Annotated in this window: 103 protein-coding genes and 2 pseudogenes (1 of these 105 cut by a window edge); 55 read left to right on the forward strand and 50 right to left on the reverse strand. The window is 74.3% G+C overall.

The genetic code is table 11. From position 1 onward, the window contains the following. The 5 genes from ACZ6CZ_RS13495 to ACZ6CZ_RS13515 all read left to right on the forward strand — a co-directional run. A partial coding sequence (locus ACZ6CZ_RS13495) for an alpha-glucosidase C-terminal domain-containing protein (protein ID WP_469019135.1) occupies positions 1-582 on the forward strand: 582 nt, incomplete at its 5' end. Further along, complete coding sequence (gene treS, locus ACZ6CZ_RS13500; protein WP_469019138.1) at positions 579-2,297, forward strand: maltose alpha-D-glucosyltransferase; 1,719 nt, start codon at positions 579-581, stop codon at positions 2,295-2,297. The genes ACZ6CZ_RS13495 and treS, both read left to right, overlap by 4 nt. A gap of 31 nt (positions 2,298-2,328) precedes the next feature. Beyond that, positions 2,329-3,693, forward strand: coding sequence for a maltokinase N-terminal cap-like domain-containing protein (locus tag ACZ6CZ_RS13505; protein ID WP_469019140.1), 1,365 nt, complete (start codon positions 2,329-2,331; stop codon positions 3,691-3,693). 4 nt (positions 3,694-3,697) lie between these two features. Then, positions 3,698-5,950 carry a 1,4-alpha-glucan branching enzyme gene (glgB, locus tag ACZ6CZ_RS13510; protein ID WP_469019143.1) on the forward strand — a complete coding sequence of 751 codons (2,253 nt, stop codon included), beginning with the start codon at positions 3,698-3,700 and terminating at the stop codon, positions 5,948-5,950. A gap of 102 nt (positions 5,951-6,052) precedes the next feature. Next, positions 6,053-7,141 carry a glutamate--cysteine ligase 2 gene (locus ACZ6CZ_RS13515; RefSeq protein ID WP_469019146.1) on the forward strand — a complete coding sequence of 363 codons (1,089 nt, stop codon included), beginning with the start codon at positions 6,053-6,055 and terminating at the stop codon, positions 7,139-7,141. A 58-nt stretch (positions 7,142-7,199) separates the two neighbouring features. On the opposite strand, the gene ACZ6CZ_RS13520 is transcribed toward ACZ6CZ_RS13515, so the two are convergent. Then, complete coding sequence (locus tag ACZ6CZ_RS13520; RefSeq protein ID WP_469019148.1) at positions 7,200-7,433, reverse strand: DUF6480 family protein; 234 nt, start codon at positions 7,431-7,433, stop codon at positions 7,200-7,202. A gap of 153 nt (positions 7,434-7,586) precedes the next feature. Here ACZ6CZ_RS13520 and ACZ6CZ_RS13525 point away from each other — a divergent pair, with 153 nt between their 5' ends. From ACZ6CZ_RS13525 to ACZ6CZ_RS13540, 4 genes are all read left to right on the forward strand, one after another. Next, positions 7,587-9,509, forward strand: a complete 1,923-nt coding sequence (locus tag ACZ6CZ_RS13525) for an AMP-dependent synthetase/ligase (protein WP_469019151.1) — start codon at positions 7,587-7,589, stop codon at positions 9,507-9,509. A gap of 163 nt (positions 9,510-9,672) precedes the next feature. After that, on the forward strand, positions 9,673-10,107 hold the full coding sequence (locus tag ACZ6CZ_RS13530) for an ATP-binding protein (protein ID WP_469019154.1): 435 nt from the start codon (positions 9,673-9,675) through the stop codon (positions 10,105-10,107). Between the two features lie 332 nt (positions 10,108-10,439). Continuing rightward, positions 10,440-11,807 (forward strand): NAD(P)/FAD-dependent oxidoreductase, encoded by a 1,368-nt coding sequence (locus tag ACZ6CZ_RS13535; RefSeq protein ID WP_469019156.1) that lies wholly within the window; start codon positions 10,440-10,442, stop codon positions 11,805-11,807. Positions 11,808-11,969: 162 nt separating this feature from the next. Further along, positions 11,970-14,219, forward strand: a complete 2,250-nt coding sequence (locus tag ACZ6CZ_RS13540; RefSeq protein WP_469019159.1) for an FUSC family protein — start codon at positions 11,970-11,972, stop codon at positions 14,217-14,219. Positions 14,220-14,389: 170 nt separating this feature from the next. Here the strand turns inward: ACZ6CZ_RS13540 and ACZ6CZ_RS13545 are convergent, their stop codons facing one another. The 3 genes from ACZ6CZ_RS13545 to ACZ6CZ_RS13555 all read right to left on the reverse strand — a co-directional run bounded on the left by ACZ6CZ_RS13545 (position 14,390) and on the right by ACZ6CZ_RS13555 (position 16,338). After that, a complete protein-coding gene (locus ACZ6CZ_RS13545; RefSeq protein ID WP_469019162.1) occupies positions 14,390-14,755 on the reverse strand; it encodes a DUF5133 domain-containing protein in 366 nt (121 codons plus the stop codon). Positions 14,756-14,811: 56 nt separating this feature from the next. After that, the gene (locus ACZ6CZ_RS13550) at positions 14,812-15,672 is read right to left on the reverse strand and encodes a SigB/SigF/SigG family RNA polymerase sigma factor (protein WP_469019165.1); all 861 of its coding nucleotides are present in this window, start codon (positions 15,670-15,672) and stop codon (positions 14,812-14,814) included. A 225-nt stretch (positions 15,673-15,897) separates the two neighbouring features. Beyond that, positions 15,898-16,338, reverse strand: a complete 441-nt coding sequence (locus tag ACZ6CZ_RS13555) for an ATP-binding protein (protein WP_469019167.1) — start codon at positions 16,336-16,338, stop codon at positions 15,898-15,900. Positions 16,339-16,513: 175 nt separating this feature from the next. On the opposite strand from ACZ6CZ_RS13555, the gene ACZ6CZ_RS13560 reads away from it, so the two are divergent. Together ACZ6CZ_RS13560 and ACZ6CZ_RS13565 are read left to right on the forward strand one after the other, a co-directional pair. Beyond that, positions 16,514-16,780: a hypothetical protein gene (locus ACZ6CZ_RS13560; protein WP_469019170.1), complete on the forward strand. Its 267-nt coding sequence runs from the start codon at positions 16,514-16,516 to the stop codon at positions 16,778-16,780. Between the two features lie 307 nt (positions 16,781-17,087). Next, positions 17,088-17,543: a cyclic nucleotide-binding domain-containing protein gene (locus ACZ6CZ_RS13565; protein WP_469019172.1), complete on the forward strand. Its 456-nt coding sequence runs from the start codon at positions 17,088-17,090 to the stop codon at positions 17,541-17,543. 28 nt (positions 17,544-17,571) lie between these two features. Here the strand turns inward: ACZ6CZ_RS13565 and ACZ6CZ_RS13570 are convergent, their stop codons facing one another. Continuing rightward, complete coding sequence (locus tag ACZ6CZ_RS13570) at positions 17,572-18,897, reverse strand: MFS transporter (RefSeq protein WP_469019174.1); 1,326 nt, start codon at positions 18,895-18,897, stop codon at positions 17,572-17,574. 128 nt (positions 18,898-19,025) lie between these two features. After that, the gene (locus ACZ6CZ_RS13575; RefSeq protein ID WP_469019177.1) at positions 19,026-19,640 is read right to left on the reverse strand and encodes a LysE/ArgO family amino acid transporter; all 615 of its coding nucleotides are present in this window, start codon (positions 19,638-19,640) and stop codon (positions 19,026-19,028) included. A 118-nt stretch (positions 19,641-19,758) separates the two neighbouring features. Here ACZ6CZ_RS13575 and ACZ6CZ_RS13580 point away from each other — a divergent pair, with 118 nt between their 5' ends. After that, positions 19,759-20,655: a LysR family transcriptional regulator ArgP gene (locus ACZ6CZ_RS13580; protein ID WP_469020479.1), complete on the forward strand. Its 897-nt coding sequence runs from the start codon at positions 19,759-19,761 to the stop codon at positions 20,653-20,655. A 28-nt stretch (positions 20,656-20,683) separates the two neighbouring features. On the opposite strand, the gene ACZ6CZ_RS13585 is transcribed toward ACZ6CZ_RS13580, so the two are convergent. Continuing rightward, positions 20,684-21,409, reverse strand: a complete 726-nt coding sequence (locus ACZ6CZ_RS13585; protein WP_469019180.1) for a TetR/AcrR family transcriptional regulator — start codon at positions 21,407-21,409, stop codon at positions 20,684-20,686. A 372-nt stretch (positions 21,410-21,781) separates the two neighbouring features. Here ACZ6CZ_RS13585 and ACZ6CZ_RS13590 point away from each other — a divergent pair, with 372 nt between their 5' ends. Continuing rightward, positions 21,782-23,002, forward strand: a complete 1,221-nt coding sequence (locus tag ACZ6CZ_RS13590; protein ID WP_469019183.1) for a saccharopine dehydrogenase family protein — start codon at positions 21,782-21,784, stop codon at positions 23,000-23,002. Positions 23,003-23,155: 153 nt separating this feature from the next. Beyond that, positions 23,156-23,407, forward strand: a complete 252-nt coding sequence (locus tag ACZ6CZ_RS13595) for a WhiB family transcriptional regulator (protein ID WP_469019186.1) — start codon at positions 23,156-23,158, stop codon at positions 23,405-23,407. Between the two features lie 63 nt (positions 23,408-23,470). On the opposite strand, the gene ACZ6CZ_RS13600 is transcribed toward ACZ6CZ_RS13595, so the two are convergent. Next, entirely contained in the window at positions 23,471-23,938 is a 468-nt protein-coding gene (locus ACZ6CZ_RS13600) for a DUF6098 family protein (protein WP_469019188.1), read from the reverse strand. 185 nt (positions 23,939-24,123) lie between these two features. On the opposite strand from ACZ6CZ_RS13600, the gene ACZ6CZ_RS13605 reads away from it, so the two are divergent. Further along, positions 24,124-24,474 carry a DUF488 domain-containing protein gene (locus ACZ6CZ_RS13605; protein WP_469019190.1) on the forward strand — a complete coding sequence of 117 codons (351 nt, stop codon included), beginning with the start codon at positions 24,124-24,126 and terminating at the stop codon, positions 24,472-24,474. A gap of 47 nt (positions 24,475-24,521) precedes the next feature. Here ACZ6CZ_RS13605 and ACZ6CZ_RS13610 read toward each other — a convergent pair whose 3' ends face one another. Next, positions 24,522-26,195: an FAD-binding dehydrogenase gene (locus ACZ6CZ_RS13610; RefSeq protein WP_469019192.1), complete on the reverse strand. Its 1,674-nt coding sequence runs from the start codon at positions 26,193-26,195 to the stop codon at positions 24,522-24,524. Between the two features lie 89 nt (positions 26,196-26,284). Then, entirely contained in the window at positions 26,285-26,941 is a 657-nt protein-coding gene (locus tag ACZ6CZ_RS13615) for a TetR/AcrR family transcriptional regulator (RefSeq protein ID WP_469019195.1), read from the reverse strand. Between the two features lie 161 nt (positions 26,942-27,102). Between ACZ6CZ_RS13615 and ACZ6CZ_RS13620 the strand changes: the two genes are divergently transcribed. From ACZ6CZ_RS13620 to ACZ6CZ_RS13630, 3 genes are all read left to right on the forward strand, one after another. Next, a complete protein-coding gene (locus ACZ6CZ_RS13620) occupies positions 27,103-27,732 on the forward strand; it encodes an alpha-ketoglutarate-dependent dioxygenase AlkB (RefSeq protein ID WP_469019198.1) in 630 nt (209 codons plus the stop codon). Between the two features lie 98 nt (positions 27,733-27,830). Next, entirely contained in the window at positions 27,831-28,577 is a 747-nt protein-coding gene (locus ACZ6CZ_RS13625; RefSeq protein ID WP_469019201.1) for an MBL fold metallo-hydrolase, read from the forward strand. A 30-nt stretch (positions 28,578-28,607) separates the two neighbouring features. Next, positions 28,608-29,846, forward strand: coding sequence for a DUF4032 domain-containing protein (locus ACZ6CZ_RS13630; RefSeq protein WP_469019203.1), 1,239 nt, complete (start codon positions 28,608-28,610; stop codon positions 29,844-29,846). A gap of 31 nt (positions 29,847-29,877) precedes the next feature. On the opposite strand, the gene ACZ6CZ_RS13635 is transcribed toward ACZ6CZ_RS13630, so the two are convergent. Beyond that, positions 29,878-30,744: a universal stress protein gene (locus tag ACZ6CZ_RS13635; protein WP_469019206.1), complete on the reverse strand. Its 867-nt coding sequence runs from the start codon at positions 30,742-30,744 to the stop codon at positions 29,878-29,880. 290 nt (positions 30,745-31,034) lie between these two features. On the opposite strand from ACZ6CZ_RS13635, the gene ACZ6CZ_RS13640 reads away from it, so the two are divergent. Genes ACZ6CZ_RS13640 through ACZ6CZ_RS13650 form a run of 3 tightly spaced genes read left to right on the forward strand, consistent with a single transcriptional unit; the run spans position 31,035 to position 34,515 of the window. Continuing rightward, positions 31,035-32,711, forward strand: a complete 1,677-nt coding sequence (locus ACZ6CZ_RS13640) for an FAD-dependent oxidoreductase (protein WP_469019209.1) — start codon at positions 31,035-31,037, stop codon at positions 32,709-32,711. Continuing rightward, positions 32,708-34,168 (forward strand): ATP-binding protein, encoded by a 1,461-nt coding sequence (locus ACZ6CZ_RS13645; RefSeq protein ID WP_469019211.1) that lies wholly within the window; start codon positions 32,708-32,710, stop codon positions 34,166-34,168. Before ACZ6CZ_RS13640 ends, ACZ6CZ_RS13645 begins: the two co-directional genes overlap by 4 nt. After that, positions 34,165-34,515 (forward strand): UBP-type zinc finger domain-containing protein, encoded by a 351-nt coding sequence (locus ACZ6CZ_RS13650; RefSeq protein ID WP_469019214.1) that lies wholly within the window; start codon positions 34,165-34,167, stop codon positions 34,513-34,515. The genes ACZ6CZ_RS13645 and ACZ6CZ_RS13650 overlap by 4 nt, the downstream gene beginning before the upstream one ends. A gap of 97 nt (positions 34,516-34,612) precedes the next feature. Here the strand turns inward: ACZ6CZ_RS13650 and ACZ6CZ_RS13655 are convergent, their stop codons facing one another. Next, positions 34,613-36,415, reverse strand: coding sequence for a M4 family metallopeptidase (locus ACZ6CZ_RS13655; protein ID WP_469019217.1), 1,803 nt, complete (start codon positions 36,413-36,415; stop codon positions 34,613-34,615). A 305-nt stretch (positions 36,416-36,720) separates the two neighbouring features. Here ACZ6CZ_RS13655 and ACZ6CZ_RS13660 point away from each other — a divergent pair, with 305 nt between their 5' ends. From ACZ6CZ_RS13660 to ACZ6CZ_RS13700, 9 genes are all read left to right on the forward strand, one after another. Beyond that, entirely contained in the window at positions 36,721-37,956 is a 1,236-nt protein-coding gene (locus tag ACZ6CZ_RS13660; RefSeq protein WP_469019223.1) for a serine hydrolase domain-containing protein, read from the forward strand. A gap of 74 nt (positions 37,957-38,030) precedes the next feature. Beyond that, the gene (locus ACZ6CZ_RS13665) at positions 38,031-38,708 is read left to right on the forward strand and encodes an AIM24 family protein (RefSeq protein ID WP_469019225.1); all 678 of its coding nucleotides are present in this window, start codon (positions 38,031-38,033) and stop codon (positions 38,706-38,708) included. 153 nt (positions 38,709-38,861) lie between these two features. After that, positions 38,862-39,902: a tetratricopeptide repeat protein gene (locus ACZ6CZ_RS13670; protein WP_469019228.1), complete on the forward strand. Its 1,041-nt coding sequence runs from the start codon at positions 38,862-38,864 to the stop codon at positions 39,900-39,902. Further along, the gene (locus ACZ6CZ_RS13675; RefSeq protein ID WP_469019231.1) at positions 39,899-40,927 is read left to right on the forward strand and encodes a polyprenyl synthetase family protein; all 1,029 of its coding nucleotides are present in this window, start codon (positions 39,899-39,901) and stop codon (positions 40,925-40,927) included. Before ACZ6CZ_RS13670 ends, ACZ6CZ_RS13675 begins: the two co-directional genes overlap by 4 nt. A gap of 79 nt (positions 40,928-41,006) precedes the next feature. Then, positions 41,007-41,972 carry a threonine/serine dehydratase gene (locus tag ACZ6CZ_RS13680; RefSeq protein ID WP_469019234.1) on the forward strand — a complete coding sequence of 322 codons (966 nt, stop codon included), beginning with the start codon at positions 41,007-41,009 and terminating at the stop codon, positions 41,970-41,972. Positions 41,973-42,227: 255 nt separating this feature from the next. Next, positions 42,228-43,817, forward strand: a complete 1,590-nt coding sequence (locus tag ACZ6CZ_RS13685; RefSeq protein WP_469019237.1) for a protein kinase domain-containing protein — start codon at positions 42,228-42,230, stop codon at positions 43,815-43,817. A 63-nt stretch (positions 43,818-43,880) separates the two neighbouring features. Further along, positions 43,881-44,852, forward strand: a complete 972-nt coding sequence (locus ACZ6CZ_RS13690; RefSeq protein WP_469019239.1) for an LLM class F420-dependent oxidoreductase — start codon at positions 43,881-43,883, stop codon at positions 44,850-44,852. Between the two features lie 90 nt (positions 44,853-44,942). Beyond that, entirely contained in the window at positions 44,943-45,368 is a 426-nt protein-coding gene (locus ACZ6CZ_RS13695; RefSeq protein ID WP_469019242.1) for an SsgA family sporulation/cell division regulator, read from the forward strand. A 93-nt stretch (positions 45,369-45,461) separates the two neighbouring features. After that, entirely contained in the window at positions 45,462-46,139 is a 678-nt protein-coding gene (locus ACZ6CZ_RS13700; RefSeq protein WP_469019244.1) for a DUF2238 domain-containing protein, read from the forward strand. On the opposite strand, the gene ACZ6CZ_RS13705 is transcribed toward ACZ6CZ_RS13700, so the two are convergent. Together ACZ6CZ_RS13705 and ACZ6CZ_RS13710 are read right to left on the reverse strand one after the other, a co-directional pair. Next, positions 46,079-46,624, reverse strand: a complete 546-nt coding sequence (locus ACZ6CZ_RS13705; protein ID WP_469019247.1) for a DUF6328 family protein — start codon at positions 46,622-46,624, stop codon at positions 46,079-46,081. The genes ACZ6CZ_RS13700 and ACZ6CZ_RS13705 overlap by 61 nt on opposite strands. Before the next feature lie 89 nt (positions 46,625-46,713). Further along, positions 46,714-47,697: an aldo/keto reductase gene (locus tag ACZ6CZ_RS13710; protein WP_469019251.1), complete on the reverse strand. Its 984-nt coding sequence runs from the start codon at positions 47,695-47,697 to the stop codon at positions 46,714-46,716. 158 nt (positions 47,698-47,855) lie between these two features. Between ACZ6CZ_RS13710 and ACZ6CZ_RS13715 the strand changes: the two genes are divergently transcribed. Further along, the gene (locus tag ACZ6CZ_RS13715; protein WP_469019254.1) at positions 47,856-49,562 is read left to right on the forward strand and encodes a cholesterol oxidase substrate-binding domain-containing protein; all 1,707 of its coding nucleotides are present in this window, start codon (positions 47,856-47,858) and stop codon (positions 49,560-49,562) included. Positions 49,563-49,571: 9 nt separating this feature from the next. Here the strand turns inward: ACZ6CZ_RS13715 and ACZ6CZ_RS13720 are convergent, their stop codons facing one another. The 3 genes from ACZ6CZ_RS13720 to ACZ6CZ_RS13730 form a co-directional block, all read right to left on the reverse strand. Further along, the gene (locus ACZ6CZ_RS13720) at positions 49,572-50,171 is read right to left on the reverse strand and encodes a TetR/AcrR family transcriptional regulator (protein ID WP_469019257.1); all 600 of its coding nucleotides are present in this window, start codon (positions 50,169-50,171) and stop codon (positions 49,572-49,574) included. After that, a complete protein-coding gene (locus ACZ6CZ_RS13725) occupies positions 50,168-51,655 on the reverse strand; it encodes an MFS transporter (RefSeq protein ID WP_469019259.1) in 1,488 nt (495 codons plus the stop codon). The genes ACZ6CZ_RS13720 and ACZ6CZ_RS13725 overlap by 4 nt, the downstream gene beginning before the upstream one ends. Before the next feature lie 167 nt (positions 51,656-51,822). Continuing rightward, positions 51,823-53,031 (reverse strand): FAD-dependent monooxygenase, encoded by a 1,209-nt coding sequence (locus ACZ6CZ_RS13730; RefSeq protein WP_469019261.1) that lies wholly within the window; start codon positions 53,029-53,031, stop codon positions 51,823-51,825. 346 nt (positions 53,032-53,377) lie between these two features. Here ACZ6CZ_RS13730 and melC1 point away from each other — a divergent pair, with 346 nt between their 5' ends. Beyond that, positions 53,378-53,773, forward strand: coding sequence for an apotyrosinase chaperone MelC1 (gene melC1 / locus ACZ6CZ_RS13735; RefSeq protein WP_469019264.1), 396 nt, complete (start codon positions 53,378-53,380; stop codon positions 53,771-53,773). Positions 53,774-53,807: 34 nt separating this feature from the next. Then, positions 53,808-54,635: a tyrosinase MelC2 gene (gene melC2, locus ACZ6CZ_RS13740; protein ID WP_469019266.1), complete on the forward strand. Its 828-nt coding sequence runs from the start codon at positions 53,808-53,810 to the stop codon at positions 54,633-54,635. A gap of 10 nt (positions 54,636-54,645) precedes the next feature. Here the strand turns inward: melC2 and ACZ6CZ_RS13745 are convergent, their stop codons facing one another. Continuing rightward, a complete protein-coding gene (locus ACZ6CZ_RS13745; RefSeq protein ID WP_469019269.1) occupies positions 54,646-55,344 on the reverse strand; it encodes a ribonuclease H family protein in 699 nt (232 codons plus the stop codon). A gap of 382 nt (positions 55,345-55,726) precedes the next feature. On the opposite strand from ACZ6CZ_RS13745, the pseudogene ACZ6CZ_RS13750 reads away from it, so the two are divergent. Together ACZ6CZ_RS13750 and ACZ6CZ_RS13755 are read left to right on the forward strand one after the other, a co-directional pair. Continuing rightward, a pseudogene (locus ACZ6CZ_RS13750) lies at positions 55,727-56,455 on the forward strand (cyclic nucleotide-binding domain-containing protein); the annotation flags it as partial. Next, positions 56,451-56,747 (forward strand): annotated as a pseudogene (locus ACZ6CZ_RS13755) (SAM-dependent methyltransferase); the annotation flags it as partial. The pseudogenes ACZ6CZ_RS13750 and ACZ6CZ_RS13755, both read left to right, overlap by 5 nt. 86 nt (positions 56,748-56,833) lie before the next feature. On the opposite strand, the gene ACZ6CZ_RS13760 reads toward ACZ6CZ_RS13755, so the two are convergent. The 3 genes from ACZ6CZ_RS13760 to ACZ6CZ_RS13770 form a co-directional block, all read right to left on the reverse strand. Further along, positions 56,834-57,316, reverse strand: coding sequence for a VOC family protein (locus ACZ6CZ_RS13760; RefSeq protein ID WP_469019272.1), 483 nt, complete (start codon positions 57,314-57,316; stop codon positions 56,834-56,836). A 96-nt stretch (positions 57,317-57,412) separates the two neighbouring features. Then, positions 57,413-57,796, reverse strand: a complete 384-nt coding sequence (locus ACZ6CZ_RS13765) for a helix-turn-helix domain-containing protein (RefSeq protein WP_469020482.1) — start codon at positions 57,794-57,796, stop codon at positions 57,413-57,415. A gap of 181 nt (positions 57,797-57,977) precedes the next feature. Continuing rightward, positions 57,978-58,442, reverse strand: coding sequence for an ATP-binding protein (locus tag ACZ6CZ_RS13770; RefSeq protein WP_469019275.1), 465 nt, complete (start codon positions 58,440-58,442; stop codon positions 57,978-57,980). A gap of 196 nt (positions 58,443-58,638) precedes the next feature. On the opposite strand from ACZ6CZ_RS13770, the gene ACZ6CZ_RS13775 reads away from it, so the two are divergent. Genes ACZ6CZ_RS13775 through ACZ6CZ_RS13785 form a run of 3 tightly spaced genes read left to right on the forward strand, consistent with a single transcriptional unit; the run spans position 58,639 to position 59,812 of the window. Further along, a complete protein-coding gene (locus ACZ6CZ_RS13775; RefSeq protein ID WP_469019277.1) occupies positions 58,639-58,782 on the forward strand; it encodes a hypothetical protein in 144 nt (47 codons plus the stop codon). Beyond that, the gene (locus ACZ6CZ_RS13780) at positions 58,782-59,402 is read left to right on the forward strand and encodes a PRC-barrel domain-containing protein (RefSeq protein ID WP_469019279.1); all 621 of its coding nucleotides are present in this window, start codon (positions 58,782-58,784) and stop codon (positions 59,400-59,402) included. Before ACZ6CZ_RS13775 ends, ACZ6CZ_RS13780 begins: the two co-directional genes overlap by 1 nt. Beyond that, the gene (locus ACZ6CZ_RS13785) at positions 59,402-59,812 is read left to right on the forward strand and encodes a PRC-barrel domain-containing protein (RefSeq protein ID WP_469020486.1); all 411 of its coding nucleotides are present in this window, start codon (positions 59,402-59,404) and stop codon (positions 59,810-59,812) included. Before ACZ6CZ_RS13780 ends, ACZ6CZ_RS13785 begins: the two co-directional genes overlap by 1 nt. Positions 59,813-59,860: 48 nt before the next feature. Here the strand turns inward: ACZ6CZ_RS13785 and ACZ6CZ_RS13790 are convergent, their stop codons facing one another. Then, positions 59,861-61,321: a DUF6777 domain-containing protein gene (locus ACZ6CZ_RS13790; protein WP_469019282.1), complete on the reverse strand. Its 1,461-nt coding sequence runs from the start codon at positions 61,319-61,321 to the stop codon at positions 59,861-59,863. A 223-nt stretch (positions 61,322-61,544) separates the two neighbouring features. Between ACZ6CZ_RS13790 and ACZ6CZ_RS13795 the strand changes: the two genes are divergently transcribed. Continuing rightward, on the forward strand, positions 61,545-62,870 hold the full coding sequence (locus tag ACZ6CZ_RS13795) for a streptophobe family protein (RefSeq protein ID WP_469019285.1): 1,326 nt from the start codon (positions 61,545-61,547) through the stop codon (positions 62,868-62,870). A 2-nt stretch (positions 62,871-62,872) separates the two neighbouring features. Here ACZ6CZ_RS13795 and ACZ6CZ_RS13800 read toward each other — a convergent pair whose 3' ends face one another. The 3 genes from ACZ6CZ_RS13800 to ACZ6CZ_RS13810 all read right to left on the reverse strand — a co-directional run bounded on the left by ACZ6CZ_RS13800 (position 62,873) and on the right by ACZ6CZ_RS13810 (position 66,291). After that, complete coding sequence (locus tag ACZ6CZ_RS13800; RefSeq protein WP_469019288.1) at positions 62,873-63,448, reverse strand: hypothetical protein; 576 nt, start codon at positions 63,446-63,448, stop codon at positions 62,873-62,875. Positions 63,449-63,458: 10 nt separating this feature from the next. Further along, on the reverse strand, positions 63,459-65,798 hold the full coding sequence (locus ACZ6CZ_RS13805) for an ABC transporter ATP-binding protein/permease (protein WP_469019291.1): 2,340 nt from the start codon (positions 65,796-65,798) through the stop codon (positions 63,459-63,461). A gap of 82 nt (positions 65,799-65,880) precedes the next feature. Then, entirely contained in the window at positions 65,881-66,291 is a 411-nt protein-coding gene (locus ACZ6CZ_RS13810) for a hypothetical protein (RefSeq protein ID WP_469020489.1), read from the reverse strand. 310 nt (positions 66,292-66,601) lie between these two features. On the opposite strand from ACZ6CZ_RS13810, the gene ACZ6CZ_RS13815 reads away from it, so the two are divergent. Then, positions 66,602-66,985 (forward strand): nuclear transport factor 2 family protein, encoded by a 384-nt coding sequence (locus tag ACZ6CZ_RS13815; protein ID WP_469019296.1) that lies wholly within the window; start codon positions 66,602-66,604, stop codon positions 66,983-66,985. Positions 66,986-67,349: 364 nt separating this feature from the next. Here ACZ6CZ_RS13815 and mgrA read toward each other — a convergent pair whose 3' ends face one another. Further along, positions 67,350-68,342, reverse strand: coding sequence for an L-glyceraldehyde 3-phosphate reductase (gene mgrA / locus ACZ6CZ_RS13820; protein ID WP_469019299.1), 993 nt, complete (start codon positions 68,340-68,342; stop codon positions 67,350-67,352). 145 nt (positions 68,343-68,487) lie between these two features. Here mgrA and ACZ6CZ_RS13825 point away from each other — a divergent pair, with 145 nt between their 5' ends. Together ACZ6CZ_RS13825 and ACZ6CZ_RS13830 are read left to right on the forward strand one after the other, a co-directional pair. After that, a complete protein-coding gene (locus ACZ6CZ_RS13825; protein WP_469019302.1) occupies positions 68,488-69,432 on the forward strand; it encodes a LysR family transcriptional regulator in 945 nt (314 codons plus the stop codon). A 107-nt stretch (positions 69,433-69,539) separates the two neighbouring features. Beyond that, positions 69,540-70,055, forward strand: a complete 516-nt coding sequence (locus tag ACZ6CZ_RS13830) for a mycothiol transferase (RefSeq protein ID WP_469019304.1) — start codon at positions 69,540-69,542, stop codon at positions 70,053-70,055. Here ACZ6CZ_RS13830 and ACZ6CZ_RS13835 read toward each other — a convergent pair. From ACZ6CZ_RS13835 to ACZ6CZ_RS13860, 6 genes are all read right to left on the reverse strand, one after another. Further along, positions 70,037-71,107, reverse strand: a complete 1,071-nt coding sequence (locus ACZ6CZ_RS13835; RefSeq protein WP_469019307.1) for an adenosine deaminase — start codon at positions 71,105-71,107, stop codon at positions 70,037-70,039. The genes ACZ6CZ_RS13830 and ACZ6CZ_RS13835 overlap by 19 nt on opposite strands. Before the next feature lie 22 nt (positions 71,108-71,129). Then, positions 71,130-71,534, reverse strand: coding sequence for a VOC family protein (locus ACZ6CZ_RS13840; RefSeq protein ID WP_469019310.1), 405 nt, complete (start codon positions 71,532-71,534; stop codon positions 71,130-71,132). An 851-nt stretch (positions 71,535-72,385) separates the two neighbouring features. After that, entirely contained in the window at positions 72,386-73,291 is a 906-nt protein-coding gene (locus tag ACZ6CZ_RS13845; protein WP_469019313.1) for an aldo/keto reductase, read from the reverse strand. A gap of 88 nt (positions 73,292-73,379) precedes the next feature. Next, positions 73,380-73,730 carry a YciI family protein gene (locus ACZ6CZ_RS13850; protein WP_469019316.1) on the reverse strand — a complete coding sequence of 117 codons (351 nt, stop codon included), beginning with the start codon at positions 73,728-73,730 and terminating at the stop codon, positions 73,380-73,382. A 229-nt stretch (positions 73,731-73,959) separates the two neighbouring features. Then, positions 73,960-74,517 carry an NADPH-dependent FMN reductase gene (ssuE, locus tag ACZ6CZ_RS13855; protein ID WP_469019319.1) on the reverse strand — a complete coding sequence of 186 codons (558 nt, stop codon included), beginning with the start codon at positions 74,515-74,517 and terminating at the stop codon, positions 73,960-73,962. 853 nt (positions 74,518-75,370) lie between these two features. Then, positions 75,371-75,538: a hypothetical protein gene (locus tag ACZ6CZ_RS13860; protein WP_469019322.1), complete on the reverse strand. Its 168-nt coding sequence runs from the start codon at positions 75,536-75,538 to the stop codon at positions 75,371-75,373. A 276-nt stretch (positions 75,539-75,814) separates the two neighbouring features. Here ACZ6CZ_RS13860 and ACZ6CZ_RS13865 point away from each other — a divergent pair, with 276 nt between their 5' ends. After that, on the forward strand, positions 75,815-77,362 hold the full coding sequence (locus ACZ6CZ_RS13865; RefSeq protein WP_469019324.1) for an SDR family oxidoreductase: 1,548 nt from the start codon (positions 75,815-75,817) through the stop codon (positions 77,360-77,362). A 58-nt stretch (positions 77,363-77,420) separates the two neighbouring features. Then, complete coding sequence (locus ACZ6CZ_RS13870) at positions 77,421-78,794, forward strand: cryptochrome/photolyase family protein (RefSeq protein ID WP_469019327.1); 1,374 nt, start codon at positions 77,421-77,423, stop codon at positions 78,792-78,794. 40 nt (positions 78,795-78,834) lie between these two features. Here the strand turns inward: ACZ6CZ_RS13870 and ACZ6CZ_RS13875 are convergent, their stop codons facing one another. Beyond that, positions 78,835-79,869 carry a MerR family transcriptional regulator gene (locus ACZ6CZ_RS13875; RefSeq protein WP_469019329.1) on the reverse strand — a complete coding sequence of 345 codons (1,035 nt, stop codon included), beginning with the start codon at positions 79,867-79,869 and terminating at the stop codon, positions 78,835-78,837. 102 nt (positions 79,870-79,971) lie between these two features. On the opposite strand from ACZ6CZ_RS13875, the gene ACZ6CZ_RS13880 reads away from it, so the two are divergent. From ACZ6CZ_RS13880 to ACZ6CZ_RS13890, 3 genes are all read left to right on the forward strand, one after another. Beyond that, positions 79,972-80,613: a sigma-70 family RNA polymerase sigma factor gene (locus ACZ6CZ_RS13880; protein ID WP_469019332.1), complete on the forward strand. Its 642-nt coding sequence runs from the start codon at positions 79,972-79,974 to the stop codon at positions 80,611-80,613. A 117-nt stretch (positions 80,614-80,730) separates the two neighbouring features. Next, the gene (locus ACZ6CZ_RS13885; RefSeq protein WP_469019335.1) at positions 80,731-81,177 is read left to right on the forward strand and encodes an SPW repeat protein; all 447 of its coding nucleotides are present in this window, start codon (positions 80,731-80,733) and stop codon (positions 81,175-81,177) included. A gap of 229 nt (positions 81,178-81,406) precedes the next feature. Next, the gene (locus tag ACZ6CZ_RS13890; RefSeq protein WP_469019338.1) at positions 81,407-84,148 is read left to right on the forward strand and encodes a glycoside hydrolase family 2 protein; all 2,742 of its coding nucleotides are present in this window, start codon (positions 81,407-81,409) and stop codon (positions 84,146-84,148) included. Between the two features lie 18 nt (positions 84,149-84,166). On the opposite strand, the gene ACZ6CZ_RS13895 is transcribed toward ACZ6CZ_RS13890, so the two are convergent. From ACZ6CZ_RS13895 to ACZ6CZ_RS13905, 3 genes are all read right to left on the reverse strand, one after another. Then, positions 84,167-84,943, reverse strand: coding sequence for a GNAT family N-acetyltransferase (locus ACZ6CZ_RS13895; protein WP_469019341.1), 777 nt, complete (start codon positions 84,941-84,943; stop codon positions 84,167-84,169). A 109-nt stretch (positions 84,944-85,052) separates the two neighbouring features. After that, positions 85,053-85,922, reverse strand: coding sequence for a GNAT family N-acetyltransferase (locus tag ACZ6CZ_RS13900; RefSeq protein WP_469019344.1), 870 nt, complete (start codon positions 85,920-85,922; stop codon positions 85,053-85,055). 259 nt (positions 85,923-86,181) lie between these two features. Further along, positions 86,182-86,898 (reverse strand): chaplin, encoded by a 717-nt coding sequence (locus ACZ6CZ_RS13905; protein ID WP_469019347.1) that lies wholly within the window; start codon positions 86,896-86,898, stop codon positions 86,182-86,184. A gap of 285 nt (positions 86,899-87,183) precedes the next feature. On the opposite strand from ACZ6CZ_RS13905, the gene ACZ6CZ_RS13910 reads away from it, so the two are divergent. Next, positions 87,184-88,827, forward strand: coding sequence for an alpha/beta hydrolase (locus ACZ6CZ_RS13910; protein ID WP_469019349.1), 1,644 nt, complete (start codon positions 87,184-87,186; stop codon positions 88,825-88,827). A gap of 174 nt (positions 88,828-89,001) precedes the next feature. Next, positions 89,002-89,526, forward strand: a complete 525-nt coding sequence (locus tag ACZ6CZ_RS13915) for a DUF4232 domain-containing protein (protein WP_469019352.1) — start codon at positions 89,002-89,004, stop codon at positions 89,524-89,526. A 43-nt stretch (positions 89,527-89,569) separates the two neighbouring features. Here ACZ6CZ_RS13915 and ACZ6CZ_RS13920 read toward each other — a convergent pair whose 3' ends face one another. Then, a complete protein-coding gene (locus ACZ6CZ_RS13920; protein ID WP_469019354.1) occupies positions 89,570-90,349 on the reverse strand; it encodes an alpha/beta fold hydrolase in 780 nt (259 codons plus the stop codon). Positions 90,350-90,510: 161 nt separating this feature from the next. Here ACZ6CZ_RS13920 and ACZ6CZ_RS13925 point away from each other — a divergent pair, with 161 nt between their 5' ends. Then, complete coding sequence (locus ACZ6CZ_RS13925; protein WP_469019357.1) at positions 90,511-91,605, forward strand: baeRF3 domain-containing protein; 1,095 nt, start codon at positions 90,511-90,513, stop codon at positions 91,603-91,605. Positions 91,606-91,707: 102 nt separating this feature from the next. Beyond that, a complete protein-coding gene (locus tag ACZ6CZ_RS13930; protein WP_469019359.1) occupies positions 91,708-92,733 on the forward strand; it encodes a Gfo/Idh/MocA family protein in 1,026 nt (341 codons plus the stop codon). Between the two features lie 127 nt (positions 92,734-92,860). Here the strand turns inward: ACZ6CZ_RS13930 and ACZ6CZ_RS13935 are convergent, their stop codons facing one another. After that, positions 92,861-93,274: an SsgA family sporulation/cell division regulator gene (locus ACZ6CZ_RS13935; protein WP_469019362.1), complete on the reverse strand. Its 414-nt coding sequence runs from the start codon at positions 93,272-93,274 to the stop codon at positions 92,861-92,863. Positions 93,275-93,612: 338 nt separating this feature from the next. Between ACZ6CZ_RS13935 and ACZ6CZ_RS13940 the strand changes: the two genes are divergently transcribed. Further along, on the forward strand, positions 93,613-95,052 hold the full coding sequence (locus tag ACZ6CZ_RS13940; RefSeq protein WP_469019364.1) for a PP2C family protein-serine/threonine phosphatase: 1,440 nt from the start codon (positions 93,613-93,615) through the stop codon (positions 95,050-95,052). A gap of 37 nt (positions 95,053-95,089) precedes the next feature. Here the strand turns inward: ACZ6CZ_RS13940 and ACZ6CZ_RS13945 are convergent, their stop codons facing one another. Then, positions 95,090-96,583, reverse strand: a complete 1,494-nt coding sequence (locus tag ACZ6CZ_RS13945; RefSeq protein WP_469019366.1) for a DNA-binding protein NsdB — start codon at positions 96,581-96,583, stop codon at positions 95,090-95,092. 266 nt (positions 96,584-96,849) lie between these two features. On the opposite strand from ACZ6CZ_RS13945, the gene ACZ6CZ_RS13950 reads away from it, so the two are divergent. Further along, positions 96,850-97,989: an aminoglycoside phosphotransferase family protein gene (locus ACZ6CZ_RS13950; RefSeq protein WP_469019368.1), complete on the forward strand. Its 1,140-nt coding sequence runs from the start codon at positions 96,850-96,852 to the stop codon at positions 97,987-97,989. Between the two features lie 265 nt (positions 97,990-98,254). Then, on the forward strand, positions 98,255-100,225 hold the full coding sequence (locus tag ACZ6CZ_RS13955) for an N-acetylmuramoyl-L-alanine amidase (RefSeq protein ID WP_469019372.1): 1,971 nt from the start codon (positions 98,255-98,257) through the stop codon (positions 100,223-100,225). A 22-nt stretch (positions 100,226-100,247) separates the two neighbouring features. On the opposite strand, the gene ACZ6CZ_RS13960 is transcribed toward ACZ6CZ_RS13955, so the two are convergent. The 7 genes from ACZ6CZ_RS13960 to ACZ6CZ_RS13990 all read right to left on the reverse strand — a co-directional run bounded on the left by ACZ6CZ_RS13960 (position 100,248) and on the right by ACZ6CZ_RS13990 (position 106,968). Beyond that, positions 100,248-100,745 carry a hypothetical protein gene (locus ACZ6CZ_RS13960; RefSeq protein ID WP_469019375.1) on the reverse strand — a complete coding sequence of 166 codons (498 nt, stop codon included), beginning with the start codon at positions 100,743-100,745 and terminating at the stop codon, positions 100,248-100,250. A gap of 207 nt (positions 100,746-100,952) precedes the next feature. Next, positions 100,953-101,855, reverse strand: coding sequence for a universal stress protein (locus tag ACZ6CZ_RS13965; RefSeq protein WP_469019378.1), 903 nt, complete (start codon positions 101,853-101,855; stop codon positions 100,953-100,955). Positions 101,856-102,020: 165 nt separating this feature from the next. Continuing rightward, the gene (locus ACZ6CZ_RS13970; RefSeq protein ID WP_469019381.1) at positions 102,021-102,263 is read right to left on the reverse strand and encodes a DUF397 domain-containing protein; all 243 of its coding nucleotides are present in this window, start codon (positions 102,261-102,263) and stop codon (positions 102,021-102,023) included. Positions 102,264-102,441: 178 nt separating this feature from the next. Then, positions 102,442-103,956: an acyl-CoA synthetase gene (locus tag ACZ6CZ_RS13975; protein ID WP_469019384.1), complete on the reverse strand. Its 1,515-nt coding sequence runs from the start codon at positions 103,954-103,956 to the stop codon at positions 102,442-102,444. A gap of 100 nt (positions 103,957-104,056) precedes the next feature. Beyond that, complete coding sequence (locus tag ACZ6CZ_RS13980; protein WP_469019386.1) at positions 104,057-105,628, reverse strand: phytoene desaturase family protein; 1,572 nt, start codon at positions 105,626-105,628, stop codon at positions 104,057-104,059. Positions 105,629-105,682: 54 nt separating this feature from the next. Further along, positions 105,683-106,564 carry an oxygenase MpaB family protein gene (locus tag ACZ6CZ_RS13985; RefSeq protein WP_469019389.1) on the reverse strand — a complete coding sequence of 294 codons (882 nt, stop codon included), beginning with the start codon at positions 106,562-106,564 and terminating at the stop codon, positions 105,683-105,685. A gap of 11 nt (positions 106,565-106,575) precedes the next feature. Next, on the reverse strand, positions 106,576-106,968 hold the full coding sequence (locus tag ACZ6CZ_RS13990) for a four-helix bundle copper-binding protein (RefSeq protein WP_469019392.1): 393 nt from the start codon (positions 106,966-106,968) through the stop codon (positions 106,576-106,578). Between the two features lie 110 nt (positions 106,969-107,078). Here ACZ6CZ_RS13990 and ACZ6CZ_RS13995 point away from each other — a divergent pair, with 110 nt between their 5' ends. Beyond that, positions 107,079-107,456 carry a DUF6479 family protein gene (locus tag ACZ6CZ_RS13995; RefSeq protein WP_469020492.1) on the forward strand — a complete coding sequence of 126 codons (378 nt, stop codon included), beginning with the start codon at positions 107,079-107,081 and terminating at the stop codon, positions 107,454-107,456. A gap of 75 nt (positions 107,457-107,531) precedes the next feature. On the opposite strand, the gene ACZ6CZ_RS14000 is transcribed toward ACZ6CZ_RS13995, so the two are convergent. The 4 genes from ACZ6CZ_RS14000 to ACZ6CZ_RS14015 all read right to left on the reverse strand — a co-directional run. After that, positions 107,532-107,984, reverse strand: a complete 453-nt coding sequence (locus ACZ6CZ_RS14000) for an RpiB/LacA/LacB family sugar-phosphate isomerase (RefSeq protein ID WP_469019395.1) — start codon at positions 107,982-107,984, stop codon at positions 107,532-107,534. 128 nt (positions 107,985-108,112) lie between these two features. Further along, positions 108,113-108,307 carry a hypothetical protein gene (locus ACZ6CZ_RS14005; RefSeq protein WP_469019398.1) on the reverse strand — a complete coding sequence of 65 codons (195 nt, stop codon included), beginning with the start codon at positions 108,305-108,307 and terminating at the stop codon, positions 108,113-108,115. A gap of 120 nt (positions 108,308-108,427) precedes the next feature. Continuing rightward, positions 108,428-109,678, reverse strand: a complete 1,251-nt coding sequence (locus ACZ6CZ_RS14010) for an ANTAR domain-containing protein (protein WP_469019402.1) — start codon at positions 109,676-109,678, stop codon at positions 108,428-108,430. 106 nt (positions 109,679-109,784) lie between these two features. After that, positions 109,785-110,062: the 3' portion of a glycosyltransferase family 9 protein gene (locus ACZ6CZ_RS14015; RefSeq protein WP_469019404.1), read on the reverse strand. 715 nt of this gene lie beyond the right edge of the window; the window shows 278 of its 993 coding nt (coding positions 716-993); its start codon lies off the right edge, out of view; the stop codon is at positions 109,785-109,787.

Raw genomic sequence — 110,062 nt, forward strand, 5'->3', positions numbered from 1 at the left:
GCCCACCTCCAGCACGGCGGCCGCCCCGCCTTCGAACTGCGCGCCGTCCTCGCCGCCACCCTCTCCCCCGCCTGGGGCATCTACAGCGGCTACGAGCTGTGCGAGAACACCCCGCTGCGACCCGGCGGCGAGGAGTACCTCGACTCCGAGAAGTACCAGATCACCCCGCGCGACTGGGAGGCCGCCGAACGCGAGGGCCGCACCATCGCCCCCCTCATCACCCGCCTCAACGCCGTCCGCCGCGCCCACCCCGCCCTCCAGCAACTGCGCGACCTGCACTTCCACCACACCGACAACGACGCCGTGCTCGCCTACAGCAAACGCGCCGGGACCGACACCGTCGTGGTGGTCGTCAACCTCGACCCGCACCACACCCAGGAGGCCACGGTCTCGTTGGACATGCCGCGCCTCGGCCACGGCTGGCACGCCACCCTGCCCGTGCGGGACGAACTCACCGGCGCGACCTACCACTGGGGCAGGACCAACTTCGTGCGCCTCACCCCCGGCGAGGCGCCGGCGCACGTGCTGCATGCCGGGCGACCGTCCGCCTCGCCACCGATCGGAGGGCCCTCAGCGTCATGACTGTCAACGACCCCGTCCCGGACACCTTCGAGGACACTCCTGCCAAGGACCGGGACCCGGAGTGGTTCAAGCGTGCCGTCTTCTACGAGGTACTGGTCCGCTCCTTCCACGACAGCAACGGTGACGGCGTCGGCGACCTCAAGGGCCTGACCGCCAAACTCGACTACCTCCAGTGGCTCGGCGTGGACTGCCTCTGGCTGCCGCCCTTCTTCAAGTCGCCCTTGAAGGACGGCGGTTACGACGTCTCCGACTACACCGCGGTGCTGCCGGAGTTCGGTGACCTCGCCGACTTCGTGGAGTTCGTCGACGCCGCCCACCAGCGCGGCATGCGCGTGATCATCGACTTCGTCATGAACCACACCAGCGACCAGCACCCGTGGTTCCAGGAGTCGCGCACCAACCCCGACGGCCCCTACGGCGACTTCTACATGTGGGCCGACGACGACACCCGGTACCAGGACGCGCGGATCATCTTCGTCGACACCGAGGCCTCCAACTGGACCTTCGACCCGGTCCGCGGCCAGTACTACTTCCACCGCTTCTTCTCCCACCAGCCGGACCTCAACTACGAGAACCCGGCCGTGCAGGAGGAGATCCTGGCCGCCCTGCGCTTCTGGCTCGACCTGGGCATCGACGGCTACCGGCTGGACGCGGTCCCCTATCTCTACGCGGCCGAGGGCACCAACTGCGAGAACCTCCCCGCCACCCACGAGTTCCTCAGGCGCGTCCGCCGCGACATCGACGCCAAGTATCCCGACACCGTGCTGCTGGCGGAGGCCAACCAGTGGCCGGAGGACGTCGTCGACTACTTCGGCGACTACCCCAGCGGCGGCGACGAGTGCCACATGGCGTTCCACTTCCCCGTCATGCCCCGCATCTTCATGGCCGTGCGCCGCGAGTCGCGCCACCCCGTCTCCGAAATCCTCGCCAAGACCCCGGCCATCCCCTCGGGCTGCCAGTGGGGCATCTTCCTGCGCAACCACGACGAGCTGACCCTGGAGATGGTCACCGACGAGGAACGCGACTACATGTGGGCCGAGTACGCGAAAGACCCGCGGATGCGCGCCAACATCGGCATCCGCCGCCGCCTGGCACCGCTGCTGGACAACGACCGCAACCAGATCGAGCTGTTCACCGCCCTGCTGCTGGCCCTGCCCGGCTCGCCGATCCTCTACTACGGCGACGAGATCGGCATGGGCGACAACATCTGGCTCGGCGACCGCGACGCGGTGCGCACCCCCATGCAGTGGACCCCCGACCGCAACGCCGGATTCTCCTCCTGCGACCCCGGACGACTCTCCCTGCCCACGATCATGGACCCGGTCTACGGCTACCAGGTCACCAACGTCGAGGCCTCCATGTCCTCGCCGTCCAGCCTGCTGCACTGGACCCGCCGCATGATCGAGATCCGCAAGCAGAACCACGCCTTCGGACTCGGCTCCTACACCGAACTGCAGTCCTCCAACCCGGCCGTCCTCGCCTTCCTGCGCGAACACGGGGACGACCTGGTGCTGTGCGTCAACAACTTCTCCCGCTTCGCCCAGCCCACCGAACTCGACCTGCGGGCCTACGACGGACGGCACCCCGTGGAGCTGATCGGCGGGGTGCGCTTCCCCGCCATCGGTGAACTGCCCTATCTCCTCACCCTCGCGGGCCACGGCTTCTACTGGTTCCGGCTCACCCGAGTCGCATCCCGCATCGGCCGACGACGCTGAGCGTGCGACGCCGAGGAAAGGACGCGTCACCATGCCGAAGACCATCTCCCTGCGACCGAGGACCGTGGCCGGCGCCGACCGGCCCCTGGACTCGCTGGGCGGGCTGCTGCGCGACTGGCTGCCCAAGCAGCGCTGGTTCGCGGGCAAGGACCGGCCCGTCACGGAGCTGTCCGTGCTCTCGTCGACCGAGCTGTTCCCGGGCTGTCTGCATCTGCTCGTGCACGCCGGTCACTCGGCGGTGCCCGCCCCCGGCGGCACTCCCCCGGCCGGCGACTGCTACCAGCTGCTGCTCGGACTGCGCGAACGCCTCGCGCCGCGCCTGGAGCGGGCCTTCATCGGCCGGGTGCAGGAGGGCGCGCTGGCCGGCCTCGCCGTCTACGACGCCCTGCACGACCCACGCGCCGCCCACCTGCTGCTGGAGCGGCTGCGCCGGCCCGGCACGGCGGGCCCGCTGCGCTTCGAGGCGGCCCCCGAGGCGGAGCTGCCCGGCGGACTGGCGCCCCGGCTGCTGGACGCCGAGCAGTCCAACTCCTCGATCGTGTACGGCGACGCGTACATCCTGAAGGTCTTCCGGCGCATCCAGCCCGGCATCAACCCCGACCTGGAGGTGCCGGAGGCGCTGGCCGCCGAGGGCTGCACCCGGGTGCCCGCGCCGGTGGCCTGGTTCTGCACGACCGACCCGCGCCCGGCGACCCTCGGTGTGCTCCAGCCGTTCCTGCCCGACGCCACCGACGGCTGGACGCTCGCCCTGGGCGCCCTCGCCCGTGGCAGCGACTTCACCAAGGAGGCGCACGAGCTGGGCCGGGCCACGGCCGAGGTGCACCTGGCGCTGGCCTCCGCCTTCCCGCCCGCCGGACTCGGCGGGCACGGCCGTACGGCCGAGGCGATGTCCGCGCGGCTGGACGCCGCCGCGCACGCCGTGCCGTCGCTGCGCCCCTACGTGCCCGGCCTGCGCGCCGCCTTCGGGGCGCTGGCCACCTGCGACTCCGGGCCGCCCGCCCAGCGCATCCACGGCGACCTGCACCTCGGGCAGGTGCTGCGGGCCGGCCGCGACTGGTTCGTCATCGACTTCGAGGGCGAACCGTCCCGCCCGCTGGACGAGCGCCGGGGCGCCCAGTCACCGGTCCGCGACGTCGCCGGGATGCTGCGCTCCTTCGACTACGCCGCCCGGCAGCGCCGGCCCTGGCGCCCCGAGTGGGCCCGCCGCTGCCGGGAGGCGTTCTGCGCGGGCTACGCCGCCCGCGCGGGCTGGGACCCACGCAAGAAGCACGCTCTGCTGCGCGCCCACGAGACGGACCGCGCGGTGTACGAAGTGCTGTACGAGGCCAGACACCGCCCGGACTGGCTGCCGGTTCCGATGGCCGCTGTCAAGCGGCTCGCCGTCTGGGGAGGCTGACACCATGGCACTGCGCGACATCTCACTGCCGGAGACCGCGGGCCCGATCCCGCCCGCCGCCGTACCCACCACCGCGGTACCGCACACCGACCTGCCGCCCGCCGCCGTGCCGCTGGACCCCGGCGACCGCGCCCGGCTGCTGGCCGGGGCGTACCACGACCCGCACGGCCTGCTCGGCGCCCACCCGCTCCCGGGCGGCGTCGGCGTCGTCGTCCGGGCGCTGCGCCCGAACGCCCGCTCGGTGAGCGTCCTCACCGACGGCGGACGCACCCCGCTGGCGTCCGAGGGCGACGGCCTCTTCGCCGCCGTCCTGCCGGGCGCGGAGATCCCGTCGTACACGCTGCTGGTGGAGTACGCCGACGCGGAGCAGGAGGTGCACGACCCGTACCGCTTCCTGCCCGCCCTCGGGGAGCTGGACCTGCACCTGATCCGGGAGGGCCGGCACGAGCAGCTGTGGCAGGCGCTGGGCGCGCGGCCGATGACCCACCAGGGCGTGGCCGGCACCCGCTTCACCGTCTGGGCGCCGAACGCGCAGGGAGTACGGGTGGCCGGGGACTTCACCTACTGGGACGGCACCCAGTACCCGATGCGCTCGCTGGGCTCCTCCGGCGTGTGGGAGCTGTTCCTGCCCGGGATCGGCGAGGGCGCCCGGTACAAGTTCGAGATCACCTCCCGCTACGGCGGCCGCTTCCTCAAGGCCGACCCCATGGCCCGCCGCGCGGAGGAGCCGCCCGCGACCGCGTCGATCGTCACCGCCTCGCACTACGAGTGGGGCGACGCCGAGTGGCTGGCGCACCGCGCCGACACACCCGTGCACCGGGCGCCGATGTCGGTGTACGAGGTCCACCTGCCCTCCTGGCGGCCCGGGCTGGGCTACCGGGAGCTGGCCGAGCAGCTGCCGGCGTACGTGCGGGACATGGGGTTCACCCACGTCGAGCTGATGCCGGTCGCCGAGCACCCCTTCGGCCCCTCCTGGGGCTACCAGGTCACCGGCTTCTACGCCCCCACGGCCCGCCTGGGCACCCCGGACGACTTCAAGTTCCTGGTCGACGCCCTGCACCGGGCCGGCATCGGCGTGATCATGGACTGGGTGCCGGCGCACTTCCCCAAGGACGACTGGGCGCTGGCCCGCTTCGACGGGGACCCGCTGTACGAGCCCGGGGACGCCCGGCGGGCCGAGCACCCGGACTGGGGGACGTACGAGTTCGACTTCGGCCGCACCGAGGTGCGCAACTTCCTCGTCGCCAACGCCGTGTACTGGTGCGAGGAGTTCCACATCGACGGTCTGCGGGTGGATGCCGTCGCCTCCATGCTCTACCTCGACTACTCCCGGGAGTCCGGGCAGTGGGCGCCGAACGTCTTCGGCGGGCGGGAGGACCTGGACGCGGTGGCGTTCCTCCAGGAGATGAACGCCACCGTCTACCGGCGGTGCCCGGGGGTGGTGACCATCGCCGAGGAGTCCACCGCCTGGGAGGGGGTGACCCGGCCGACGGACAGCGGCGGGCTCGGGTTCGGGCTGAAGTGGAACATGGGCTGGATGCACGACTCGCTGGAGTACATCCAGCACGAGCCGGTGCACCGCAAGTACCACCACCACGAGCTGACGTTCTCGATGGTGTACGCCTACAGCGAGAACTACGTGCTGCCGATCTCCCACGACGAGGTGGTGCACGGCAAGCAGGCCCTGGTGTCGAAGATGCCCGGCGACTGGTGGCAGCGGCGCGCCAACCACCGCGCCTACCTCGGCTTCATGTGGGCCCACCCCGGCAAGCAGCTGCTGTTCATGGGGCAGGAGTTCGCCCAGGGCGCGGAGTGGTCCGAGCGCGAGGGGCCGGAGTGGTGGCTGCTCGACCCGGGCCACATGGCGGCCGGCGACCACCGGGGCGTACAGGATCTCGTGCGGGACCTGAACACCGTGTACCGGCAGACCCCGGCGCTGTGGGAGCGCGACACCGATCCGGACGGCTTCCGGTGGGTGCTGTGCGACGCCGCCGACGACAACGTCTTCGCCTTCCTGCGGTGGGACGCGGCCGGCTCCCCGGTGCTCGCGGTGTCGAACCTCTCCCCCGTCGTCCGGCACGACTACCGCCTGTGGGTCCCCGAGGACGTCCCCGCCTGGCAGGAGGCACTGAACACGGACGACACCCGGTACGGCGGCAGCGGCGCCGGCACCCCGGGCACCCTGCGGCCCGAGGACGGGGCCCTGTCGCTCACCCTGCCGCCGCTGGCCACCGTCTGGCTGGTCCCCGTGCGCTGACCGGGCAGGTGTCGGCGGCCGTAGCAGGGGCATGCGGGGTCTACGGACCAGCGATGCCCCTCGCGGACGGCCGCGAGCGGCACGGGCAGAAGGGCGGCACACGTGCGCACCGTCGGAGTGGAGGAGGAACTCCTCCTGGTCGATCCGGACAACGGCGAGCCGAAGGCGCTGTCGGCCGCCGTCCTGGCCCGTGCCGCCAAGGACGACCCGGACCAGGACGTGTTCGAGAAAGAGCTGTACGGGCAGATGCTGGAGTTCGCCACGCATCCGCAGTCGCGGATGAGCGACCTCGGCGCCGAGATCGTGCGCTGCCGCAAGGAGGCGGCCCGGCACGCCGGCGGGATCGGCTGCACGGTCGCCGCGCTGGCCAGCTCCCCGCTGCCGGTCAGCCCCTCGATCAGCATGAACGAGCGCTACCGGTGGATGGCCGAGCAGTACGGCATCGCCACCCGTGAGCAGCTGGTGTGCGGCTGCCACGTGCACGTGTCGGTGGAGTCCGACGAGGAGGGCGTCGCCGTCCTGGACCGCATCCGCCCCTGGCTGCCGGTGCTGGCCGCGCTCAGCGCCAACTCGCCGTTCTGGCAGGGCCGCGACTCCGGTTACGCCAGCTACCGCAGCCGGGTGTGGGGGCGCTGGCCGTCGGCGGGCCCCACCGAGCTGTTCGGCTCGGCCGCCGACTACCACCGGCGGGTCACCGACATGGTGGCCACCGGTGTCATCCTGGACCAGGGGATGATCTACTTCGACGCCCGCCTGTCCGCGAACTACCCGACCGTGGAGATCCGCGTGTCGGACGTCTGCCTGCGCGCGGACACCCCCGTCCTGATCGCCACGCTGGCCCGGGCCCTGGTGGAGACCGCCGCGCGCGAGTGGCGGGCCGGCCGGCCGCCGCGGGACCACAGCGTGAACCTGCTCCGGCTCGCCGCCTGGCAGGCCGCCCGTTCCGGCCTGGACGGCGACCTGCTCGACCCGGCCACGATGCGGCCCCGGCCCGCCCCGGACGTGCTGGGCGCGCTGGTCGCCCACGTCCGCGACGCTCTCGCCGACAGCGGCGACCTGGCCGCCGTCGAGGAGGGCGTCACCACGCATCTGCGGCGGGGCAACGGCGCCCGCGAGCAGCGGCGGCTGATGGAGGAGAGGGGCAGCCTCCGGGAGGTCGTCGTCGAGTGCGCGCGCTACACCCAGTGCTGAGGCGGGCGCGGCGGCGCGGGGCGGTGACCGGCGGGCTGCCGCAGGGCATCGGATGGCCTCACAGGATCAGGACGATGGCGTAGACCAGGAAGAACGCCGCCACCAGTACCACCAGCAGCAGGATCAGGGTCAGCGGCGCCTTGGCCCAGCCGCTGGTGCGCTCGCGGGTCTCGGGCGGGCCGGCGCCGGGCATGCTGCTCTCCGCCGGCGGTGTCTCGCCGGGCGGTACACCGCCGCCCGGCTCCAGGCCTGAGGTGCGCTCGGGTTCGGGATCTGGGTTCACATGGCTCATGCCCTCCGAGTCCCCCGGTCACGGCGAGATCATCAGTCGGAGACGAGTTGTCGTCTTCCGGGCCGCGACCGGCCTGCCCTGGGCTACATTCGAGCACCGTCGACAACGGTTCCGATCGGTGGGGTCACCCTCCGTACACACCAGGAGCAGCGCATGCGCGACGTGCCCTTCGCTCCGGCGACCGTCCCGGTGCTGACCGGCGGGCTCGCCGACAGCGTCTTCGAGGCCGCGGCCCGCACCCCCACGCTGCCGGTGCTCGCCCGCCCGGTGGCAGGTGCCTCCCCCGGCGGCGCCCGCCCGGGCTGGCAGGAGGTGACGGCGGTCGAGCTGCGCGACGAGGTGACCGACCTCGCCAAGGGGCTGGTGGCCTCGGGCATCTCGCCGGGTCACCGGGTGGCCCTGATGGCGCGGACCCGCTACGAGTGGACGCTCCTGAGCCACGCGCTGTGGACCGTGGGCGCCGAGGTCGTGCCGATCCATCCGACGTCCTCGCGGGAGCAGGTCGAGTGGATCCTGCGGGACGCCGGCTGCGTGGGCGTGTTCGTCGAGGACGAGCAGGGTGCCATGACGGTCGGTACCGTCTGCGCGCGGCTGCCCCGGCTGACGCACGTCTGGCAGCTGGACGCGGGGGCGCCGGCGCGGCTGGCGGAGCGCGGCGCGCTGGTCCCGCTCACGACCGTGCAGTCGCTGCGCCGGATCGTGCTGCCGGACGCGACCGCGGTCGTCGCCTACACCTCCGGCACCTCGGGCCGCCCGCTGGGCTGCGCGCTGAGCCACCGCAATCTCGCCCACCCGTGTGACACGCTGCTCGCGGGCTGGGGGCACACCGTGGCCCCGCCCGGCGAGCAGGGGTCCGTGCTGGCCTTCCTGCCGTTCTCGCACGTGTACGGGATCATGATCCAGCAGCTGTGCCTGCGCGGCGGCATCCTGCTCGGCCACGAACCGGAGATGACGCCCGCGGCGCTGTCGTCGGCGCTGCTCAGCTTCCGGCCCACCTACTTCTACGGCGTGCCTTCCGTCTACGAGAAGCTGTACAAGACGTTCCTGCGCACCGCCCAGCAGGCGGGCCGGGGTGCCCTGTTCGAGCGGGCGGCCCGCACGGCGCGGGACTTCGCCGAGGCGGAGGAGCGGCAGCGGCTGGGCACCGGACCGGGACCCGGCCTGGACCTGCGGTTGCAGCACGCGCTGTACGAACGGACGGTGTACCGCGGGCTGCGGGCCTCGCTGGGCGGCCGGGTGGTGCGGGGCACCTCGGGCGGTTCGCCGCTCGGCCGGGAGCTGTCGCTGTTCTACGCGGGCATCGGCATCCTCGTGCACGACGGCTACGGGCTGACCGAGGCCGGCGGCGGGATCACCATGCAGCCGCTGGGCCGGGAGAAGTCGGGAACGGTCGGGCGGGCGCTGCCGGGCACCGACATCCACGTGGCCCGCGACGGGGAGATCCTGGTGAGCGGCCCGTCGGTGTTCCAGGGCTACGTCGGCGACGAGGCGCGGACGCGGGCTGCGCTGCGCGACGGCTGGCTGGCCACCGGGGACATCGGCCGCCTCGACGGCGAGGGCTATCTGACCATCACCGGCCGCAAGAAGGACGTCATCATCACCCGCGGCGGCGAGAGCGTGGCGCCGGGCCCGCTGGAGCAGCGGCTGCGGATGCACCCGCTGATCCACCAGGCGGTGGTCGTCGGCGAGGACCGGCCCTGTGTGGGGGCGCTGCTCACCCTGGACCCGGACTTCCTGCTGCACTGGCGGGCCGGGCTGGCCCTCCAGGGTGACGCGCCGGTCCGGGAGGCGCGGGAGGACAACGCGCTGCGGGAGGAGATCGCGCGGGCGGTGGCCTCCGCCAACAGCGCCGTGTCCCGGGCGGAGTCCATTCGGGTCTACCGGGTCCTGCCGGAGCCGTTCGCCCCGGACAACGGGCTGCTGACGCCGTCGCTGAAGCTGCGCCGGGACGCGATCGCCCGCCACCACGCCGCCGACATCGACGCCATGTACCGGGCCCGTTCGCGCGCCGCGCCCCGGCCGGGCCCGTACGAGCAGCCGTCGGACTGGGACGAACCGGACAACGTGTTCCGGTGACCGGCGGGAACCGTGCACCGGACCGTCACGAACCCTCCTGACGGGAGCACGCGTACCCGGGGGCGGTTCGGGAACCCGCTGCGATGGGAAAGATGAGCAACGACTGCAGCCCTGCTCACGCGGGGCCGGCACGGCCCGCTCGACCGGGGCCGGGGAAGACGACATGGCGACGGAGCAGCGTTCGGACGACACACCGCCCTCGGAGGAGAAGTACGAGCGTACGTTCTCCTTCCCGGGGGAGCTGCGCAATGTGACGGGGGCCCGGCTCGCCGCGGAGGGGTTCCTCTCCGTCCTGGCGCAGGACACCCCGCCCGGGGCGCCCGAGTACTGGGACGACATCCTGCTGGTGGTCACGGAACTGGCCGCGAACGCCATCCAGTACGCGCCCGGTCCTTTCGACCTGCACATGCGCCGCACCTTCGACGGCCTTCATGTGACCATGCGCGACACCAGCACCACCAAGCCGGCGCCGCGGCCCTTCCACCCCAAGACCGGCGGGGGCGGCATCGGCTGGCACCTGGTGCACACCCTCTGCGACCAGGTGAGCGTCGTGGTCACCGACACCGGCAAGGACATCCACGTCTTCCTGCCCTGGTGACCGCGCGGGCCTTCGCCCCGCACCGGACGCTCGTGCGGCCGCCTCCGGCGAGAGCCCGCCCCGACCGGCGCGCGAGCGTGCGGCGCCACGCTCGGACCGCCCGGACCACCGCCGGGCGCCGGTGGGCACGCACGTGCGGCGTGTATCTGTGCGACATCCGGTTACTCCTGCCGGTGGCGGGGCATGTTGGTGCCCACGCGTTCGTCTGCCTGCCGCGCCCGGCTGGCGGAACGGCTCGGAGCACGGTGGGATCGATGTGGTGCGAGCAGCGATCCAGGGCAGGCGAACGGCGTCGAGTTCGACCGCCCGGAGCCGCAGAAAGGGATGACACCGTGACACGACCCAGGATCCTGGTGGTTGGCGCAGGCTTCGCCGGAGTGGAGTGCGTCCGCCGTCTGGAACGCAGACTCGCCCCCGACGAGGCCGACGTCACCCTGGTGACGCCGTTCGCCTATCAGCTCTACCTCCCGCTGCTGCCCCAGGTCGCCTCCGGCGTGCTGACACCGCAGTCGATCGCCGTCTCGCTGCGCCGCAGCCGGAAGTACCGCACCCGCATCATCCCCGGCGGTGCGATCGGCGTGGACCTGAAGGCCAAGGTGTGCGTGGTCCGCACGATCACCGACACGGTCGTCAACGAGCCCTACGACTACATCGTGCTGGCCCCGGGCAGCGTCACCCGCACCTTCGACATCCCCGGGCTCACCGAGCACGCCTACGGCATGAAGACGCTGGCCGAGGCCGCCTACATCCGCGACCACGTCATCTCCCAGCTCGACCTGGCCGACGCCAGCGACGACCCGGCGGAGCGGACCTCGCGGCTGCAGTTCGTGGTGGTCGGCGGCGGTTACGCCGGCACCGAGACGGCCGCCTGCCTGCAACGGCTGACGCACGCGGCCGTCAAGCGCTACCCGCGGCTGGACCCGAGCCTGATCAAGTGGCATCTGATCGACATCGCGCCGAAGCTGATGCCCGAGCTGGGCGACAAGCTCGGCCGCAGCGCCCAGGAGGTGCTGCGCCGGCGCGGGATCGATGTCTCGCTGGGCGTGTCGATCGACAAGGCGGGCCCCGAGGAGGTCACCTTCACCGACGGCCGGGTGGTGCCCACCCGGACGCTGATCTGGACGGCCGGCGTGGTCGCCAGCCCGCTCATGGCGACGCTGGGCGCCGAGACGGTCCGCGGACGGCTCGCGGTGACCGCCGAGATGAACCTGCCGGGCAACGACGGCGTCTTCGCGCTCGGCGACGCCGCCGCCGTCCCGGACCGGGCCAAGGGCGAGGAGGGCGCGGTCTGCCCGCCCACCGCCCAGCACGCCATGCGCCAGGGCCGGACGGTCGCCGACAACGTCATCGCCACACTGCGCGCCCAGCCGCTCAAGCCGTACGTGCACAAGGACCTGGGACTGGTCGTCGACCTCGGCGGCAAGGACGCGGTGTCCAAGCCGCTCGGCATCGAGCTGCGCGGTCTGCCCGCCCAGGTGGTGGCCCGCGGCTACCACTGGTCGGCGCTGCGCACCAACGTGGCGAAGACCCGGGTGCTGACGAACTGGCTGCTCAACTCGGTCGCAGGCGACGATTTCGTGCGCACCGGGTTCCAGGCGCGCAAGGCGGCCAAGCTGAAGGACTTCGAGTTCACGGACTCGTATCTGACGCCGGAGCAGGTGCGGGCGCAGGTCGAGGGCCGCGCCGTCGACCAGCTCTGAGCCACCGGGACCGCCGGCCGGGATGCCCGGCCGGCGGTCCCACGCGGTCACCGGGGACGGTCTCGGGTCCGGGGGCGGCCTCGGGTCCGGGGCGGTCTCGGGTCCGGGCGGGGTGAGGGCGGTCATGGCGGTCATGGCCGACACGGGAGAGAGCACGGCGGAGTGAGAACAGCGGCACGGTCGGTGCGGGCACGGGCGTGGGACCGGCTCGCGGCCTCCGATCCCGGGCTGCTCCGGCTCACCGCGGGCCTGCGCACGGTGACCGCGATCGCCCTGACCCTGGTGCTGCTGGCGCTGCCGCGGGCCCCGGTGACCCATCTGGTGGCCGGGGCCATGGCCGCCATGGTCGCGACCTTCGCCATCCGCGAGAAGCAGCGCTCCGGGCAGGCCCTGACCCTCGCGCTGGGGCTGCCCGTCGCGCTGGCCTCGGTGTCGCTGGGCGCGCTGCTCAGCCGGCATGTCGTCGCCGGTGACCTGTTCTTCGTCGCCCTCATCTTCTGCGCGGTCTACGGCCGCCGCTTCGGCGACCGCGGCACCGCGCTCGGGCTGATCGGCTTCCAGATCTACTTCCTCTCCCTGTTCGTGCGGGCCGCTCCGGCCCAGCTGCCCGCCCTGTCCGGCGTGCTCACGGTCGCCTTCGCGTGCAGCGCGGCGGCGCGCTTCGTCCTGCTCCCGCAGACGCCCACCGGGACCCTGGACCGGCTGCGGCGGGCCTTCCGCGCCCGGCTCGCGCAGCTCGTCACGGCCCAGATCGCGCTGCTCGACGCCGGACCGGACGAGGCGGGGAAGGTTCTGGCGGAGCTGCGCACCAGGACCGCCCGGCTGCACGAGACGGCGCTGCTGATCCAGGGGCGGCTGGCGGACGGCACCTCCGACGCGTCGGTGGCCCGCCTGCTGCAGCGCCGGATCGCCGACGCGGAGATCGCGGCGGAGCGGCTGGGGCTGCTGCTGCTGACCGCGCGCAGCGCCGAGCGGACCCACACGCTCACCCTGCACCTGCCGGGCGCTCCCCTGCCGTCCGGCGGCGAGCGGCCGCTGCGGGACGAGTCGAGCGCCGGGCTGCGCCGGGACCTGGCGGCGCTGCGCGTGCTGGTGCTCCGGCCGGCCGGCGAGGCGTCCGGGACGGCGCTGGCGCAGCTGCGCAACCGGCTGCTCGGCTACCGCGAGGAGGACAGCCTGCCGCCCGCCCCGCCGGCCGTGCAGGACGTGTACCGGGGCATCGGCGAGGCGGCGCGCGCCGTGCTGGGGCTGCGGATCGCCCTGGACGGACCGCAGGACGAGTCCGACGACACGGCCGCCACCGCCCGCTCCCGCGAGGAGCTGGACGCGGAGGACGCCGCCATCGAGGTCGGTGAGGAGTGCGAGCCGGCGGAGCCGGAGCCGGCCGGGCTGCGGCGCCCGACCACACGGGCGGCCGTACAGGTGGCCGTGGGCTCGGCGCTGGCCATCGTCGGCGGTGAGCTGCTGTCCAGCCAGCGCTGGTACTGGGCGGTGCTGACGTGCTGGATCGTCTTCCTCAACACCGCGTCCACCGGGGAGATCCTGGTCAAGGGCTACCGCCGGCTGCTGGGCACGGTCCTCGGTGTGGTCGCCGGCATCGTCCTCGCCGGTGTGGTGGGCCACCACACGTGGACGGCGTTCGCGCTGGTGCTGCTGTTCGTCTTCGCCATGTTCTACACCGCGCCGCTGTCGTACACGCTGATGTCGTTCTTCGTCACGGCGATGCTCGGGCTGCTGTACACCCTGCTCAACACCTACAGCGCGGCCGTCCTGCTGCTGCGGGTGGAGGAGACGGCGCTGGGCGCGGCCTGCGGGGTGATCGCCGCCGCGGTGGTGCTGCCGGTGCACACCGACCGGCGCACCAACGACCTGCTCACCGGTGTGCTGGACCGGCTCGCCGACGTCACGCGGGCCGCGGTGGAGCAGCTCAGCGGGGGCCCGCCGGCCGACCTGGTGGAGCGCGCCCGTGACCTGGACCAGGCGCTGGCCGACCTGAGGGGTGCCACGCAGCCGCTCACCCATCCGATCACCCCGCTGCGCTCCCGCCGGGACACGGCCCGGTACGTGGTGGCGCTGCTGGAGACGTGCGCCTACCACGCGCGCTCGCTGGCGGCGACCGCCGAGCTGCTGCCGACGCACCCCTCGATCGCGGCGGACCCCCGGCTGCGCGGCGCGGGGCGGCGGATCGTGCGCAACATCGAGGCGACCGCGGCCCACGTCGCCCACCGGCAGACCGCGGCCGCCGTGGAGACGGGGCCGAGCGTCGCCTCGATGCTGGAGCCGGGCACCCTGCGCACCCCCCGCTACGGCCGGGTCACCGACCGGGTGCTGCGGCATCTTCAGCGCCTGGACGAGGCGGTCGTGGGTCTGGCCCGGCCGCTCGGCCTCCCGGTGCGGCCGCCGAAGCAGTGAGGTGGGCCCCCTCTCCCCGGGGGCGGCGCGACGCCGTACGGCTGAAGCCGCCCCGTGGGGCGGCTTCAGCCGTACGGCGGTGAGGTGTGGTGCGCGGATGCCGCTGCGGTCGGTCCGGTGCCGGTCGCCGTGGGCGATGCGTGGCGCCGGACCGATCGCAGGGAGGACGCTCAGCTCCCCAGGGTCTCGGTGGCGACGGAGCCGGTCAGGGAGGCGCTCACGGAGGCGGCGGCCGCCGGGGCCCGCATCGGGGCGGGCACGGTCGTGGAACCGCCGGTGACCGGGACGGGTCCGGTCTGCTGAGCGGGCCCGGGGACGACCACGCGCTCGGTCCGGGGCGCGGCTGCGGCCAGGTAGCTCCGGGCCGTCTCCAGGGCGGCTCTCACCTCACGGGTCCCGGTGGACACGCACAACGTGTAGGAGAGGTCGCGCAGCCGGGCACCGGGCTCGGACGCTCCGCTCAGCGTCTCCTCGGCGACGAGGCTCTCGTACTCCTCCAGGAGCCCCCGGAGGGTGGCGGGATGGGGCATCAGCATCTGTCTCGCTCCTCGGTGGGTGGGACGGGGGACGGGCTCGGCCGGTCCGGGTCGGTTCAGGCGCCGCCGCGGCCGTCCGGCCGCCGGCCCAGCACCTCGTCGCGCACGCGGGCACAGCTGCGGCTGATCAGCCGTGAGACGTGCATCTGCGAGATGCCCAGCTGGTCGGCGATGCGGCTCTGGGTCATGTCCTCGAAGAAGCGCATGTAGAGGATGGCCCGCTCCCGTTCCGGCAGCCGGCGCAGCCCCTCCTTGGCGGCCTCCCGGTCGACGACGACGTCGAACGAGGAGTCGGAGGCGCCCATGGTGTCGGCGAGGCTGTAACCGTCCTCGCCCGTGGACAGCTCGGCGTCCAGCGACAAGGTGCTGAAGCTCTCCAGTGCCTCCATGCCCGCGCCGACCTCGTCCTCGGTCAGGCCGGTGTGCGCGGCGATGTCCGCGATGCTGGGCTCGGGGGTGCCGGGAGTCTGGGTGAGTTCGCGGCGGGCGAGGCGCACCCGGTTGCGCAGTTCCTGCACCCGGCGCGGCACCCGCAGGGCCCACATCCGGTCCCGGAAGTGCCGCTTGACCTCACCGGTGATGGTGGGAACGGCGTAACTCTCGAAGGCCCCGCGAGAGGGGTCGAAGCGGTCGATCGCCTTGACCAGCCCGAGCGCGGCCACCTGGCGCAGGTCCTCGACGGACTCGCCGCGGTCGCGGAAGCGGCCGGCGATGCGGTGCGCCATGGGCAGCCAGGCGGTCGCGAGTTCGTCGCGCACGGCGTCCCGCTCGGGCCCGTTCTCCAGCTCCGCCATCCGGGCGAAGAGGGTGGCGGTGTCAGGGGCGTCGTCGTGAGTCCGGCGGGCGGGGCCGGGCGCGTCGGCCGAGGTGGGGGTACCGGGCGTGCCGGAACGGCTGGTCGACAGGTCAGTCAGCATGCGGAATCGCTCCTGAACGGTGGTATCAGGGCCGCTGCGCCGGGATTCTGGTTCCTGGGCGTGGCCCGAACGGTGGTGTCAGGGGTCCCCGCGGGACGGCGGCCCGGGCTCGGAAGGAGCCCGCGGCGGTCCCGCCGGGCGCGCGCCTCCGGTCCGAAGCACGAAACTCCGTCTGCCCTGGGCCCTTCCGGGCAAACGCCGGATTCCGAACTTCCGCCCTCCGGCTCAGGACAGCGGTACGACGGCGGTGATGCGTTTGCCGCCGCGGGGCAGGCCGGCCACCCGGACGTCGCGGGCGAGCCGGCAGACGATGGGCCAGCCGCGGCCGCCGACCCGGGAGCGGCCCGCGGGGTCCACGGGTGCGGCGGTCACCGGCAGGTCGTCGCTGGGGTCGCTCACCGACACGGCGACACCGCCCGCCTCGACGTCGACATCGACGTCGAAGCCGGTGATGCCGCCGCCGTGCAACAGGGCGTTGGAGGTGAGTTCGGAGGTCACCAGCAGGGCGTCCGCGAGGGCCTCGGCCGGGCACGGCACGGCGTGCTCCCGGCACCGCTCGTCCACCACCTGCCGTACCGCCGTGCGGGCGTCGGCCGGCCGGCATGGCAGCGGCCGGTCCGTCTCCCTCGGCCCGGCGATGACATCGGTCCCGTCCTTGTCGAGCATCCCGTCCCTCCCTGGGGGTCGGCCTGTGAACCGCCCGGTTTGCGCGGATCTCTCCTCCCGGCTGACCCCCAGGACGGAGACGAAACGCACACCGGGCACACTCGCGGAGCCGGACACTCCGCATCCGCGCGGTGCGGCCCCCCTTGGCCGCGGCCGCACCGGGTAGGCGGAGGTCATGACCGATGTGGTGGACGCGGACGAGTTGTTGCGGCGCATCCAGCGGGGCCGGGACGCGGCGGCCGAGGGTGAGCGGGCCTGGCGGGCGCGGGGCGAGGACCTCCGGGCGACCGATCCGGACAGCGCGCGCGAGGCCTTCGTACGGGCGACGGCGTACGAGGCGGTGCACCTCGCGCTGGAGGAGATCGTCGCCCCGGGCCGGCACGGAACGGTCCCGGACCCAGGGCCGGGAACGGACACGGACGGGGGGCCGGGACAGGGCTGAAACGCGGGCTCGGAGTGAAACAGGTCACGTGACCCGCTCCCGGAGGCGGGAACGCGCGCCGGATGGTTTATCGTTCATACATACGTGGAGTCGGAGCCGACCGAGCTGTCCTGCGGCCCCACCCCTGACTGCCCTGGCTGGTTTCCCCCGTCCAGCCAGGGCTTCTTCCTGCCCTGACGCCTGCCCCGCCCCCTGCCGTGCTGCTCCCGGCGGTGCGGCGCGGGTCCTTCGAGGTGCCCGTGGCGGCGCCAGCGGCTCCAATGGGTGGGGACGACCCGGAACCCTCTCCGGCGAGGAGCGCGGTGCCATGACCAAAGCGATCAAACTGCTCACGGCTCTGCCCCAGGCGCAGCGCGAGCGCCTCATGGAGGAGGCCAAGGAGGTCTCGTTCCCCGAGGACACCCGCATCTTCGAGGCGGGCGGCACCGCCGACCGGTTCTGGGTGATCCGCTCCGGCGCGGTCTCCCTCGACCAGCAGGTCACACCGCGGCAGCGGGTCACCGTCGCCACCCTCGGCGCGGGCGACATGCTCGGCTGGTCCTGGCTGTTCCCGCCGTACGAATGGGACTTCGGCGCGGTGGCCTTCAGCAATGTGCGGGCCTACGAGTTCGACGCCTCGGCCGTGCTCGGCCTGTGCGTGGAGGACCCGCTGCTGGGGCTGTCGGTGGTGCGCACGGTCGCCGAGATCCTCGCCCACCGCCTGGAGACGACCCGGGGCAAGCTGCTGGACCAGTACGCCCTGCGCCGGCGCGGCCCGCTGTAGCCGTTGCCGCGCCGGCGGCCGCGGCGGCTCAGACCCGGTAGCGGCGCAGTGCCGGGACCGCCGCGGCCAGCGCCAGCATCACCACCACGACCAGCGCCCCGCCGCCCGCCACGGCCGCCCGGGGCCCGAAGGCGGAGCCCGCGGTGCCGTGCAGCACGTCGGCCAGGCGCGGACCGCCCGCGACGACCACCGTGAACACGCCCTGCATCCGGCCGCGCATCTCGTCGGTGGCCGCGGACAGCAGGATCGCCCCGCGGAAGACCATCGAGACCATGTCGGCGACCCCGGCGGCGGCGAGGAAGGCCATGGCCAGCCAGAGGTTGCGGCTCAGCCCGAACGCCGCGATCGCCGCGCCCCAGCCGACCACCGCCCCGATGACCATCCAGCCGTGCCGCCGGGCCCGGGAGAACGTGCCCGAGAACAGGCCGCCGACCACCGCGCCGACCGGGATGCCCGCGAACAGCACGCCGAGCGCGAGCCCTTCGCCGTAGGGGGCGAACGTCTCGGCCGCCAGCTGCGGGAACAGGGCGCGGGGCATGCCGAGGACCATGGCGATGATGTCGGCCAGGAACGACAGCAGCAGCACCTTGTGCAGGGCTATGTAGCGGAAGCCCGCCACGACCTCCCGCAGGCCCGCCCGGCGCGCCGACGGCTCGCCCAGCGGCGGCAGCGCGGGCAGCCGGAACACGGCCCACACCGTGACGCACAGGGCCACGGCGTCGATGAGGTACAGCTCCGGCAGGCCGATGACCGGGATCAGCGCGCCCGCCAGCAGCGGTCCGGCGACCAGGCCGGTCTGCATCACGGTGGAACCCAGGGCGTTGGCGGCGGGCAGTTCGCCGGCCGGGACCAGGCGGGCGATGGAGGCGCTGCGGGCCGGCGAGTTCAGGCCGAAGAACGCCTGCTGCACGGCCAGCAGCACCATCAGCACGACGACCGAGTCGAGACCGCTGACGGCCTGCGCCCAGAACAGCAGCGAGGTGACGGCGATGCCGGTGTTGGTGATCAGCAGCAGCTTGCGGCGGTCCACCGTGTCGGCCACCGCGCCGCCCCAGAGCGCGAACACGACCATGGGCACCAGACCGGCCAGGCTCGCATAGCCGACCCAGGCCGAGGAGTGGGTGATGTCGTAGATCTGCTTGGGCACGGCCACGGCGGTGAGCTGGCTGCCGACGGCGGTGACGATGGTCGACGACCACAGCCGCCGGTAGGCGGGGCGGCGCAGCGGGCGGGTGTCCATCGCCCAGCGCCGCCAGCCGCGCCGGTCCGCGGACGGCGGTCCGGCGGCGGGCGCCTCGGTGCCGGAGGGCGCCGGGGTCTCGGAGGGGGTCGTGCTGCTGTCGCTCGTGTCCACGGAATCCCTGGTTGCTCGCTACATCTTTCGATCAGGAGTTCACTATCCCAGGACCGCCGGGGTCCGCCGAACCGGACCCGCGGCGACGGGCGGTGCCCCGCGCACGCGGACCGCCCGGCCCGGCCGGGTCAGGCGCCGGCGACGAGCAGGGCGCCGAGCGCGAGCATCGTGACGGCGACCAGGCCGTCCAGCACCCGCCAGGCGGCGGGCCTGGCCAGGAAGCGACCGAGCAGCCGCGCGCCGAAGCCGAGCGCGGCGAACCAGCAGAGGCTGGCGAGCGCGGCACCGAGCCCGAAGGTCCACCGCAGCGCGCCCCGGTCGGCCGCGAGGGAGCCGAGCAGGAAGACCGTGTCGAGGTAGACGTGCGGGTTGAGCCAGGTCAGCGCGAGGCAGGTGAGCACCGCGCGGCGGCGGGAGCCCGCCGCCTCGCCCTCGGTGCGCAGACCGGTGCCGGGCCTGAGGACCCGGCGGGCGGCGAGGGCGCCGTAGCAGAGCAGGAAGGCGCCGCCGACGAGCCCGACGGCCCGCACCGCACCCGGCCACGCGACCACGACCGCGCCGACCCCGCCCACCCCGAGCGCGATGAGCACCGCGTCGGACAGGGCGCAGATGCCGACGACGGCCAGGACCGCGTCCCGGCGCACCCCCTGGCGCAGGACGAAGGCGTTCTGGGCGCCGATGGCGACGATCAGCGAGAGGCCGGTACCGAAGCCGGCGGCCGCGGCGGTGAGTGCGTGGGACATGCCCCCGACGCTAGGCACTGACGCCACCTCGCGTACAGCTCAACCTTTTTACGTACCATTAGCTGAGCTTAAGAGGGCCTGCGGAGGTCCTGCCGTGACGGCCACGGAGGGGGACACGATGGCGGAGCTGCCCCTGGACCAGGTGCGGACGCTGCTGGCCGTGGTGGACGCGGGCACCTTCGACGCGGCGGCCGCCGCCCTGCACATCACGCCGTCGGCGGTCAGCCAGCGGGTGAAGGCGCTGGAGCAGCGCACGGGCCGGGTGCTGCTCCAGCGCACCAAGCCGGTGCGGCCCACCGAGTCCGGCGCGGTACTCGTCCGGTTCGCCCGGCAGCTGGCCAGGCTGGAGCGGGACGCGCGCGGGGAGCTGGGGATGAGCGGGTCGGCGGAGCCGACGCGGGTCTCGGTCGCGGTGAACGCGGACTCGCTGGCGACCTGGTTCCTGGCCGCCCTGCGCCGGGTGCCGCAGCAGCCGCGGATCTGCTTCGACCTGCACCGCGAGGACGAGGACCACACGGCGGCCCTGCTGCGCGAGGGGCTGGTGATGGCGGCCGTGACCTCCTCCGCCGACCCGGTGCCCGGCTGCTCGGTCCGGGCGCTCGGCCGGATGCGCTACCTGCCGGTGGCGAGCCCCGAGTTCGCCGGCGCCCATCTCACCGGGGCGCCGGCGAAAGCGCTGGCCGAGGCCCCCGTCGTGGTCTTCGACCAGGTGGACGACTTCCAGGACGGCTTCGTACGGCGGCTGGGCGGGACCGGCGGCGCCGCGAGCGCGCTGCGCCACCACGTGCCGACGTCGGAGGGGTTCGTGGACGCCGTCGCCGCCGGGTTCGGCTGGGGCATGGTCCCGGAGGCGCAGGCGGAGCGCCTGCTGCGCGCCGGACGCCTGGTGCCGCTGGTGCCCGGGGAGTGGGTGGACGTGCCCCTGTACTGGCAGCAGTGGAAGCTCGACTCCCCCGCCCTGGCGGCGGTGGCCGACGCGGTGACGGCCACCGCCGGGCAGGCGCTGCGCCGGTGACCCGGGGCCGCCATCCGGAGCGGCGCTCCTACCGGGCCGCACCGGTCCGGCCCCGGGGCGCCGGCAGCCGGCCCGCCGCGCTGTCCAGCAGCATCTCCAGGGCGGTCGGGTAGGCGCTGGTGAGCATGCGGGTGGCCAGCAGGGGCGCGGCCTCGGCGATGCGCGGATGGGTGGTGCGGGGCAGCCGGGCGTAGGTCGAGCGCCACTTGTCGTCGTCGGCGCGCTGCGAGGTGCGGGGCAGGGCCAGGGAAGCGGCGTCGAGGGCGGCGAAGGCGAGGGTCTGGTCGATGAAGGCGTGGTAGACGCGGACCGTCTCGGCGAGCGGGAACCCGGCGCCGCGCAGGACGTCCAGGACCGCTTCGTCGGCGGCCAGTTCGTGGGCACGGCCGGTGACCCGGTTGGCGGTCAGCAGGGCCGCCTGCGGGTGGGCGACGTAGGCGGCGTGGATGCGCAGCCCGATCGCCCGCAGGTCGGCCCGCCAGTCGCCGGTGGGCGTCCAGCCGTGCAGCGCCCGCCCGATGAGCGCGTCGCCGATCGCCAGGGTCAGGTCGTCCATGCCGCGGAAGTACCGGTAGAGGGTGCTGGGGTCGCAGTCGAGGGCGAGGCCGAGGCGGCGGGCGCTCAGCCCGGCGCTGCCGTGTGCGCGCAGCAGGCGCAGCGCGGTGTCGACGATCAGCCGTTCGCTGAGCACCGTGCCGCCACGGGTCGGCCGGCGCCGGCGCCGCTTCTCCTCCGGCACCACGGGTTTGGGCATGCGGCGCTCCCTTCGCGCTCCGGTGACCGTGCCGCGGTCCGCGGGGAGCTAGGGCCTGTCGTTTGGATCATGTCGGCGTCGCGGGGCGTGGCACGCACATCTGCGGCGTTGTCGTCGGTCCTCGACGCTCCGCGTCGACTCCCTCCTCCGCCTTGCAGCTGCACGCACCACGCCCCGCTCGGGTCGGCCGAAAGGCGCAGTTCCTCTCAGCCGACCTGATCCAAACGACAGGCCCTAGGCGCGCCCTGCGATGCGGCTTATGCCAACACCATTGACCTTACGCTCCGCCACCGCGTTGTATTCCGGCCGGGGCCCCCGGGGGACGTCTTCGACGTCCGCACCTCGATTTCCGTTCGGCAGGGAGATTCCGTCATGCGTGTACTGCTCGTGGGAGCCGGCGGCGTGGGCACCGCCATCACCCGGATCGCGGCCCGGCGCCCGTTCCTCGACCTCATGGTGGTCGCCGATCACGACCTGGCCCGCGCCGAGGCGGCCGTCGCGGCCCTCGGCGGCGCCGGTGACCGCTTCCGCGCCGAGCGCGTCGACGCGGCCGACCCGGAGGCGGTGGCCGAGCTGCTGTCCCGCCACGGCTGCGACGTGCTGCTCAACGCCACCGACCCGCGCTTCGTCATGCCGCTGTTCCGGGCGGCGCACACGGCCGGCGCACACTACCTGGACATGGCCATGTCCCTGTCCCGGCCGCACGGCGAGCGTCCGTACGCCGAGTGCGGGGTCAAGCTGGGCGACGAGCAGTTCGCGCTGGCCGCCGAATGGGAGGAGGCGGGCCGGCTGGCGCTGGTCGGCATGGGCGTCGAGCCGGGGCTGTCGGACGTGTTCGCCCGGCACGCGACCGACGAACTCTTCGACACCATCGAGGAGATCGGCATCCGCGACGGCGCGAACCTGACCGTCGACGGCTACGACTTCGCTCCCTCCTTCAGCATCTGGACCACCATCGAGGAGTGTCTGAACCCGCCCGTGGTCTACGAGGCCGGGCGCGGCTGGTTCACCACCGCCCCGTTCAGCGAGCCGGAGGTGTTCGACTTCCCCGAGGGCATCGGCCCCGTCGAGTGCGTCAACGTGGAGCACGAGGAGGTGCTGCTGGTGCCGCGCTGGATCGACGCCCGGCGCGTCACGTTCAAGTACGGACTGGGCCGGGAGTTCATCGAGACGCTGCGCACGCTGCACCTGCTGGGCCTGGACCGCACGGACCCGGTGACCGTGCGGTCCGCCGGCGGACCGGTGGCGGTCTCGCCCCGGGACGTGGTCGCCGCCTGCCTGCCCGACCCGGCCACCCTGGGCGAGCGGATGCACGGCAAGACCTGCGCGGGCACCTGGGTGCGCGGCACCAAGGACGGGGCGCCGCGCGAGGTGTACCTCTACCACGTGGTCGACAACCAGTGGTCGATGGCGGAGTACGGATGTCAGGCGGTGGTGTGGCAGACGGCGGTCAATCCGGTCGTGGCCCTCGAACTCCTCGCCGGCGGCGCCTGGTCGGGCACCGGTGTCCTCGGCCCGGAGGCGTTCCCGGCCCGTCCGTTCCTCGATCTGCTGACCGCGTACGGCTCGCCCTGGGGCATGCGGGAGCAGTGAGGCGGGCGCCGTCGGCCGCTTCCCCGTCCGCCGCTTCCGGTCCGTTCAGCGCCTGTTGTATCGGGTTCCGCTGTTTCACCGCGCCTCGATCGGTCACCCGCAGGTGAGAACACTTGGGCAGAGCACGGAAAAAACCGATCGCAGGAGACTTCGATGGACAACTGGCGCGAGAACGCCGAATGCCGCCACGAGGACCCCGACCTCTTCTTTCCCATCGGCACCACGGGACCGGCTCTGATGCAGACCCGGCAGGCCAAGGCCGTGTGCGGGCGGTGTCCGGTGCGGGCGCAGTGCCTGGACTGGGCGCTGGACTCGGGCCAGAGCATCGGGGTCTGGGGCGGCACGACCGAACTGGAGCGCCGCGCGATCAAGCGGCGCGCGGGGTCCCGCCCGCGCTCCGGCTGATCCGGGCCGAACGGCATCGCCGTCGCCAGGGGTGGTGGCGGGGAGGGAACGGGAGTGGGGGTCTCAGCGTCCGGTGCGGCGCAGGGGCCCCCACCCCCGTTCCTGCTGTGCGACCAGGGCCCTGGCCTCCCCGATGGCGTCGGCGGCGATCCAGCACATCGGTTCCACGGAGCCCACCAGCGGCTCGTTGTCGGGGCCCCGGCCCCGCTCGCACCCCTTGAGGATCCAGGGACGTACTCCGGGGCCCTTCTCGTGCGGCAGGTGCGCGTAGTCGTAGAGCCGGCGCGCCACCCACAGGTCCACGGGCCGGTCCTCCCACCACGCCTCGACGTCCAGCGGATTGGCGGACAGCCCCGGCATCCGGACGCCCGTGAGGTCGTCGACGCTGGAGATCGCGGTCAGGTCGACGGCCGGGCCCCGGGACCAGCGCACGTACAGGTCGCGGTGGCCCCGCACGAGGCCGACCAGCTCCGCGAGCGTCCGCACGACCGGCAACCCCTCCGCCGGCCGGACGTGCGGTGTGCTGTTCATGGCTGGACCTCCCGACCTTCGTTCGCCCTCGGGCGAGCGGAGTACCCACCGGCGCACCGCGGCAACCGGACCACCGGCCTCCGGGCTGGCTCCGCACCCGGGCGACACGTGCGTCGCGGCCGTCGGGGCCGCGGCCCGGCGCAGTACGCTCGCCGTCACAGGCCGTCACCGGAAGGGGTCCGACCGTGAGCGTCCGCGTACGCCGCATCTACGAACCGCCGGAGCCCGACGACGGGCTGCGGGTCCTGGTCGACCGGCTGTGGCCGCGCGGGGTGTCCAAGGACGAGGCGCACCTGGACCAGTGGGCGAAGGGGCTCACGCCGTCGGACGAGCTGCGCCGCTGGTACCACGCGGGCGGGGGCACGCACGAGGAGTTCCGCGGCCGCTACGAGGCCGAGCTGGCCGCACCGGAGGCCGCCGAGCTGCTCGACGCCCTGCGCGCCGCCGTCCGCGAGGGGCCGGTGACGCTGGTCACCGCGTCCAAGGCGCCGCAGGGAGGGCACGCCTCCGTGCTGGCGGCGCTGCTGGCGGAGTGAGCCGGCGGGCGCGGCGGCGACCGGGACCGCCGCCGCGCCCGGGTGCGTCAGGCGGTCTGCCGGGCCGCCGCGCGCCCGGCCGCCCGGCCGGAGAACAGGCAGCCGCCGAGGAAGGTGCCCTCCAGGGCGTTGTAGCCGTGGACGCCGCCACCGCCGAAGCCGGCCACCTCGCCGGCCGCGTACAGCCCCGCGATCGGCTGCCCGTCGGTGCCCAGGGCCCGCGAGTCCAGGTCGGTCTGGATGCCGCCGAGGGTCTTGCGGGTCAGGACGTGCAGCCGCACGCCGATCAGCGGGCCGGCCGCCGGGTCGAGGATGCGGTGCGGGGCGGCGACCCGGCCGAGGCGGTCGCCGATGTAGCGGCGGGCGTTGCGGATGCCCTGGATCTGGGAGTCCTTGCTGTAGGGGTTGGCGAGCTGGAGGTCGCGGGCCTCGATCTGGCGGCGCACCTCGGCCGCGTCCAGCAGCGGCTTCGCCGTCAGCGCGTTCATCTTCCCCACCAGGTCCTCCAGGGTGCCCGCGGTGACGAAGTCGGCGCCCTTGTCGACGAAGGCCCGCACCGGAGCGGGGGCGCCCGTGCCGAGCAGCCGGTCGCGCAGCACGGCCCCGCGGTCCTTGGCGGTGATGTCCGGGTTCTGCTCGGAGCCGGAGAGCGCGAACTCCTTCTCGATGATCTTCCGGGTGAGGACGAACCACGAGTGGTCGTACCCGGCGATGTCCTCGGTGGTGCGCAGGTGCCTGAGGGTGCCGAGGGTGTCGTAGCCGGGCAGGCAGGGGTCGGGCAGGCGGCGGCCGAGGGCGTCGAGCCAGATCGAGGACGGGCCGGGCAGGATGCGGATGCCGTGCCCGGGCCAGATCGGATCCCAGTTCTGCAGGCCCTCCGTGTAGTGCCACATGCGGTCGCGGTTGACCAGGCGGACGCCCGCCCCGGCGCTGATGTCGAGCATCCGGCCGTCGACGTAGGCGGGGACGCCGGTGACCATCTCGGCGGGGGGCGTGCCGAGCCGCTCGGGCCAGTGGCGGCGGACGATGTCGTGGTTGCCGCCGATGCCGCCGCTGGTGACGACGACGGCCTGGGCGGTGAGTTCGAAGTCGCCGACGCGCTCGCGGCTGGAGGTCACCCCGCGCGGGGAGTCGTCGGCGGCCAGCAGCGTGCCGCGCACCCCGCGCGCCGCGCCGCCCTCGATGACCAGCTCGTCGACCCGGTGGCGGTGGTGGAAGGTGAGCAGCCCGTCCCGGGCGGCCTGCCGGGCGTACCGTACGAACGGCTCGACGACCCCGGTGCCGGTGCCCCAGGCTATGTGGAAGCGGGGTACGGAGTTGCCGTGCCCGTGGGCGCGCAGGTCGCCGCGCTCGGCCCAGCCGACGGTGGGCAGCAGGGTGATGCCGTGCCCCTCCAGCCAGGACCGCTTCTCCCCCGCCGCGAACTCGACGTAGGCGCGCGCCCAGCGCACCGCCCAGGAGTCCTCGTCCTCGGTGCGGTCGAAGCCGGCGCTGCCCTGCCAGTCGCTCCAGGCGAGGTCGAGGGAGTCCTTGATGCCCAGGCGCCGCTGCTGCGGGGTGCCGACCAGGAAGAGTCCGCCGAAGGACCAGAACGCCTGGCCGCCGAGGTTGGCGGCGTTCTCCTGCTCGACCAGGGCGACCCGGCGGCCCCGGCTGGTGAGTTCGTGCGCCGCGACCAGGCCGGCGAGGCCGGCTCCGACGACGATGACGTCCGCGTCCATGGCGTCTGTGTCCTTCCCGGGGGTGTGTCCCGCACGGGCGTGCGTGCCGTGCGGGGGTGCGTCTGAGGGGGTGCGTCAGCGGGAGTGCGTCAGCGGGGGGTGCCGCTAACGTCGGTCAGCAGGGCGGTGAGCAGCTGCTTGAGCCAGGCGCGGGCGGCGTCGACGTCCTTGTCCAGCAGCAGCTGGGTGGTGACGCCGTCGTAGGCGGCGACCACCGCGTGCGCGGCGCCGTCGGCGTCACCGAGCACGGCGGGCAGCCGGGTGTGGCCCCGGGCCCTGAACAGGCGGTCGGCGACGGCCTCCCGCAGCCGCGCGCGGTGGCCGAGGAGGGCCTGGGCGACGGCCGGGTCGCGGGCGGCGTGCACCAGGAAGTCGGTCTTGACCAGCAGCCAGTCCACGTCCAGCAGCAGCACCTCGGTGACCCGGTCCACGGCGGCCGGCACGTCGAGGCCGGCGCCGTCCTCGGCGAGCGCGTCGGCCACCTGGGCCGCGATGAGGTCGGCGCGCTCCTGGTAGAGGGCGAAGAACAGTTCGTCGAGGGTGGCGAAGTTGGAGTAGAAGGCGCCCCTGCTGTAGCCGGCGGCCTCGCAGACCTCCTCGATGGAGACCCGGCCGAAGCCCTTGGCCGCGAACACGGTGAACGCGGCGTCGAGCAGGTTGGCGCGGGTCCGGGCCCGCCGCCTGGTGACCCGCGGGACCGCTTCCGCGGCGGCGGGGTGCCGCGTGGTCGTCTCCTGTGCCGTCATGCCGGAGCCTCCGTTCGATACGGAAATGTATCCGATACACCGGTGTATCGAAAGAGAAGGCGACCGGCCACGAGAACGCGACCGGCCCCGGGGGCACTGCCCGGCCTGGCGCCGGCCGCTCCCAGGGGAACGTATTTTCGATTAAGGAGTACGCTGGACCCATGTCCACGCACCTTCAGGGCTCCCTGTTCGACCAGACCGACGAGCTGCGCCTCGGCTCCCTGGCCGGGCTGCGGCGGACCGTGCTGGGTTCCGGGGCCTGGATCGACGTACTGCCCGGCTGGCTCTCCGGGGCCGACCGCCTGTTCGAACAGCTGGCCGCCGAGGTCCCCTGGCGGGCCGAGCGCCGCAGGATGTACGACCACGAGGTGGCGGTGCCGCGGCTGCTCGCCCATTACGGGGAGCAGGACCCGCTGCCGCACCCCGTGCTCGACGAGGCCCGCGCGGCGCTGTCCGCCCACTACGCCGGGGAACTGGGCGAGCCGTTCACCACCGCCGGGCTCTGCTTCTACCGCGACGGCCGGGACAGCGTGGCCTGGCACGGCGACCGGACCGGACGCGGAGCGCGGCAGGACACCATGGTCGCGATCCTGTCCGTCGGCGAACCCCGCGACCTGCTGCTGCGGCCCGCCGGAGGCGGCGGCACGACGGTCCGCCGGCCGCTCGGGCACGGCGACCTCATCGTGATGGGCGGCTCCTGCCAGCGCACCTGGGAGCACTGCGTGCCCAAGACCAGCCGGGCGGCGGGCCCCCGGATCAGCGTCCAGTTCCGGCCGCACGGCGTCCGCTGACCGGCCCGTCGCGGGGACCTTCCCGCCCCCGGGGCCGCGGCATCTGGTTGGCTGTCCCCGACGACCAGTCGCTCAGGCGCTCAGGGCTCGGGGAGACCATGCAGGCAGACGTACGCCAAGTCGCCGACGACACCTACCTGGTGCACGGCAGCAACACCAACTGGGTGATCCTGCGGGACGGTGACGCCCTGACGCTGGTGGACACCGGCTACCCGGGGGACCGGCAGCAGCTCCTCGCCTCCCTCGCCGCGGTGGGCGGTTCACCCGAGGCGGTCGCGGCCGTGCTGATCACCCACGCGCACAACGACCACCTCGGCTCGGCCGAGTACCTGCGCCGGACCTACGGCACGCCCGTGCGGCTGCACGAGGCCGAAGTGCCGCACGCGCGGCGGGACTTCCTCCAGCAGGTGTCGGTGGGAGCGGTGCTGCGCAACGCCTGGCGGCCCGGTGTCCTGCCCTGGCTGTCGCACGTGCTCAAGGTCGGCGGCACCGAGCAGCACCCGGTCGCCGCCCCGGAGGCGTTCCCCCACGCGGGCGCCCTCGACCTGCCGGGCCGGCCCGTCCCGGTCCACACCCCCGGCCACACCGACGGCCACTGCGTCTACCACCTGCCCGGCGCCGGCATCGTCATCTCCGGCGACGCGCTGGTCAGCGGCCACGCCACGTCCCGGGTCGAGGGGCCGCAGCTGCTGCTCGACATGTTCCACCACGAGCGGGAGCGCGCGGTGGCCTCGCTGGACGTGATCGAGGCGCTCGACGGCGACACCCTGCTGCCCGGGCACGGCCCCGTGCACCGGGGCCCGGTGCGCGCGGCCGCCCAGCTGGCCAGGGAGCGGGCTCGGTGACCCGCGGGGGCGGGCCGTAAGGTTCGTCCCATGGCCTTGCAGATCAACGCCACCAACCCGGAGCACCCCGCGCTGCTGCTCGAACTCCCCTGGGACCGGCCCCTGGAGGAGTGGCCCGAGGAGTACCTCGTCCCGCTCCCCCGCGGCATCTCCCGCCACGTCGTGCGCTACGCGCGCGCCGGGGAGGAGGTCGTCGCCGTCAAGGAGCTGGCCGAGCGGCCCGCGCTGCGCGAGTACGAGCTGCTGCGCGACCTCGACCGGCTCGGCATCCCCGCCGTCGATCCGCTCGCGGTGGTCACCGGCCGCGCGGACCGCGCCGGGGCTCCGCTGGAACCGGTGCTGATCACCCGGCACCTGCGCGCCTCGATGCCGTACCGCTCGATGTTCGAGACGACGATGCGCCCGGCGACCATGCACCGCCTCATGGACGCCCTCGCGGTGCTGCTGGTGCGGCTGCACCTGGCCGGGTTCGCCTGGGGCGACTGCTCGCTGTCCAACACGCTGTTCCGGCGCGACGCCGGCGCGTTCGCCGCGTACCTCGTGGACGCCGAGACGGGCGACCTGCATCCGCGGCTCAGCCCCGGGCAGCGCGACTACGACCTCGACCTGGCCCGGGTGAACATCAGCGGCGAGCTGCTGGACCTGGAGGCGTCCGGGGCGCTGCACCCCTCGGTCGACCCCATCGAGTTCGGCACCGAGATCTGCGCCCGCTACCAGGGCCTGTGGCAGGAGCTGACCCGCACCTCGGTGTACCCGGCGGGCAAGTACCACTACATAGAACGCCGGATACGGCGGCTCAACGACCTCGGCTTCGACGTCGCCGAGATGCAGATCGAGCACTCGTCCAACGGCGACACGGTCACCTTCGTGCCCAAGGTCGTCGACGCCGGCCACCACCAGCGCCAGCTGCTGCGCCTGACCGGCCTGGACACCGAGGAGAACCAGGCGCGGCGACTGCTGAACGACCTGGAGAGCTGGATGGCCACCCAGGACGACTACGCCCCCGGCGACGGGCTCTCGGCCCGCCCGGAGGTGCTGGCCCACCGCTGGGTGCGCGACGTGTTCCGGCCCACCGTGCGCGCCGTTCCGGCGCGGCTGCGCGGCGCCATGGACCCGGCCGAGATCTACCACGAGCTGCTGGAACACCGCTGGTACCTGTCGGAGCGTGCGCAGCACGACATCGGCCTGGACACCGCGGTCCAGGACTACGTCACCCGGGTGCTGCCGAAGGCGCGGGATACCCTGGAGCCGACGGCCCCGCAGGAGTAGCCCTCCGGGGGCGGCCGGCCCGCGGCGGGGTTCACCCGTGCGGGACCACCGCCACCGGGCAGCCGGCGTGGTGCAGCACCCCGTGCGCGACGGAGCCGATGCGGGCGCCGACGGCCGTGTGGCGGGCGCGGCGGCCGACGACCATCAGCTGGGCCCGCCCGGCCATGGACAGCAGGACCTGGCCGGCGCTGCCCATCTCGACGTGCTCGGCCACCGGTACAGCCGGGAACCGCTCCCGCCAGGGCCGCAGCGCCTCGGCGAGGGCCTTCCTCTCGTAGGGCTCGAGGCCGCCGGCGTCGTCGAGCAGCTTCAGCGAGCCGGGGCTGTAGGCGAACACCGGCGGCAGGGTCCAGGCGCGCACCGCGCGCACGGCCGCCCCGCGGGCCGCCGCCGTCTCGAACGCGAAGCGCAGCGCGGCCGCGCTGTCCTCGGGCCCGCCGTGCTGGCCGACCACCACGTCCCGGCCGGCGGCCTCGCCCACCGGCCGGTCCCCGGCCCGCACCAGGACGACGGGGCACGCGGCCCCGGCGATCACCTGCTGCCCGACGGAACCCAGCAGGAAGCCCACGACCGGCCCGTGCCCGCGCGAGCCCAGCACCAGTGCCTCCGCCTCGGTCGCGGCCGCCGTGAGCAGCGTGCGGACGGCGTCGTCCTCGACCACGTCCACGGTGACGCTCAGGTCCGGGTGGCGTCCGGTCACCGCGCGCACCGCCCGGTCCACCCCCTGCTCCACCCACTCCCGCTGCTCGTCCCGGCCCGAGTCCAGCCCGTCGTACGACCGCCAGGCGTGCACCACCCGCAGCGGCAGCCCCCGGCGCACGGCCTCCCGGGCCGCCCAGTCCACAGCGGCCAGGCTCTCCTCCGTACCGTCCACCCCTGCCGTGATCGGGCGTGTCATGCGCGGGCCTCCTCGTCGTCGCTGCCGTCGTCCGCAGTCGTTCCTACCGGATCGGGGCCGCTCAGGACCGCTGCCGGGCTGCTGCGCGTACCCCTACCCGGGAAAGGCGCGGTCAAGGACCGGCCGCGGCGCGCCGGTCCGCGCGGCGGCGGGCCCGCGGACGGGTGATCACGGCTGTCGCCGGTACCGGGGCGAACCCCGGCGATCGAACATACGATGGGCGGGAACCGGCGCGGTGACAACGGCGACACCGTCCCGTCGATCGACCGCTCGGGGTGGGAGACGTACGTATGGCACAGGCCGCCGACGCGAGCCGGACCGTCATCCTGACCGTGGACGACGACCCGGGGGTCTCCCGTGCCGTCGCCCGGGACCTGCGGCGCCGCTACGGCGAGTCGTACCGGATCGTGCGCGCGGAGTCCGGCGAGTCCGCGCTGGAGGCGCTGCGCGAACTGAAACTGCGCGGCGACCTGGTGGCGGTGATCCTGGCCGACTACCGCATGCCGCAGATGAACGGCATCGAGTTCCTGGAACAGGCGCTGGACGTGTATCCGGGGGCGCGCCGGGTGCTGCTGACCGCGTACGCGGACACCAACGCGGCGATCGACGCGATCAACGTCGTCGACCTGGACCACTACCTGCTCAAGCCGTGGGACCCGCCGGAGGAGAAGCTCTACCCGGTGCTCGACGACCTGCTGGAGGCCTGGCGCGCCAGCGACCACAGGCCGGTGCCCAGCACCAAGGTCGTCGGGCACCGCTGGTCGGCGCGCTCCTCGGACGTGCGGGAGTTCCTCGCCCGCAACCAGGTGCCCTACCGCTGGTACTCGGTGGAGGAGCCGGAGGGGCAGCGGCTGCTGGCGGCCGCCGGGCAGGACGGGCAGCGGCTGCCGGTGGTGGTCACGCCGGACGGCACGCCCCTGGTCGAGCCCGAGGCGCCCGAGCTGGCCGCGCGGGTGGGCCTGGCGACGACCCCTACGGCCGAGTTCTACGACCTCGTGGTCATCGGCGGCGGTCCGGCCGGGCTCGGTGCGGCCGTGTACGGGGCCTCGGAGGGGCTGCGGACGGTCCTGGTCGAGCGGTCGGCGACGGGTGGGCAGGCCGGGCAGAGCAGCCGGATCGAGAACTACCTCGGCTTCCCCGACGGTGTCTCCGGTGCCCAGCTCACCGAGCGGGCGCGGCGGCAGGCGGCCAAGTTCGGCGCCGAGATCCTCACCGCGCGCGAGGTGGCCGGACTGGAGGTCAACGGGGCGGCGCGGGTCGTGCGGTTCACGGACGGCTCGGCGGTCGCGGCGCACAGCGTGATCCTGGCGACCGGTGTGCAGTACCGGCAGCTGACCGCCGACGGCTGCGACGGCCTGACCGGCTGCGGGGTGTTCTACGGCTCGGCGCTGACCGAGGCGGCCGCCTGCCAGGGCCAGGACGTGTACATCGTGGGCGGCGCCAACTCGGCGGGTCAGGCGGCGATGTACCTCTCGCGGTTCGCCAAGTCGGTGACCCTGCTGGTGCGCGGCCCGGACCTGTCGGCGTCCATGTCGCACTACCTGATCCAGCAGATCGAGGAGGCGCCGAACATCTCGGTGCGCTGCCGCACCGAGGTGGGCGCGGCGCACGGCGCGGACCACCTGGAGCACCTGACGCTGCGTCACACGCAGACCGGTGAGAGCGAACGGGTGGAGGCGCAGTGGGTGTTCGTGTTCATCGGCGCCGCGCCGCTGACCGACTGGCTGGGTGAGACGGTGCTGCGCGACGCGCGCGGTTTCATCCTGGCCGGGCCGGATCTGAGCGCCGACGGGCGGCCGCCGGCCGGCTGGGAGCTGGACCGGCCGCCGTACCACCTGGAGACCAGCGTGCCCGGCGTGTTCGTGGCGGGGGACGCCCGCGCGGAGTCCGCCAAGCGCGTCGCGTCGGCCGTCGGCGAGGGAGCCATGGCCGTGATGCTCGTCCACCGGTACCTGGAGCAGTCATGAGCGGTCGGCCGATGCCGTGCAGCGCCCGGGAGATCGGCGCGCTGTTCCTCTTCGAGAAGCTGGCGCCGGAGCAGCTGGGGCGGCTGTGCGCCGAGGGCCGGGTGGAGCTGTTCGAGCCCGGCCCGGTGTACGCCGAGGGTGACCCCGCCACCTGCTTCTACGTCCTGATCGAGGGCACGGTCGTGCTCTCCCGCCGGGTCGGCGGCGACGACGTGGAGGTCAGCCGGACCTCGCAGCGCGGCGTGTACGCGGGCGCGATGCAGGCCTACCTCGGGGAGCGGGTGCGCCAGGCCTACAACAACTCGATGCGGGTGACGGAGCCGTCGCGGTTCTTCGTGCTGCCGGCGGACACCTTCGCGGACATCATGCGCGAGTGGTTCCCGATGGCGGTGCACCTGCTGGAGGGGCTGTTCTTCGGCTCGAAGAACACCCAGGCGGCGATCGGGCAGCGCGAACGGCTGCTGGCCCTCGGCTCGTTGTCGGCCGGGCTGACGCACGAGCTGAACAACCCGGCCGCGGCGGCCGTCCGGGCCACCTCGACGCTGCGCGAACGCGTGGCGAAGATGCGGCACAAGCTCGCCGTGATCGCCGAGGGGCCGTTCTCCCGCGAGGCGCTGGCGGAGCTGATCGAGATCCAGGAACGCACCGCCGAGCGGGTCGCGAAGGCGCCCGCGCTCAGCCCGCTGGAGGCCTCGGACCGGGAGGACGCCCTCTCCGACTGGCTCGAGGACCACGGCATCGGCTACGGCTGGCAGCTCGCGCCCACCTTCGTGCAGGCCGGGCTGGACATCGACTGGCTGGAGCAGGTGGCGGCCGCCGTGGGCGAGGAGATCCTGCCCGGGGCGGTCGGCTGGCTGAACTACACCATCGAGACCGAGCTGCTGATGAACGAGATCCAGGACTCCACCACCCGCGTCTCGCACCTCGTCGACGCCGCCAAGCAGTACTCCCAGCTGGACCGGGCGCCCTACCGCGTGGTGGACGTGCACGAACTCCTCGACTCCACCCTGCTGATGCTGTCCGGCAAGATCGGGCCGCGGATCGCGGTCGTCAAGGACTACGACCGCACACTCCCGCCGGTCCCGGCCTACCCGGCCGAGCTGAACCAGGTGTGGACCAACCTGATCGACAACGCCGTCTCAGCGATCGCCGGCGCGGGCGGCGACGGCACGCTGACCGTTCGTACCGCGCTCGACCACGAGCGGGTCCTGGTGGAGTTCCGGGACACCGGGACGGGCATCCCGCCGGAGATCAGGGGCCGCATCTTCGATCCGTTCTTCACCACCAAGCCGGTCGGTGAGGGCACCGGCCTCGGCCTGGACATCTCCTGGCGGATCGTCGTCAACAAGCACCACGGCAGCCTCCAGGTGGAGTCGGTGCCCGGGGACACCCGCTTCCAGGTGCTGCTGCCGCTGACCGCCGAGACCGCCGACGAGACGCCCGAGGAGACGGCATGAACAGCGACGCCCCGATCGATCCCGCCGCAGCGCCGAGCGGCACCGGCTGCGTGGAGTGCGAGGCGTCCGGCGGCTGGTGGTTCCATCTGCGCCGCTGCGCGCGGTGCGGGCACATCGGCTGCTGCGACGACTCCCCCGGGCGGCACGCCAGCGCCCACTTCCGGCAGAGCGGGCATCCGGTGATCCGCAGTTTCGAGCCGGGCGAGGACTGGTTCTGGGACTACGCGGCCGAGGAGCTGTACGACTCCGGTCCCGAGCTGGCCCCGCCGGCCGCGCACCCCGCGGACCAGCCCACTCCGGGGCCCGCCGGACGCGTCCCGGCCGACTGGGCGCGCACCCTGCGCTGACCTCTCCCCGCGGCGCCGTCCGCCCGGCGCGGGGCGGGCGTGCGGATGCCCCGCGCGAGGGCGGGGCATCCGGTACCGCTGGTGCCGTGCGGCCGCGTCAGTGGCGGGCGGCCGGCGTGTTGGCGACGGTGACGTTGACCGCGGCCCACGCCCGGTCCACCGTCGTGTACTCGACGCTGCCGGCGCCGTAGAGGTCCTGGGCCGCCTTCAGCGTCGCGACGCGCGCGTCGTGGAAGTCGGTCGTGGAGACCATGTAGCGGGTCAGGGCGCGGTAGAAGATCGCCGTGGCCTTGGTCCGGCCGATGCCCTTGACCACCGAGCCGTCGACGGTCGGCGAGTTGTACGTGAAGCCGCCGATCGTCTTGCGCCCGCTGCCCTCCGCGAGGAGGTAGAAGGCGTGCGAGGAGACGCCCGAGCCGGCGTGCACCTCGGTGTAGTACGTCTCCGGCGACCAGTAGTCGATCGTGCCCTCGAGCTTGTCGAGCGAGGGGTGGTCGAGGCGCCGCAGGAACTTCTGCTGAAGGCCCAGCTTCTCGCCCATCAGGTAGTTCGGCGGGTTCTTGGCGTTCTTGGCGTAGAACTCGACGTCGGAGCCGAAGATGTCCGCCAGCGACTCGTTGAGCGAGCCGGGCTCGCCGTACTGGTTGCCGTCGCTGTCCTGGAAGGTCGGCTCCAGGTTGGCGGTCGCCTCCACCACGCCGTGGGTGAGTTCGTGACCGGTGACGTCCAGGACGACGAGCGGCTTCTTGAACAGCTGGCCGTCGCCGTCGCCGTACAGCATGCAGGCGCACTGCGGGTCCCAGAACGCGTTGCCGACCTTGCTGCCCCAGTGGACCAGCGCGCGGGCGGGCTTGCTGTTGTTGGCGATGCCCTTGCGGCCGAACGTCTTCTTGTAGAAGTCCAGCGTCTTGGTGATGCCGTACTGGGCGTCGGCGGCGGCGCTGGCGCGGCTGGAGGTCTTGCCGTTGCCCCACACGTCGGTGGTGTTGGTGAACTTGCTGCCCTGCCCGAAGGACTCGGTGTACTTGCCCTTGGCGTCCCGGGTCTCGGTGCCGTACCGGGTGGGGTCCTTGAGCTGGTACTTACTGCGGGCGGTCGCCGTGGTGGTCAGCGGGATCTTGCCGGCGAAGAGGGACTTGCCCGTGCCGTGGGCGGTCGCCGGGTAGTGCGTGGCGCCGCTCAGCGAGGGCGTGGCGGACGCGGCCGCGCCGGTGTCCGCGCTGCCGATGCCGGTGGCCGGGTCGATGGTCTCGCCCCGCCGGCGCAGGGTGTCGAGCAGCTTGGGCGAGAGGAACTCGTCGTGGTCCGCGGTGTTGCTGCGCACCGCGCCGGTGACGGCGTCGATGACGACCGTCCGCGAGCCGCCGTCGGCGGTCGGGCTGCCGGTGACCGTGACCTGGTAGGCGAGGGCCGGGGCGCCGGTGCGGGCGTCCACGACGAGGGCGGCGCCGCCCGCGTCGCCCTGGGCGGCCCGGGCAGCCTTCGCCTCGGCCTGTGCGGCGCTGAGCTTCGCCCGCGTGGCGGACGGGGCGACGGCCCGGTCCGCGGCGCGGGTGACGCCGGTGAAGGCGAGCTGCCGGGAGAGGTGGACGACGAGGTCGCCGCCGAGCACCGGCAGGCCGTCGTGGGTCCGGATGAAGCGCACGTGCCGCGCGCCCTCCGGGTCGATCAGGACGTCCTGGGCGTGCAGGGCGTCGCCCTGGGAGACGCCCGTCGCCGCGGCGTGGGCGAAGGCGGCGTTCCGGGCCGCCTGCACCACCGAGGCGGCCGAGGTCGCGGAGGTCGTGACGGACTGCTCCACCCCCGTGGAGGGACCGGCGAAGGCGGTACCGGCCAGGCCCGTGGCAGCCGTCGTCACGGCGACGGCGACCGCCACGCTGCGTATGTGCGGTCTACGCACTAGGAGGGTTCCTTCGTTCGAAAGCAGCCGGGGTCACCAACCGCCTTGAGGCAGGGCGCAGTTGGCGCGCCCAGGGGGCTGGTCGGGCCCCGGTCGGAACCCTTGCGGATGAGTCATGTCCGCGTAAAGGCGGAATGATCGCTTTCGCCGCGTTCTAGGGCAATCCTTTACGAATGCGCCTCACTGAGTGACTGCCCCGTCACCACTTGTGTGTCGCCTGTGGAGATGCCACGGGGCGCCGGTAGGTTCCCTCGCCGGGATGTGACGGATATCGCACCGCACGGCGTGCGGAGGGGAGCAGTCGGATGGTTTCAGCAACTGTGGGCAGGGGGGCGGTACTCGGAGCGGCCGTCTTGTCGCTCCTCGCCGTTCCGGCACACGCGGTGACCGGTGCGGCGCCCGCCCCGCCGGCCGCGCCGGCGGCCGGCGCACTGCCGGCTCCCGACACGGCGGGCCTGCGCGACGTACTGCGCTCGGTGGTGAACAAGGGCGCACCCGGCGCCATGGCGCGGATCGACGACCAGGGCACCGTCCACCTGGCCGAGCGCGGGGTGGCCGACCGGGTCACCCGCCGGGCCATCGGCACCGGCGACCGCTTCCGGGTCGGCAGCGTCACCAAGACCTTCACGGCCGTCGTCCTGCTGCAACTGGCCGCGGAGCACAGACTGTCGCTGGACGCCCCGGTCAACCGCTATCTGCCGGGCCTGCTGCCGAGCGACCGGATCACGGTCCGGCACGTGCTCAGCCACCGCAGCGGACTGCACGACTACACCGAGGAGATGTTCGCCGACAGCGTCCAGGGGTTCGAGGCGGTGCGCCACAAGGTCTTCGCCTACCGCCAGCTGGTCGCCCTCTCCCTCGCCAAGCCGCGCAGCAGCGCGCCCGGCGCCGTGTACTCCTACTCCAACACCAACTTCGTGGTCGCCGGGATGCTCGTCGAGAAGCTCACCGGACACTCCGTGGCCACCGAGTACCAGCGGCGCATCCTCACCCCGCTGAACCTGCGCGACACCTTCTACGTGCACCCCGACACCAAGCTGCCGGGCCGTTACGCCCGGGGCTACCTCACCCCGGACCGGGCGGGCGCCCCGCTGGTCGACGCCACCGAGCAGACGGTGTCCTGGGCGCAGAGCGCGGGCGCCGTCGTCTCCACCGCCCGCGACCTCAACACCTTCTACTCGGCGCTGCTGGGGGGCCGGCTGCTGCCGTCCGCCCAGCTGACCGAGATGCGGCGGTGGACCCCGGTCAACAGCACCACCGCCTACGGGCTGGGCCTGCGGCGGCGCACCCTGTCGTGCGGCACGTCGGTGTACGGCCACACGGGCGCCGTACAGGGCTACTACACCTACGCGTTCACCTCGGCGGACGGCCGCCGCAGCCTCACCGCGGTCGCCAACGCCTCCAACAGCGCCCCCGTCCTCGACGCGCTCGCCGGCGCCCTGGAGTCGGCGTTCTGCGGCAAGGCGGCGAAGGCGGCCGGACCGCGCGGCGCCGCCGCGGACGTCGAGCGGAACCTGGACATCACCCCGGCCGGCGGCTGAGCCCCGCCCCGGTGCGCGGGCCGGCCGCGCCCCGGCCTTGGCGGAACGGCATCCTCCGGGACACCATGCCCGGCATGAAGGGTGATCTTTTCTCCAGTGGGCACATGGTGCGGCCGGCCACCGAGCCGGGCATGACCGTCGAGAACGCGAAGTGCATCAGATACGCGGTGAACGGCGAGATGGTCGCCCGGCAGGGCGCGATGATCGCGTACCGGGGCAGTCTCCAGTTCGAGCGCAAGGGCCAGGGCGTGGGCGGCATGCTCAAGCGCGCGGTCACCGGCGAGGGGCTGCCGCTGATGGCGGTGCGCGGGCAGGGTGAGGCCTGGTTCGCGCACGAGGCGCAGAACTGTTTCGTCGTGGAGGTCGAGCCCGGTGACGTGTTCACCGTCAACGGCCGCAACGTCCTGTGTTTCGACGCCTCGTTGTCGTACGAGATCAAGACGGTGAAGGGTTCGGGCATCGCCGGCGGCGGCCTGTTCAACAGCGTCTTCACCGGGCACGGCCGGCTGGGCCTGATGTGCGAGGGCAACCCGCTCGTCATACCGGTCTCGCCGCAGTACCCGGTGTACGTCGACACGGACGCGGTGGTGGGCTGGAGCGCCCACCTGCAGACCTCGCTGCACCGCTCGCAGTCCATCGGCTCGATGCTGCGCGGCGGTTCGGGCGAGGCCGTGCAACTCATGCTCCAGGGCGAGGGATTCGTCGTGGTGCGACCCAGCGAGGTGACGCCGCAGAAGGCCCAGCAGCACTGAGCGCCCGCGTGGGTGATCTGCGTCTCGCAGGCAACCCGTGCGGCCGTGCGGACGTCTTGACCGGCGACAGAGCGCGCCCTGGCCCTCGGGCCAGGGCCTTTTTCCGACGCGCTATACACATCATGTATACATAGCGCGTATAGAGAGGCACTCATGCACGCCAAGGCATTCGCCCCGGAGTACCAGGGCACCCTGACCTCCCTGTCCGTGAACTCCTCACTGGTCGACGTGCTGGCCGAGGCCACCGAGCGGCTGCGGGAGGCCGAACGGTCCGGGCGGCGCGACGAGGAGGCCCGCTGCGGGCTCGCGGTGGCCGAGGCGCACCGGCGGCTCGGCCGGATACACGACGCGGACCGGGCCTGGAAGGCGAGTTACCGCGCCGCCCGGACGGCCGGGGACACCGCCGCGATGGCCTGGGCCCTGTGGAGCGGCGGCACCCTCGCCCGCCAGCGCGGCGCGTTCCCGCTGGCCCGGCGGCTGCTGGAGCTCGCCGCCGACCTCGGTGAGCGCGGCGGGGACGTCGTCGTACGGGGCTACTCACTGGCGGGGCTCGCCGAGACCGGACGGATACAGGGCGACTACGAGGCGGTCGGCCGGCTGCACGAGCAGCTGCTGGCCGAGGCCCGCAGGCGCGGCGAGGCCCGGCACACGGTGTGGGCGCTGGAGGGCATCGCGCAGATGCACCGCAACACCGGCTCCTACGACACCGCGTACGCGCTGTTCGAGGAGGCGGCGCAGACGGCCGCGCGGGCCGAGGACCGGCGCGGCCACGCCTGGGCGCTGCGCGGACTCGCCGACATCCTCTCCATACGCGACCACGACACCGCCCGGGCGCTGGAGCTGCTGTCGGAGGCGGAGGCCATCTGCCGGGAGATGAACCTCTCCAGCGCGCTGGCCTACAACCACAAGATGCGCGCCAACGTCTGCTACCGGGCCGGGCGGTACACCGAGGCGCGGGACCTGTACCGGCTGGCGCTGGAGGAGTTCCGCGCGATGAGCGAGCCGCGCGGCACGGCCCTGGCCCGGCTGGGACTGGCCAAGGCGCTGGCCCGGCTCGGCCGCGACCGGTCCGAGACGGCGGCCGAACTCGCCGACCTGGCCCAGGTGCTGGAGCGCGCCGGCCTGCGGCACGCGCGGGAGATGGTGACCCGGGCGCAGCGGGAGTTCGGCGTGGACGCGGAGGCCGTACGGTGAGCGCGCCGACGTCGGCGGTGCAGGCGCCGCCGTGCGCTCCCCCGGTCCTCGGCCGCTGCCGGGAGCTGGTGCGGCCCGCGCTGCGGGAGGCCGTGGGGCGGCTGCACCCGTGGGTGGGCGAGATGGCGGCGTACGCCTTCGGCTGGAGCGAGGTGGGCGGCGCGCCGGCCGTCGCGCCGGGCGGCAAGGGGGTGCGGCAGGCGCTGGCGGTGCTCGGCGCCCAGGCGGCCGGCGCGCCCGCGCGCGCCGGAATCCCGGCGGCGGTCGCGGTGGAGCTGGTGCACGCCTTCTCGCTGCTGCACGACGACATCATGGACGGCGACGCCACCCGGCGCGGCCGCCCCGCGGTCTGGCAGGCGTACGGCACCGGCCCGGCGGTCCTCGCGGGCGACGCCCTGTTCGCGCTGGCCGTGGAGAGCCTCGCGCTCGCCCCGGGGGGCTCGGGCGCCGTACGGCTGCTGTCGGCGGCGCTGGCCGACCTGGTGCGCGGGCAGGCGGACGACCTGCTGTTCGCGGCGCGGCCCTGGAACGGCCCCGGCCGGGTGTCGCCGCACGAGTACCGGGCGATGGCCGAGCACAAGACCGGCGCCCTGCTGGGCTGCGCGGCCGCGCTGGGCGCCGTGCTCGGCGGGGCGCCCGCGGCGACGGCCGACGCGCTGGACCGGGCCGGCCGCCATCTGGGGGTCGCCTTCCAGCTGGTGGACGACGTGCTCGGGATCTGGGGCGACCCGGCCGTCACCGGCAAGCCCGCGCACGGCGATCTGCGGGAGCGCAAGAAGACGTACCCGGTGCTGGCCGCGCTCGCCTCGCCCGCGGGCGGCCGGCTGCCCGCGCTGCTGGACACCGGGAGCACCGAGGCCGCGGCAGCGCTGGTCGAGGAGGCGGGCGGGTGTACGGCCGCGCTCGCCGAGGCCCGTCGGCACACGGCTGCCGCCGGGGCGCTGCTGGCCGCCGCCCCGCTGGCGGCAGGTCCCGCCGCGGAGCTGCGCCTGCTGCTGGAGTACCTGGTGGGCCGCGAGCTGTGAGAAGTTGACCTCTTCCGCCCGCTCGGGTGAGGGTGCCGGTGGCGCGGAGCCCATCCCCGCGCCGGAAGGGTGGACCGCCTTGATCGGCATCTCGGACATCGAAGCCGCCGCGCAGCTCATCGCCGGGCACGTGGTACGGACCCCGACCGTGCCCAGTCCGGGCCTGTCCGCACTGCTCGGCGTCCCGGTCACCACCAAGCTGGAACTGCTCCAGCGCACGGGCTCGTTCAAGGCGCGCGGGGCGGCGGCCCGGCTGCTGTCGCTGACCGAGGCCGAGCGGGCGGCGGGAGTGGTGGCGGTCAGCGGCGGCAACCACGGCATCGCCCTGGCCGTGATGGCCGCGGCCCTGGACGTGAAGGCCACGGTGATCATGCCGCGCACGGCGCCGGCGCGCTCGATCGCACTCGTCGAGGAGAGCGGGGCCACGATACGGCTGACCGACGGCATGGACACCGCGTTCCAGCTGGTGAACAGCTGCCGGGACGAGGGGCTGACGCTGGTCCACCCCTTCGACGACCCGGTGGTGATCGCCGCTCAGGGCACGGTGGGCCTGGAGTTCGCCGAGGACGCCGACGCCGACGCGCTGACGGACGTGATCGTCAGCATCGGCGGCGGGGGCCTGATCGCCGGTGTGGCGGCGGCGCTGCGCGCCAGGCGGCCGGACGTGCGGGTGTGGGGTGTGGAGACGGCGGGCGCCGAGGCCATGTCCGGGGCGCTGGCGGCGGGCGGGCCGCTGCCGGTCGCGCTGTCGTCGATCGTGACGACGCTCAGCGCGCCGTCGGTGTCCCGGCTGACCTACGACCACGTGGCCGAGCTGGTCACGGAGGTCCTGGTGGTCCCGGACGAGGAGGCGGTGCGCGGCTGCCTGGAGCTGGCCGAGCACGCCAAGGTGTGGACGGAGCCCGCCGCGGGCTGTCTGCTGCCGGCGGCCCGGCGGATCCGGGAGCGGGTCGGCGACGGCGCGCGGCTGGGGCTGGTGGTGTGCGGGGGCAACGCGACACCCGCCGACGTCCTCGGCTGGGCGCGGCGGTTCGCCCTGCTGTGACGCCCGGCCTGCGGCGCTCACGGGGAGCGGACGGGCGTTCCCCCGCGCCCCCGCGCCGCCATGCCTCGTATCCGACGGCCTACCGTCGGTAACCCGCAGGTGGAGGCCCGCCGTTGGTCGCTCTCCGCACGCCGGGGCGCCGTATTGGGAGGTGAAAAGAAAGGCGGAAAGCGCTCCCCGGTCGCCCATCCTTTGAGACGCCGGGCCCTTCCCCGCGTACCTCTGGGCACGACGAGGCAGGGGTTTCAGCGAGGGATGACGATGGCCGACGCGCACGTCTTCGCACCACAGGTGATCGCCGAGCGGTACCGGCTCCTGGAGGTGGTGGACCGCGAGACGAACCGGGTGCGCTGGTCCGCCGAGGACGTCGCGGCGGCGCGGCCCCGCCTGGTGACGCGGACCGCGCTCCCGGCGGGGCCCGACGAGGAGACCGCGCGCCGCACCACCGCGCGCATCCTGCGCACCTCCGAGACGATGGCCCTGCTGCGCCCCGGCCGGGTGGCCGCGGTCGTCGACGCCGTCGAGGAGCCGGGGACGCTGTGGACGGTCACCGAGTGGATCGACGGCACACCGCTGGGCGAACTCCTCGCCCAAGAGGGGCCGTTGCACTACGTACGGGCCGCGCGGATCGGCCTCGACGTGCTCGACGTGCTCCAGGCCGCGCACGACGAGGGCATCACCCACGGCGAACTCAGCCCCAACCAGGTCTTCGTGCGCGACGGAGGCCCGGCCGTACTGACCGGCTTCGGCCTGGCGGGCACGACCCTGGCCCCCCGGATCACCGCACCGGCGTACGCCTCCCCCGAGCAGGCCCGCGACGAACGCGTCGGCCCGGCCGCCGACCTGTGGGCGCTGGGCGCGATCCTGTACACCCTGGTCGAGGGCCGGGCGCCGTACCGCGACCGGGGCCGCCCGGAGGCCACCCTGAAGGGCGTGGACCGGCTGCCGCTGCGCACGCCCGCGCACGCGGGTCCGCTCGCCCAAGTGGTGCAGGGGCTGCTGCGCAAGGACTCCCGGGAGCGGCTGACCCGGCCCGTGGTCCGCGCGGCCCTGCTCCGCATCCTCAGCGAGGAGTCCGACGCCGACCGGCAGCCCGCCCCGAGCCCGCGGCTGCGCCGCGCCTTCGCCGGGGTCGGGCAGCCGGGCGCGGGCCGGCGCCGCGGGCCCGCGGTGGCAGGCACCGTGCTGGCGGTCGCCACGGTCGCGGTGGCCGTCCTCGCCGCCACCCACCAGTTGCCCGGCACCACCACCGCGGCGCCGCCGACCGCCACCGCGGACCGCCGCGGCCCCACCGGCGCGGTCGCCTCACGCACGCCGCCGTCCCCCTCCCCCTCCCCCTCAGCGACGACCGCCCCCGCGTCCACGCCCAGGGCCGCCGCGCTGCCGGCCGGCTACCGCCGCTACACCGCGCCGGAGGGCTTCCGGGTCGCGCTGCCCGCCGCGTGGCGGCGGCTGGCCACCTCACGGGTGCCGGACGCCTACCGGGTCACCTTCGGAACCGGCGGGAACTCCCCCACCCTGGCCGTCACCTACAGCGAGCGGGTCGGCCCGGACCCGGCCGCCGTCTGGCGCGACGACGTCGAGCCGGGGCTGCGGCAGACCGGCGGCTACCGGCGCCTGGGCGCCGTGCGGGCCACCACCTACCGGGGCCGCAGCGCCGCCGACATGGAGTGGCTCTCCGGCACCGGCGCCGGCCGCACGCACACCTTCGGGCGAGGCTTCCTGCTCGGCGGCCGGCGCGGGTTCTCCCTGCGGTTCACCACCCCGGCGGCGGAGTGGGACACGGCCGCCGACCGGCTGGCGCTGACGACGTTCCTGACGACGTTCCGGGAACCCGTCCACTGAGCCAGGCGGCTGCCCCACGGACGCGGGTCGTTAGGAGTCCGCGATCGCGGGGACTCTCCGGCTATGGTGCAAATCGGATACACGATGATGACCGAGCAGGCCGGCCCCCGTGACCTGGTGGACCACCTGGTGCAGGCCGAGGAGGCGGGCTTCGACTTCTCGGTGATCTCCGACCACTACTTCCCCTGGCTGCGCTCGCAGGGCCACGCCCCGTACGCGTGGAGCGTGCTGGGCGCCGCCGCCCAGGCCACCTCGCGCATCCCGCTGATGACGTACGTGACGTGCCCGACCTTCCGCTACCACCCGGCCGTGGTGGCGCAGAAGGCGGCGACCGTGCAGCTGCTGTCCGAGGGCCGCTTCCGGCTCGGGCTGGGATCGGGCGAGAACCTCAACGAGCACGTGGTGGGCGGCGGATGGCCGCCGGTGGACGTGCGGCACGAGATGCTCGAAGAGGCGGTGGAGATCATCCGCGCGCTGTTCGAGGGTGGTCACGTCACGCATCACGGCACCCACTACGACGTGGAGTCGGCCCGGTTGTGGGACCTGCCCGAGCAGGCGCCGCCGATCGGTGTCGCGGTCTCCGGCGAGCAGTCGTGCAAGCTGGCCGGTCATCTCGCCGACCTGGTGATCGCCACCGAGCCGAAGGCGGGCCTGCTGGAGGCCTTCGACCGGCACGGCGGCACCGGCAAGCCCCGGGTGGGCCAGCTGCCGGTGTGCTACGACCCCGACCGGGAGACCGCGGTCAAGCGCGCCCACTCCCAGTTCCGCTGGTTCGGGCTCGGCTGGAAGGTGAACGCCGAACTGCCGCACCCGGACTCCTTCGAGGCCGCGACCCAGTTCGTCACCCCGGACGACGTGGCCGGGTCCATCCCGTGCGGCGACGACCCCGAGGACTTCGTGGAGGCGGTACGGCCGTACGCCGAGGCCGGGTTCACCGAGGTCGCGCTGGTGCAGATCGGCGGCGAGTCGCAGCCGGCGTTCCTGGACTGGGCGCAGAAGACGCTGCTGCCCGCGCTGCGGGACGCCCTGGGCTGACGTTTTCACGGGAATCATCCGCTCGGGTGAGCATCATGCGCTCAGGCGGGGTAATAGAGGGCTCTACGTCGATTTCCCGGAGGCCCTCGCGTGAACCGCTTCGTGCACAAGAGCCTGGTGGTGCAGCTGCAGGCGGGGGGCACCGGCCGGTGTCCCGTGCTCGCCCACCTGAGCTACGACGCCGACGACCCGTTCGCCGTCACCGCCGTGTTCGGTCACGACGGGCACGTGCTCGCGCAGTGGCGGCTGGACCGGGAGATGCTGCACGACGGGCTGAGCAAGGCGGTCGGCGTCGGGGACGTGCGGCTGCGGCCGGTGTCCACGGGGATGTGGCGCGAGCTGCGGATGGAGTTCCTCGGCGACACCCGCGCCGACGGCACCCGGCACCACGCCGTGGTGTTCGCCTGGGCGCCCGCGGTGGCCGCCTTCCTGCGGGACACCCATCAGGTGGTGGCCCCGGGCAGCGAGGAGGTCCGCGTCGACGACCTGCTGGCGGAGATCCTCTCCGCGGGCTGAGCCGGCTCCCCCCGCGGGCCTGAGTAGCCGTACTCATGCCGGCCCGCTCCCACTCGGTCACTCTGGGACTCCCGACGACAAGGAGCCCCGGCCATGACCGCTGTGCAGAGCGCCCCGCACCCCACCGCGCACCGCATCCCGCCCGCCGTGCTCGCCGGGGCGGTGACCGCCGCCCTCGCCCTGTCGGCGTGGGGCGCCCGTGACCGCACCACCTGGTTCCTGGAGACCGTGTGGGTGTTCGCCGGGCTGCCGCTGGTGATCCTGACCTGGCGGCGCTTCCCGCTGACCGGGCTGCTGTCCGGGCTGCTCGCCGTGCACGCGCTGGTCCTGATGGTCGGCGGCCACTACACCTACGCACAGGTGCCGCTCGGCGACTGGGTCCGCGACACCTTCGGCCTCGACCGCAATCCGTACGACAGGTTCGGCCACCTCATGCAGGGCTTCGTGCCGGCGGTGCTGGTGCGGGAACTGCTCAGCCGCACCTCACCGCTGCGCGGCAGCCGCTGGCTCGCTCCGCTGACCGTGTGCGCCTGCCTCGCCTTCAGCGCCTGCTTCGAGCTGCTGGAGTGGCTGGCCGCCGAGATCGGCGGGCACGGCGCCGACGCCTTCCTCGCCACCCAGGGCGACGTCTGGGACACCCAGTGGGACATGTTCTGCGCCCTGATCGGGGCCGTCGTGTCGGTGCTGCTGCTGAGCGGGGCGCACGACCGTCAGCTGGCGGCGCTGAAGGGCGGCTCGTCGTCGCGTCCGTCGGCGTCCCGGGACGTGTGACGCGTACGCGCCCAGATCGGCAGGACGTACCAGCACACCAGGTACCAGAGCACGACCGCGCCGACCAGCCAGGGCACGTAGCCGTCGTGGGTGGCGACCCGCAGGATCAGCAGCAGGGAGGAGGTCATGGTGGCGAGCAGCAGGATCAGGCCGACGAACGTCAGCCGGGACGCCAGCCGCACCGCCTGGGGCTTGACCCGGCGGCCCGCGACGAGGCGGTGCAGGGAGACGGGGCCGATGAGGGCGCCGGTCGCGCACGCGCCGAGTATGACGGTGACGATGTAGATAATTTGATCGACGTGGGCCAGCGTGGCGTACTTCGGGGTGAAGACGACCGTCAGCAGGAAGCCGAAGAGAATCTGGACGCCCGTCTGCGCGACCCGGACCTCCTGGATGAGTTCGCCCCACTTGCGGTCGGCACGCTCCTCCTCTGTCTCGTTCCGCCCCGTGCGCCGGCCGTCCCGCCGTCCCTCCTGCTGCTTCATGCGCTGCGGGTTACCCGGAGATCGTTCCCTCAAACAGCCGAAGCGGCCCGGAGCAGCGACGATGCCGCCGTCCCGGGCCGCGGCGGGGGCTACCAGCGGTGCTCTACGTGGTCCTTGATCCGGCGCTCGTACAGCTCCCGGATCGCGGTGACCGTCTCCTCGGGCAGCGGGGGCAGCTTGGCGGCGGCCGCGTTGGCCCGGGCCTGCTCGGGGTTGCGGGCGCCCGGGATCACGGTGGTCACACCGGGCTGCTCGATGATCCAGCGCAGCGCCAGCTGGGCCGGGGTGTACCCCTCGGGGGCGAGCGCGGCGAACTCGGCGGCCGCCTCGACGCCCGTGCCGTAGTCCACGCCGGAGAAGGTCTCGCCCTGGTCGAAGGCCTCGCCGTGCCGGTTGTACGTGCGGTGGTCGTCGGCGGCGAACACCGTGTCGCGGGTGTACTTGCCCGACAGCAGCCCGGAGGCCAGCGGCACGCGCGCGATGATGCCGACGCCCGCCTCCCGCGCGGCCGGGAGCACCTCGCGCAGGGGCTTCATGCGGAACGGGTTGAGGATGATCTGCACGCTCGCCACGTTCGGCCGGGCGATCGCGGCCAGCGCCTCGGCGCAGGTCTCCACGCTGACCCCGTACGCGGCGACGCGCTCCTCCTCGACCAGGGTGTCGAGGGCGTCGAACACCTCGTCGCAGGAGTACACCGGCGTCGGCGGGCAGTGCAGCTGCACCAGGTCGACGCGGTCCACGCCCAGGTTGCGGCGGGAGCGGTCGTTCCAGGCCCGGAAGTTGTCCAGGACGTAGTTCTGCGGGATCTGCCCGACCCGGCGCCCCATCTTGGTCGCCACCAGCACGTGCAGGTCGGGCCGGCCGCTGAGGAACGCGGCGATGGTCTGCTCGCTGCGCCCGTCGCCGTACACGTCCGCCGTGTCGAAGAAGGTCACTCCGGACTCGGCGGCCGTCTCCAGTACGCGGAGGGCCTCCTTGTCGTCCACCTCGCCCCAGTCGGCGCCCAGCTGCCACGTGCCGAGGCCGACGACCGACGTCCACTGCCCCGACCTGCCGATTACGCGTTCGTCCATGGCGTCAGTCTGTCATCCGGGACGCGCGGGCGGGGAGCGGGCCGCTTCCCGGGCCGACACACCATCGACGCGTTTTTCACCCGCACGAGTGAATGTGTTCGACGGAAAACCGTCCGCCGCCACCGGCCGCCTAGCGTGACCGGGTGACTGATGGTTCATTGAGCAACGATTCGCCCTGGAGCCGCCGGGGCTTCCTGCGCACCGCCGCCGCGCTGGCCGCCGTGCCCGTGCTGGTGGCGGCCGACCCGGCCGCCGCCGCGGCCGCGCTGCCCGGCTTCCCGGCCGGTGTGGCGCTGTGCCGTTCGGCGTACCGCAACTGGGTCGGCGAGATCACCGCCGACGGGCTGTGGGCCTGTACGCCGACCGGCCCCGACCAGGTGCTCGCCGTCATCGACTGGGCGTGGCGCAACGGCTGGCGGGTGCGGGCGCGGGGCTGCTCGCACGGCTGGTCGCCGCTGACCGTCACCGACGGGACGCCGGCCGACGCGCGCGTGCTGCTGGTCGACACCACCACGCACCTGACCGGACTGGCGCTGGAGTCCGCCACCTCCGTGCGGGCCGGCGCCGGAGTCACCATGGAGGCGCTGCTGGCCTTCCTGGAGGAGCACGGCCTCGGCGTGACCGCGGCGCCCGCGCCCGGCGACCTGACGCTCGGCGGCGCCCTGGCCGTCGACGCGCACGGCACCGCCGTAGCGGCCGCCGGTGAGACCCGGGCGCCGGGGCACACCTACGGCTCGCTGAGCAACCGCGTGCTGTCGCTGACGGCGGTGGTGTGGGACGCGGACAGCGGTGACGGCGGCGCCTACGTGCTGCGCACCTTCCACCGCGACGAGGCCGACAGCGCCGCGCTCCTGGCCCACCTGGGCCGCGCCCTCGTCACCGAGGTCGTGCTGCGCGTGGGCGCCGACAGCAACCTGCGCTGCGTCAGCCGGACCGACATCCCGGCCACCGAGCTGTTCGCGGCGCCGGGCTCCGGGGGACGGACGCTGGAGACGTTCCTCGCGCGCTCCGGGCGGGTGGAGGCGATCTGGTTCGCCTTCACCGAGTTCCCGTGGCTGAAGGAGTGGAGCGTCGCCCCGGACCGGCCGCCGACGTCGCGGCACGTCACCTCGCCCTACAACTACCCGTTCTCGGACAGCATCCCGGCCCCGGTCGCGGACCTGGTGGGCCGGATGACGTCGGGCGCCGCCTGGTACCTGGCGCCGGCGCTCGGCACGGCCCAGCTGGAGGCCGCCACGCTCGGTCTCGTGGCGACGCTCTCCGCCGACCTGTGGGGGCCGTCGAAGAACACGCTGCTGTACATCAGGCCGACCACGCTGCGGGTGTCCGCCAACGGGTACGCGGTGCTGACCACCCGGGACCGGGTGCAGCGGGTGGTGCACGAGTTCACGGCCTTCTACCACGAGCGCCTGGCCGCCTACGCGGCGCTGGGCCGCTTCCCGGTCAACGGCTCGGTGGAGATCCGGGTGACCGGGCTCGACGACCCGGCCCACTGCGGCGTGGCCGGCGCCACCGCTCCCGCGCTCTCCGCGCTGCGCCCGGACGAGGACGCCCCTGCCTGGGACACCGCGGTGTGGCTGGACGTGCTCAGCCTGCCCGACACCCCGCACGCCGAGGAGTTCCTGCGCGAACTGGAGCGGTTCCTGCTGGACACCTACGACGGCGGGTACGGCCGGACCCGCGTGGAGTGGTCCAAGGGCTGGGCGTACACCCGGGACGCGGTGTGGAGCGACGAGGAGGTGCTGTCCACCGCGGTACCCGCCTCGCTGGGCACCGGGGTGTGGCAGCAGGCGGTCGCCACGCTGGACCGGCTGGACCCGCACCGGGTGTTCGGCAACGGCTTCCTCGACCGCCTCCTGCGCTGACCGCGCGGGTCAGGCCCAGGGCGGTGTCAGCTGGGCCTGCACGAGGGGGCCGTAGCGGTCGGTGATGGCGTCGATGTCGGTGGCCCGCAGGTGCGGGCCGCGCGCGATGCCGTACATGACGCCCAGGCCCAGGAGCGCGGCGACGGCGAGTTCGGCGCGGACACCCGCGTCGGGGCCGGACAGGCGGCCGGCGAGCCGTCCGGTCACCTGGGCGCGGAAGTTGGCGCGCAGGACCTCGCCGTGGTCACCGTGCAGCGGGGCGAACACGATGCGCAGCAACGGGTCGGCGCCCCGCTCGCGCTGGCTGGCCAGCACGTGGCGGACCATGTGCCGGCCGAGGTCCGCCGGCGGCGCGTCCAGCAGGTCGGCCGCGTCGGCGTCGAAGGACATGACCCGGGCGAAAAGGGCGTCACGGTTCCCGAAGTACTTGAGCACCAGCGGCGGGCTGACCCCGGCCCGTTCGGCGACCGCCTTCAGCGTGATGTCGGCGTGGGCGTGCCGGGCGAGGAGGTACCGGGCCGCCTTGAGAATCGCGGCCTTGGTGGCCTCGGCGTCCCGCCGGGCGGGGGCGGGTGTCCGGGGGTCGGGTGGAGTGCTCACGGCACTCATGCTCCCTCCATCGCCTCGTCCCGGGCGCCCCGGGTGGCCCGCCGGAACCGCCCGGTGCCCGGGGACGGCTCGTCCCCGGGGATGGACAGGGCGGCCGCGCAGGCCGCCAGCGCGACGGCGCCCGCCATGGCGAACGCCAGCAGGTATCCGTGCAGCGTGGGCACCGGGAGGCGCCCGACGAGACTGCTGTGGTGGACGAGGACCGCGGCGACGGCGGCGCTGGAGGTGGCCTGGCCGATGGTGCGCATCAGGACGTTGACGCCGTTGGCGGAGGCCGTCTGCCCGGCCGGCACCGCACGCAGGATCAGGGTGGGCAGCGCCGAGTAGGCGAGGGTGGTGCCGGTGGCCACCACCGTGGCGCCCAGGATGATCATCCACAGGTCGCGGCTGTCGGCGATGCGCACCGCGTACCCGCAGGCGATGACGGCCGCGCCGAGGGCGAGGGTGATCCGGGGGCCGCGGGTGGCGGAGATGCGCGCCGAGACGGGCGACAGCAGCAACATGGTGACGCCGCCGGGCAGCAGGCACAGGCCGGTGGCGACGATGGACAGCCCGAGGCCGTAGCCGGTGGCCTCGGGCGCCTGCACCAGCTGGGCGGTGACCAGCGAGTTGGCGTAGAAGGCGAACCCGGTCAGCAGGGCGGCGACGTGCGAGAGGCCCACCCGGGGACGGGTGACCAGCCGCAGGTCGACCAGCGGGCGCTCGGCGCGCAGCTGCTGGCGGCACCACAGCGCCAGCACGGCCGCGGCGGCCCCGAACAGGGACAGGACGGCGGGGCTCGCCCACCCCCACTGCCCGCCCTGGGACACCGCGAGCAGCAGGCTGATCAGCCCGGCAGCGAGCCCCAGCGCGCCGAGGACGTCGAAGCGCCCCGGCTCGCGCACCGGTGACTCCTTCACCGCCCACCACACCGCGCTCACGCCGAGCGCGCCGAGGGCGCTGGTGAGCCAGAACATGGTGTGCCAGTCGGCGTACTGCACCACCAGCGCGGCCAGCGGCAGGCCGAGCGCGGCGCCGATGCCGACGGTGGAGCTCATCAGGGCCACCGCCGATCCCCGCCGCTCGGGGGGCAGTTCGTCCCGCAGGATGCTGATGGACAGCGGGACGACGGAGGCGGCGGCGCCCTGCAGGGCGCGGGCGGCGATGAGGACGCGGATGTCGGAGGACAGCGCGCACATCACCGAGCCCACGGTCATCAGGGCGAGCGCCGCCGTCAGCACCCGGCGCTTGCCGTACATGTCACCGGCGCGGCCGAGCACGGGGGTGAGGACCGCGCCGGCCAGCAGGGTGGCGGTGACGGTCCAGGAGACGGCGGCGGGTGAGGCGCCGGTCAGCCGGGGCAGGTCCGGCAGCAGCGGTACGACGACGGTCTGCATGACGGCCATCAGGATGCCGCCCGACGCCAGCACCGGGATGGTCATCCGGTCCCGCAGCGGGACCGGGCCGGTGGCGGGCGGCCGGGGTATCGGGACGGGCTGCTCCATCGGCACTCCAGAGGGCGCTGCGGTGGGAAGGCGCTGCGGCGGGAACACGTGAATCGCAATTCACCTTACCGGGTGAATTGAAATTCATCTACCGCTCGCCCTGCCCTGCACCCGCCGCTCGTCCAGCCCTCGCCCACCGCTCCCCCGGCCCACACCGGCGGCCCGGCTCACCTGCCGGCGGAGCGTGCGTGCAGGGCCCGGGCCGCGCGGGGCCCGAGCCACCGCTTGAACCTGCGCAGGGCCTCCAGCCGCCCGGCGGCCTTGTCGAGCCCGTAGTACAGCTGCGGCGGCACGTACGGCAGCAGGGGGGAATGGCGCTGGCCGAGCAGGGCGAACATGCGGTGCGGGGGCAGGTGGATGTAGCGGGGCAGGTTCTCGTACCACTGGGCGCTGTAGCGGGCCGCGCTCTGCACCGACAGCAGCTCGGAGCGGCGCCGGCGTTCGTAGGCGGCCAGCGCCTCGGGCACGGTGCCGTGCTCGCGCAGGCTGCCGGCGAGGCAGATCGCGTCCTCCAGGGCGAGGGTGGTGCCCGCGCCGATGGAGTAGTGGGTGGTGTGGGCGGCGTCGCCCAGGAGGACCAGTTTGCCGTGGTGCCAGGTGCGGTTGGTGAGGGTGCGGAAGTTCAGCCAGCCCGCGCCGCCGTCCGCGGAGGGGCGGCCGGTCAGGGGGTGGCCGTCGAGGACGTCGGCGAAGATCTCCTCCAGCAGGGCCAGGCCGTCGGCCGCGCCGGCGCGGTCCAGGCCGAGGCCGGTGAAGGTCTGCGGGGAGCACTCGACGACGCAGGTGCTGTGGCCGGCGCTGTAGCCGTAGCCGTAGCACCAGATCCAGCCGTGCGCGGTCTCGACGAAGGCGAAGGTGAAGGCGTCGAAGACCTTGGTGGTGCCGAGCCAGAGGTAGTGGTTGCGGCCGGTGTGGACGCGGGTGCCGAAGTGGTCGGCGTGGCGGGTGCGCAGCGCGCTGTGCACGCCGTCGGCCGCGACGACCAGGTCGGCGCCGTCGGGCACGGCGGTGATCTCGTCCTCGTACCGCAGCCGCACGCCCAGTGACCGGGCCCGGGACGCGAGGAGGTCGAGCAGGCGGTGGCGGCCGATGCCGAAGCCCTCGTCGCCGCTGTGCCGGGTGGTCAGGTCGCCGACGCGGGCGACGCCGTCGCTCCAGCGGACCGAGTACTCCTCGACGGCGCGCGCCGACGCGACGTCGTGCGCTTGGAGCTTGTCGAGCAGCCCGCGCCAGTAGGTCACGCCCCAGCCGTAGGTCGAGCCCTCGGGGCCCCGTTCGTGGACGGTGATGTCGTGGGACGGGTTCTGCCGCTTGAGCAGGATGGCGAGGTACAGGCCCGCGGGCCCGCCTCCGACACAGACGACCTTCACGCGCACACCCCTGATAGTCACTGAACGTGGCCGATTGGCACCGCAGGGTAGCAGCACCGGGCGCGGGCGCCGGGGGTCGCGGATCGCGTCAGTCTGCGGCGGTGAGCCACGCCACCCGGACGGCGGCCCGCCGCGAAAGATCACCGGAAACCCGCCCGCGACGGCACGGAACGACCCGTTCCGGGGGCCGGCGGACCGGCCGGGCAGCAAGATCATCCTGGTTCAACACTCAAGGACGTAACGGTACTTGTCCGGATCGCGGCCAACCGGCCGGGCGCGATTGCGGCCGCCCGGGACCGGGCCGGTAGGCATACGGGGTCATCGTCCGCACGACCCCGCGAGGAGCACCCGCATGCCCGAACCGTCCCGCCCGCCCGCGCTCACCCGCCGCCGCGCGCTCACCGCCGCGGCCGCCGTCGCAGCCGCGGCGGCCGGAGCCCAGTCACTGGCCGCGCCGCGAGCGGCGGCCGCCGGGCATCACCCCGACGCCCCGGCCTCCTTCGACGAGGTCTACCGGGGCCGCCGGATACAGGGCCGCCCGGCGGGCGCGGGCGGTCACCACCACGTACCCGGCGCCGGGTACGCCGTGTTCCTCGACGGGGTGGAACTGCACGTGATGCGCAACGCCGACGGCAGCTGGATCAGCGTCGTCAGCCACTACGACCCGGTGCCCACGCCGCGCGCCGCCGCCCGCGCCGCGGTGGACGAACTCCAGGGCGCCGCGCTGCTGCCCTTCCCCGCCAACTGACCGCCCCCGCACGGACCTCCGGAGCACCTCGCACATGACCGTACGCAAGAACCAGGCCGCCCTGACCACCGACGAGAAGCGGCGGTTCGTCGCCGCCGTCCTCGAACTCAAGCGCGGCGGGCGCTACGACGAGTTCGTGCGCACCCACAACGCCTTCATCATGGCGGACACCGACACCGGCGAGCGCACCGGTCACCGCTCGCCGTCCTTCCTGCCCTGGCACCGCAGGTTCCTGCTGGACTTCGAGCAGGCGCTGCAGTCGGTGGACCCCTCGGTCGCGCTGCCCTACTGGGACTGGAGCACCGACCGCACGGTGCGCGCCTCGCTGTGGGCGCCGGACTTCCTCGGCGGCACCGGGCGCGGCACGGACGGCAGGGTGATGGACGGCCCGTTCGCCGCCGCCACCGGGAACTGGCCGCTGGCGGTGCGCGTGGACGGCCGTACGTTCCTGCGCCGCTCGCTGGGCACCGGGGTGCGCGAGCTGCCGACGCGGGCGGAGGTGGAGTCGGTGCTGGCGATGCCGGTGTACGACATGGCGCCCTTCAACAGCGCCTCCGACGGCTTCCGCAACCACCTGGAGGGCTGGCGCGGGGTCAACCTGCACAACCGGGTCCACGTGTGGGTCGGCGGCACCATGGCCACCGGGGTCTCCCCCAACGACCCGGTGTTCTGGCTCCACCACGCCTTCATAGACAAGCTGTGGGCCGAGTGGCGGCGCCGGCACCCGGACGCCGGTTACGTCCCGGCCGGCGGGACGCCGGACGTGGTGGACCTCGAGGAGACGATGAAGCCGTGGAACACCGTGCGACCGGCGGACCTGCTGGACCACACGGGGTTCTACACGTTCGACACCGACGCCTGAACGGCAGCCGTCAGGGCGTCTCGGCCGCGCGGCACTCCGGGTGGCCCCAGCCCTGGGCATTCTTGGCGATGGGCTCGCCCGCCGCGTAGGAGCGGCCGCACAGGCAGCGGCCGGGGAACTTCGCCTTGATCGTGCGGGCGGAGGCCGCGCCGCCGCCGGTCCGCCGGGGCGTCTTGCGGCGCGGGGCCGCGGCGGCGGGGGTGTCGGGCGACGCGGGCGGCTCCGGGGAGCCCAGGGCGCTGCCCGCCGCCTCCTGGACGGTCGCCGCCTGGCTGGCCGCGCGGTCGGCGAAGTCGTTCAGCGGGTCGCCGTCGACCTGGTGGGCGGGGACGTAGCGGAACTCCACGGAGCGGCCGTCGAGCAGCTGGTCGATGCGGACCACCAGGTCCTGGTTGGCGACCGGCTTGCCGGCGGCCGTCTTCCAGCCGTTGCGCTTCCAGCCGGGCAGCCAGGTGGTGACGGCCTTCATGGCGTACTGGGAGTCCATCCGGATCTCCAGCGGCACCTCCGGGCCGACGGCCGACAGCAGCCGCTCCAGAGCGGTCAGTTCGGCCACGTTGTTGGTCGCCCGGCCCAGCGGTCCGGCCTCCCATCGGGCCGCCGTCCGCGCGTCGTCCGAGACCACCCACGCCCAGGCCGCCGGTCCGGGGTTTCCCTTCGAAGCCCCGTCGCACGCGGCCACCACACGTTCACCCATGCAGCCGATCATGCCACGGCCGCGACGGGCTCCGCCCCGCGGACGCGCTGCGGCCGGACAGGTGTGCGTGCCGTCCGGCGCACGGGTGAGGACGGCGGCCCGGCGGCGGGCATGGGGCACCCCGGAAGACCGGTACCGAGGGCGTCCGCGCAGGTCGGCGGTGGTGCGCCGAGTCCATCCGTGATCGCCGCCTGGGCGCGGAGGCGGCACACCGGCGCGTGATCACTCACGCGTCCGCCCCGCGCCCCGTCCGGCACGTTCACGCCACCGAAGATCAAATCCGCCCCGTTCGCGCCGTACCGCCGGTCACCGGCGGCCTGTTCGGCTGGTTGCTGCGCACCGCCACCTCGCACCCCACCGACCGATCCGGCCACCCCCGTTCACTGGAGGGAATGTGTCCACACCGGACAGCGCCACCGGTCCCGCCGCCGACCACCGCGCACCCGTTCTGCCCGCCGGTGCGCCCGCCGGCGGGCAGGCGACCAGTCTGAGCACCCGGGCGGCACGCCGGCTCGCCACGACCACCAAGTCCGAACCGCAGATGCGGGGCATCAGCCCGCGGTGGCTGCTGAGGTCACTGCCGTGGGTGGACGTCAAGGGCGGCACCTACCGGGTCAACCGCCGCCTCCAGCTGCGGACCGGGCACGGCCGGGTGCAGTTCGAGCACCACGGCGCCGACGACATCCGGGTGATCCCCCGGACGCTGACCGAACTGCCCGTCCTGCGCGGCTACACCGACACCGAGGTGCTGCGGGAGATCGCCGCCCGCTTCCGCCCCCGCGAGGTGCGTGCCGGGCAGGCGCTGGCCGAGGCGGGCCGGCCGATCACGGAGGTGTACCTCGTCGTGCACGGCCGCTTCGCCCGCCGCGCGGCCGGGGCCTACGGCGAGGAGCAGGTCGTCGGGCTCGTCACCGGCGGCGACCCGGTGGGCGACGAGGCGATCGGCCGGTCCGACCCGCTCTGGCCGGCCTCCGTGCGGGCCGAGACGGCCGGGGTGGTCCTCGCGCTGTCCCGGGACGCCCTGACGGGGATCACCGGACGGGCGCCCTCCCTCGCCGCCCACCTGCGGGCCGGTGCGGAGCGCCGGCGCCGGCCGGTGAACCGCGCGGGCGAGGCGACGGTACTTGGTGATCACCGGCTGCTACAACGACACCTACGGGCAGGCCTCGCGGGAGGTGTCGCTGATCAACGCGCACTACATCTGCGACATCCATCCGCGGTCGGCCTACTTCAGGGCCATGACCCGCAACCGCCTGGTACCGGTCCACGTGCAGGACCTGACGGAGGCCACGATCCCCTACTGGGAGCTGCGCAAGCAGGCCGACCACCTGGTCACCGGCATCGAGGACACCTTCCTGTCGGCGTACCGCAACGGCAGCTTCCAGTACCTGCTGATCGTGGCCGACCGGGTCTGAGCACCCGGCCGGACAGCACGGGGCGCACCGGCGGGCGCCGACCCGCCGGTGCGCCCGCGGCACTCCCCCGGGGGTGGCCGCGCTCCCTATGGGGCGTCGTAGGCCCGCTGGAGCGCGGCGACGTCGAGCTTGCCCATCGGCATCATGGCGGCCATGGTCCGCGCCGCCCGCTGCGGGTCCGGGTCGCTGATCAGCTCGGGCAACCGGTCCCACACGACCTGCCAGGACAGGCCGTACTTGTCCTTGAGCCAGCCGCAGGAGCTGCCCTCGCCGCCGTCCTCGGTCAGCCTGGCCCAGTAGTGGTCGATCTCCTGCTGGTCGGCGCAGAGGATCTGGAACGAGACGGCCTCGGTGAAGGTGAACTGCGGGCCGCCGTTGAGGGCGAGGAACTTCTGTCCGTTGGCGGTGAACTCCACGGTCAGCACGGAACCGGCCGGACGCGGGCCGCCTTCGGTGTAGCGGCTGATCCGGCCGATGCCGGAGTTCTTGAAGACCGACACGTAGAAATGAGCGGCCTCCTCGGCCTGCTCGTCGAACCAGAGACACGTGGTGAATCCGTCGGCGGTCATGAGCACCTCCTGGGCGTGGAACGCGGTCACCGGTGTCGACCGGCCCGCGCCCGGAAACTCATCGGTGCGGGCCGTCCTCTCCGCCCGGTCGGCCGATCAGGCGGCCAGCGCGAGACCGGTGTACGACGAGGCCGCGGTGTCGCGGCTGCCGGGGTGCCGCCGGCCCAGCTCGCCTCGCACGCGCACCAGCAGGTCGCCCAGGCCCAGACCCAGGGCGCCGGCGGCCGCCGCCAGGACCTCCGAGGAGGCCTCCTTGCGGCCCCGCTCGACCTCCGAGAGGTAGGGCAGGGAGATCCGGGCCGCGTCGGCGACGTCCTTGAGGGTCCGCTCCTGTGCCTGCCGCTCCCGCCGCAGCACGTCGCCGACCAGGTCGCGCCAGAGGGGCTCCCGGGCCGCGCGCGCCGGGGTCGTGGCCGGGGCACCGGGGCGGGCGGCCGGCGGGCGCAGCGGGAGGACACGCGCCGACGGCGCGTCCCTCAACGCTTCTTCCGGCGTCCCGTCCGGCGCTTCGTCCGGCGCTTCGATCGCTGTGTGGTGCGGCGGTGGATTCGTCACCGTCACAGCCTAGGAGCCCGCCCGGCGAGGGCAAGGGACCGGAATTGCGCTCTCGGTGAAGCCGGTGGGACGGCGGAAACGGGGCAGGAGGGCATCGGCGGGACGTTCAGCGGGACGCGGAGGGCGTCAGCGGGACGCGGGCGCAGACGCGTTTGCCGACGGGGACCCGTTCGACGGTGATCTCCTCGACCAGGGCGTGCACGATCTCCAGGCCGTGCCGGCCGACGCGCTGGGGATCACGGGCGAAGCGCCGGGGCAGGGTGGCGCTGCTGTCGTAGACGCACACCGTCACCGCGCGGTCGGTGCCCTCCAGCTCCAGGATGTACGGGCCGCTGCTGTGCCGGTCGGCGTTGGTGACCAGCTCGCTGACCACCAGGAGCAGGTCGCCGTCGGTGCGCGGCTCGATGCGGGCGCACCACTCGGTCCGGAGCTGCTGCAGGAACTGGGCCGCGAAGCGCCGGGCGTCGGCGATGCAGCCGGGTTCACCGGTGAAGTGCGCCGCACGCCGCAGTGGCTCCACGGGGACGTCGAAACCAGTCGGTATCACTGCCCCGCCCAGGTGATCGTTCATACGTTTCTCTCTCGGAAGCCGGCCGGCCGGTCGCTGTCGCACCGGTCCTCGTACCCCGGGTACGGCCGGGCAGTCCCCCGCGCGTGTTCGCCCAGCGCGCACAACCGCGCGGGGTGACATCCTCCGGGCGGTCGGGGGAACACGCGGGACGTGGGCCCGGCCGACGGCGGCCGGTCCGGGTGTCCGGAGGTGGACGGTGGTCTGGTGGGTATGGCTGGTCCTGGTGGTGGCGGCGGTGGCCGTCGTGGCCGGGGCGGTGCTGGCGGTCCAGGCCCGGCGGCGGTCCGGGACGGTCATCGCCGTGCGGCGCGGCGGGCGCCACGGCGGGCGGAGCGCGTGATGGCCGGGCCGGCGACGGAGCTGATCGAGGCGCGGAGCCTGACGACCCTGCCGGTGGTGACCCTGGCGGGCGACGCGGTCGCGCAGATCAAGGACACGGTGTTCGACGCCCCGGCGGGCCGGATCACGGGGTTCACGCTCAGCGGCCGCGGCCTGCTCGCGGGACCGCTGAAGCAGAGCCTGCCGTGGGCGTCGGTGCACTCCCTGGGACAGCACGCGGTGATGATCCGCGATGCGCGGGACCTCGCCGAGCCGGGTGCGGTGGTCGACCGCAAGGAGGCCGCGCGGGGCCAGGTGCTCGGCGCCAAGGTGCTCACGGACGCGGGCACGGAGGTCGGCACGGTGCTGGACGTGGTGGTGGAGGCCGGCGCCGGCGGGCGGGTCGTCGGCTTCCGGATCGCGGCGACCAAGGAGCTGACGGCCGCGTCGGCGCGCCGCAGGCGCAAGGTGTACGTGCCCCGGGGCGAGACCCTGGCCGTGTCCGGCCAGGCCCTGGTGATCCCGGCGGACGCGGCGCTGTACGTCGCCGAGGACCTGCCGACCTTCGTCGGTCAGGTGGGGGCGTTCCACGCGCGGGGCGAGGCCCCGCTGCCGCACTCGCCGAAGGAGATGCCGTCGTGATGCTGTACTCGCAGGTGCGCGGCCTGCCCGTGGTGACCGTCAGCGAGGCGAACGAGATCGGCAGGGTGACCTCCCTGGCCGTCGACGCCGTCTCGGGCACCGTCACGCACGTGCGGGTCGGTCACGGCCGCAAGGAGACCGTGCTGCCGTGGGCGGCGCTCCAGGCGGTCGGCCCGGACGCGGTCCTGGTCCGCCCCCATCACGAGCCCGCGGACGCGGCACCGGTACCGCACGAGATGCTGCGGCGCCGGGTGCTGACGGAGACCGGTGACGAGCGCGGCACGGTCCAGGACGTGGCGTTCGACCCGGAGAGCGGCCGCGTGGACGCGGTCCTCACCGCGCTGGGCACGATCCCGGCCGGCGGTCTGCTGGGCCTGGGCGACTACGCCCTGGTCGTCCGCGCCGGCTGACCCGGCCGGCACGGACCCAGAGGCCCGGGAGACCTCGGGCTGCGGACGTCAGGGGGACGTGCCGCCTCCCGAGTCCTGGGACGGTCCGGACACCGGTGGCGGCTGCTCGGAGGACGGCGGGGGCTCGTCAGGCCGCTCGGACTCGCCCGACGACGAGGACCCCGGGAGGCTGCTGGGCGGGGACTCGTCGGTCGCCGTACCGGAGGTCTCCGTGCCGGGGGGTGTCCGGGGCGCCGGCGGCCGGGAGGTGCCGGTGGCCGGGGAGTCGGAGGCCGGGGTGTCCGACGACGAGGAGTCCGACGACTCGGACGACGGCTTCGAGGGCGGTTTCGACGACGGCTGCGAGGACGACCCCGGCGGTTTCGAGGAGGGCGGCGACGACGGCGACGACGCTCCCCCGGACGTCGCCGGGCAGTCGGACGATCCCGGTCCGCCGGGTGAGGCGCAGTCAGCGGCCGGTGGCTTCGGCGGGTTCGACGGGTCGACCGGATGCTCCGGCGGTGCCGTCTTCTCGTCGTGGCGTCCGGTGTCGCCCCGCTGCCGGTGGAACCAGTCGTGGTGGCGGGGGTCGTAGAGCACGAAGACGTCGACGACCCGCGGGGCCGGTGTGACCACCACGACGTTGGAGGGCCGGTACGACGGCCAGGAGTCCCCGACCGGCCTCGGCGTGGTCCGGATGGCCACCGGGGAGGTCAGCGGGTTGCCGCAGGCGCAGCGCACCCGGGGCACGCCGTGGCCGTCGATGAGGACGGCGGTGCCCGCCTGGAGTACCGCCTGGTAGCTGGTGGCGGCCCCGTCGCGGTAGCCGTGGTTGGTGACCCGGGTGTCCGCGCGCAGCTGGACGGGGGTCAGCGAGCGCAGGTAGGCGGGAACGCCGCCCGGCTCCACCCCGGCCACCGAGGCGAACGCGCGGTTCTTGGCCGGGGTGGCCCGCAGGCTCTTGATCTGGGCCTCGACGTCGCAGGTGGACACCTTGGGGGTGCCGCCGTAGAGGCCGGGCGCGTCGCCGTCGACCCCGCGGACCTCGTTGGACGGTGCGGCGGAGGTGGACGGGGCGGTGGAGGTGGACGGGGCGGTGGAGCCCTGCGGGAGCGCACTCTCCTTCGCCGTGGACCGCGTGTAGGGGTCCGGGCCGGTCTGACCGGCCGACTGAAGGAACACCTCGCCGCCCTTGGCCGCCGAGCCGCCGCCCGAGCGGGTGAACACCAGTGCCAGGACCACGGCCGCGACCACCACCGCGGTGAGGGCGGCCACGCGCGGTGCGGATCTCCACCACGGCGGACGCGGCCGGCCGGGGGAAGGACCCTCGCCCGGGTCCGGGCCGCCGCCGGAACCCGGGCCGCCGGAACCACCACCGGAGCCGCCACCGGGAACCGAGCCGGGGCCGGAACCCGCGCCGGAGCCGTCTCGGGGTGGCCGCGCCGGTGGCGGACCGGTGGGCGGTAGACCCGCCAGCGGTCCGGAGGGCGGTCCCGTGGGGCGGCCGGAAGACGGTGGTTGGACGCTCACGAGCTTCTTCTTCCGTAGCGGCAGGTGATGGTGGTGCCTGTGCCGGTTCCCTGCCCCCGAGCCCATTGTGTGCGCTGTCACCAGGGGCCCCGCAAGCGGACTTCCGGAAGCCGGCCCGGGAGCGCCCCGCAGGGCGCTCGGGCGGGTGCGGGCGGGTGCCGGACGGGTGCGGACGGCCCAGCCCGGCAAGCGGGTTCGGCAGCCCGTGCCTAGCCTGACCAGGGTGAGTCCCGCCACCGCGTCCGTCCGGCCCGGCGCCCGCCACGGCTGGCCGCGGGCGCCGGTCGTGGTGCTGGCCGCGCTGGCGGCCATGGCCGTGGACGCCGCGCTCGGGCTGTGGGCGGCGGGGGCGGCGGACCTGCCCGACGGCGCTTTCCCGCGCGTGGTGGCGGCGACCGTGGTGCTGGCCGTCGGCGGCACCGTCGAGCTGTCGGGCGACGCCGGCGCGCTCGCCGAGAGCCATGCCGGACTGGTCGTCATGCCGCTGTCGGTGACGCTGACCGGGGCCCTGGTGACGGGTGCCGGGTTCCTGCGCCCGCTGCGGCACCGGGCGGTCGCCGGGGCCGGTGAGCTGGCGGGCTGGGCCGCCCGGATCGCGGTGCTGTGGCTGCTCGCGCTGACCGGCCTGGCGCTCTGCGCGCGGCAGTCCTTCGCCGTGGACGTCGGCGACGGCACGCTCAGCGACCTGGCCGGCCTGCTGGGCACCGCGCCGCGGGTCGGGTTCACCACGGACGTGCCGCTGACCCTGCTCGCCGGGCTGCTGTGGCTGGCGGGCGTCCTGCTGCTGACGTTGCTGGCGGCACGCGGGGCCCCGCTCCCGGCGCGGCTGCTGCGCCTGCACCGGACGGTCCGCCCGGTGGCGCACGCGATGATCGTCCTCCTGCTCGCCTGGGTCGTGCTGGGTGTCCTCGCCGCCCTGGCGGTGGCGGTGGTGCGCGGTCACGCGGCCCAGGTCGGGGCGACCGTCCTGCTGGGTCTGCCCAACGTGGCCTGGCCGGCCTTCACGGTGGGGCTGGGGGCCACCTGGGACGGCCGGGTGGACGGCCCGTTCGGGCTGCCGATGCCGACGGTGCTGAACGCCGTGCTGCGCACCCCGGACCTCGCGGCGGTGAACCTGCGCACGCTGGGCGCGCACGACGGCCGGGTGTGGTGGCTGCCGGCCGTGGCCGCCGTCCTGCTGCTCGCCGCCGCCTTCCTGGTGGCGCTGCGCTCACCGCCCGGCGTCCGCGCCCGGCGGCACGCGCTGCGCCTGGCCGTGGCGCTGGCCCTGACGGTGCTCGTGATCTGCCTGGTGGGCCGGGTCTCCGCGCACTACGGGCTGTCCCTGCTCGGCCTCGGCGACCTGGGCGGGAACCTCTCCGGCGAGGTGCTGCTGCGGCCCCGGCCGTGGTCGGCGGTGGCCCTGGGCGCGCTGTGGGGCCTGGTCGCCGGGTTCCTCGGCGCCACGCTCGCCGGACCGGCCTGCCGGCGGCGCGATCTCCGGGCACGGCGGTCGGACGGGAGCGGCCGGGAAGGGCGCGCGGAACGCCGTCCGGGTCGGCCGGGGTAGACCTAGCGTTCGCCCTCGGAGGTGACGACCCGGGTCGGGGCGTGCCCGTGGTCCTCCCGGGCCGGGGTGCGTCCCTGGGGCTCGGTCTCGGGCTGCGCCCGGTCGGTGGCGAAGGTGGCGAGCCGGCGCCCGTCGCCGTACAGCCAGCGGCCCTCACCGGGGTCGTACAGCCACACGGACTCACCGTCCACGACGACGCCGATCCGCAGGCCGTACGTGCGGCCGCGGAAGGACTCGCCGTCCAGGTCGCCGGCCACCAGTTCCTCGACCGCCGCCCGGTAGTGCGCCAGGGCCTGTCCGGCGCGCTCCAGCAGGGGCCGCGGGTCGTCGGCCGCGTCACCGGGCGGGTCGTCGGCGAGGGGCGGGTCCTGGGGTACGGCGACCAGGTGGCGGCCGTCCACCCAGGCGGTCCAGCCGTTGGCGCAGCGGATGTGCGCCCAGTCGCCCTGCCGCCGGACGAGCTGGACCGGCAGCAGCGCGTCGAGGGGGACGGTCGGCCGGGCGGGGTCCGGGGCCTCCCAGGCGGGCATGCCGCGCGGGGGCACGACGTGGGTCGGGCGGAACGCGGGGGCCGTCATCGCACCCGCCTCACGTCCGCATCACGACGGGCTCGTGCCGGCGCAGCAGCCGGGCCACCAGGAAGCCGCAGCCGGCCGACAGCACCAGCAGCATGCCCATGTCCAGCAGCCACACCCCGGCCGTGTGGCGGTACAGGGGGTCGCCGGTCAGCTCACCGGGGACGATCCGGGCCACGTCGATGGTGCTCGCCATGGCGCCCAGGGCCCAGCGGGAGGGCACCAGCCAGGCCACCTGCTCCAGTCCGGGCACGCCGTGCAGGGGCAGCAGGGCACCGCAGAGGACGACCTGGACGATGGCCAGCAGCACCAGCAGCGGCATCGTGACCTCTTCCTTGCGCACCAGCGCCGAGACCAGCAGGCCGAGCATCATCGCCGTGAAGGACAGCAGGGCGACGGCGAGCGTGATCTCGGCCAGCGGCGGCAGCAGCACGCCGTGCCCGCCGGGGGCGCCGAGGCCGACACCGAGCAGGGCCACCAGGGTGAGCACCACGGCCTGGGCCACGGTGACGGCGCCGAGGACGACGACCTTGGACATCAGGTACGCCGATCTGGACAGGCCGACCGCCCGTTCGCGCTGGTAGATCACCCGTTCCTTGACCAGTTCGCGCACCGCGTTGGCCGCTCCGGTGAGCACGCCGCCCACGCACAGGATGATCAGCGTGTTCATCGCCGTCTCCCGCGTCAGCGTGCCGCCCGCCAGGGCCCGCGCCATCGCGCCCATGACGAACGGCAGCGCGACCATGACGGCCAGGAAGGTGCGGTCGGCGCTGAGCGCGGACGCGTAGCGGCGGACCAGGGTGCTCAGCTGGGCGCCCCAGCCGCGGGGGCGGGGCGGGGGCGCCACGGCGACGGGCCGGGCGCCGGTCAGGTGGGGCTGGGCGCCGGCCTCGACGACGTACCGGCGGTGCGAGGACGACTGCCGGTACTCCCCCGCCCAGTCCCGCTCCTGGTCGCGCTCGAAGGCCTCGAAGGCCTCCGGCCACTGCTCGAAGCCGAAGAAGGCGAGGGCGTCGCCGGGCGGCCCGTAGTAGGCGGTCCTGCCGCCCGGGGCGAGCACCAGCAGCCGGTCGCAGACGTCGAGGCTGAGGACGCTGTGGGTGACGACGATGACGGTGCGGCCGTCGTCCGCGAGGCCGCGCAGCATGTGCATCACGGAGCGGTCCATGCCGGGGTCGAGTCCGGAGGTCGGCTCGTCGAGGAAGAGCAGGGACGGCTTGGTCAGCAGTTCCAGGGCCACGCTGACTCGCTTGCGCTGCCCGCCGGAGAGGCTGTGCACGGGCTGCCCGGCGCGCTGCCCGAGGCCGAGTTCCCCGATCACCTCGTCCACCCGGGCCCGCCGTTCCGCCTTGCCGGTGTCCTGCGGGAAGCGCAGCTCGGCGGCGTAGGACAGGGCGGCGCGCACGGTGAGCTGGGCGTGCAGGATGTCGTCCTGCGGGACCAGGCCGATGCGCTGACGCAGTTCGGCGTAGTCGTGGTAGAGGTCGCGGCCGTCGTACAGGACGGTGCCGAGGTCGGCGGGGCGCTGCCCGGTCAGGGCGTTCAGCAGGGTGGACTTGCCCGCGCCGCTCGGTCCGACCACCGCCAGCAGGCACTTCTCGCCCACCGGGAAGGAGACGTGGTCGAGGAGCACCTTGCGGCCGCGGTCGACGGCGACGGTGAGGTCCTCCACGTCCAGGGAGACCTCGCCGGTGTCGACGTACTCCTGCAGTGAGCCGCCGGCCAGGCAGAACGCGGAGTGCCCGATGCCGACGATGTCGCCGGGGCGGACCGGGGCGCGGCCGACGGGGCTGCCGTCGAGGTAGGTGCCGTTGTGGCTGCCGAGGTCGACGATCTCGTACGTGCCGTCGGGCCGGGCGTGCAGCTCGGCGTGGTAGCGGGAGACGATCAGGTCGTCGACGACGATGTCGTTGTCGGGGGCCCGGCCGATGCGCAGCTCACGGGCGGGCAGCGGCCGTACCGTGCTGGGCCGGCGGAAGGTGCCGGTCAGGGCGGGTGCGGCGACGGCGGAGGGGCGGTCCCGGGCGGGCGGGGGACGGTCGGTGAGGACGGCGCGCGGTCCGTCGGCGGGACTGGCGAGGCGGATCTCGCTGCCGGGGCCGACGTCCCGTTCACGGACGCGGCGGCCGTCGGCGTAGGTGCCGTTGGTGCTGCCTTCGTCCTCCAGCGTCCAGTGGCCGTCCTCGCAGCGGAGCACCGCGTGGTGCCAGGAGACCCGGGCGTCGTCCAGGACGATCTCGCTCAACGGGTCGCGGCCCAGACGGTAGTCGTGGCCCGGGCTCATCACCAGGGAGCCGGCGTCGGTCTCCAGCACGAGTTCGGGTGCCGTCGGGGCGGCCGGTCGCTCCGCCATACCCCGGATTCTACCGATTGGTCACGAAGGGCGCCGTCCCACCGACCGGCGGGGGACGGTGGCCGGCGGCCGCTGTCACGTGTCAGGCGACGGGAACGATCAGCGCAGGCAGGGTGCGCTGCATGCGCAGGGCGTCGACGGACTCGGCGAGCAGTTCGTACTCGGTGGTCTCGTCGCTGGCGGCGATCCGCACCAGCCGTCCGCCGGCCAGTTCCTCGGCGACCAGTTCCTGCCGGTCGGTGTCGGCGCACCAGGCGCGCAGCAGCACCGGCACGTCGGTCACCGTCTCCGCGACCGGGACGAGGGCGCCCGGCGGGAAGGCGGGGTCGGAGGGCAGCGGGTCGAGCCGTTCGGCGATCCAGGACGCCCGGTCCCGCAGCCACCACAGGGCCAGCGCCAGGGTGGGCGCGCGATAGGTGCCGAGCGGTACGCCGATACGGCGCCCGCCGCATATTCCGTACGCCGTGACATGGCACAGGAATTCGTCGTGCACGATCACTCCCCCGTCGCTCGCCGGTGTGCCGGCCGGATCTCGCATTCCGTACGGCTCCTGTGCGGTGAAGTGCCCCTGGCGTTTGAGTATCTTCACTCCCGAAACACTGTCACCACGACTTTCCGGCCAGTCTCCTGGCATATTCCGCGCACGCGTTGGCCGAAATGCGCCGGGTGCGCCGCCCATTGCCATTACCCGAGGGGTAATCGATCTCCCCGCACTTCCCGGGCATGGTGGTGCCACCGGATCGACGCAGGCGGAGATCCGGCACCGACCAGCGGTTACGACCCTCAACGGAGGCTGATTCACCATGTCCGTGCACACCGACCGCCACGAGAACGCCGTCGCCCGCTACTTCGAGGCCTGGAACGCCACCGACCCGCGGACCCGGGCCGAGGCGGTCGCCGCGGCGTGGGCCGCCGACGGCGCCTACACCGACCCGCTGGCCGACGTCCGCGGGCACGAGCAGATCGCGGCCGTGATCGCGGCGGCGCACGAGCAGTTCCCGGGGTTCGCCTTCCGCCCGCTCGGCGCGGTGGACGGGCACCACGACACCGCCCGCTTCTCCTGGGAGCTGGTGAACGAGGCGGACGGCTCGGCGCCGGTGGCCGGGTCCGACGTGATCACGCTGGACGGCGAGGGACGGATCCGGGCCGTCCTCGGCTTCCTGGACCGGGTCCCGGCCGGCGCCTGACCGGCGGCCAAGGCCGAATAGGGTCGATGATCCGCGGAGTCACGGCCGGTGATCCGGAAAGCCGGTGACAGCGGTGAGGTGACAGCGGTGAAAGGAGTGAAAGGGATGCCGAAAGCCGGCGTGACGGCCGAGGGGAAGGCCGCGGTGCGGACCGCGAGGACCGCGGCGAGGGTGATTGTGAAAGTGATGTGAAACCGCAAAGAAGCGGTGTCACGACGCACGTGGAATTCACCGCGATTTCACGGCGGCCGCCGGAAAGGCGGCCGGAGGTGGTGTATCGCGGTGCGGCCCGGCGGAACCACCCGCGTCGCTTCGCGGTCCGGGGCCGGGCCGCGAAGCGGCGGAGTGCCGCGGTGACGGGTCCTCAGCCGTTGACGACCGCGTCGATCCGGGCCAGTTCCTCGGCGTCGAAGTCCAGGTTGGCGATGGCGCCCACGCTGTCCTCGAGCTGGCGGGGGCTGCTCGCGCCCACCAGGGCGGAGGTCACCCGGCCGCCGCGCAGCACCCAGGCCAGGGCGAGCTGGGCCAGGCTCTGGCCGCGGGACTTGGCGATCTCGTCGAGGGCGCGCAGCTTGCCGACGAGGTCTTCGGTGACGGCGTCGGAGCTGAGGAAGGGGCTGTCGCTCGCGGCCCGCGAGTCCTCGGGGATGCCGTCGAGGTAGCGGCCGGTGAGCAGGCCCTGCTCCAGCGGGGAGAAGACGATGGAACCGACCTGGAGGTCGTCCAGGGCGTCCAGCAGGCCCTCGGTCTCCGGGCGGCGGTCGAGCATCGAGTAGCGCGGCTGGTGGATCAGCAGCGGGGTGCCCAGGTCGTCGAGGATGCGGGCGGCCTCCCGGGTCTGCTCGGCCGAGTAGTTGGAGATGCCGACGTAGAGCGCCTTGCCCTGCTGGACCGCCGAGTGCAGCGCGCCCATCGTCTCCTCCAGCGGAGTCTCGGGGTCCGGGCGGTGCGAGTAGAAGATGTCGACGTACTCCAGACCCATCCGCCGCAGGCTGCGGTCCAGCGAGGACAGCAGGTACTTGCGGGAGCCCCATTCGCCGTACGGGCCGGGCCACATCAGGTAGCCGGCCTTGGTGGAGACGACCAGCTCGTCGCGGTACGGCGCGAAGTCCGCCCGCAGGGCCTCACCGAGCGCGGACTCGGCGGCGCCGGGCGGCGGGCCGTAGTTGTTGGCCAGGTCGAAGTGGGTGACACCGAGGTCGAAGGCGCGGCGCAGGATGGCGCGCTGCGTCTCGACGGGACGGTCGGGGCCGAAGTTGTGCCACAGGCCGAGCGACAGCGCGGGGAGCTTCAGTCCGCTGCGTCCGGTGCGCCGGTAGGGCATGTCGGCGTAGCGGTCGGGGTGTGCGGTGTACAACGCGACTCCAGAGGGGTTGGCACACGGTCGGACGGCGCCCCGGAACGGCTCGTTCCAGGGAACCGCTCCTCCTACTCTTCCCCGGGGCGCGGGCAGCGGTCCAACAGGAGAATCCGATGGAATTCAGCGGCTAGGCTTCTCAATCATGGAACTGCGCCACCTCCAGCACTTCGTCGCCGTCGCCGAGGACCAGCACTTCACCCGGGCCGCCGAACGCCTGATGGTGTCCCAGTCGGGCCTGTCGGCGTCCATCCGGGCGCTGGAGCGGGAGCTGCGGGCACCGCTGTTCGTGCGCACCACCCGGCGGGTGACCCTGACCGAGGCCGGGCGGGCGCTGCTGGCCGAGGCCGAGCGCATCCTGGCACAGGTGCGGTCGGCGCACGAGGCGGTCGCCGCGGTGCAGGGCGTCCTGCGCGGCACCCTGGCGCTGGGCACCGAGCAGTGCATCGCCGGGGTGCAGGTGGCGCGGCTGCTGGCGGCGTTCCGGGGCCGGCACCCGGACGTGGAGATCCGGCTGCGCCAGGCGGGCTCGGGCGCGCTGGCGGAGGAGGTCGCGGCCGGCCGGCTCGACCTGGCCTTCGCCTACCGCACCCAGGCGGACAGCGACCAGCTGCGCTCGGTGCCGCTGACCAGCGAGCCGATGACCGTGCTCTGCCATCCCGGCCACCGGCTCGCCTCGGCGGGCGCCGTCCTCACCCCGGACGACCTGGCCGGTGAGGTCTTCGTCGACTTCCACCCGGACTGGGGCCCGCGCCGCACCACCGACGCCGCGTTCGGCGCCCTCGGTATCCGGCGCACGGTCGCGCTGGAGGTCAACGACGTGCACAGCCTGCTGGACCTGGTCGACGAGAACCTCGGCATCGCCGTCGTACCCCGGCACTTCCGCCACAAGCGGCCCGCGCTGACCGCGCTGCCGCTGAAGGAGACGGGCGGGGCCCGTTACGAGACGGTGGCCCTGCTGCCGCCCGACCGGGCCACCAGTCCGGCGGCCCGCGCGCTCGTCACCCTGCTCGGGACGGACGGCGAGGCGGCGCCCGAGGACACACCACCCGTGGAGGCGGCGCCCATGCACGGTTCGCAGCCGTCCTGAGGATCGGCGGCGCATACCGCCGGGCGGCCGCGGGAGGCGGATTCCGGCCGCGCGGCGGACGGCGGTTTCCGGACGCACGGGGGACGCCGATGCGCCATGGTGGTCGTATGCATGCGAAGGACATCCTCATCGACGGCTACGGCCGCATCCAGGAAGAGGTCCACGCCGCCCTCGACGGCCTCGGCCCCGACGACCTCCATCACCGCCCGGCCCCCGGCGCCAACTCGATCGCCTGGCTCGTCTGGCACCTCACCCGGGTCCAGGACGACCACGTCGCCGACGCCTTCGACCGGGAACAGGTGTGGCTGTCGGACGGCTGGGAGAAGCGGTTCGGCCTCGATCTGCCCCGTCAGGACACCGGCTACGGGCACAGCCCGGCGAAGGTCGCCAAGGTGCGGGTCGACTCCGCCGAGCTGCTGACCGGGTACTACGACGCCGTCCACGAGCAGACCCTGGCCGCGCTGCGCGGGCTCGCCGCCAAGGACCTCGAACGCGTGGTGGACGAGCGCTGGGACCCGCCGGTGACCCTGGGCGTCCGGCTGGTGAGCGTCCTGTCCGACGACCTCCAGCACGTCGGACAGGCCGCCTACCTGCGCGGGCTGCGTCAGAGCGCGGCCGCGTAACCCGGCAGGACCACGTCCTCCAGGAGGGCCTTGCGCTCGTCGAACGGGATGAACGCGCTCTTGACGGCGTTCACCGTGACGGTGCGCAGGTCCTCCACCGTCCAGCCCGCCTCCTCGACCAGCAGCGACATCTCACGGGTCATCGTCGTGCCGGACACCAGCCGGTTGTCGGTGTTGAGGGTGACCCGGAAGCCCAGGTCCTTCAGCGCGGTGATCGGGTGCTCGGCGATCGAGGTGGCGCAGCCCGTCTGGAGGTTGGAGGTCGGGCACATCTCCAGCGCGATGCGCCGGTCGCGCACCCAGCCCGCGAGGCGGCCGAGCTTGCCGTCGACGATGTCCTCGGTGAGGCGCACCCCGTGGCCGATCCGCTGGGCGCCGCACACCTGGAGGGCCTGGTGGATGCTGGGCAGGCCGTGCGCCTCGCCGGCGTGGATGGTGAACGGCACGCTCTCGCGGCGCAGGTGCTCGAACGCGGCGAGGTGGTCGGCGGGCGGGAAGCCGTCCTCGGCGCCCGCGATGTCGAAGCCGACGACACCGGCGTCGCGGTAGGCGACGGCCAGGTCGGCGGCCTCACCGACCCGGTCGAACATCCGCATCCCGCACAGCAGGGTGCCCACGCGGACCGGGGTACCGGCCGCGGCCGCCTTCGCCATGCCGGCGGCGAGGCCCTCCTGCACGGTCTCGACGACCTCGTTCAGGGTCAGCCCGCCGTTGACGTTCAGCTCGGGGGCGTAGCGCACCTCGGCGTAGACGACACCGTCCGCCGCCAGGTCCAGGACGTACTCCTCGGCCGCCCGCAGCAGGCCCTCGCGGGTCTGGAGCACGGCCAGGGTGTGCTCGAAGGTGGCTATGTAGCGGACCAGGTCACCGGAGGCGGCGGCCTCGACGTACCAGGCGGCCAGCTCGTCGGGGTCGGTCGTGGGCAGCGTGTGGCCGACCGCGGCCGCGAGTTCGACGACGGTGGCGGGGCGCAGGGCGCCGTCGAGGTGGTCGTGCAGCACGGCCTTGGGCAGCCGGCGGAGCGTGTCGGTGTCGATGCGGGGCGCGGTCATGGCGTGGTTCCTCGGCAGTGGTTCAGTCGGTTGCGGGGGTGGCGGGCTGGAGCAGGTCCCAGCGGTTGCCGTACAGGTCCTGGAAGACGGCGACGCTGCCGTACGGCTCGTGCCGCGGCTCCTCCAGGAAGGTGACGCCGGCGGCGCGCATGCGGGCGTGGTCGCGGGCGAAGTCGTCGGTGTGCAGGAAGAAGCCGACGCGGCCTCCGGTCTGGTCGCCGATCCGGGCCCGCTGCTCCGCGCCCTTGGCACGGGCGAGCAGCAGTCCGGTGCCGCCGCTCGGCCCTCCGGGCTCGACGACGACCCACCGGGCTCCGTCGGGCCGCGGCGCGTCCTCGGCCACCCGGAATCCGAGGGCCTCGGTGTAGAAGCGGATCGCCTCGTCGTAGTCGTCGACGACGAGGGTGACCAGGGCGATACGTCTCATCGGAACCTTCAGAGCCTTCCGGCGGGGGTGGTTAGCGGGAGAGGTTATACGTAAAACTTCGAGGATGCCAGTTCCTCCCGGAGGGTGGGGCGGGAGGCGGGTCGCCGGGCATCGAGGGGGCGGGTCACGCCCCCTCGATGCCCGGCGGGGTGGGCCCGGACCTGTGCCGCGGGGGCACCGGACGCGTCCCGCGGGACACGCGCCGGGGGCACGCGGCCGGGGCACCCGTGAAGCCCGGAGGGGCCCGAGGGGCGGCAGGGGCCGGAGGGGCGGAGAGAGACCGCAGGGGCCCTACGGGCCGGCGAGGGACCGGGGGCCCCGGAGGGTGGGGCGGGAGGCGGGCCGGAGGCATCGAGGTGGCGGGTCACGCCCCGCCGCCGCCCCACCGGACGCCCGTCGGGCGGCCCCCGACGCGTCCCGCGGGGCACACGCCGGGGCACACGTCCGGGACACCCGGGAGGCCCAAGGGGCCGGAGGGGCCGGAGGGCCCGCACGAGCCGCAGGCGCCGCAGAGGCCCTAGGAGCCGAGAGGCCCTAGGGGTCGCGGAGAGGCCGAGAGGCCGAAGGGTCCCGGGGGGTCCGGAGGGTCCGGAGAGGCCGCAGGGTCGGAGAGACCGCAGGGGCCCCACGGGCCGGCGAGGAGCCTGAGGGTCCGTGGAGCCGGAGGGCCGGAAGGGCCAATAGGGGGTGCAGGAGTTGAGAGGCCGTAGGGGCCCGGCCCTAAGGTCGCAGAGACCATGGGGGCCGGAGGGCGGAAGGGCCGGAAGGGCTGGAGAGGCCGGGCACGCCGGACGAGCCGGAGAGGCCCGGGCAGGCCGGGGAAGCCGGGCGGGCCGGGGGCCTGGGTGGGGTCAGTTGGTCTGGGTGTGCAGGGCGGCGAGGCGGTCGAGTTGTTGCGGGGTGAGGCGCAGTGCGCCGGCGGCGACGTTCTCGGCGAGGTGGTCGGGGTTGCCGGTACCGGGGATGGCCAGGACGTGCGGGCCCTGGTTCAGGGTCCAGGCGATCCGCACCTGCGCGGGGGTCACGCCGTGCTCGGCGGCGACGGCACGTACCTCCCCGTCGTGGGCTCCGGCCGCGCCGTGCGCCGCGCCCTCGCCGGCGACGGCGTAGAACGGCACGAAGGCGATGCCCGCCGCACCGCACAGGCGCAGCATCTCGTCGTCGACCGGGTCGGGGCGGTCGAGGGCGTACCGGTTCTGCACGGACACCACCGGCGCGATCGCCTGTGCCTCGTGGAGGTGGCGGGGCTCCACGGCGGAGATCCCTAGGTGCCGGATCAGGCCGGCCTCGCGCAGTTCGGCGAGCGCGCCGAAGTGCTCGGCGATCGAGTCCTGGTTCATGCGCCGCAGATAGACCAGGTCCAGGTGGTCGCGGCCGAGCTGGCGCAGGTTCTCCTCCACGTGGCCGCGCAGCTCCTCGGGCCGGGCCCCGGTGCCCCACTCGCCCTGGTAGTCGCGGTAGGGGCCGACCTTGGCGGCGATGACCAGGTCGTCGGCGTACGGGGACAGCGCGGTGTTGATGAGTTCGTTGGCCGAACGCAGGGAGGAGAAGTAGAAGGCGGCCGTGTCGATGTGGTTCACCCCCAGCTCGACGGCCCGGCGCAGCACCCGCAGCGAGCGCTCCCGGTCGCTGGGCGTGCCGAGGTGGAAGGCGGCGCTGCCGGTCAGCCGCATCGCGCCGAAGCCGATGCGGTGGACGGGCAGATCGCCGAGGTTCCAAGTGCCGGACGCGTGCGCGGTGATCGTTTCAGAGGTCATCGGCGCAGTCTCGCACGGCCCCGGTCCCCTGCTCCTGACAACAGCGGGAAGCGGCCGCGCGGACGCCTCGACGGGCCCGGTGACCGGGTCAGTGGGTGTCCGCGAAGGCGCGTACCTCGATGGGCAGGGTGGTGGCCAGTGCGGCCTTCCTGCCCCACCCCAGGGCCTCGTCCAGGTCGGCGGCCTCGATGAGGCAGAGCCCGCCGAGGTACTCACCGCCCTCGGCGTACGGCCCGTCGCTGGTGTGCACCTCGCCGTCCGCGGGGCGCAGCACGGTGGCCGTCTCCGGGCCCTGGAGGCCGCCCGCGAAGACGTAGGCGCCGGCGTCGCGCAGCTCCTGGTCGAACGCCTCGACGTCCCGCATGATCGTGGCGAGCGAGTCCGGGGCGGGCGGCTCACCAGCGGCCGGCTGGACCACGCTGAGCAGGTAGTGCGTCATGGCAGGCTCCTTCGTTCCCACGCCTGCGGTCGGCGGCGGCGCGGGGATGTCGAACGGGTTCCCCTCCTCCTACACGAACGGCGGTCACCGCGCCCGGCACCGCGCCCCGGGCAGCCGGAGGAATTACCGCACCCGGCCCGCCGGGAACCGCGCGCGCGGGCCGCGCGGCCACTCCCGGCGCCGTGGTGGTCGTCGAAAGCCGTCCAAATCGTGATCCGCGTCGCGATCCTCAGCCCGCCGCCGCCAGGACCGGGATGCGGGTGGTCAGGGCGGTCGAGAACTGGTCCACCACCTGGGCCAGTGCCTCACTGGCGGCCGGGGCCACGGAGAGCGTCCCGTCCTCCCGCACGGTGATGTCCTTGTCGAGGGTGAACCAGCCTTGGACTATGTGGGCGGCGCCCATGGAGTTGAGCACCGGGCGGAGCGCGTAATCGATGGCGAGGACGTGTGCGGTCGAACCGCCGGTGGCGAGCGGCAGCACGGTCTTGCCGCTGAGCGCGTACTGCGGCAGCAGGTCGAGCAGGGCCTTCAGGACGCCGGAGTACGACGCCTTGTACACGGGGGTGGCGACCACGACCCCGTCGGCCCGCGCCACCAGGTCGGTCGCCTCGACGATGGCCGGGTGCCGGAAGTCGGCGCCGAGCAGGGCCTCGGCGGGGATGGTGCGGACGTCGAGCGGGACGACCTCGTGGCCCTGTGCCGTCAGCCGCTGGTCCAGATGGCGCAACAGGCGGCCGGTGCGCGAGGAGGCGGACGGGCTGCCGGAGAGGGACAGGACGGTGGCCATGGGTGCCTCTTTCTTGCGGTGCGGTGCGGTGCGGAGTGGAGTGGTGGCGAGCGGAGCGAAACGTCGCGGGCAGAGGAGGAAGCGACCGGAGGCGCCTGACCGGGTGGTTCCGCGCGGCAGCCGCATGCGTGGCGGGCGCGGGTGAGGGGGATTCAGGTCACGGGCTCTCTCGGACACGCCGAATGCCGGGCACGCCTTGTCGGTTTGTCGGTGACGTCGGTGGCGCTTTCCGAATGCGCGCTGCGTGTCGAATCCGGGGCAGGCGGATCGGTGGCATGCCGAATCCGGTGCATGCCGAATTCAGGGTGAGCCGAATGCCGTGTGCCGGGCGGGAATCGTGGCGCCGGGAGAGGTGCTCGAGGCGCGGCGGACCGGGAGGGGCAGGTCAGGCCGCGGTGCGACAGGAGGTGCTGGAGACGCGCGCGAGGTCGACATGGCGTCGCCGCGTGAGGTCCAGTCGCATTGTCATGTCGTCGATCGTGGCAGTCGCCCCGGGAGCCGTCAAGAAGAACCCGGACGGGTCTCGCATCGCGGACCAGCGCCTTTCATCCGGCCGTAACAGGGAAACGGGGCAACGCAATTACGGACGGCCGTTCTCCCTCGCCGTGCGGCTCTGACGGCCGGTCACCCGGCGACCCCCGGCGCTGCCCGGCTCACGTCACCGCCGGCCCGGCAGCACCTCCGCGGGCGCGGCCCGCGGCGCGCTCCCTCCAGGACCCAAGTCCGTGCGTCACGCGCCGTGTTGCCGTGTCGCCGTCTCACAGTGTGCCGACACGGCTCGGGGCGGGTCCGCTCGTCAGCAGTACCCGCCCCGTCCGCTTCGCGGCACCCGCCCCGCTCGGTTCCCGTGGCGTCAGTCGTCGTCCTGGGCCGGGATCACGACGAGGAAGGCATCGGACTTCAGGTCCATGACCACAGTCGCGGCCTCCCCCTCGGCACGGCGCGCGGCGGCGTACTCCTCGGCCGGCCAGGAACCGCGAGGAGAACCCGCGGGAAATCGCTCCAACACCTTCGCACTCATGGCGGCGGACACCTCCTGCGTCGACGAACGGGACGAACTGGCTGAACTCAATGAACTGAATGAACTGGCCGAACAGAATCAAGGGGATCGACTGGATCAAGTGGCTGAACCGGTTGTACCCGCTGCGATCCGCCTGCCCGGCATCCGCACTGTCATGCCCCTGCGTGCGTGGTTCCTCCGTTCGGAGTGCGCGCATCCGCCGGCGGCGTCCCCGTGGAAGGGATCACAGGGGGCCGGCAGGCCCCGGCGACAGGGACCGAGGGAAGGGCCGGACCGATGAGCGGTGACGACTCGGGCGGCGGGCCGCGCTGCCTGGTGACGGGGGCCACGGGGTACATCGGGGGGCGCCTGGTGCCCGAGCTGCTGGGCGCCGGGTACCGCGTGCGCTGCCTGGCCCGCTCCCCCGGCAAGCTGCGCGACCACCCCTGGACGGCGGACGTGGAGGTGGTCCGCGGCGACGTGACCGACGCGGATTCCGTCGCCGGGGCGATGCGGGACGTCGACGTGGCCTATTACCTGGTGCACGCGCTGGGCAAGCCGGGCGGCTTCGAGGAGACCGACCGCCGGGCGGCGCGCGTCTTCGGCGAGGCGGCCCGCGCGGCCGGCGTCCGGCGCATCGTCTACCTCGGCGGACTCACCCCGGCCGGCGTGCCGGAGCGCGAGCTGTCGCCCCACCTGCGCTCCCGCGCGGAGGTGGGCCGCATCCTGCTGGCGTCGGGCGTGCCGGCCACGGTGCTGCGCGCGGCGATCGTCATCGGCTCCGGGTCGGTCTCCTTCGAGATGCTGCGCTACCTCACCGAGCGCCTGCCCGTGATGGTCACCCCGAGCTGGGTGCGCACCCGGATCCAGCCGATCGCCGTACGGGACGTACTGCGCACCCTCGTCGGCAGCGCGCGCATGCCCGCCGAGGTCAGCCGGGCCTTCGACATCGGGGGGCCGGAGATCCTGACGTACCGGGAGATGATGCTGCGCTACGCGGCCGTGGCCGGGCTGCCCCGCCGGCTGATCTTCCCGGTGCCGGTGCTCAGCCCGCGGCTGTCCAGCCTGTGGGTCGGCCTGGTCACGCCGGTGCCCGCGGGCATCGCCCGGCCGCTGGCGGAGTCGCTGCGCCACGAGGTGGTGTGCCGCGAGCACGACATCACCCGGTACGTGCCCGACCCGCCGGGGCATCCGGTCGGCTTCGACGAGGCGGTCCGGCTCGCCCTGCTGCGGGTGCGGGACGCCCAGGTGGCCACCCGCTGGTCGTCCGCCGCCGTACCCGGCGCGCCGAGCGACCCGCTGCCCACCGACCCCGACTGGGCGGGCGGCAGCCTCTACACCGACCGGCGTGCGGTCCGGGTCGACGCGCCGGTGGACGCCCTCTGGCGGGTCGTCGAGGGCATCGGCGGTGAGAACGGCTGGTACTCCTTCCCGCCGGCCTGGGCGCTGCGCGGCTGGCTGGACCGGCTGGCCGGCGGGGTGGGCCTGCGCCGGGGGCGGCGGGACGCCCAGCGGCTGCGGGTCGGCGACTCGCTGGACTTCTGGCGGGTGGAGGAGATCGAGCCGGGCCGGCTGCTGCGGCTGCGGGCCGAGATGCGGCTGCCGGGGCTGGCCTGGCTGGAGATGTGCGCCGAGCCGGACGGCAGCGGCCGCAGCCGGTACCGCCAGCGCGCCCTGTTCCATCCGCACGGGCTGCTCGGACACGCCTACTGGTGGAGCGTCTCGCCCTTCCACGCGGTGGTGTTCGGCGGGATGGCCCGCAACATCGCGCGGGCCGCCGAGAGCGAGGGGGCGGTCACCCGGACGAGGGATCGCCGGCCCGCCCGCATCCGCCGCGGCCGGTGACCCGGAAGCACAGGGTGAGCCCCCTTCCCTTCCCCCGTCCCCGTACCGGAGCCGCGCCATGAACGTCTCGGTCGTCCTGTTCACCGCCGACCTGCGGCTGCACGACCACCCCCCGCTGCGGGCCGCGCTGGAGGGCGGCCGTCCCGTGGTCCCGCTCTTCGTGCGCGACCCGGGCGTGGACCGGGCCGGGTTCGCCGCACCCAACCGGCTCGCCTTCCTCGCCGACTGCCTGCGCTCCCTGGACGGCGGGCTGCGCGAGCGCGGGGGGCGGCTGGTGGTCCGCTCGGGCGAGCTGGTCGAGGAGGTGTGCAAGGTGGTCGCCGAGGCGGATGCCGACGAGGTGCACCTGGCGGCCGACGCCAGTGCCTTCGCGCACCGGCGGGAGCAGCGGCTGCGGCAGGCGCTGGAGGCGGACGGGCGGCGGCTGCACGTCCACGACACGGTGACCACCACGGTGGCGCCCGGCAGGCTGACCCCGGCGTCCTCCGATCACTTCGCGGTGTTCACGCCGTACTTCCGGCAGTGGTCGCAGCAGCGGCTGCGGGACACCCTGGACGCGCCCCGCGCGGTGCGCGTCCCCGAGGGGATCGCCTCCGAGGAGCTGCCCGGCCGCCCCGTCCCGGCCGCGCTGTCGCCGGGGCTGGCCGCCGGGGGCGAGGAGGCGGGGCGGCAGCGGTTCTCCGCCTGGCTGCGCTCGGGCGTGAGCGCGTACGAGGGCGGCCACGACGACCTGGCCGGCGACGCGACCTCCCGGCTCTCGCCGTACCTGCACTTCGGCACGCTCTCCCCGGTGGAGCTGGTGCACCGCACGCGTGCGGCGGGCGGACCGGGCGCGGAGGCCTTCGTGCGGCAGCTCGCCTGGCGCGACTTCCACCGGCAGGTGCTGGCCGCCCGGCCGCAGGCGGCCGGTACCGACTACCGCACCAAGCACGACCGCTGGCGGACCGAGCGCACGGCGCGCGAGGACATCGCGGCGTGGCGGGAGGGCCGTACCGGTTACCCGGTGGTCGACGCGGGGATGCGCCAGCTGCGCCACGAGGGCTGGATGCACAACCGGGCCCGGCTGCTGACCGCGAGTTTCCTGGTCAAGACGCTGTACGTCGACTGGCGGGTGGGCGCCCGGCACTTCCTCGAGCTGCTGGTGGACGGGGATCTCGCCAACAACCAGCTCAACTGGCAGTGGATGGCGGGCACCGGCACCGACACCCGTCCCAACCGCGTGCTCAACCCGGTGACCCAGGGCAAGCGGTACGACCCCGACGGCGGGTACGTGCGCCGGTGGGTGCCCGAGCTGGCGTCGCTCACCGGGGCCGCCGTGCACGAGCCGTGGCGGCTGCCGGCGCCGGAGCGGGCGGCGATCGACTACCCGGAGCCGATCGTGGAGCTGTCCGAGGGCCTCGCCCGCTTCCGGCGGGCCCGCGAACGGGAGTGAGGGTCCCCGGGCCGGCCGGGTCCGGTCGGTGCAGCCGTGGTCAGTCCGGCGCGGTGGGCCGGAGTGCCCGGTAGAGGGCGTCGAGGGTGCCGAGGGCCTCATGCAGGTTCGCCGGGCGCGGCATCCCGCGCAGCGGGCGTCCAGCCCAGCCCGGGCCGCCCAGCAGGACCGCGGGCTGCCGCCGGGCGCCCTTGACGCCCCACTCGGCGGAGGCGATGTGCCGGGCCAGCGGCGGACTCGCCGAGGACCGCGACTGCGCCCACAGCACCACGGCGGCGGGACCCAGCCGCCGTACCGCGGCGGTCAGCGCCTCCGCGGGCACGGCGGCGCCGAACATCCTGGTCGGGACGCCCAGCTCGCCGAGCCCGGCGTTGAGCGCCTCCAGCGGCAGGGTGTGCTCCTCACCGGGCACGCAGGCCAGCACCACCGGGCCGGGGGCCCCGGCGCCGTCGGCGGTCGCCGGGGGGCGGGTGTGCCGGCGCAGGGTGGTGGAGACGTGCCAGGACAGCAGGTGCTCCACCTCGACGTAGCGGTCCCCCGACGACGCCCACTTGCGGCCGACGGCGTGCAGGGTGGGCACGATCACCTCGTGCCAGGCGGTGGCCACGCCGTGCTCGGCGACGGCGGCGGCGAGCCGGTCCTCGACGGCGGCGGCGTCCAGCCGCACGGCGGCGCGGGCCAGTCCCCGGCACTCCTGCCGTACGTCGCCCAGCGGCAGCGCGCCGGCCGCCCGGGACCGCGTGGGCGCGACGGACACGGCGGCGGGGGGCGCCGTCCCCGCTCCCTGTTTCGCCGCGCGGGCGGCCTCGGCGGGCGGCACGCCGCCGGCGGTCAGCCGGCACATGGTCTCCAGCATGGCCACGTCGGCGGGCGTCCAGCGCCGGTGGCGGCCGTCGGCGCGCACGGCCGGCCCGATGCCGTAGCGGCGGTCCCAGGACCGCAGGGTGGTGGGCGAGACGCCGAGCCTGCGGGCCAGCGCGCCGGTGGTGAGCCCGGTGTCCGCGGCGGACGGCGGGCGGCCGGGGCCCGTAGTGGAGGTCCCGCCGTCGGTCCGGTCCGTCCCGATCGTGCTCATGCACCGACTATACGACGCAGAAACGATGCGAGTTGATCGCCCGGTCCGGCGGCTCCCAGGATGACGGCGACGGAATCCGACGGTATGGGAGGAGCCGCGGTCATGACTCCGCTTGCGGCCACTGTCCCCCGGGACCGGGCCGGCGCCGCACCGCCGCAGGCACCGGCCGGGGAGACGTTCAGCGACGAGCAGCTCGCGCGGGGCCTGGTGGCGGGCGACGAGGCCTGCTGGAGCGCCGCGTACCGCCGCTGGTCGTCGCTGGTGTACACGCTGGCCCGGCGTTCGCTCGGCGACGCGGGTGAGGCCGAGGACGTCACCCAGCAGGTGTTCCTCGGGGTGTGGCGCGGACGCGGCACCTACCGGCCCGAGCGCGGTCCGCTCGGCGGCTGGATCGTCGGCATCACCCGCCGCAAGGTGGCCGACGCGCTGTCGGCGCGGACCCGGCGCGGGGAGCTGACCGCCGCGGCCGGCTCGGCCCTGGCCTCCGCCGACCCGCGGGCGGACGCGCCCGAGGCGGTCCTGGACCGGGTGCTCGTCGGGCACGAGCTGGACCGGCTGCCCCCGGCGCAGCGACGGGTGCTGCGGCTGGCCTTCTACGAGGACCTGACCCAGCCGCAGATAGCCGCCCGCACGGGCTGGCCGCTGGGCACCGTCAAGAGCCACGCCCGGCGCGGGCTGCACCGGCTGCGCGACCGTCTGGAGCCCGCGGCGCAGGCGGCCGGGGAGGAACCGGCGTCCATGTGAGCCGCACACATGTGCTACCCCTACACATAAGGGAGCAACAGGCGCAAAATGGATATGCGGCGCACAGCAGCTGCCGCGTCCGGCGCGGCCAGGCCCGGAAGCCGAAGGAGACGGATCATGGCCAACGTCTCGCGCACCCGGGGTGACATGACGAGCCACCCCGACGCCCCCGAGATGCGGGAGCGCTACGACCGCGTGCTCGGCGGCCGCGACGTGGTGCTCGTGGACGGACCGGTCTTCCTGCTCGGGCTGTACTGCGCGGCGTCCCCGTGGATCCTGCACTGCACACTGAGCCAGCCGGCCCTGGCGACGCACAACCTGATCATGGGCATCGCCATCGGTGTACTGGCGCTGGGATTCACCGCGGCCCCGGCCCGGATGTACGGCCTCAGCTGGGCCATGTGCGCCATGGGCGTCTGGATGGTCGTCGCACCCTGGGTGGTGGGCAGCGGCCCGGACGCCGGGGTGATCGTCAACAACATCGTCATCGGCGCGCTGGCGCTCGCCCTCGGGCTCGTGTGCGCCGCCACGGCGGCGAAGAGCGCCCCCAGGAGCCACCGGTAACACAGTCCAGAGGGAAAGGAAGTGGGACACATACAACGGCACACGGAGAGAACCGGGGCCGGTCCGCCCGGGCGGACCGGCCTCGGCGTGCGGGCGGACGGCCTCGGCGTGCGGGCGACCGGGTGACGGGCGGGGGCGTCGCCGACGCCTGGCGGCCGCCCGGTGCTTGACTCGTCGTCAGCCGTGCCCCGGCCCGGCCCCGAGTCGCTCCCCGAGGCTGGAGACCGCCGTGTTCCCTCGCCCCGCCCCCCGGCACCGCCTCACCATGGCCGCCGCGGCACTGGGCCTGCTGTGCTCGCTGCCCGCCCTGGCCTGGGCCGGGTCACCCACCGCCGCCGCCGGGCCGGAGCGGACGTCCTCACCGCACGGCCGGGCCGAGGTCACCCGGGTGCCGTCCGCCGCCGGGTCCCGCACCCCGCTGAGGGGCTTCGCCGTCCGCTCCACCGCGCAGACGCCCGACCCCGCCTCCGCCGTCTCCTCCCCCGGTTACCCGGCCACCGGCTGGTACCCGGCGGGCCCGCGCTCCACCGTCCTCGCCGCCCTCCTCGCCAACGGCGTGTACGGCGACCCGTTCTACTCCACCGCCCAGCGGAAGATCCCCAGGTCGGCCTTCCAGGTGCCCTGGTGGTACCGCTCGGACTTCACGGTCGCCGACACCTCCCGGCGCACCTACCTCGACGTCAGCGGGGTGGTCTCGGCGGCCGACGTCCACGTCAACGGCCACCGGGTGGCCCGGGCCGCCGCCGTCACCGGCGCCTACACCCGCCACGAGCTGGACATCACCGCGCTGGTCAGGGCCGGCACCAACACCGTCGCCCTCCGGGTCGAGCCCAACGACCCGAACAAGCGGCTCACCATGGGCTGGCTGGACTGGCTCCAGCCGCCGCCCGACGAGAACATGGGCATCGTCCGGGACGTCGTGGTCCAGCGCGGCGGCCCCGTCGCCCTGCGCGACGCGCACGTGGTCACCGCCCTGAAGGTGCCCTCGCTGGCGAGCGCCGACCTCACCGTCCGGGCACGGGCCCGCAACGACTCCGCCGCACCGGTCCAGGCACGGATCACCGGCAGCGTCGCCGGCACGCGTCTGGCCAGGACCGTCCGGCTCGCCCCGCACGAGACGAAGACCGTCACCTTCTCCCCCGCCGACACCCCGGGCCTGCACCTGACCTCGCCGAAGGTGTGGTGGCCGGCCGGGATGGGCGGCCGGCCGCTGTACGGCCTGGACCTCACGGCGTCCGTCACCGGGACGGTGTCGGACACCGCGCACCGCACCTTCGGCATCCGGGACGTGCGGGCGCCCCTGAACGCCGACGGCGCCCGGGAGTACCGGATCAACGGCCGCAGGCTGCTGATCAAGGGCGGCGGCTGGTCACCGGACGAGTTCCTGCGCTGGGACCCGGTCTACACCGAGGACCGCCTGAAGTACGCCCTCGACCTGGGCCTGAACACCATCCGCCTGGAAGGGCACCTGGAGCCCGACGAGTTCTTCGACCTCACCGACCGCTACGGCATCCTGACGCTGCCCGGCTGGGAGTGCTGCGACAAGTGGGAGGGCAACGTCAACAGCGGTGAGAAGGGCGAGCGGTGGACGGAGGCCGACTACCCGGTCGCCCGGGCCTCCATGGCCGCCGAGGCCGCCCGGCTGCGCGACCACCCGAGCGTCGTCTCCTTCCTCGTCGGCAGCGACGCCGCGCCCGACGAGCGGATCGAGAAGACCTACCTGGACGCGCTCGCGGCCGCCGACTGGTCCGTGCCCGTGGTCGCCGCCGCCTCCGACGCCGCCTCCCCGCGGCTCGGCCGCTCGGGCATGAAGATGACCGGCCCCTACGACTGGGTGCCGCCGGGCTACTGGTACGCCAAGCGCGAGGGCGGGGCCACCGGCTTCAACTCCGAGACCAGCGCGGGCCCCGACATCCCCACCCTGGACACCCTGCGCCGGATGCTGACCCCCGCCGAGCTGGACACCCTCTGGAAGCAGCCCGGCGCCCGGCAGTACCACCGCTCCCCCTCGGCCGTCTTCGACACCCTCCAGCTCTACGACCGCGCCCTCACCGGCCGTTACGGCGCCCCGGCCGGCCTCGCGGACTACGTACGCAAGGCGCAGCTGGCGCAGTACGAGAACGTCCGGGCGCAGTTCGAGGCCTACGCGCGCAACGCCACCGACGCCTCCGCCCCCGCCACCGGTGTCGTCTACTGGATGTTCAACAGCGGCTGGACCTCGCTGCACTGGCAGCTGGTGGACCGTCACCTCGACCAGGGCGGTGCCTACTTCGGCACCAAGAAGGCCAACGAGCCGCTGCACGTGCAGTACTCCTACGACGACCGCTCGGTCGTCGTGGTGAACAACCGGCACGGCTCCGCGACCGCGCTGACCGCGCGCGCCACCCTGTCCGACCCCGACGGCACCCGCAGGTACGACCGGACGGTCCCGGGCGTGACGGTGCGCGGCGACGGCGCGCACAGCACCGTGCTCACCCTGCCCGCGGCCGTGGACGGACCGGCGGCGACCCGTCTGCTCCGCCTGACCCTGACGGACGCCGGCGGCCGCGAGGTCAGTCGGAACGTGTACTGGCTGTCCACCCGGCCGGACACCCTCGACTGGGCGCACACGGACTGGTACCACACGCCGACGACCGGTTACGCCGACCTCACCGGGCTGTCCTCGATGGCCCGGGTGCCGGTGGCGGCGACGGCGGTGACCACGGCGTCGGGCGCCGTCTCCACGACGACCGTGACCCTGCGCCGCACCGGTACCGGCGGGACGCCGGCGCTGCTGACGGACGCCCATCTCGTCGACGCCGCGGGCCGGCCGGTGCTGCCGGTGCGCTGGTCGGACAACGCGGTCAGCCTGTGGCCGGGTGAGTCGGTGAGGCTGACGGCCACCTACCGCACGGCCGACCTGCACGGCTCCGCGCCACATGTGCGGATCTCCGGCTGGAACACCCCGCAGCACACCGTCCCGGCGGCGTGAGCGGCCGGGACCCGCGGGTCAGCCGCCGTGCAGGTACGGCGTCGTCCTGCTCAGCGCGGCGAAGCCCAGGCGTTCGAGGATGGGGCGGCTGAGCTGCGAGGCGTCGACCTGGAGGTAGCGGTAACCGCGGTCCGCGGCGACCCGGGCGCGGTGGGCGACGAGGGTCCGGTAGAGCCCGCGGCCCCGCCAGGCCTCGACGGTGCCGCCGCCCCACAGTCCGGCGAACCGGGTGCCGGGCACGAGTTCCATCCGGGCGGCGGCGACCGGTTCGTCACCGGCGAGCGCGACGACGGCGACGACCGTGTCCGGGGCGGCGGCCAGCCGGTCCAGCATCTGGTGGCGCAGCCGGGTGCCGTCGCCGCCGAAGGCCCGCTCGTGCACGGTGACGAGGAGGTCGACGCCGGCCGCGTCGGTGACGCTCAGCAGGCGGACGCCGTCGGGCGGCCTCGCGTCCAGCGCCGTCCGGGCGGTCTCACCGACCATCAGCGTCTCCTCCGGCTCGGGCCGGAATCCGGCGGCGGCGAGCCGGGCGCCGAGGTCGCGCGGGCGGTCGTGGGCGTAGAGCTTCCACTCGAAGCCGCGTCCGAGCGCGGTGTAGTGGGTGATCTGGTCGGCGATGGCCCGGTCCGCGTCCCGCTCGTCCAGCGCCGACCAGAGGATGCCGTTCCAGCCGTGTCCGTCGGCGACCTGGCGCACCACGCCGCCGGCGCGTTCGACGCGGGCGCCGGGGCCGTCGGGCCGGGCCCCCTGGCGCATGTCCCGGTCGTAGAGGGCGAGTACCGCCGCGTGATCCATGGGCTCACTCCAGCAGCCGGGGCGCCGGCGGGCAACGGGATTACCGGCCGCGAGGCGCGGCACCGGCGCCCGTACGCCCCGCGGCGTGATGTCCGAACGCCCGGGTGGATCAGCCGAGTTCGAGTGTGGTCACCCCGAAGACCCGTTCCTGGGCGTGGGGGCGCACCGGGCCCGTGTACATGCGGGCGGTCTCGAACGAGGGGGTGAGTCCGGCCTCCCTGGCGAGCGCGGTGCCCGCGGTGTTCGGCTCGGGCACGTCGATGGCGACCTCGCGGCCGGCGGCGTCGGCGGTGAGGGCGGCGAACAGCGCCCGGGCGTCCTCGGGGGTGTCGGCGAACAGCGGGCCGATGCGCAGGCTGTCGCGGCCGGGGCGGATGACGCCGTAGCCGGTGAGGCGGTCGCCGTCGTGGCGGACGACGCCGCGGTGGCCGGGCCCGGTCAGCCACTCGGCGAGGAAGCGCGGACGGTCGGCCGGGACGCAGGCGCCGTCGTAGGCGGTGACGGCGGGGAGGTCGGCGGGCGTGGCGGGGCGGACGCCCGGATCGGCTCCGGGGGCCGGGCGGCCGGCGGCGCCGACGGTGCCGGTGAAACGGACGGTCCGGTAGGCGAGTTCGAAGCCCGACTGGCGGTAGTTGTCCTGCTGGGCGACCACTCCGTCGAGACCGACGGTGCGGTCGCCGGCGTGGGCGAGCGCCGTCTTCCACGTCGTGAGGCCGTAACCGCGGCCCCGCAGGTCCGGGCGGACCAGGTAGCAGCCGAGGAAGGCGTAGTCCGGGCCGTAGGTGACGACGGAGACGGCGGACACCGGCTCGCCGTCGACGCGGCCGAGGAAGAACCCGTCGGGGTCCTGGGCGAAGAAGGCGGCGCCGTCGGCCAGGCCGGGGTTCCAGCCCTCGTCGGCCGCCCACCCGCTGATCACCGGCCAGTCCTCGGGGGTGGCCTGCGTGACGACGAGGTGCTGGGGGGCCGCTGAGGTCATCGGTGCGCTCCGTTCGCGTAGGCGTCGGCCGGCGCGGCATCCGCGCCGCCCGCAGCATCCTTCCCGATCACCGCGCGATGCGCCAAGCCGGGACCGGCCGCCGCGAGGCACCCGGCAGGGGGCCAACGAACCGGGCGGGAAAGGCCGTTGAGGGAGCGGATCCGGTGCGGGGCCGGCGCGGGCCGCGCCGGCCGCGCCCGCGGCGGGCCCGCGTGCAAGGCGGCCGCGGGCTCGCGGCGGGGCGCCTGAGCCGGGCCGGTCAGCTCTCGCGGCGGGGCCGGAAGCGGCGGTACAGGGCCGTGCCGGTGATCAGGAGCACGGCGCTCCCGGCGACCGCGGGCGCCGTCAGGTCCGCCCCGGTGTGGGCGAGCGCGGCCGCGGGCGGCTCGGCGGCCGGGGGCCGCGGTGCGGGACGGTGCGTACGGGGGGCGGCGGGCTCGGGCGGCGCCTGCGGCGCGGGGGCGTCGGGCTCGTCACCGGGGCCGTTGTCGGACCGGTTGCCCACGGCCGGGTTGCCGATGCCGACCACGTTCACGGAGTTGCCGCTGACGTTCACGGGGAGGTCGACCGGGAGCTGGAGGCCGTTGCCGGAGAGCACTCCGGGTGAATCCTTTCCTCCGCCGTGCGCGGAGGCCCCGCCCGAGGTGGCCGAGCCACCGTCCCGGCCCCGGCCGCCGGCGCTGGCGCCGGACGTCCCGCTGTGCCGGTCGCGCGCGCCCGGTCCGGTGTTCGCGCACGTGTTGCCCGCGGCCGGGTTCAGCAGCCCCACCACGTTCACGGTGTTCCCGCACACGTTCACCGGGACGTGCACCGGGAGCTGGACGGTGTTGCCGGAGACCGCCCCGGGCGAGCCGACCGCGGAGCCGTCCGCGGCGGCGCCCCCTGCCGCGAACGCGGCGGAGACCGGCAGGGCCACGGCCATCGCGCCGGAAGCGGCGACGACCGCGATCACACCGTTTCGGGTAACCCGTTTCATCGGTTCACTGCCTTCCAGACATGGTCACGGGCGCTCGCCCGCACCGGATAAAACGCGGGCGAACCATCCGAGTTATGGCTTATCTGCCTTTCACCCCATCGAGTGGCACGGCTATCGAACCGGCGGTAAAGCAGTCGAATGAGCGTTTCCGTCGCCTCCCGTCCCGCCCGCACGACGGGTCACCGGGTGCCGCGCCACCCGTCCGGAGGCGTGCCGTCCGGGGTCCGCTTATGGTGAGCGGGAGCGCTGTCCACGGTCCGCTGCGGGACGTATCGGGAGGCATCGATGCTGGCCAAGCAGGTGCGACGGGCCGGCGTCCGGCGCTGCGCGGGCGCCTCGGCGCTCGCCCTGGCGCTGTTCGGCGCCGGGCTGCCCGCGGCCACGGACGGCATCACGGCCGCGCAGGAGACACAGGGGGCGCAGGAGGCGGAGCAGGCACAGGGGGCGCAGGAGGCGCAGCCCGACCTGACCCGCTTCTACCGGCAGAAGGCGGTCTGGGCGGCCTGCGAGGGCGCGGACATGCCCAAGGACCTTCAGTGCGCCAGGGTCACCGTGCCGCTGGACTACGCCCGGCCCCGCGCGGGCACCCTCGACCTGGCGCTGGCGCGCTACCGGGCCACGGGCGCCTCCCAGGGCTCGGTCCTGCTGAACTTCGGCGGCCCCGGCGGCCCCGGCGTCAGCCAACTCGCCCAGGACGGCAAGCAGTACATGGACCTGACCAACGGCTACGACGTGGTCACCTTCGATCCGCGCGGCGTCGGCCGGTCCTCCCCGGTCAGCTGCGGCGAGGGCACCGAGGAGGCGTCGGCGGCGATGGACCCGGCCGCCGACCTGCGCCATCCGCAGGCCCTGCTCGAGAGACTGCGGCGGGCGGCCGCGCAGTGCGCCGAGAACTCCGGCCCGGTGCTGCCCCACATAGGCACCGTGAACGCCTCCCGGGACCTGGATGTCATCCGCCAGGCGCTCGGCGACAAGAAGCTCAACTACCTGGGCTTCTCCTACGGGACCCGGCTCGGCGCGGTGTACGCGGCGCAGTTCCCGGACAAGGTGGGGCGGGTGGTGCTGGACGGCGTGGACACGCTGACCGAGTCCCTGGCCGAGCAGGGGGTGGCGGGCGCGGAGGGACAGCAGACGGCGCTGGACGACTTCCTCGACTGGTGCGTGACGGACATCGCCTGTCCGTTCGGGCAGGACCGGCGGCTGGCCGGGAAGCAGATCGTCCAGGTGGTGCGCTCGCTGGACGAGAACCCGGTGCCGGACGACTTCGGTGGCCGGCTCACCGGCCAGGACCTGGTCGGCGCCATCGGCCAGGCCCTCTACAGCAGGCAGCTGTGGCCCTCGCTGGAGCGGGCCCTGGCCTCGCTCGTGCAGGACGGCGACACGCGCGGCGTGCAGAACTTCGCCACCGGCGGCCAGACGGTCGCGGTGCGCGGGCACCGGCACGACGGCGGGCTGGTCAGCCCCGACGACGTCCCCATGGACAACCTGCCGGCCGCCCTCATGGCGATCAACTGCGCGGACGACCCCGACCGGCCCACCTCGGCCCAGGTCACCCGGGACCTCGCCGGGCTGCGGGCCGCCTACGAGCGGGCGTCGCCGGTGTTCGGCCGCTACCGGCTCACCCAGGTCCTGATGTGCTACGGCCGCCCCCGGGGCACCACCTTCATCCGCGACCGGGTCAAGGACGTCGACAGCGCTCGGATGCTGCTGGTGGGCACCCGGGGCGATCCGGCGACGCCGTACCGCTGGACCGTGGAGACGGCCCGGCGGCTGGGCCCGGCGGCGGTGGTGCTCGACAACAAGGGCGAGGGCCACACCGGCTACTCCTCCTCCAAGTGTGTCCACCGCACCGTCGACGAGTTCCTGCTGTACGGGTCTCTCCCGGCCGGCGGGGGCTCCTGTCCCGCCGACACCCGGGGCGGCGGCTGAGCCCGCGGGCCGCGATCCGGCCGCAATTGCGCCCGAGTGATGACAGCAACCACGCAAGCGGGTAACAGGCGGCATTGCGGGCAACCGTGTGCGCATCCCGGCCGTCACAGTGGGCAGGCGTGCTCAGGTCAGGCGCCACCCGCACAGGACCGGAACAGGAACAGGGGAACTTCCATGCGTGTCCGCACCGCCCTCGCCGTACCCGCCGCCTCGGCCGTCGCCGCGGCCCTGCTGCTCACCGCGCCGCCGAGCGAGGCCGCCGCGGCACCGGCCCGCACCGCCGCCTGCCCGGCCTCGTCGCTGACCGTGCGGGCGAAGGCCGCGACCGGCGACACCCGGGTGGTGCGCGTCAGCGTCACCCACCGCGGCGCCCACGCCTGCACCGTGGACCGGGTGCCCACGGTGACGTTCGGGGACCTGGACGGGGCCGCCCTGCCGGTGCCGGCCGGCGGCAGCGGGACGTACCGGCTCGCCGCGCACGGCACCGCGTACGCGGCCGTGCGCACGATCACCGACCCGGCGGACCCGGAGGCCCGCCAGGTGCCGGGCATCGCCGTGGCCGCGCGGGCCTCCTTGCGCGGCCGGGCGTTCACCGCGGCCGATCTGGGCACCGGGAAGACCGTCCGGGTCTGGGAGCCGGTGACGACGTGGTGGCAGCCGTCGGCGGCGGCCGCCGACCGGGCCCTGAAGCACGGCTGAGGGACGACGCCGGCGGCCCGGCCGGGCAGGCGGGGCCGGTCGGTCAGGGCCGGTCGCTCAGGAACCGGTCCAGGGCGGCGGTCAGTTCGGCCGGTTTCTCCACCGGCAGTTCGTGGCCCGCGTCGATGATCCGGACTTCCGCGTCCGGGTAGGCCGTGGCCATCCGCAGCATCTGCCGCACGGGCAGCTGGACGTCGTGGCAGCCGTGCACCAGCAGGACGGGAATCGTGATCTCGCCGACCCGGTCCAGGACGTCGAAGGCCCGCATGGCGCCGTAGAGCGTCATCACGACCTCGCGCGGGATGCCCGCGGAGGCCCGGATGTAGGAGCGGACCTCCTCGCGCGGGTGGCCCGGGGCGAAGGCGCGCTGGATGTTGGCGGCCACGAACAGCTTGAACGGCACCAGCGTGGAGGCCGCCATCAGCAGGCCGCGGCCCCGGCTGTAGGTCATCCGGCTGATGGAGTTGACGAGCACCATCCGCTCCACCCGCCCGGGGTGGGTGAGGGCGATGCTCTGGCAGATCATGCCGCCCATCGAGTGGCCGATCAGCACGCACCGCTCGATGCCCAGGCGGTCGAGCAGGGCGAGGACGTCCCACGCCAGCCCTTCGATGGCGCGCACCCCGGCCCCACTGCTCTCCCCGTGCCCGCGCAGGTCGAGCCGGACCACCCGGCGCCGCCCGGCGAAGTGGGCGAGCTGGTGGTCCCAGCGGTGCCGGTCGGCCGTCCAGCCGTGCACGAACACCAGGGGCGCGCCGGCGCCGTCGCGGGGGCCCTCGTCGTCGTACGTCAGGGTCGCGCCGTCGACCTCGAGCTGCGGCATGGAGCCTCCTGGTGTGCGGTGCGCCGGCCGGAGCTGCCGCCCAGCCGGTTACTGACCGGTACGGTAACCGGCCCGGCCGTCCGCCGTCACCGGTCCGGGGCCGTCGGCTGCCCGGTACGACCCCGAATGCCCCGTACGTCATTCGGCCCTATCGTTCTGTTATGGAGCACGCACTGAGTCCGTCGACCCTCGCCGAGCTGCGACGTCCGCGTCCCTACCCGGCCGTCTCCGTACTGACGCCCACGCACCGCCGGGAACGCGGCGGCGGCCAGGACCAGGTCCGGCTGCGCAACGCGGTCACCGAGGCCAAGAGACGGCTGGAGTCCGATCCCGCGGTCACCCGGTCCCGGCGCGGCGACGTCGTCGACCAGCTCGACCGGGCCCTGGCCGAGGTGGACCTGGCCCACGCCGAGGACGGTCTAGCGATCTTCGCCGCTCCCGGCGAGCACCAGGTGTGGTCCCTGTCCCGCAGCGTGCCCGAGCGCGTCGTGCTCTCCGACACCTTCCTCACCCGCAACCTCGTCTCCGCGCAGGCCGCCCACCGCCCGTTCTGGGTGCTGTCGATCGCCGCCGACCGCGTCACGCTGTGGGACGGCGGCGCCGACCGGGTCGTCGCGGTCACCGGGGGCGCCTTCCCGATGGTCAGGGACCGGGTGAACTTCGACGCCGAGCGGCTCCAGCGGGTCGGTGACACGCCGAGCATCCACCGCGACGAGGACGTCCGGCACTTCCTGCGCGACGCCGACCTGGCGATGACCGCGCTGCTGCGCACCGCCCCGCGTCCGCTCTACGTCACCGGCACCGAGGCGGGCCTGTCGCTGCTGGACGAGATCGGCGGGATCGCCAAGTGCGCCGTACCCGTCCCGCACGGCGGTCTGGCGCACGGCACGCCCGAGGCCGTGTGGCAGGCGGTACGGCCGGTGCTGGCGGCGGAGGCCGACCGGGTCGCCGGCGCCGTGGCCCACGAGCTGGACGGGGCGCGCGGCCGCAAGGAGTTCGCGGCCGGCGTGGACGAGCTGTGGCAGAGCGCCCGGGAGGGCCGGGTGCGGCTGCTCGCGGTGGAGGAGAACTACCGCGCGACCGTCCGCGAGGCCGGGGAACACCTGGAGCCGGCCGCCGACGGTGACCTCGACGCCCGCGACGACATCGTCGACGAGATCGTGGAGCAGTGCCTGGAGACCGGGGCGGACGTCCGTTTCGTCCCCGACGGCACGCTGAGCGACGCGGACGGCATCGCCGGGGTCCTGCGGTACTGAGACACCGAACCGGCGCCCGGCGCCCCCGACGCGCTCCTCTCTGCGGTGTCCTCCCGGCGGCGTACGCTACGGCGTGATCACCGGCCGAGAGGGGAAGCGCACGTGGGTGACCTGCTGGGGGTAGCGGTACTGGGTGCCGGCCACATGGGAGCCGACCACATTCGGCGCCTGGATCAGGTGGTCAGCGGCGCCCGGGTCGCGGCCGTGGCCGACCCCGACACCGAGCGGGCGAAGGAGGCCGTGGCCGGCCTGGCCGGGGTGAGCGTGCACGGCGACCCGGCCGCTGCGCTGGACGCGCCCGGCGTCCGGGCCGTGCTGATCGCCTCCCCCGGCCCCGCGCACGAGGAGGCGCTGCTCGCCGCCTTCGCGCGCGGCCTGCCGGTGCTGTGCGAGAAGCCCATGGTGCCGGACTCCACCGGTGCCTTGCGGGTCGTGGAGGCCGAGACGCGGCTCGGGCGGCGGCTGGCCCAGATCGGCTTCATGCGCCGCTACGACACCGAGTACCGGCGGCTGAAGGCCCTGCTGGACGGCGGCGGCCTGGGGCGGCCGCTGATGCTGCACTGCACCCACCGCAACGTCTCCTCCCCCGACCACTTCACCAGCGCCATGCTGATCGACAGTTCCGTCTCGCACGAGATCGACGCCGCCCGCTGGCTGCTCGGGCAGGAGCTGACGGCCGTGACGGTGCTGCGTCCGGCGCCCTCGACGGGTGCCCCGGAGGGCCTGGCCGACCCGCAGTTCGTGGTGTTCGAGACCGACCGCGGCGCCCTGGTGGACGTGGAGGTCTTCGTCAACTGCGGGTTCGGCTACCAGGTCCGCTGCGAGGCGGTGTGCGAGGCGGGCAGCGCCCGGATCGGTGACGATCACGGCATGACCGTCACCGCCCGGGGCACCGCCCGCCGGGAGGTGGCGCAGGACTACCTGGCGCGGTTCGCCGACGCCTACGACCGCGAGGTGCAGGCGTGGGTGGACGCCACCCGCCGCGGAGAGGTCACCGGACCCAGCGCCTGGGACGGCTACGCGGCCTCGGTGGTCGCCGAGGCCGGGGTGCGGGCGCTGGAGACCGGTGTGCGCACGGCCGTCGAACCGGCCCCGCGCCCGGAGCTGTACGGCGGCGCCGCGCACTGAGGCGTGGCGTGCGGTGCGCGGTGGGCCGCCCGCGCGGCCGGGGCGGCGCGGCCGGGCGGAACGGCGCCCGCGTCACAGGGTGCCCCCGCGGCACACTGCGTCCGGGCCGTCCGCCGGTGACGGCCACTCAGACCCCGCCGAACAGGGCGCTGAGACCGCGTTCGACGACCGCGGCGACGTCCTCCCGGCCGGGCGCCGCCACGGCGTGCGTGCGCAGCAGGAAGCGGCGCAGCGCCGCCGTGTCGAACTGGAGCACGGCGAGCCCGTGGGGCGAGTGGAACTCCAGGACGGTACGGGCGCGGTCGCAGGGCCAGATCTGCACGTCCCCGGTGCCGGCCGGGGCCCCGAGGCCCTCGCTGAGCAGGGAGCGCGCGAAGGTCCAGGTGACGCTCTCGCCCTCGAGGGCCGCCTCGGGTGGGAAGTCGACGAAGACGGCCAGCGGATCCCCCGAGGTGTAGCGGAGGGTGGCCGACACGGGGATCTCCTCGTCCTCGGCGGTGACCAGGCAGGCACGGGTGGGCTGTTCGACTGTGATGTCCATGCCTGTAGGAGTCCGCGGAGGGCGTTCACATGACACGAAATCCGGACAGAGTCGGGGCGGCCCGCCGGGTTCGCGCCACAGCGGGAACGACCGCACGTCGAACAGATGAGTGAGCGCGGCGACGCGGACCTCAACTCCCGTAGTCTTCCTACGACTTGACCGCTGCATCGCGTACGCCGGACGCACCGGACGATCCCGCCGGGAAGACTCTGGCACATGCCAGAAGCACCACCGTATCGTGTGTCGCCGAATCCCTTACAGGGCGTCGCCCGCTGTGCAACAGTCGTAACGGTCCCTCCAGTCGCCCTGGCCGTACCGTCCCCGCATCGGAGTGCGTCATGCCGTCCCCAGTCTCCGCGGACCACCCAGCCGCCCAGCCGCCCGGGCGCGGCTCGGTCGACGCGTTGATCTCGCAGGCACGGCGGCTCAAGGGCGACGTGGACGCCGTGCGGCGGGACGCGCGCAGCGACGGTTCGGACCCCGAGGACCGCTGGCAGCGCGCGCTGTACGACCTCGCCCTCCACCAGCTCGACGACCTGGACGCCCACCTCGCCCAGCTGCGGGACGGCCCGCCCCCCGCTCCGGCCGTCCGGGCCGACGCGCCGCCGACGCCCGGGGCCGGCCCGGCGGCGGGCGGCGCCGCGCACGGCGCGCTGCTCAGCCGGGTCGGCACCGCGGAGTGGGACCTGCTGAGCGACGAGGCCCGCTGGTCGGCGGAGTGGTACCGGATCCTCGGCCGCGACCCGTCCACCGCCGCGCTCACCCTCGACGAACTGCCCGCGCTGGTCGTCGCGGAGGACCGGCCGACGCTGACCTCCATGGTGACGGACTGCCTGGTCGACGCCAGGCCCATCGACGGCGAGTTCCGCGTCGTACGGCCCGACGGCACCGTGCGGAGCGTGCACATGATGGGCGAGCCGGTGCTCGACGCCGACGGCTCCACCGTGTCGATGTGGGCCGTCCTGCGCGACGTCAGCGAACTGCGCCGCAGCCAGCGCACGGTACGCGAGAGGCGTGACTCGCTGCGGCACCACCGGGCGCGCGCGGAGAGCGAGCACCGGGTCGCGGCCGAGCTGCAGGAGGCCGTCCTGCCCCCCTGGCGCGGCGCCCCGCGGCTCCCGCACGGAGGGCCGCGGACGCTCGACCTCGCCGCCCACCTGCTGCCCGGCGCCGACCGCACGCCGATCGGCGGGAATTGGTACGACGCGCTCGAACTGGCCGACGGCGACACCCTGCTCAGCGTGGGCGACCTCACCGGCCAAGGCGTGGCCGTCGCCTCGACCCTGGCCTCGCTGCTGGGCGCCGTGCGCGGCATGGCCATGGCCGGGACCCAGCCCGGGCAACTGCTGGCCTGGCTGGACCAGTTACTCGACGCCGGCGCGCAGCCCGCCCTCGGCAGCGCCGTGTGCTGCCGCTACCGCCCCCGGACCCGCACACTGGTGTGGGCGCAGGCGGGACACCCCGCCCCGCTGCTGTACCGCGACGGGACGGGGCGTGCCCTGGACGCGCCGGACGGCGTCCTGCTCGGCGCCACCACGGGACCCGTCTACGGGCAGGCCGAAGTGACCCTCGAGCCGGGCGACCTCCTTCTGCTGCACACCGAGGGCCTGGTGCCCGGGCACAGCGGGGCGGCGGCCGTGGACCGGCTCCTCGGCCTGGCCCCGCGGTTCGCCGCGGCGGGCACCGCACAGGACTGCGTGCGGACGGTCGGGGAGGAGTTCGATGCGGCCGAACGTGCGGACGACGCCTGTGTGCTCGTCGCCCGGGTGACCGGTTAGTCATCGGCGGCCGTCAGGAACGTGCTGAACATCCACGTCACGCCCGGGCGTTGTCGCTCCCTCCGCTCCTCGGCCTGGGCAGCGCGAGCCTGATCTCCTCCCGCAACTCGCTGACCTTTGGGTACCCGGCGTACTCGGCGCTGAGCCGGTACATCTGGCGCAGCCGGTCCCAGGTGCGGTGGGAGGAGTTCGACCCCATCGACACCAGGGCCAGACGCGCGTAGCGGGCGGCCTGCTCGGGGTCGTCGGCGATGAAGCAGGCGGACGCCATGGACAGGAAGTCGAAGATCTTCGACCGCTGCCGCCCGTCGACCCGCAGCGCCAGCGCCTTCTCCGCGTAGTGCTGGGCGTGCAGGGCCGCGCCGGGCTCGAACTCCGCCAGGGTGCGGTAGGCCAGGGCCTGCATGCCGTACAGGTCCTCCTCCTTGAACGTCTGCATCCAGCTCGGCGGCGGCACGTCGCCCCGGTCGGAGACGAAGAGGTCCTCCGCCGCGCCCAGGGTGCGGCGCATCGCCTGGCCCTTGCCCATGGATGCCTGTGCCCAGGCCTCGATGGTGTAGAGCATGGCCTTGGTGCGCGGCAGCACCTCGTCACCGGAGCCGGTCCTGGCGAGCTTCATCAGGTCGAGTGCGTCGTCGGGCCGGCCGAGGTGCACCATCTGGCGGGCCGCCCGGGAGAGCGCCTCCCCGGCGCGGGGCCGGTCGCCGCCCTCACGGGCCGCGTGGGCGGCGATGACGAAGTACTTCTGGGCCGTGGGTTCGAGGCCGACGTCGTGCGACATCCAGCCCGCGAGGACGGCCAGGTTGGCGGCGACGCCCCACAGGCGCCGCTGGAGGTGGTCGGGGTGGTGGTAGGCGAGCATGCCGCCCACCTCGTTGAGCTGGCCCACCACGGCCTTGCGCTGGAGCCCGCCGCCGCGGGCGGCGTCCCAGGCGCGGAAGACCTCGACGGAACGCTCCAGTTCCTCGATCTCCTGCGACCCGATGGGGGCGGCCTCGTAGCGGTCGAACCCGGCGGGGTCGGCGTGCAGGGGGTCGTCGAGGACGGGGGCGTCAGCCTTGAGTGTGGGGTCGGAGTGCAGCCAGTCGTGCATGGAGCCGCTGAGGGCGGTCGCCGCGGTGAGCGCGGCACCCGCGCCCACCAAGCCGCGTCGGTTGAGCATGAGGTCCATTCCCGTGAATTCGGTGAGGACCGCGGCGGTACGTCCGGGCGCCCATGGCACTTCGTCGGGATGTTCCGCGTCCCCGCCGTCCTGCCGTCTTCCCGTACGCCCGTGCCGCACCAGACCGAGGTCCTCGATGGTCACGACACGGCCGAGACGCTCGGTGAACAGGGCCGCCAGCACCCGCGGCACCGGATCGCGCGGGATCTCTCCCGTGTCGATCCACCGCCGCACCCGCGAGGTGTCGGTCGCCAGCTGGGGGTGGCCCATGACCGCCGCCTGCTTGTTGACCGCTCTCGCGAGTTCGCCCTTCGACCAGCCGGCCAGGCCGAACAGGTCCGCAAGGCGGGTGTTGGGTTGTCCGCTCACGTCAAGCCCCCAGGTTCTCGGCTGAGTTGACAGTAGCCCGGTGGAGGTTGCCGAGCGACTATTCGCCAGGGTTCGCCAGGGTGCGCCAGATGGTGTGCCACGGGGCGGCGGGTGTCAGGTAGGAACGCGCCACCCCGACCCGTCACCGCTCGCAGCGACGGGCGCACTCCCCAGGGTGTGTCCGGGCCGCGACCCGGCTGCCGGGCCGGGTGGGCGCAGGACTTACCGGCAGGCTCAGCAGGCACACGAAGGGATCTGTATCTCCCATGTACGCAGCATCATCCTCCGTGTCCGCCCCGCCCCGGCCGCTGCGTCCCCGCCCCGCGGGGAGTGGCCCCTACCTCGAGCCCGTGCGTCCGGGTGTGCCGGTGGCGGTGGCGGGCCGGCCACGGCGCGCCGCGGGACTCGGCGGCCAACCGCTCAGCGGGAGACTGGACCTGTCCGGTCCCCAAGGCGCGCAACTGCGCACGGCGATCGCCTCGGTGCACCGCATCTGCCCGGAGTTCACGCCGGTGCAGGTGCTGCGCCGCAGCGGGCGGTCCGTGCTCCTGGTCGGGACGACGGGGCGCAGCACGGCCGTCGCCAAGTGCCTCCTGGACCAGTCGCCCGCGTGGGCCGAGCGGCTCCGCCACGAAATAGCCGCATACCGCTCGTTCGTCCGGCACCGCCCGCCGATCCGGGTGCCGAGGCTGATCGCGGCGGACCCGGACAACTGCACCCTGGTCGTCGAGCGCATGCCGGGCCGGGTGGCGGCGCTCCAGCGGCACCCGGTGGAGGCCCCGCCCCGGACGGACATCCGGGCCGCCCTGGGCGCGATCTGCCGGCTGAACGCCTGGCGGCCCCCGGCGGGCACGTTCGGCGCCCCGCTGGAGTACGCGGCGCGCATCTCCCGCTACCACGAGCTGGGGCTGCTCACCGACCGGGACCTGGGCGACCTGCAGAAGCTGCTGCGCGGAATCGCGCACACGGCGGGCCGCCACGGGATGGGCCAGTTCTGTCACGGGGACGCGCTGCTGTCGAACATCCTGCTCTCCCCGGCCGGTCCGGTGCTGGTGGACTGGGAGCACGCGGGCTGGTACCTGCCGGGTTACGACCTGGCGACCCTCTGGTCGGTGCTCGGTGACGCGCCGGTGGCGCGGCGTCAGATCAGCCAGCTCGCCCAGTCGGGGGGCCCGGCCTCGCGGGACGCCTTCCTGGTGAACCTGATGCTGGTGCTCACCCGGGAGATCCGCACCTACGAGACGGCCGTGCAGCGGTCGATGCACGACGCGGCCCCGGCGGCACCGGGCGCGGCCCACCCGGGAGCCGCGCCGTCCGGCGAGGAGCAGCGGCTGCTGCTGCGCCGGCTGCACGACGACTGCCAGCTGGCCCGCCGGGCCGTGCGGGCGGCGGTCGGCACCCGCTGACGGAAACGAGGGTCCGTGGTGCGCCCCGAACGGCGGCGCACCGCGGGCCCTTCCGCATGTCGGCGCGCGCCGCGAGCGGTCACTGGTGTACTCCACTGACGCCGCGCAGGCCCGCGGGCGGTCACCGCGAAACTCGCCGAACCCAGCCGTGACATGGGAAATCGTCTCCTTGAGGGCATCATTGACGGATCGTCGGCCAGCCGGTACCACTGACCAAGCTCGGCGCCGCACGCCCCGCCACGCCCGCCCGTCACAGGAGGCCGCTTTGCGAGGACCCGCCACCGACCCCGCGCCCGCGCCCGGTCACAGACACACCCGGCGCATGGCCGCGGGGGCCCTCGCCTCCACGGCCCTGCTGCTGCCGCTGCTGGGCGCCGCCCCGGCCCAGAGCGCCACCGACTCCTCCGCCGGCCGGCTCCAGCGCGCCTTCGCCGGCGCCGCCGCTGAGTACCACGTCCCGCAGAGCGTCCTGCTCGCGGTCTCCTATCTCCAGTCGCGCTGGGACACGCACGCCGGAGCGCCCAGCGTGACCGGCGGCTACGGCCCGATGCACCTCACGGACGCGCGTACCGCCCTCGCCTCCGTCCCCCACCACAGCGACGGCGCGGAGGACGCGCGCGGCGACGGCGCCCGCGCCGCCCTGCACCCCGAGAGCACGGTGCCCGAGGGCGCCGCGCTGCCGGCCCGGCTGCGGACGCTGCCCGCGGCGGCCGGGCTGACCGGCATCCCGGCCGCCCGGCTGCGGAGCGACCCGGCGGCGAACGTGGCGGGGGGCGCCGCCCTGCTGGCGGCCGCGCAGCGCGGCCTCGGTGAGCCGCTGAGCGCCGACCCGGCCGACTGGTACGGCGCGGTGGCCCGGTTCTCCGGCGCGGACGACACCGCCACCGCGGCCCGCTACGCCGACGACGTGTACGACGTGCTGCACACCGGCGAGGAGCGGGTCACGGACGAGGGCCAACTGGTCGCGCTCGCCGCCCGGCCGGGGCTGCGCCCGGACACCGCGCAGCTGGCCAGGACCGGGCTGCGCACGGCCCGCAAGGACGGCACCGAGTGCCCGGCGACGGTGTCCTGCGAGTGGATCCCGGCGCCGTACGAGGAGTTCGGCGACGGCGACTACGGCAACCACGACCTCGGCGACCGGCCGGTGTCGCAGAGCATCAAGTACATCGTCATCCATGACACCGAGGGCACCTGGGACGGCGTACTGAACCTGGTTCAGGACCCCACCTATGTGTCGTGGAACTACACGATCCGCTCCACCGACGGTCTGATCGCCCAGCACGTCAAGGCGAAGGACGTGGCCTGGCACGCGGGCAACTGGTACGTCAACGCGAAGTCCGTGGGCATCGAGCACGAGGGCTTCCTGGCGGCGCCGGACGCCTGGTACACGGAGGCGATGTACCGCTCGTCGGCCCGGCTGGTGAAGTACCTGGCGAAGCGGTACGGCATCCCGCTGGACCGGCAGCACATCCTGGGCCACGACAACGTGCCGGGTCCGACGGCGTCCTCGATCCCCGGCATGCACACCGACCCGGGGCCGTTCTGGGACTGGCGGCACTACTTCCAGCTGCTGGACCACCCGTTCAAGCGCTCGGCGGGCCGGAAGGCCGGGATGGTGACCATCCTGCCGGAGTACGCGGCCAACCGGCCCACGTACACGGGCTGCACCACCGCGGGCGAGCCGTGCGCGGAGCACGGGTCGAGCGAGGTGCGGCTGTACGCCGACCACGACGAGAACGCGGCCCTCATCAAGGACGTCGGCCTGGGCACGGCCCCGACCACGGGGGTGAACGACCTGTCGTCACGGGTCTCCACCGGCCAGCAGTTCGCGGTCGCGGACCACTGGGGCGACTGGACGGCCATCTGGTACCTGGGCCAGGAGGCCTGGTTCAGGAACCCGGCCGGGCAGCCGGCCGCGGTGAACGCCTCCGGCTTCGTGGTGACGCCGAAGGCGGGTCTCACCGGCATCCCGGTGTACGGCCGCGCGTATCCGGAGAAGGAGGCCTACCCGGCGGGCGTGCCCGCCCAGTCGGTGGTGGCGCTGCCGTACACGGTGCCCGCGGGCCAGCGGTACGTGGCCGGTGACAAGGTGCCGGGCGAGTACTTCTACGCGGTCACCTTCACCACCGACTCGCACCGGGTGGTGGTCGGCAAGGACCTGTACTACGAGATCCAGTACGGCCACCGGATCGCCTTCGTCCGGGCGGCGGACGTCGACGTGGAGCCGTCGGCCTAGGCCCGGGCGGGCCCGGGCGGCCTCAGCCCTGCTGGAACAGTTCCGCCGGGAGCGGCTTCAGCAGGGCGTACAGGTCGTCGGTGATGGGGCGGTCCCAGGCCGCGATGGTGACCAGGACACCGTCGCTGCGGTCGAACTGGACGCAGGAGATCCGGCTCTCGGACAGCTTCAGCCGGCGGACGATCAGCAGGTTGTCACCCTGGAGGACCGGCATGTCCTCCGTGTCGGTGACGGTGATCTCCTCGTCGTTCTCCAGTGCCAGCAGCAGCTGGGCCACCTCGAAGGGGATCTCGCCCTCGGCGACCTCGCGGGCCGGGGAGCCCTGCGGCAGGTTGCCGATGATCATGGCGGGGCCGCGGCCGCCGAACAGGTCGTAGCGCAGGAAGACGCCCTGGCAGGTGCCGTCGGGAGCGGGCAGCAGCCCGGCACCCAGGTTGCCCGGCCAGTCGCCGGGGTCCATGGCCAGGACATCGAAGTCGGGTCCGGCAGGAGTGGCACTGCGGCGGCGGAGGAACGACATGCGGCCATGGTACGTGGCCCCGGCCCGCCGTGTGGCGGCCGGGCCACGAGGGACGAGGCCGCCGGTCGGCCGGTGTCCGGGCCGGACACCGGGTGGGCGGACCCGCGCGGACCCGGCCGCCCGCGCCGCCGCGTTCGGCCGGACGGGCGGTCCGCCGCGCGCCGGGGCCCGGGTGCGGCTCCCGCGGGGCGCGCCGGGGCCGGTGAGTCAGTCCTGCGGCGGGGCCGGGGGCACCACCGCCACCGGGCTCGCGGCGTGCAGCAGCACGGCCTGGGTGACCGAGCCGACCATGCGGGCCGGGGCGAGCAGGCGCCTGCGGTGGCGGCCGACGACGACCAGGTCGGCGTCGCGGGACGCGGCGACCAGGCTGCCGGCGGCGTCGCCCGGCACGGCCCGGATCCCGGCGCGCACGTCGGGGTGGCGCTTGCGGTGCTGGGCGAGGAAGCCCTCCGCCATGGTCCGGGTCTCGTTCGCCACGGCGTCCTGGTCGACGGTGGCCGGGACGAGTTCACCGGACGCCGCCCAGCTCTGCACCGGCCACGGGTAGGCGGCGACCACGTCGAGCCGTGCGCCGCGCAGCACGGCCTCCGCGAAGGCGAAGGCGAGGGTGGCGTCGTCGGGGCTGTCGACGTGCAGGCCGACCACCACCCGGGGTCCGGCCCCGGCCGGTGCCTCGCCGTGCACCTCACGGCCGGGGCGCGGGACGACGACCACCGGGCACTCGGCGTCGCGGGCGGCGGCGAGGCTGTTGGAGCCGAGCAGGAGACTGGCGAAGCCGCCGCGTCCGCGGGAGCCGAGGACCAGCATCTCGGCGTTGCCGCCGAGTTCGGGCAGGAGCGCGCCCGGCACGCCGTCCAGTGCGACGTACTCCGCGGCCGGCGGGTCCGTGCGGCCGGCCAGCAGGTCCCGGGCCCGGTCCAGGACGGGATCGCCGTCCGCGTCGGGCGGTGCGGCGACGAGGACGTCCGGCCCGCCCCAGGCCGTGTACTGGCGGACATGCACCACCCGGAGCGCCGTGTGCCGCCGGCCCGCGGCGCCGGCGGCCCACTCCAGGGCCCGCAGGCTGTCGTCCGAACCGTCGACCGCGGCGATAACCGGCGCCGTGCTCATCGTTCCTCACCTCCGGACATGCGACCTTCCCCGTGCCGGGTCAGCCTGGCTCAGGCACCGGCCCCGCACGGGCGTTGCTGGTCGCGTGTCCGGAAATCCGGGCGGAACACCCCCGGTTCGGCTCCGGTCGGTTCGCGGAGGAGTCCGGTCCGGGTCTCCCGGACCTCAGGTCAGGTCGAACTCCCCCTCGCGGGCCCCGGAAACGAAGGCGCCCCACTCCGCGGGGGTGAAGATCAGGGAGGGGCTCTCCGGGCGGCCGCTGTTGCGCATCGCGATGAACCCCTCGACGAAGGCGATCTGGACATCCCCAAGGCCCCGGCTGCCGGACTGCCACTGTGCCTCGCTGAGGTCCAGGTCCGGCTTGTCCCAGCCCTTGAGCGGCTGCTGCTGGATCGTGCTCTCGGCCACGTCCTGCTCCTCCCGATCTGTCGTCCGCGGCCAGCCTAGCGAGCGGGTCCGGTGCCCGACAGGCCACGTGAGGGGGACCTTTCGGGAGCGGGACGACTGGGACCTCACGCGCCCCGGACCGTGCGGGCCGGACCGTGCGGGCCGGTACCGCCCGCGCCGCTCGCCGCGCCCCTGCGCGTCACTCGGCCCGGCCGCCGAGCCGGTCCCGCAGCTCGCGTTTGAGGATCTTGCCGCTGGCGTTGCGGGGCAGTTCGGGCACGAACAGCACGCGCTTGGGCGCCTTGAAGGCGGGCAGCCGCTGCTTGACGTGGGCGATGAGCTGTTCCTGCGTCACCTCGGCGCGGCGGACGACGACCGCCGTGACGGCCTCGATCCACCGTTCGTCGGGCAGGCCGACGACGGCGGCCTCGGCGACCGCCTCGTGGGTGTACAGGGCGTCCTCGACCTGGCGCGAGGCGATCACGACGCCGCCGGAGTTGATGACGTCCTTGACGCGGTCGACGATGGTGAAGTAGCCGTCCGCGTCGCGCACGGCCAGGTCGCCGGAACGGAACCAGCCGTCCCGGAACGCCTCGGCGGTCTCCTCCGGCTTGTCCCAGTAGCCCTCGCACAACTGCGGTGAGCGGTAGACGATCTCCCCGGGTGTGCCGGCCGGGACGTCCCGGCCGGCCTCGTCGACCACGCGCGCGTCCACGAACAGCACGGTGCGCCCGCAGGAGTCGAGCCGGCCCTCGTGCTCGCCGGGGCCGAGAACCGTGGCCAGCGGGCCGATCTCGCTCTGGCCGAAGCAGTTGTAGAAGTCGAGCTTCGGCAGCCGTTCCCGCAGCCGCTCCAGGACGGGCACGGGCATGACCGACGCCCCGTAATAGGCCTTGCGCAGGCCGCTGAGGTCCCGGGTGGCGAAGTCGGGCCGGTTCGCCAGGCCGATCCACACCGTGGGCGGCGCGAACAGGCTGTCCACGCGGCCCTGTTCGATCAGGTCGAAGAGGCGGTCGCCGTCCGGCGCGTCCAGGATGACGCTGGTCGCGCCGACCGCGAGGTAGGGCAGCAGGAACACGTGCAGCTGCGCGGAGTGGTACAGCGGCAGCGCGTGCGCGGGACGGTCGCCGGCGCTGAGGTCGAGGGCGGTGATCGCGCTCAGGTACTCGTGCACCAGGGCCCGGTGCGTCATCATCGCGCCCTTGGGGAGCGCGGTGGTGCCGGAGGTGTACAGCAGCTGCACCAGGTCCTCGGCGCGCGGCTCGGGCCCGTCGTACGGCGGTGCCTGCGAGAGCCGGGCGAGCAGCGAGTCGCCGGTGTCGCGCAGCGGCAGCACGCGCGTCCCCGCGGGCAGCCGGCCGGCCAGGCCGGGGTCGGCGAGCACCAGCGAACTGCCCGACTGCGTCACGAGGTAGGCCAGGTCGTCGCCCGTCAGGTTCTGGTTGAGGGGCACGTGGACCAGGCCCGCGCGGGCGCAGGCGAGGTAGGCGACGAGGTAGGCGTCGGAGTTGTGGCCGTAGGCGCCGACCCGGTCGCCCGGGGCCAGTCCCTCGGCGAGCAGCAGTCCGGCGGCGCGGGAGACGGCGTCGTCCAGCCGGTCGTAGGTCCAGCTGCGCTCGGCGTACTCCACCGCGACACGCGCGGGCGTGCGCCGGGCGCTGCGGCGCAGCACCCCGTCGACCGTGCTGCCCTGTCCCCGCGTCGCCTCAGTCATGCCACCTGATCCTGGGTCCCGCCGCCCGGGGGGTCAAGGACCCGGACGGCCGGCCGGGGCCCGTCCGGCGGGGGCCCGCGCCGGGCGGAGAGGTCCGGTGTCAGTGCGCGTCGCCGGCCTTCAGGACCGCCATGGCCGCGTTGTGGCCCGGCACCCCGCTCACCCCTCCCCCGCGCACCGCGCCCGCGCCGCACAGCAGGACGTTGGCGTGCGGGGTCTCCACGCCCCACGGCCCGGTGTCCTCCTGGGCGTGGGGCCAGGCGAGGGCGCGGTGGAAGATGTTGCCGCCGGGCAGGCGCAGGTCGCGTTCGAGGTCGAGCGGGGTCCTGGCCTCGATGCAGAGGCGGCCGTCGGCGTCGGCGGCCAGGCAGTCGGTGAGCGGCTCGGCGAGGTGGGCGTCGAGCTGGGTGAGGGTGGCCTTCAGCAGTTCGTCGCGTACGGCGTCGTTGTCCCCGGCGAACAGGCGGGCCGGGGTGTGCAGGCCGAAGAGGGTGAGTGTGTGGTAGCCGCGGGCGACCAGCTCGGGGCCGAGGATGCTGGGGTCGGTCAGCGAGTGGCAGTAGATCTCCGAGGGCGGTGCGGCCGGCAGTTCGCCGGACGCGGCCTGGGCGTGGGCGGCGGCCAGCTGCGCGTAGCCCTCGGCGACGTGGAAGGTGCCGGAGAACGCCTCGCGCGGGTCGACCGAGCGGTCGCGCAGCCGCGGCAGCCGCTTCAGGAGCATGTTGACCTTCAGCTGGGCGCCCTCGGCGGGCTCCGGGGCGGGGGCTCCGGAGAGCCTGGCCAGCTCCTGCGGGGAAGCGTTGACCAGGACGTGCCGGGCGGCGACGGTGCCCTCGTCGCCGGCGCTGCGGTAGGTGACCTCGGCGGCGTGGCCGTCGGTGTCGATGCGCACCGCCTCGTGCCCGGTCGCCAGCACCGCGCCCGCCGCCCGCGCGGTGGTGGCGAGCGCGTCGGTGAGCGCGCCCATGCCGCCGACCGGCACGTCCCAGGCGCCGGTGCCGCCGCCGATGACGTGGTAGAGGAAGCAGCGGTTCTGGGCGAGCGAGGCGTCGTGGGCGTCGGCGAAGGTGCCGATCAGCGCGTCCGTGAGGACCACGCCGCGCACCAGGTCGTCGGCGAAGTTCTCCTCGATGGCGACGCCGATCGGCTCCTCGAACAGCGCCCGCCAGGCGGCCTCGTCGTCGACCCGGCGGCGCAGCTCCGCGCGCGTGGGCAGCGGTTCGGTGAGCGTGGGGAAGACCTTGGCGGCGACCCGCGCGGTCATGCCGTAGAAGCGCTGCCACGCCTCGTACTCGCGGGCGCCGCCGGTGAGCCGGGCGAAGGCCTCCCGGGTGCGCCGCTCGCCGCCGCCGACGAGCAGTCCGGTGGCCCGGCCGTCCCGCTCCACGGGGGTGTACGACGAGATGGTGCGGCCGCGCACCCGGAAGTCGAGCCCGAGGTCCCGCACGATCTTGCGCGGCAGCAGGCTCACCAGGTAGGAGTAGCGCGAGAGGCGGGCGTCGACGCCGGCGAACGGGCGGGTGGAGACGGCGGCCCCGCCGGTGCGGTCGAGCCGCTCCAGCACCAGCACGGACCGGCCGGCCCGGGCCAGGTAGGCGGCGGCGACCAGGCCGTTGTGGCCGCCGCCGACGATCACGGCGTCGTACGTCCGGGACAGCTCGTGTGCAGGCATGGTTCTTCGTAACACGTGATCATCTACGGCGGCCAGAGGCGTGCCGGTGCAGGGTCAGCGTCCGCCGGACGCCCGCTGCCGGCCCGCGCCGCACGGTGCCGGGCGCGCGTCCGGGCCCAGCCGCGCCACGGCGCGCAGGACGTGCCGGGGCGGCAGCCGCCGGCGCAGAGGCGCGGGAACGCGGCGCAGCAGGGCGCCCGTGGCCCGCAGCCGGCGGGTGACCGCGGCCGGTGCGGGGGCCGGTATGCCGTACAGCTCGTGGGCGTACGGCGGCAGGGAGGCGTACGCCAGGTCGGCCACGCGCCGCCACAGCACCTCGCGCGCGGGCACCAGCAGGGGGTGCACGGGCGGGCGGCGCAGGAAGTCGTCCACCGCGCGTGCGTCATCGCCCGCCGCCAGCCGTGGCCGCATCCGCTCGAAGCAGGCGGCCAGCTCCGCGCGGCCGCCGGGTGCGGCGGCGGGGTCGAGGCCCACCAGGCGGGCGCTGATCCGGTGCTCGGCGACGTAGCGGTCGGCCTCTTCGCCGGTGAGCGGGAAGCCGGAGCGGTGCACGACGTGGAGGTAGGAGCCGATCTCGGCGCAGTGCACCCACAGCAGCAGCTCGGGCTCGTCCACCCGGTAGCGCTCCCCGGTGTCCGGGTCCGTCGCGCCGAGCATGCGGTGGATCTTCCGCACCCGGGCACCCGCCCGCTCGGCCTCCTGGGCCGTGCCGTACGTCGTGGCCCCCACGAAGTCCGCGGTGCGCAGCAGCCGGCCCCAGGCGTCGCGCCGGAAGTCGGAGTTCTGCATGACGCCACGCACCGCGCGCGGGTGCAGGGCCTGGAGGTAGAGCGCCCGGATGCCGGCGACCCACATCATGGGGTCGCCGTGCAGCTGCCAGGTCACGGAACGCGGTCCGAACAGCCCCGGGTCGGCCGCCCACCGCCGCTCGTCCATGCCTGTGGGCCTCAGTTCAGGGTCTCGATGAAGTCGGTGCACGCGCGCGCGCACGCGCGGCAGGCCTCGGCGCCGTCCTCGCCTCCCTCGCCGCCCCGGCCGTCCCGCTGGTCGTCGAAGGCGTGCGCGCATTCCAGGCAGACGGTGCGGCACCACTCCAGCTGGATGCGGATGCTCTTCTCGTCCTGGCGGTTCTGCTCGGCGAGCATGCGGCAGGTGGCGTCGCACACCTCGGCGCACATGATGGCCAGCCGCCGTACCCGTTCCTGGCGCTCGCCGCCGTCGGGGTCGAGGAGGCTCGCGCGTACCGCGCACGTCCGGGCGCATTCCGTGCAGGCCTGGGCGCACGTGAACCGGTCCTCCAGGAACCGGTACAGCTCCTGCGGGGAAGTCTGCGGAGTCACACCGGGCGGGTAGCCGGGGCCGCGGTCGGCAAACCCCTCAGGGCCCGGTATGGCAATAAACCCGCATTGTCCGGTTCACACCTGTTTGAGGGGGGTATTCCTGTTCCATGATGAGTACCGCATCGAGTACCGGGTCGATACAGCTCGCCGCGGCGAGCGGTCTGATCAGCCTCGTGCTGTTCCTCGTGGCCGTGGCCCTGCTGGCCGTGCTCGCCGGGGGCTTCTGGCTGACCTCCCGGGTCCGCTACAACGAGACGGCCAGGCCCCGCCCCGACGAACAGCCGAAGCTGCCACCGGAGGGCCCGGTGCACGAACTGCGGCAGAACCGGGAGATGGACGACGTACCCGTCACGCCCAAGGGCGGACGCCCGCTCACGCCGTACGAGCTGAGCAACATGCGGACCAGGCCGAGCGAGTCGACGGACCGCCCGCGCTGGAGCGAGGGATCGAGCGGTTCGTTCGGCGGCGGCGGTGGCGGCGCGCACTGAGCCCTCGGCGCACACCGGACCCACCGCCCTGCCCGCCCCGGGGTGCCTCCCGGCCCCCGGGGCACTCGCGCGGCGTCACGCCGTCCTGGTGTCGTCCAGCCGTCCGATGCGGGCCACGTTGTCCCGGTCCTCCGGGTCCTCGCTCGGCCCGGCCGCGAACCAGGCGTCGAGGATCTCCTTGAGCACCGGCGGGGAGGTCAGCCGCAGGCCCAGCGCGAGGACGTTGGCGTCGTTCCAGCGCCGGGCGCCGTCCGCGGTGTACGCGTCCGTGCACAGGGCCGCGCGGACGCCGGGCACCTTGTTGGCGGCGATCGACGCGCCGGTGCCGGTCCAGCAGCACACCACCGCCTGGTCGGCCGCGCCGGTGACCACGTCCCGGGCCGCCGCCTCCGAGCAGACCGCCCACCGCGGGTCGGAGCCGGGGTCCAGCGCGCCGTACGCACGCACCTCGTGGCCCCGCCGCCGCAGCTCCTCCACCAGGAGCCGGGCCACGGGTTCGTCCATGTCGGAGGAGACGGAGATCCGCATGGGCCGAGCGTAAGCCCCTGCGCCGACGACGCGTGAATGCCGTGTGGCGTGCCTCGTGGTGCGGCGCCACGGCGACGGCCCCGGAAGGGCAGACGCGCTGCCTCTCCGGGGCCGACGGGTTCTCGGTGTCACGGGTGGTCGGGCTGCTGGTCCGGCGGGACCCCGGCGCCCTCGCCCCCGCCCTTGGCCCCCTTGTCGGTGCCGTGCGCATGGCCGCCGAGACCGCCCTGTCCCAGGTCACGGGCCATGCGTTCACCGCTGTCCTGCGGAGTGCCGCCACCCTTGTCGTTGCGTCGCAGTTCGGGCTGCTGTGGACTGGACATGCGCCGCGCTCCTTCCTGGTCGTGCTCGGTCCGGTGCGGTGGGCGGGTTCCCAGGAGGAGACGACGCGCACCGCGGGCGGGACGGATGCGCGGCGGGCGTCCGGTGGGCCGGAAGGCGGGTCAGGAGGACGGGCGGACCAGCCGGGTGTGCAGGTGTTCGAGCGCGTCCAGCAGCACGGACCGGTGGTACCAGCTCAGCCATGCCGCCGCGTCCGCCGCCAGCTGGTCGAGTGCCATGGCCTGGGCGGGGGCGGGGCGCGTTCCCGCGTCGGGCCAGTGCAGGGTGACGACGCCGGCGCAGGTGCCGGACGGGGAGACGACGGGAGTGGCGTGCAGCGCGCGCGTGCCGGCGCGCAGCAGGACGCGGCGGCAGTCGTCGGCCAGGCACGGGTCCGTCTCCACGTCCGGCACGCTCACCCCGCACAGCCGCGTCCGGGCCAGCGCGGCCGCGCTCCCCTCGCTCCGGTCGCGGACGAGGTCGTCGAGGACCGTCTCGTCGCAGCCGTCGTGCGCCTCCGTCACCAGGGCCCGCACCGCCGGGTCGACGAACTGCACGCAGCCGGCCGGGGCGCGCCCGATGGCCAGCGCCTCGTGCAGTACGGCATCGATCATCCGCCGCCGGTAGCGCGGGTCGAGGCCCCGCCGGCCCAGCAGCCGCAGCTGGGGGGCCGGCAGCGGGCGGCGGCCGGGGAACCAGACCTCGCCGTCCGGCGGGCAGGCCACCACCACGGCCGACACCAGCACCCGCAGCGGCACGTTGAAGCGCTGTGACGCCTCCCGCAGCGCCGCGAACGCGCTGCCGGAGTCGGGCAGGCCGTACCGGGTCATCAGCATGCCCTGGGCGATGCCGATCACCGGCGCGGTGCGCAGCCGGGCGCGCAGGGCGCGGACCTCCTTGTGCAGGTCGTCGTAGGACGGCCGCAGGGGATCGGCCATCTGGGTGCGCCAGGCGGGCAGGTCCTCGACCCGGGCCGCCCGCTGAGTCAGCTCCCGCAGGGCCTCGTCGAGGGTGGCGTACAGCCGGACGCCCGCCAGCCGCGCCAGATGGACGGCCTCCCGGACACCGGGGCGCGCCCGCACCACGATCAGCTCCGGGCGGCCGGCGCGGGCCCCGGCGATCTCGCTCAGCGTCCGCAGGACCGTCGCCCCGCCCAGCTGGACGTGGGCCATGTCCAGGACGGGGCGCAGCCCGGCGCGGTCGGCGTGCTCCACGTGGCCGCGCAGCTCCTCGGACCAGGCGTCGGCGCGGTGCGCGTCGGGGCTGCCGGACATCCGCAGCAGCAGGGCGCCCTCGGCCGGCCACCCCGCCACGGCGGACGACTCGATGACGAAGGGCGCGGGCTGGACGGCGCGGTCCGCAGAAGTGGTCATGGCATCACCCAGACGGGAAGTCGTTGCGATCTCACGCGGCCCTCTTCCTGACCGAGAACCACCTTGCCCGGCGGGTGCCGGACTCTCAACCGCAACCGCGGCCGGGTCAGCGGGCGTGGGCGGTCTGCGGCCGCTCCCGCCGGGCACCGGTGCGGGTCTGTCTCAGCAGCGTCAGGGCGGCCGCGGCCACCTCGGTGATGCCCAGGCGCAGCAGCCGGGCGTCGGGGGTGCGGCCGTGCGGGTCGCCGGGCGGGCCGGGCTTCCACAGGGCGACGTGGCCCGGGCAGGGCGGCGGTCCCCACAGCCTCGGGGAGACGGGTCCGAAGAGGGTGACGGACGGCGTGCCGTGCGCGACCGCCAGGTGGGCGAGCCCGGTGTCGCCGC

It is taken from the genome of Streptomyces sp. NPDC041135, assembly GCF_055592085.1.

Excerpts from the sequence above, each read along its gene's own strand:
- ACZ6CZ_RS14010 (WP_469019402.1), bottom strand. The coding sequence starts at position 109,678 with ATGACCACTTCTGCGGACCGCGCCGTCCAGCCCGCGCCCTTCGTCATC.
- ACZ6CZ_RS13610 (WP_469019192.1), bottom strand. The coding sequence starts at position 26,195 with ATGGACGCGGACGTCATCGTCGTCGGAGCCGGCCTCGCCGGCCTGGTC.
- ACZ6CZ_RS13995 (WP_469020492.1), top strand. The coding sequence starts at position 107,079 with ATGAGTACCGCATCGAGTACCGGGTCGATACAGCTCGCCGCGGCGAGC.
- ACZ6CZ_RS13960 (WP_469019375.1), bottom strand. The coding sequence starts at position 100,745 with ATGTCGTTCCTCCGCCGCCGCAGTGCCACTCCTGCCGGACCCGACTTC.
- ACZ6CZ_RS13925 (WP_469019357.1), top strand. The coding sequence starts at position 90,511 with ATGGAGCACGCACTGAGTCCGTCGACCCTCGCCGAGCTGCGACGTCCG.
- ACZ6CZ_RS13670 (WP_469019228.1), top strand. The coding sequence starts at position 38,862 with ATGCACGCCAAGGCATTCGCCCCGGAGTACCAGGGCACCCTGACCTCC.
- melC1 (WP_469019264.1), top strand. The coding sequence starts at position 53,378 with ATGCCCGAACCGTCCCGCCCGCCCGCGCTCACCCGCCGCCGCGCGCTC.
- ACZ6CZ_RS13885 (WP_469019335.1), top strand. The coding sequence starts at position 80,731 with ATGGCCAACGTCTCGCGCACCCGGGGTGACATGACGAGCCACCCCGAC.
- ACZ6CZ_RS13505 (WP_469019140.1), top strand. The coding sequence starts at position 2,329 with ATGCCGAAGACCATCTCCCTGCGACCGAGGACCGTGGCCGGCGCCGAC.
- ACZ6CZ_RS13585 (WP_469019180.1), bottom strand. The coding sequence starts at position 21,409 with ATGCCCAAACCCGTGGTGCCGGAGGAGAAGCGGCGCCGGCGCCGGCCG.
- ACZ6CZ_RS13905 (WP_469019347.1), bottom strand. The coding sequence starts at position 86,898 with ATGAAACGGGTTACCCGAAACGGTGTGATCGCGGTCGTCGCCGCTTCC.
- ACZ6CZ_RS13580 (WP_469020479.1), top strand. The coding sequence starts at position 19,759 with ATGGCGGAGCTGCCCCTGGACCAGGTGCGGACGCTGCTGGCCGTGGTG.
- ACZ6CZ_RS13550 (WP_469019165.1), bottom strand. The coding sequence starts at position 15,672 with ATGCTGACTGACCTGTCGACCAGCCGTTCCGGCACGCCCGGTACCCCC.
- ACZ6CZ_RS14005 (WP_469019398.1), bottom strand. The coding sequence starts at position 108,307 with ATGTCCAGTCCACAGCAGCCCGAACTGCGACGCAACGACAAGGGTGGC.
- ACZ6CZ_RS13645 (WP_469019211.1), top strand. The coding sequence starts at position 32,708 with ATGAGCGGTCGGCCGATGCCGTGCAGCGCCCGGGAGATCGGCGCGCTG.
- ACZ6CZ_RS13875 (WP_469019329.1), bottom strand. The coding sequence starts at position 79,869 with ATGAGCACGATCGGGACGGACCGGACCGACGGCGGGACCTCCACTACG.
- ACZ6CZ_RS13555 (WP_469019167.1), bottom strand. The coding sequence starts at position 16,338 with ATGCTCGACAAGGACGGGACCGATGTCATCGCCGGGCCGAGGGAGACG.
- ACZ6CZ_RS13720 (WP_469019257.1), bottom strand. The coding sequence starts at position 50,171 with ATGAGTGCCGTGAGCACTCCACCCGACCCCCGGACACCCGCCCCCGCC.
- ACZ6CZ_RS13710 (WP_469019251.1), bottom strand. The coding sequence starts at position 47,697 with ATGGACGAACGCGTAATCGGCAGGTCGGGGCAGTGGACGTCGGTCGTC.
- ACZ6CZ_RS13780 (WP_469019279.1), top strand. The coding sequence starts at position 58,782 with ATGGCCGGGCCGGCGACGGAGCTGATCGAGGCGCGGAGCCTGACGACC.
- ACZ6CZ_RS13615 (WP_469019195.1), bottom strand. The coding sequence starts at position 26,941 with ATGACGGCACAGGAGACGACCACGCGGCACCCCGCCGCCGCGGAAGCG.
- melC2 (WP_469019266.1), top strand. The coding sequence starts at position 53,808 with ATGACCGTACGCAAGAACCAGGCCGCCCTGACCACCGACGAGAAGCGG.
- ACZ6CZ_RS13770 (WP_469019275.1), bottom strand. The coding sequence starts at position 58,442 with ATGAACGATCACCTGGGCGGGGCAGTGATACCGACTGGTTTCGACGTC.
- ACZ6CZ_RS13590 (WP_469019183.1), top strand. The coding sequence starts at position 21,782 with ATGCGTGTACTGCTCGTGGGAGCCGGCGGCGTGGGCACCGCCATCACC.
- ACZ6CZ_RS13830 (WP_469019304.1), top strand. The coding sequence starts at position 69,540 with ATGCATGCGAAGGACATCCTCATCGACGGCTACGGCCGCATCCAGGAA.
- ACZ6CZ_RS13850 (WP_469019316.1), bottom strand. The coding sequence starts at position 73,730 with ATGACGCACTACCTGCTCAGCGTGGTCCAGCCGGCCGCTGGTGAGCCG.
- ACZ6CZ_RS13625 (WP_469019201.1), top strand. The coding sequence starts at position 27,831 with ATGCAGGCAGACGTACGCCAAGTCGCCGACGACACCTACCTGGTGCAC.
- ACZ6CZ_RS13975 (WP_469019384.1), bottom strand. The coding sequence starts at position 103,956 with ATGACTGAGGCGACGCGGGGACAGGGCAGCACGGTCGACGGGGTGCTG.
- ACZ6CZ_RS13785 (WP_469020486.1), top strand. The coding sequence starts at position 59,402 with ATGCTGTACTCGCAGGTGCGCGGCCTGCCCGTGGTGACCGTCAGCGAG.
- ACZ6CZ_RS13650 (WP_469019214.1), top strand. The coding sequence starts at position 34,165 with ATGAACAGCGACGCCCCGATCGATCCCGCCGCAGCGCCGAGCGGCACC.
- ACZ6CZ_RS13725 (WP_469019259.1), bottom strand. The coding sequence starts at position 51,655 with ATGGAGCAGCCCGTCCCGATACCCCGGCCGCCCGCCACCGGCCCGGTC.
- ACZ6CZ_RS13880 (WP_469019332.1), top strand. The coding sequence starts at position 79,972 with ATGACTCCGCTTGCGGCCACTGTCCCCCGGGACCGGGCCGGCGCCGCA.
- ACZ6CZ_RS13965 (WP_469019378.1), bottom strand. The coding sequence starts at position 101,855 with ATGAGCACGGCGCCGGTTATCGCCGCGGTCGACGGTTCGGACGACAGC.
- ACZ6CZ_RS13600 (WP_469019188.1), bottom strand. The coding sequence starts at position 23,938 with ATGAACAGCACACCGCACGTCCGGCCGGCGGAGGGGTTGCCGGTCGTG.
- ACZ6CZ_RS13865 (WP_469019324.1), top strand. The coding sequence starts at position 75,815 with ATGAGCGGTGACGACTCGGGCGGCGGGCCGCGCTGCCTGGTGACGGGG.
- ACZ6CZ_RS13935 (WP_469019362.1), bottom strand. The coding sequence starts at position 93,274 with ATGGACATCACAGTCGAACAGCCCACCCGTGCCTGCCTGGTCACCGCC.
- ACZ6CZ_RS13525 (WP_469019151.1), top strand. The coding sequence starts at position 7,587 with ATGCGCGACGTGCCCTTCGCTCCGGCGACCGTCCCGGTGCTGACCGGC.
- ACZ6CZ_RS13620 (WP_469019198.1), top strand. The coding sequence starts at position 27,103 with ATGTCCACGCACCTTCAGGGCTCCCTGTTCGACCAGACCGACGAGCTG.
- ACZ6CZ_RS13575 (WP_469019177.1), bottom strand. The coding sequence starts at position 19,640 with ATGTCCCACGCACTCACCGCCGCGGCCGCCGGCTTCGGTACCGGCCTC.
- ACZ6CZ_RS13630 (WP_469019203.1), top strand. The coding sequence starts at position 28,608 with ATGGCCTTGCAGATCAACGCCACCAACCCGGAGCACCCCGCGCTGCTG.
- ACZ6CZ_RS14000 (WP_469019395.1), bottom strand. The coding sequence starts at position 107,984 with ATGCGGATCTCCGTCTCCTCCGACATGGACGAACCCGTGGCCCGGCTC.
- ACZ6CZ_RS13840 (WP_469019310.1), bottom strand. The coding sequence starts at position 71,534 with ATGAGACGTATCGCCCTGGTCACCCTCGTCGTCGACGACTACGACGAG.
- ACZ6CZ_RS13560 (WP_469019170.1), top strand. The coding sequence starts at position 16,514 with ATGACCGATGTGGTGGACGCGGACGAGTTGTTGCGGCGCATCCAGCGG.
- ACZ6CZ_RS13900 (WP_469019344.1), bottom strand. The coding sequence starts at position 85,922 with ATGACCTCAGCGGCCCCCCAGCACCTCGTCGTCACGCAGGCCACCCCC.
- ACZ6CZ_RS13915 (WP_469019352.1), top strand. The coding sequence starts at position 89,002 with ATGCGTGTCCGCACCGCCCTCGCCGTACCCGCCGCCTCGGCCGTCGCC.
- ACZ6CZ_RS13985 (WP_469019389.1), bottom strand. The coding sequence starts at position 106,564 with ATGGACGAGCGGCGGTGGGCGGCCGACCCGGGGCTGTTCGGACCGCGT.
- ACZ6CZ_RS13980 (WP_469019386.1), bottom strand. The coding sequence starts at position 105,628 with ATGCCTGCACACGAGCTGTCCCGGACGTACGACGCCGTGATCGTCGGC.
- ACZ6CZ_RS13845 (WP_469019313.1), bottom strand. The coding sequence starts at position 73,291 with ATGACCTCTGAAACGATCACCGCGCACGCGTCCGGCACTTGGAACCTC.
- ACZ6CZ_RS13640 (WP_469019209.1), top strand. The coding sequence starts at position 31,035 with ATGGCACAGGCCGCCGACGCGAGCCGGACCGTCATCCTGACCGTGGAC.
- ACZ6CZ_RS13815 (WP_469019296.1), top strand. The coding sequence starts at position 66,602 with ATGTCCGTGCACACCGACCGCCACGAGAACGCCGTCGCCCGCTACTTC.
- ACZ6CZ_RS13910 (WP_469019349.1), top strand. The coding sequence starts at position 87,184 with ATGCTGGCCAAGCAGGTGCGACGGGCCGGCGTCCGGCGCTGCGCGGGC.
- glgB (WP_469019143.1), top strand. The coding sequence starts at position 3,698 with ATGGCACTGCGCGACATCTCACTGCCGGAGACCGCGGGCCCGATCCCG.
- ACZ6CZ_RS13745 (WP_469019269.1), bottom strand. The coding sequence starts at position 55,344 with ATGATCGGCTGCATGGGTGAACGTGTGGTGGCCGCGTGCGACGGGGCT.
- ACZ6CZ_RS13700 (WP_469019244.1), top strand. The coding sequence starts at position 45,462 with ATGACCGCTGTGCAGAGCGCCCCGCACCCCACCGCGCACCGCATCCCG.
- ACZ6CZ_RS13950 (WP_469019368.1), top strand. The coding sequence starts at position 96,850 with ATGTACGCAGCATCATCCTCCGTGTCCGCCCCGCCCCGGCCGCTGCGT.
- ACZ6CZ_RS13825 (WP_469019302.1), top strand. The coding sequence starts at position 68,488 with ATGGAACTGCGCCACCTCCAGCACTTCGTCGCCGTCGCCGAGGACCAG.
- ACZ6CZ_RS13835 (WP_469019307.1), bottom strand. The coding sequence starts at position 71,107 with ATGACCGCGCCCCGCATCGACACCGACACGCTCCGCCGGCTGCCCAAG.
- treS (WP_469019138.1), top strand. The coding sequence starts at position 579 with ATGACTGTCAACGACCCCGTCCCGGACACCTTCGAGGACACTCCTGCC.
- ACZ6CZ_RS13685 (WP_469019237.1), top strand. The coding sequence starts at position 42,228 with ATGACGATGGCCGACGCGCACGTCTTCGCACCACAGGTGATCGCCGAG.
- ACZ6CZ_RS13520 (WP_469019148.1), bottom strand. The coding sequence starts at position 7,433 with ATGAGCCATGTGAACCCAGATCCCGAACCCGAGCGCACCTCAGGCCTG.
- ACZ6CZ_RS13665 (WP_469019225.1), top strand. The coding sequence starts at position 38,031 with ATGAAGGGTGATCTTTTCTCCAGTGGGCACATGGTGCGGCCGGCCACC.
- ACZ6CZ_RS13940 (WP_469019364.1), top strand. The coding sequence starts at position 93,613 with ATGCCGTCCCCAGTCTCCGCGGACCACCCAGCCGCCCAGCCGCCCGGG.
- ACZ6CZ_RS13870 (WP_469019327.1), top strand. The coding sequence starts at position 77,421 with ATGAACGTCTCGGTCGTCCTGTTCACCGCCGACCTGCGGCTGCACGAC.
- ACZ6CZ_RS13760 (WP_469019272.1), bottom strand. The coding sequence starts at position 57,316 with ATGACCGCCGACGGATTCACCACGTGTCTCTGGTTCGACGAGCAGGCC.
- ACZ6CZ_RS13690 (WP_469019239.1), top strand. The coding sequence starts at position 43,881 with ATGGTGCAAATCGGATACACGATGATGACCGAGCAGGCCGGCCCCCGT.
- ssuE (WP_469019319.1), bottom strand. The coding sequence starts at position 74,517 with ATGGCCACCGTCCTGTCCCTCTCCGGCAGCCCGTCCGCCTCCTCGCGC.
- ACZ6CZ_RS13800 (WP_469019288.1), bottom strand. The coding sequence starts at position 63,448 with ATGACGGCCCCCGCGTTCCGCCCGACCCACGTCGTGCCCCCGCGCGGC.
- ACZ6CZ_RS13660 (WP_469019223.1), top strand. The coding sequence starts at position 36,721 with ATGGTTTCAGCAACTGTGGGCAGGGGGGCGGTACTCGGAGCGGCCGTC.
- ACZ6CZ_RS13545 (WP_469019162.1), bottom strand. The coding sequence starts at position 14,755 with ATGCTGATGCCCCATCCCGCCACCCTCCGGGGGCTCCTGGAGGAGTAC.
- ACZ6CZ_RS13530 (WP_469019154.1), top strand. The coding sequence starts at position 9,673 with ATGGCGACGGAGCAGCGTTCGGACGACACACCGCCCTCGGAGGAGAAG.
- ACZ6CZ_RS13895 (WP_469019341.1), bottom strand. The coding sequence starts at position 84,943 with ATGGATCACGCGGCGGTACTCGCCCTCTACGACCGGGACATGCGCCAG.
- ACZ6CZ_RS13860 (WP_469019322.1), bottom strand. The coding sequence starts at position 75,538 with ATGAGTGCGAAGGTGTTGGAGCGATTTCCCGCGGGTTCTCCTCGCGGT.
- ACZ6CZ_RS13565 (WP_469019172.1), top strand. The coding sequence starts at position 17,088 with ATGACCAAAGCGATCAAACTGCTCACGGCTCTGCCCCAGGCGCAGCGC.
- ACZ6CZ_RS13805 (WP_469019291.1), bottom strand. The coding sequence starts at position 65,798 with ATGGCGGAGCGACCGGCCGCCCCGACGGCACCCGAACTCGTGCTGGAG.
- ACZ6CZ_RS13705 (WP_469019247.1), bottom strand. The coding sequence starts at position 46,624 with ATGAAGCAGCAGGAGGGACGGCGGGACGGCCGGCGCACGGGGCGGAAC.
- ACZ6CZ_RS13920 (WP_469019354.1), bottom strand. The coding sequence starts at position 90,349 with ATGCCGCAGCTCGAGGTCGACGGCGCGACCCTGACGTACGACGACGAG.
- ACZ6CZ_RS13635 (WP_469019206.1), bottom strand. The coding sequence starts at position 30,744 with ATGACACGCCCGATCACGGCAGGGGTGGACGGTACGGAGGAGAGCCTG.
- ACZ6CZ_RS13595 (WP_469019186.1), top strand. The coding sequence starts at position 23,156 with ATGGACAACTGGCGCGAGAACGCCGAATGCCGCCACGAGGACCCCGAC.